General features: G+C 61.5%; 92 protein-coding genes, 6 tRNA genes, 9 pseudogenes and 1 other annotated feature (1 of these 108 running past the window's edge). Of the genes and pseudogenes, 70 read left to right on the forward strand and 37 right to left on the reverse strand.

Features of this window, described 5'->3' with window-relative positions:
• Window positions 1-237 precede the first annotated feature (237 nt).
• Window positions 238-705 carry a DUF6591 domain-containing protein gene (locus BQ7471_RS03980; RefSeq protein WP_076464455.1) on the forward strand — a complete coding sequence of 156 codons (468 nt, stop codon included), beginning with the start codon at window positions 238-240 and terminating at the stop codon, window positions 703-705.
• Here BQ7471_RS03980 and BQ7471_RS03985 read toward each other — a convergent pair whose 3' ends face one another.
• From BQ7471_RS03985 to BQ7471_RS04000, 4 genes are all read right to left on the reverse strand, one after another.
• Entirely contained in the window at window positions 706-1,431 is a 726-nt protein-coding gene (locus BQ7471_RS03985; protein WP_159438511.1) for a signal peptidase I, read from the reverse strand.
• Between the two features lie 17 nt (window positions 1,432-1,448).
• On the reverse strand, window positions 1,449-2,084 hold the full coding sequence (locus BQ7471_RS03990; RefSeq protein ID WP_076464457.1) for an alternate-type signal peptide domain-containing protein: 636 nt from the start codon (window positions 2,082-2,084) through the stop codon (window positions 1,449-1,451).
• Between the two features lie 87 nt (window positions 2,085-2,171).
• Entirely contained in the window at window positions 2,172-4,838 is a 2,667-nt protein-coding gene (locus tag BQ7471_RS03995; RefSeq protein ID WP_076464458.1) for an exo-alpha-sialidase, read from the reverse strand.
• A 403-nt stretch (window positions 4,839-5,241) separates the two neighbouring features.
• Window positions 5,242-6,837: an aspartate:alanine exchanger family transporter gene (locus BQ7471_RS04000; protein WP_076464460.1), complete on the reverse strand. Its 1,596-nt coding sequence runs from the start codon at window positions 6,835-6,837 to the stop codon at window positions 5,242-5,244.
• 398 nt (window positions 6,838-7,235) lie between these two features.
• Here BQ7471_RS04000 and BQ7471_RS04005 point away from each other — a divergent pair, with 398 nt between their 5' ends.
• The 14 genes from BQ7471_RS04005 to BQ7471_RS04070 all read left to right on the forward strand — a co-directional run bounded on the left by BQ7471_RS04005 (window position 7,236) and on the right by BQ7471_RS04070 (window position 25,767).
• Window positions 7,236-8,972 (forward strand): acetolactate synthase large subunit, encoded by a 1,737-nt coding sequence (locus BQ7471_RS04005; protein WP_235821309.1) that lies wholly within the window; start codon window positions 7,236-7,238, stop codon window positions 8,970-8,972.
• A gap of 3 nt (window positions 8,973-8,975) precedes the next feature.
• Window positions 8,976-9,488: an acetolactate synthase small subunit gene (ilvN, locus tag BQ7471_RS04010; RefSeq protein ID WP_076464463.1), complete on the forward strand. Its 513-nt coding sequence runs from the start codon at window positions 8,976-8,978 to the stop codon at window positions 9,486-9,488.
• Between the two features lie 2 nt (window positions 9,489-9,490).
• On the forward strand, window positions 9,491-10,516 hold the full coding sequence (gene ilvC, locus BQ7471_RS04015; protein WP_076464464.1) for a ketol-acid reductoisomerase: 1,026 nt from the start codon (window positions 9,491-9,493) through the stop codon (window positions 10,514-10,516).
• 119 nt (window positions 10,517-10,635) lie between these two features.
• A complete protein-coding gene (locus BQ7471_RS04020) occupies window positions 10,636-11,694 on the forward strand; it encodes a 3-isopropylmalate dehydrogenase (RefSeq protein ID WP_076466126.1) in 1,059 nt (352 codons plus the stop codon).
• A 103-nt stretch (window positions 11,695-11,797) separates the two neighbouring features.
• Window positions 11,798-12,946 (forward strand): branched-chain amino acid aminotransferase, encoded by a 1,149-nt coding sequence (locus BQ7471_RS04025; protein ID WP_076464466.1) that lies wholly within the window; start codon window positions 11,798-11,800, stop codon window positions 12,944-12,946.
• Between the two features lie 153 nt (window positions 12,947-13,099).
• Window positions 13,100-14,701 (forward strand): ABC transporter ATP-binding protein/permease, encoded by a 1,602-nt coding sequence (locus BQ7471_RS04030; RefSeq protein WP_076464467.1) that lies wholly within the window; start codon window positions 13,100-13,102, stop codon window positions 14,699-14,701.
• On the forward strand, window positions 14,698-16,503 hold the full coding sequence (cydC, locus tag BQ7471_RS04035) for a thiol reductant ABC exporter subunit CydC (protein ID WP_076464469.1): 1,806 nt from the start codon (window positions 14,698-14,700) through the stop codon (window positions 16,501-16,503). The genes BQ7471_RS04030 and cydC overlap by 4 nt, the downstream gene beginning before the upstream one ends.
• Window positions 16,504-16,787: 284 nt before the next feature.
• Window positions 16,788-18,500, forward strand: a complete 1,713-nt coding sequence (locus BQ7471_RS04040; protein WP_205408246.1) for an alpha-amylase family glycosyl hydrolase — start codon at window positions 16,788-16,790, stop codon at window positions 18,498-18,500.
• Between the two features lie 82 nt (window positions 18,501-18,582).
• Window positions 18,583-20,229, forward strand: coding sequence for a glycoside hydrolase family 13 protein (locus BQ7471_RS04045; protein ID WP_076464472.1), 1,647 nt, complete (start codon window positions 18,583-18,585; stop codon window positions 20,227-20,229).
• Between the two features lie 76 nt (window positions 20,230-20,305).
• Window positions 20,306-21,586: an ABC transporter substrate-binding protein gene (locus tag BQ7471_RS04050; RefSeq protein ID WP_076464473.1), complete on the forward strand. Its 1,281-nt coding sequence runs from the start codon at window positions 20,306-20,308 to the stop codon at window positions 21,584-21,586.
• A 50-nt stretch (window positions 21,587-21,636) separates the two neighbouring features.
• Entirely contained in the window at window positions 21,637-22,518 is an 882-nt protein-coding gene (locus BQ7471_RS04055) for a carbohydrate ABC transporter permease (protein ID WP_076464475.1), read from the forward strand.
• A complete protein-coding gene (locus BQ7471_RS04060) occupies window positions 22,518-23,339 on the forward strand; it encodes a carbohydrate ABC transporter permease (RefSeq protein ID WP_076464476.1) in 822 nt (273 codons plus the stop codon). The genes BQ7471_RS04055 and BQ7471_RS04060 overlap by 1 nt, the downstream gene beginning before the upstream one ends.
• A gap of 7 nt (window positions 23,340-23,346) precedes the next feature.
• Window positions 23,347-24,708, forward strand: a complete 1,362-nt coding sequence (locus BQ7471_RS04065) for a glycoside hydrolase family 13 protein (RefSeq protein ID WP_076464478.1) — start codon at window positions 23,347-23,349, stop codon at window positions 24,706-24,708.
• 12 nt (window positions 24,709-24,720) lie between these two features.
• A complete protein-coding gene (locus BQ7471_RS04070) occupies window positions 24,721-25,767 on the forward strand; it encodes a LacI family DNA-binding transcriptional regulator (protein WP_235821235.1) in 1,047 nt (348 codons plus the stop codon).
• 135 nt (window positions 25,768-25,902) lie between these two features.
• Here BQ7471_RS04070 and BQ7471_RS04075 read toward each other — a convergent pair whose 3' ends face one another.
• The gene (locus BQ7471_RS04075) at window positions 25,903-27,096 is read right to left on the reverse strand and encodes a cobalamin-independent methionine synthase II family protein (RefSeq protein WP_076464481.1); all 1,194 of its coding nucleotides are present in this window, start codon (window positions 27,094-27,096) and stop codon (window positions 25,903-25,905) included.
• 204 nt (window positions 27,097-27,300) lie between these two features.
• Between BQ7471_RS04075 and ilvD the strand changes: the two genes are divergently transcribed.
• Genes ilvD through BQ7471_RS04090 form a run of 3 tightly spaced genes read left to right on the forward strand, consistent with a single transcriptional unit; the run spans window position 27,301 to window position 31,907 of the window.
• Window positions 27,301-29,172 carry a dihydroxy-acid dehydratase gene (ilvD, locus tag BQ7471_RS04080; protein ID WP_076464483.1) on the forward strand — a complete coding sequence of 624 codons (1,872 nt, stop codon included), beginning with the start codon at window positions 27,301-27,303 and terminating at the stop codon, window positions 29,170-29,172.
• Between the two features lie 10 nt (window positions 29,173-29,182).
• A complete protein-coding gene (gene cimA / locus BQ7471_RS04085; protein WP_076464484.1) occupies window positions 29,183-30,799 on the forward strand; it encodes a citramalate synthase in 1,617 nt (538 codons plus the stop codon).
• Window positions 30,800-30,857: 58 nt separating this feature from the next.
• Entirely contained in the window at window positions 30,858-31,907 is a 1,050-nt protein-coding gene (locus BQ7471_RS04090) for a lipoate-protein ligase small subunit (protein WP_076466128.1), read from the forward strand.
• Between the two features lie 88 nt (window positions 31,908-31,995).
• Here BQ7471_RS04090 and BQ7471_RS11330 read toward each other — a convergent pair whose 3' ends face one another.
• The 3 genes from BQ7471_RS11330 to BQ7471_RS04100 form a co-directional block, all read right to left on the reverse strand.
• Window positions 31,996-32,139 carry a hypothetical protein gene (locus BQ7471_RS11330; RefSeq protein WP_159438512.1) on the reverse strand — a complete coding sequence of 48 codons (144 nt, stop codon included), beginning with the start codon at window positions 32,137-32,139 and terminating at the stop codon, window positions 31,996-31,998.
• A 61-nt stretch (window positions 32,140-32,200) separates the two neighbouring features.
• Window positions 32,201-32,464 (reverse strand): SWIM zinc finger family protein, encoded by a 264-nt coding sequence (locus BQ7471_RS11885; RefSeq protein WP_083663251.1) that lies wholly within the window; start codon window positions 32,462-32,464, stop codon window positions 32,201-32,203.
• 51 nt (window positions 32,465-32,515) lie between these two features.
• Window positions 32,516-33,214 (reverse strand): YggS family pyridoxal phosphate enzyme, encoded by a 699-nt coding sequence (locus BQ7471_RS04100; RefSeq protein WP_076464486.1) that lies wholly within the window; start codon window positions 33,212-33,214, stop codon window positions 32,516-32,518.
• Window positions 33,215-33,375: 161 nt separating this feature from the next.
• On the opposite strand from BQ7471_RS04100, the pseudogene BQ7471_RS04105 reads away from it, so the two are divergent.
• From BQ7471_RS04105 to BQ7471_RS04115, 3 genes and pseudogenes are all read left to right on the forward strand, one after another.
• Window positions 33,376-33,764, forward strand: a pseudogene (locus tag BQ7471_RS04105) (YccF domain-containing protein).
• A gap of 5 nt (window positions 33,765-33,769) precedes the next feature.
• Complete coding sequence (ybaK, locus tag BQ7471_RS04110) at window positions 33,770-34,276, forward strand: Cys-tRNA(Pro) deacylase (protein ID WP_076464487.1); 507 nt, start codon at window positions 33,770-33,772, stop codon at window positions 34,274-34,276.
• Between the two features lie 115 nt (window positions 34,277-34,391).
• On the forward strand, window positions 34,392-35,657 hold the full coding sequence (locus BQ7471_RS04115; protein WP_076464489.1) for an ATP-binding protein: 1,266 nt from the start codon (window positions 34,392-34,394) through the stop codon (window positions 35,655-35,657).
• A gap of 183 nt (window positions 35,658-35,840) precedes the next feature.
• On the opposite strand, the gene BQ7471_RS04120 is transcribed toward BQ7471_RS04115, so the two are convergent.
• The 4 genes and pseudogenes from BQ7471_RS04120 to BQ7471_RS04130 form a co-directional block, all read right to left on the reverse strand.
• Window positions 35,841-36,107 (reverse strand): PIN domain-containing protein, encoded by a 267-nt coding sequence (locus BQ7471_RS04120; RefSeq protein ID WP_076464491.1) that lies wholly within the window; start codon window positions 36,105-36,107, stop codon window positions 35,841-35,843.
• Between the two features lie 107 nt (window positions 36,108-36,214).
• Window positions 36,215-36,742 carry a hypothetical protein gene (locus tag BQ7471_RS11625; RefSeq protein ID WP_235821236.1) on the reverse strand — a complete coding sequence of 176 codons (528 nt, stop codon included), beginning with the start codon at window positions 36,740-36,742 and terminating at the stop codon, window positions 36,215-36,217.
• A 357-nt stretch (window positions 36,743-37,099) separates the two neighbouring features.
• Window positions 37,100-37,291 (reverse strand): annotated as a pseudogene (locus BQ7471_RS11890) (GIY-YIG nuclease family protein); the annotation flags it as partial.
• Window positions 37,275-39,947: a DEAD/DEAH box helicase gene (locus tag BQ7471_RS04130; RefSeq protein WP_076466129.1), complete on the reverse strand. Its 2,673-nt coding sequence runs from the start codon at window positions 39,945-39,947 to the stop codon at window positions 37,275-37,277. The pseudogene BQ7471_RS11890 and the gene BQ7471_RS04130, both read right to left, overlap by 17 nt.
• A gap of 154 nt (window positions 39,948-40,101) precedes the next feature.
• On the opposite strand from BQ7471_RS04130, the gene BQ7471_RS04135 reads away from it, so the two are divergent.
• The 8 genes from BQ7471_RS04135 to BQ7471_RS04170 all read left to right on the forward strand — a co-directional run bounded on the left by BQ7471_RS04135 (window position 40,102) and on the right by BQ7471_RS04170 (window position 46,759).
• Window positions 40,102-41,571: an alanine/glycine:cation symporter family protein gene (locus BQ7471_RS04135; protein WP_076464494.1), complete on the forward strand. Its 1,470-nt coding sequence runs from the start codon at window positions 40,102-40,104 to the stop codon at window positions 41,569-41,571.
• Between the two features lie 102 nt (window positions 41,572-41,673).
• On the forward strand, window positions 41,674-42,450 hold the full coding sequence (locus BQ7471_RS04140; RefSeq protein ID WP_076464496.1) for a fumarylacetoacetate hydrolase family protein: 777 nt from the start codon (window positions 41,674-41,676) through the stop codon (window positions 42,448-42,450).
• A gap of 49 nt (window positions 42,451-42,499) precedes the next feature.
• Window positions 42,500-43,978, forward strand: coding sequence for a purine-cytosine permease family protein (locus BQ7471_RS04145; protein ID WP_235821237.1), 1,479 nt, complete (start codon window positions 42,500-42,502; stop codon window positions 43,976-43,978).
• A 1-nt stretch (window position 43,979) separates the two neighbouring features.
• Entirely contained in the window at window positions 43,980-44,792 is an 813-nt protein-coding gene (locus BQ7471_RS04150; protein WP_076464497.1) for a purine-nucleoside phosphorylase, read from the forward strand.
• 55 nt (window positions 44,793-44,847) lie between these two features.
• Window positions 44,848-46,353: a glutamate--tRNA ligase gene (gene gltX, locus BQ7471_RS04155; protein WP_076464499.1), complete on the forward strand. Its 1,506-nt coding sequence runs from the start codon at window positions 44,848-44,850 to the stop codon at window positions 46,351-46,353.
• 119 nt (window positions 46,354-46,472) lie between these two features.
• A tRNA-Gln gene (locus BQ7471_RS04160) sits at window positions 46,473-46,544 on the forward strand.
• A 26-nt stretch (window positions 46,545-46,570) separates the two neighbouring features.
• Window positions 46,571-46,646, forward strand: a tRNA-Glu gene (locus BQ7471_RS04165).
• A 40-nt stretch (window positions 46,647-46,686) separates the two neighbouring features.
• Window positions 46,687-46,759 (forward strand) — tRNA-Glu (locus BQ7471_RS04170).
• 183 nt (window positions 46,760-46,942) lie between these two features.
• Here BQ7471_RS04170 and BQ7471_RS04175 read toward each other — a convergent pair.
• Window positions 46,943-47,677, reverse strand: a complete 735-nt coding sequence (locus BQ7471_RS04175) for an IclR family transcriptional regulator (RefSeq protein WP_076464500.1) — start codon at window positions 47,675-47,677, stop codon at window positions 46,943-46,945.
• A gap of 123 nt (window positions 47,678-47,800) precedes the next feature.
• Between BQ7471_RS04175 and leuC the strand changes: the two genes are divergently transcribed.
• The 5 genes from leuC to BQ7471_RS04200 all read left to right on the forward strand — a co-directional run bounded on the left by leuC (window position 47,801) and on the right by BQ7471_RS04200 (window position 53,117).
• Window positions 47,801-49,201 carry a 3-isopropylmalate dehydratase large subunit gene (gene leuC, locus BQ7471_RS04180; RefSeq protein ID WP_076464502.1) on the forward strand — a complete coding sequence of 467 codons (1,401 nt, stop codon included), beginning with the start codon at window positions 47,801-47,803 and terminating at the stop codon, window positions 49,199-49,201.
• A gap of 24 nt (window positions 49,202-49,225) precedes the next feature.
• Window positions 49,226-49,885 (forward strand): 3-isopropylmalate dehydratase small subunit, encoded by a 660-nt coding sequence (gene leuD / locus BQ7471_RS04185; protein ID WP_076464503.1) that lies wholly within the window; start codon window positions 49,226-49,228, stop codon window positions 49,883-49,885.
• A gap of 141 nt (window positions 49,886-50,026) precedes the next feature.
• A complete protein-coding gene (murA, locus tag BQ7471_RS04190) occupies window positions 50,027-51,346 on the forward strand; it encodes a UDP-N-acetylglucosamine 1-carboxyvinyltransferase (protein ID WP_076464505.1) in 1,320 nt (439 codons plus the stop codon).
• 21 nt (window positions 51,347-51,367) lie between these two features.
• On the forward strand, window positions 51,368-52,303 hold the full coding sequence (locus BQ7471_RS04195; RefSeq protein WP_076464506.1) for a diacylglycerol/lipid kinase family protein: 936 nt from the start codon (window positions 51,368-51,370) through the stop codon (window positions 52,301-52,303).
• A gap of 25 nt (window positions 52,304-52,328) precedes the next feature.
• A complete protein-coding gene (locus BQ7471_RS04200) occupies window positions 52,329-53,117 on the forward strand; it encodes a lysophospholipid acyltransferase family protein (RefSeq protein ID WP_076464508.1) in 789 nt (262 codons plus the stop codon).
• A 40-nt stretch (window positions 53,118-53,157) separates the two neighbouring features.
• Here the strand turns inward: BQ7471_RS04200 and BQ7471_RS04205 are convergent, their stop codons facing one another.
• Complete coding sequence (locus tag BQ7471_RS04205) at window positions 53,158-53,787, reverse strand: AMIN-like domain-containing (lipo)protein (RefSeq protein WP_083663252.1); 630 nt, start codon at window positions 53,785-53,787, stop codon at window positions 53,158-53,160.
• A gap of 51 nt (window positions 53,788-53,838) precedes the next feature.
• On the opposite strand from BQ7471_RS04205, the gene BQ7471_RS04210 reads away from it, so the two are divergent.
• The 5 genes from BQ7471_RS04210 to BQ7471_RS04230 all read left to right on the forward strand — a co-directional run bounded on the left by BQ7471_RS04210 (window position 53,839) and on the right by BQ7471_RS04230 (window position 57,692).
• Window positions 53,839-54,870, forward strand: a complete 1,032-nt coding sequence (locus BQ7471_RS04210) for an NAD(P)H-dependent glycerol-3-phosphate dehydrogenase (protein WP_076464509.1) — start codon at window positions 53,839-53,841, stop codon at window positions 54,868-54,870.
• A gap of 74 nt (window positions 54,871-54,944) precedes the next feature.
• Window positions 54,945-56,081, forward strand: coding sequence for a D-alanine--D-alanine ligase family protein (locus BQ7471_RS04215; protein WP_076466134.1), 1,137 nt, complete (start codon window positions 54,945-54,947; stop codon window positions 56,079-56,081).
• A 64-nt stretch (window positions 56,082-56,145) separates the two neighbouring features.
• The gene (locus tag BQ7471_RS04220; protein WP_076464511.1) at window positions 56,146-57,063 is read left to right on the forward strand and encodes an ATP-grasp domain-containing protein; all 918 of its coding nucleotides are present in this window, start codon (window positions 56,146-56,148) and stop codon (window positions 57,061-57,063) included.
• A gap of 35 nt (window positions 57,064-57,098) precedes the next feature.
• On the forward strand, window positions 57,099-57,452 hold the full coding sequence (locus BQ7471_RS04225; protein ID WP_076464512.1) for a metallopeptidase family protein: 354 nt from the start codon (window positions 57,099-57,101) through the stop codon (window positions 57,450-57,452).
• A 164-nt stretch (window positions 57,453-57,616) separates the two neighbouring features.
• Window positions 57,617-57,692 (forward strand) — tRNA-His (locus BQ7471_RS04230).
• A 581-nt stretch (window positions 57,693-58,273) separates the two neighbouring features.
• On the opposite strand, the gene BQ7471_RS04235 is transcribed toward BQ7471_RS04230, so the two are convergent.
• From BQ7471_RS04235 to BQ7471_RS04245, 4 genes and pseudogenes are all read right to left on the reverse strand, one after another.
• A complete protein-coding gene (locus BQ7471_RS04235; RefSeq protein WP_076464514.1) occupies window positions 58,274-58,570 on the reverse strand; it encodes an IS3 family transposase in 297 nt (98 codons plus the stop codon).
• A gap of 76 nt (window positions 58,571-58,646) precedes the next feature.
• Window positions 58,647-58,778 (reverse strand) — a sequence feature (AL1L pseudoknot).
• Window positions 58,695-58,897, reverse strand: a pseudogene (locus BQ7471_RS11990) (transposase); the annotation flags it as partial. It overlaps the preceding feature by 84 nt.
• A 120-nt stretch (window positions 58,898-59,017) precedes the next feature.
• Entirely contained in the window at window positions 59,018-59,596 is a 579-nt protein-coding gene (locus BQ7471_RS04240; protein WP_083663254.1) for a DDE-type integrase/transposase/recombinase, read from the reverse strand.
• A gap of 339 nt (window positions 59,597-59,935) precedes the next feature.
• Window positions 59,936-60,206, reverse strand: a pseudogene (locus BQ7471_RS04245) (transposase); the annotation flags it as partial.
• 313 nt (window positions 60,207-60,519) lie between these two features.
• On the opposite strand from BQ7471_RS04245, the gene BQ7471_RS04255 reads away from it, so the two are divergent.
• On the forward strand, window positions 60,520-62,418 hold the full coding sequence (locus tag BQ7471_RS04255; protein WP_076464517.1) for an SIR2 family protein: 1,899 nt from the start codon (window positions 60,520-60,522) through the stop codon (window positions 62,416-62,418).
• A 227-nt stretch (window positions 62,419-62,645) separates the two neighbouring features.
• Here the strand turns inward: BQ7471_RS04255 and BQ7471_RS04260 are convergent, their stop codons facing one another.
• From BQ7471_RS04260 to BQ7471_RS11480, 6 genes and pseudogenes are all read right to left on the reverse strand, one after another.
• Entirely contained in the window at window positions 62,646-62,846 is a 201-nt protein-coding gene (locus BQ7471_RS04260; RefSeq protein WP_076464518.1) for an integrase core domain-containing protein, read from the reverse strand.
• A gap of 7 nt (window positions 62,847-62,853) precedes the next feature.
• A pseudogene (locus BQ7471_RS11630) lies at window positions 62,854-63,461 on the reverse strand (DDE-type integrase/transposase/recombinase); the annotation flags it as partial.
• A gap of 174 nt (window positions 63,462-63,635) precedes the next feature.
• Window positions 63,636-64,478: a PRD domain-containing protein gene (locus tag BQ7471_RS04270; protein ID WP_076464521.1), complete on the reverse strand. Its 843-nt coding sequence runs from the start codon at window positions 64,476-64,478 to the stop codon at window positions 63,636-63,638.
• A gap of 53 nt (window positions 64,479-64,531) precedes the next feature.
• Window positions 64,532-65,938: a glycoside hydrolase family 1 protein gene (locus tag BQ7471_RS04275; protein WP_076464523.1), complete on the reverse strand. Its 1,407-nt coding sequence runs from the start codon at window positions 65,936-65,938 to the stop codon at window positions 64,532-64,534.
• Between the two features lie 32 nt (window positions 65,939-65,970).
• A complete protein-coding gene (locus BQ7471_RS04280) occupies window positions 65,971-67,611 on the reverse strand; it encodes a glucose PTS transporter subunit IIA (protein ID WP_205408248.1) in 1,641 nt (546 codons plus the stop codon).
• Entirely contained in the window at window positions 67,565-67,843 is a 279-nt protein-coding gene (locus BQ7471_RS11480; RefSeq protein WP_205408249.1) for a PTS transporter subunit EIIB, read from the reverse strand. The genes BQ7471_RS04280 and BQ7471_RS11480 overlap by 47 nt, the downstream gene beginning before the upstream one ends.
• Window positions 67,844-68,051: 208 nt before the next feature.
• Between BQ7471_RS11480 and BQ7471_RS04285 the strand changes: the two genes are divergently transcribed.
• Window positions 68,052-68,888: a Cof-type HAD-IIB family hydrolase gene (locus tag BQ7471_RS04285; RefSeq protein WP_076464524.1), complete on the forward strand. Its 837-nt coding sequence runs from the start codon at window positions 68,052-68,054 to the stop codon at window positions 68,886-68,888.
• A gap of 443 nt (window positions 68,889-69,331) precedes the next feature.
• Here BQ7471_RS04285 and gndA read toward each other — a convergent pair whose 3' ends face one another.
• Complete coding sequence (gene gndA, locus BQ7471_RS04290) at window positions 69,332-70,798, reverse strand: NADP-dependent phosphogluconate dehydrogenase (RefSeq protein ID WP_076464526.1); 1,467 nt, start codon at window positions 70,796-70,798, stop codon at window positions 69,332-69,334.
• A gap of 218 nt (window positions 70,799-71,016) precedes the next feature.
• Between gndA and zwf the strand changes: the two genes are divergently transcribed.
• From zwf to BQ7471_RS04315, 5 genes are all read left to right on the forward strand, one after another.
• Window positions 71,017-72,600, forward strand: coding sequence for a glucose-6-phosphate dehydrogenase (gene zwf, locus BQ7471_RS04295; RefSeq protein WP_407922679.1), 1,584 nt, complete (start codon window positions 71,017-71,019; stop codon window positions 72,598-72,600).
• Window positions 72,597-73,553 (forward strand): glucose-6-phosphate dehydrogenase assembly protein OpcA, encoded by a 957-nt coding sequence (locus tag BQ7471_RS04300; RefSeq protein ID WP_076464527.1) that lies wholly within the window; start codon window positions 72,597-72,599, stop codon window positions 73,551-73,553. Before zwf ends, BQ7471_RS04300 begins: the two co-directional genes overlap by 4 nt.
• On the forward strand, window positions 73,553-74,359 hold the full coding sequence (pgl, locus tag BQ7471_RS04305; RefSeq protein WP_076464529.1) for a 6-phosphogluconolactonase: 807 nt from the start codon (window positions 73,553-73,555) through the stop codon (window positions 74,357-74,359). Before BQ7471_RS04300 ends, pgl begins: the two co-directional genes overlap by 1 nt.
• 93 nt (window positions 74,360-74,452) lie before the next feature.
• Window positions 74,453-75,511 (forward strand): NAD(P)-dependent alcohol dehydrogenase, encoded by a 1,059-nt coding sequence (locus BQ7471_RS04310; protein ID WP_076466137.1) that lies wholly within the window; start codon window positions 74,453-74,455, stop codon window positions 75,509-75,511.
• A gap of 54 nt (window positions 75,512-75,565) precedes the next feature.
• A complete protein-coding gene (locus BQ7471_RS04315; protein WP_205408250.1) occupies window positions 75,566-76,552 on the forward strand; it encodes an aldo/keto reductase in 987 nt (328 codons plus the stop codon).
• Between the two features lie 63 nt (window positions 76,553-76,615).
• Here BQ7471_RS04315 and BQ7471_RS04320 read toward each other — a convergent pair.
• Window positions 76,616-76,692, reverse strand: a tRNA-Pro gene (locus BQ7471_RS04320).
• A gap of 109 nt (window positions 76,693-76,801) precedes the next feature.
• On the opposite strand from BQ7471_RS04320, the gene BQ7471_RS04325 reads away from it, so the two are divergent.
• Window positions 76,802-76,872, forward strand: a tRNA-Gly gene (locus BQ7471_RS04325).
• Window positions 76,873-77,389: 517 nt separating this feature from the next.
• Here BQ7471_RS04325 and BQ7471_RS11415 read toward each other — a convergent pair.
• Window positions 77,390-77,743 carry a TM2 domain-containing protein gene (locus tag BQ7471_RS11415; RefSeq protein WP_205408251.1) on the reverse strand — a complete coding sequence of 118 codons (354 nt, stop codon included), beginning with the start codon at window positions 77,741-77,743 and terminating at the stop codon, window positions 77,390-77,392.
• Window positions 77,744-78,007: 264 nt separating this feature from the next.
• Between BQ7471_RS11415 and BQ7471_RS04335 the strand changes: the two genes are divergently transcribed.
• The gene (locus BQ7471_RS04335; protein ID WP_076464534.1) at window positions 78,008-79,612 is read left to right on the forward strand and encodes an SLC13 family permease; all 1,605 of its coding nucleotides are present in this window, start codon (window positions 78,008-78,010) and stop codon (window positions 79,610-79,612) included.
• A 59-nt stretch (window positions 79,613-79,671) separates the two neighbouring features.
• Here BQ7471_RS04335 and BQ7471_RS04340 read toward each other — a convergent pair whose 3' ends face one another.
• On the reverse strand, window positions 79,672-81,111 hold the full coding sequence (locus BQ7471_RS04340; RefSeq protein ID WP_076464535.1) for an MBL fold metallo-hydrolase RNA specificity domain-containing protein: 1,440 nt from the start codon (window positions 81,109-81,111) through the stop codon (window positions 79,672-79,674).
• A 205-nt stretch (window positions 81,112-81,316) separates the two neighbouring features.
• Between BQ7471_RS04340 and tig the strand changes: the two genes are divergently transcribed.
• The 6 genes from tig (at window position 81,317) to BQ7471_RS04370 (ending at window position 87,167) form a co-directional block, all read left to right on the forward strand.
• Window positions 81,317-82,618 carry a trigger factor gene (tig, locus tag BQ7471_RS04345; RefSeq protein ID WP_076464537.1) on the forward strand — a complete coding sequence of 434 codons (1,302 nt, stop codon included), beginning with the start codon at window positions 81,317-81,319 and terminating at the stop codon, window positions 82,616-82,618.
• Window positions 82,619-82,830: 212 nt separating this feature from the next.
• Window positions 82,831-83,433 (forward strand): ATP-dependent Clp protease proteolytic subunit, encoded by a 603-nt coding sequence (locus BQ7471_RS04350; RefSeq protein ID WP_076466139.1) that lies wholly within the window; start codon window positions 82,831-82,833, stop codon window positions 83,431-83,433.
• Window positions 83,433-84,077: an ATP-dependent Clp protease proteolytic subunit gene (locus tag BQ7471_RS04355; RefSeq protein ID WP_076464538.1), complete on the forward strand. Its 645-nt coding sequence runs from the start codon at window positions 83,433-83,435 to the stop codon at window positions 84,075-84,077. The genes BQ7471_RS04350 and BQ7471_RS04355 overlap by 1 nt, the downstream gene beginning before the upstream one ends.
• Before the next feature lie 184 nt (window positions 84,078-84,261).
• On the forward strand, window positions 84,262-85,518 hold the full coding sequence (gene clpX, locus BQ7471_RS04360) for an ATP-dependent Clp protease ATP-binding subunit ClpX (protein ID WP_076464540.1): 1,257 nt from the start codon (window positions 84,262-84,264) through the stop codon (window positions 85,516-85,518).
• A 31-nt stretch (window positions 85,519-85,549) separates the two neighbouring features.
• The gene (locus BQ7471_RS04365) at window positions 85,550-85,915 is read left to right on the forward strand and encodes a chorismate mutase (protein ID WP_235821238.1); all 366 of its coding nucleotides are present in this window, start codon (window positions 85,550-85,552) and stop codon (window positions 85,913-85,915) included.
• A 229-nt stretch (window positions 85,916-86,144) separates the two neighbouring features.
• Window positions 86,145-87,167 carry a LacI family DNA-binding transcriptional regulator gene (locus BQ7471_RS04370; RefSeq protein WP_076464541.1) on the forward strand — a complete coding sequence of 341 codons (1,023 nt, stop codon included), beginning with the start codon at window positions 86,145-86,147 and terminating at the stop codon, window positions 87,165-87,167.
• Window positions 87,168-87,234: 67 nt separating this feature from the next.
• Here BQ7471_RS04370 and BQ7471_RS04375 read toward each other — a convergent pair whose 3' ends face one another.
• Window positions 87,235-90,267 (reverse strand): beta-galactosidase, LacZ type, encoded by a 3,033-nt coding sequence (locus tag BQ7471_RS04375; RefSeq protein ID WP_076464543.1) that lies wholly within the window; start codon window positions 90,265-90,267, stop codon window positions 87,235-87,237.
• Window positions 90,268-90,455: 188 nt separating this feature from the next.
• On the opposite strand from BQ7471_RS04375, the gene BQ7471_RS04380 reads away from it, so the two are divergent.
• The gene (locus tag BQ7471_RS04380) at window positions 90,456-91,898 is read left to right on the forward strand and encodes a glycoside-pentoside-hexuronide (GPH):cation symporter (protein ID WP_076464544.1); all 1,443 of its coding nucleotides are present in this window, start codon (window positions 90,456-90,458) and stop codon (window positions 91,896-91,898) included.
• 149 nt (window positions 91,899-92,047) lie between these two features.
• On the opposite strand, the gene BQ7471_RS11395 is transcribed toward BQ7471_RS04380, so the two are convergent.
• Complete coding sequence (locus tag BQ7471_RS11395; RefSeq protein WP_076464546.1) at window positions 92,048-92,302, reverse strand: hypothetical protein; 255 nt, start codon at window positions 92,300-92,302, stop codon at window positions 92,048-92,050.
• On the opposite strand from BQ7471_RS11395, the pseudogene BQ7471_RS04390 reads away from it, so the two are divergent.
• From BQ7471_RS04390 to BQ7471_RS04400, 3 genes and pseudogenes are all read left to right on the forward strand, one after another.
• A pseudogene (locus tag BQ7471_RS04390) lies at window positions 92,219-92,968 on the forward strand (trigger factor); the annotation flags it as partial. The gene BQ7471_RS11395 and the pseudogene BQ7471_RS04390 sit on opposite strands and share 84 nt — an antisense overlap.
• A gap of 212 nt (window positions 92,969-93,180) precedes the next feature.
• A complete protein-coding gene (locus tag BQ7471_RS04395) occupies window positions 93,181-93,786 on the forward strand; it encodes an ATP-dependent Clp protease proteolytic subunit (protein ID WP_076466142.1) in 606 nt (201 codons plus the stop codon).
• Window positions 93,786-94,430, forward strand: coding sequence for an ATP-dependent Clp protease proteolytic subunit (locus BQ7471_RS04400; protein ID WP_076464538.1), 645 nt, complete (start codon window positions 93,786-93,788; stop codon window positions 94,428-94,430). Before BQ7471_RS04395 ends, BQ7471_RS04400 begins: the two co-directional genes overlap by 1 nt.
• 421 nt (window positions 94,431-94,851) lie before the next feature.
• Here the strand turns inward: BQ7471_RS04400 and BQ7471_RS11635 are convergent.
• A pseudogene (locus BQ7471_RS11635) lies at window positions 94,852-95,022 on the reverse strand (IS481 family transposase); the annotation flags it as partial.
• Window positions 95,023-95,818: 796 nt separating this feature from the next.
• Between BQ7471_RS11635 and BQ7471_RS11075 the strand changes: the two are divergent.
• From BQ7471_RS11075 to BQ7471_RS04440, 10 genes and pseudogenes are all read left to right on the forward strand, one after another.
• Window positions 95,819-96,112, forward strand: coding sequence for a hypothetical protein (locus BQ7471_RS11075; RefSeq protein WP_129583356.1), 294 nt, complete (start codon window positions 95,819-95,821; stop codon window positions 96,110-96,112).
• Window positions 96,113-96,282: 170 nt separating this feature from the next.
• Complete coding sequence (locus BQ7471_RS04405) at window positions 96,283-96,792, forward strand: hypothetical protein (protein WP_129583357.1); 510 nt, start codon at window positions 96,283-96,285, stop codon at window positions 96,790-96,792.
• On the forward strand, window positions 96,789-97,163 hold the full coding sequence (locus tag BQ7471_RS11080) for a hypothetical protein (protein ID WP_129583358.1): 375 nt from the start codon (window positions 96,789-96,791) through the stop codon (window positions 97,161-97,163). The genes BQ7471_RS04405 and BQ7471_RS11080 overlap by 4 nt, the downstream gene beginning before the upstream one ends.
• Before the next feature lie 47 nt (window positions 97,164-97,210).
• Window positions 97,211-97,390: pseudogene (locus BQ7471_RS04410) on the forward strand (ATP-dependent Clp protease proteolytic subunit); the annotation flags it as partial.
• A 488-nt stretch (window positions 97,391-97,878) separates the two neighbouring features.
• Window positions 97,879-99,135 carry an ATP-dependent Clp protease ATP-binding subunit ClpX gene (gene clpX, locus BQ7471_RS04415; RefSeq protein WP_076464549.1) on the forward strand — a complete coding sequence of 419 codons (1,257 nt, stop codon included), beginning with the start codon at window positions 97,879-97,881 and terminating at the stop codon, window positions 99,133-99,135.
• Window positions 99,136-99,167: 32 nt separating this feature from the next.
• Window positions 99,168-99,519 (forward strand): annotated as a pseudogene (locus BQ7471_RS04420) (chorismate mutase).
• Window positions 99,520-99,746: 227 nt separating this feature from the next.
• Window positions 99,747-100,217, forward strand: a complete 471-nt coding sequence (locus tag BQ7471_RS04425; RefSeq protein WP_076464550.1) for a hypothetical protein — start codon at window positions 99,747-99,749, stop codon at window positions 100,215-100,217.
• Window positions 100,214-101,362, forward strand: coding sequence for a peptidoglycan-binding protein (locus tag BQ7471_RS04430; RefSeq protein WP_083663259.1), 1,149 nt, complete (start codon window positions 100,214-100,216; stop codon window positions 101,360-101,362). Before BQ7471_RS04425 ends, BQ7471_RS04430 begins: the two co-directional genes overlap by 4 nt.
• Window positions 101,359-102,054, forward strand: coding sequence for an ABC transporter ATP-binding protein (locus BQ7471_RS04435; protein ID WP_076464552.1), 696 nt, complete (start codon window positions 101,359-101,361; stop codon window positions 102,052-102,054). Before BQ7471_RS04430 ends, BQ7471_RS04435 begins: the two co-directional genes overlap by 4 nt.
• A complete protein-coding gene (locus BQ7471_RS04440) occupies window positions 102,047-103,249 on the forward strand; it encodes an ABC transporter permease (RefSeq protein ID WP_076464553.1) in 1,203 nt (400 codons plus the stop codon). Before BQ7471_RS04435 ends, BQ7471_RS04440 begins: the two co-directional genes overlap by 8 nt.
• Window positions 103,250-103,432: 183 nt before the next feature.
• On the opposite strand, the gene BQ7471_RS04445 is transcribed toward BQ7471_RS04440, so the two are convergent.
• From BQ7471_RS04445 to valS, 4 genes are all read right to left on the reverse strand, one after another.
• Window positions 103,433-105,325 (reverse strand): AMP-dependent synthetase/ligase, encoded by a 1,893-nt coding sequence (locus BQ7471_RS04445; protein ID WP_076464555.1) that lies wholly within the window; start codon window positions 105,323-105,325, stop codon window positions 103,433-103,435.
• 406 nt (window positions 105,326-105,731) lie between these two features.
• The gene (locus tag BQ7471_RS11085) at window positions 105,732-106,271 is read right to left on the reverse strand and encodes a hypothetical protein (RefSeq protein WP_129583359.1); all 540 of its coding nucleotides are present in this window, start codon (window positions 106,269-106,271) and stop codon (window positions 105,732-105,734) included.
• Between the two features lie 93 nt (window positions 106,272-106,364).
• Window positions 106,365-107,540 carry an ATP-binding protein gene (locus tag BQ7471_RS04450; protein ID WP_083663260.1) on the reverse strand — a complete coding sequence of 392 codons (1,176 nt, stop codon included), beginning with the start codon at window positions 107,538-107,540 and terminating at the stop codon, window positions 106,365-106,367.
• A 170-nt stretch (window positions 107,541-107,710) separates the two neighbouring features.
• Entirely contained in the window at window positions 107,711-110,443 is a 2,733-nt protein-coding gene (valS, locus tag BQ7471_RS04455) for a valine--tRNA ligase (RefSeq protein WP_076464556.1), read from the reverse strand.
• Between the two features lie 175 nt (window positions 110,444-110,618).
• Between valS and BQ7471_RS04460 the strand changes: the two genes are divergently transcribed.
• Both BQ7471_RS04460 and BQ7471_RS04465 read left to right on the forward strand, forming a co-directional pair.
• On the forward strand, window positions 110,619-111,203 hold the full coding sequence (locus tag BQ7471_RS04460) for a TetR/AcrR family transcriptional regulator (protein ID WP_083663261.1): 585 nt from the start codon (window positions 110,619-110,621) through the stop codon (window positions 111,201-111,203).
• A gap of 23 nt (window positions 111,204-111,226) precedes the next feature.
• Window positions 111,227-112,483, forward strand: a complete 1,257-nt coding sequence (locus tag BQ7471_RS04465) for an amidohydrolase family protein (protein ID WP_076464559.1) — start codon at window positions 111,227-111,229, stop codon at window positions 112,481-112,483.
• A gap of 50 nt (window positions 112,484-112,533) precedes the next feature.
• On the opposite strand, the gene proC is transcribed toward BQ7471_RS04465, so the two are convergent.
• Entirely contained in the window at window positions 112,534-113,352 is an 819-nt protein-coding gene (proC, locus tag BQ7471_RS04470; protein ID WP_076464561.1) for a pyrroline-5-carboxylate reductase, read from the reverse strand.
• Between the two features lie 127 nt (window positions 113,353-113,479).
• Window positions 113,480-115,343, reverse strand: the 3' portion of a protein-coding gene (locus BQ7471_RS04475) for a helicase HerA-like domain-containing protein (RefSeq protein WP_076464562.1). Its footprint extends 47 nt past the window's final position; the window shows 1,864 of its 1,911 coding nt (coding positions 48-1,911); the start codon falls outside the window, past its right edge; its stop codon occupies window positions 113,480-113,482.

Here is a 115,343-nt window from a genome sequence, read left to right on the forward strand (position 1 = left end):
ACCATCACCACCACCCCCACACCCCTACCCCAAACACCCCCACAAAACCCACAAGCAGGAAGCAACAAATACAACACCCACACATATAGACATTCGCAAGATATCCGGACCCCATCTCCGACGGATATGTTGACGTATTGTGCTCTCACCCAGTCGGCTTGACAGCGTTTCGGGGGGTAACGTTTCTCCTGCTATCGGAGTATTTACTCAGTAACCAATGCAGGGAGGACATTCGCCGTGTGGAAGAAGATCAGCGTCATTCTCGGAACTAGTGCACTCGCACTCACGCTTGCAGCGTGCGGCCAGACTGGCGAGCAGAATGCCAAAGAGACCGCTACTCCTGTTGGAGAGATTCAGAGTCAGGAGACTGCCGCAACTGATACCAAGAGTACGGAGTCCTCCAACAAGACAAGCGAGCAGAGTGACATCGCCCAGTTCCTCGAGTCCTATGAGTCTTATATTGACGAGTACCTCGCTTTCAGTGAAAGGTACAAGTCTAGCGGTAACATTATGGCAATGGCGCAAGAGGCTATTGACATGCAGAAGAAGGCCAGCGAGCTCACCACCGAAGCGGAGGAATTGAAGAACAAACAGCTGAGTGCTGAAGAACTCGCTATGTACACCGAAGTGATGGCGCGGTGCACGGAAAAGGCCGCTACAGCCGCTCAGAATATTTCCGAAGCGACACTGGGCAACGCTGGCTGATCACCTCGCCGCGTGAGACGTCGTGGCATTGGTGTTCGTCTGCAACGTTCGGCGTAGATGCCGACGCTCGCGAATGGCGAGGCCAGCGTGCCACAGCGCATACGCGACCAAGCACGTTGCGAGAGGCATTCGCACGAGTGCTTTCACTTGCGGCGTCAGTGCAGTGGTGAGATGGCCCGCAAAGGGAATCCAATAGCGTCGAATGCCCCGGATCTGCTTGGGACGCACGGGGCTCGCATCAAGAGAGGCATTGGCATCTCCCTTCATCGAATAGGCGACTTCGCCGGATGAATCGATGCTGCGAGAAAGAATGCGATGGGTGACCAGAGTGTCGTCGTCGGGATTCGGCATATAGGTGATGACAGTTCCGGGAGACAGGCTCTGCGCCTCAGCCTCGTTGAGCGGAGAGACCACGACCAAGGATCCCGACGGCATCGATGGGGCCATCGACCCGGTCAAGATGGTCAACGGAACCCACCCCATGACGGCGGGGATCACGCTGACGAGGATCGCGAATACAGTGAGTGCCCCGATGAGCATCGGGGCCGCAATCGACCACAGGAGTCGACCACAGCGCTTCACAACAGCAGGGAGGCGCCCGCCCACGTGTGTGACGTCCTCAGTACCGACCGACGCCGGAGTCGGGACGTGTGAATGCGTCGGAGGACGGCCCGCCTCAGTGAGTGAAGCGGACCGTCCTTCGAGCCTCGTGAGAACGATGTGCATCGACTGGTTCGGACGGATCAGCCTGCGAAGGGAGTGTTCTCGGGGCGCAGTTGCTGCTCCAGAATGACTGTGAAGTCGGAGATGGAGATCGCCTGCGCCTGCTCGGCGGGGGCCTTCGCCCATCCCCCGCCCTCGTGCGGTGCCTTCGTCGAGTCGCCCCGCAACTCGGGCAGTGCAGAGGTCTCATTGTCAGCGCCCATCTCGTAGGTGAGCGTTGCGCTGACCGTACAGATCTTGCCGTTGTCCTTCTCGGTGAGGTTCGCGTAATTCGCGCCGCCGCAGTCGATCCGGGGGCTTACTGTAATACCGGGGATGGAGGTGTCGAGTCCTTCGGGGAGTACCGCAAGGGTCGCCGTGAGATTCTTTCCCTGGAGGTTGAGGCGCACTTCGGAGGTGTAGGTGACGACATCGCCGGGAACGATCTTCTCAGTCGAGGGGTCGAAGGGAACGGTCGCATCACCATTATGATCCGAGTCCGGCGTGTTGATCATCCATGAGGGGCTGCCGATCTTTTCGATGGCGAGGGTTCCCGTAGTGATGGTTCCGCCGTCGAGGGCGGCTTCGTCATACCAGCGGGCGAAGGTTGCTCCTGAGCCGGCCAGGAGTGCGATGGCTGCGCCGAGGGCGAGGAGGGAGCGGGTGGAGTGAGACATGGTGGTGTCCTTCATCAGTAGACGTGTGTGTGACAGGGGCGGGTGCGGTGGGCGCACAACGGTGTCATGCGCCCACCGCATCACGGATTACTCGCCGGCGACAAGGACGTCCTTGTCGCCCTGGCGCTCGACCTTCAGCTTCCCGGTGGGGACGCTGATCCGCGTAAATGCGGTGGATTCCATGGACTCGTAGAGTTCAGCGGTCGTCCCGCGGACGAGGGCGATGGAGTCGGTCCCATTGCCGTCCCAGTCGCCAACGTACACCGCATCAGTAGCACGGCCGACCTGGATTCCCGCTGTCGGCGTCGCGAGGCGGCCGTTCTCCTTGTAGGCGACGACTCGTGCTCGCATGCGGACTGCGAAGGTCGCGTGTCCATCGCCGTTCCAGTCTCCCCATAGGATCGTCGTGTACTTCTTGCCCTCGGACTTGGTGACGTAAAGGGGCTTCTCCGGCTCGGTGAGGGTGACCGTCACAGTCGTCGAGGTCGATCCGCTGTCTGCGATGAACCTCGCCTTCATGGCGTACTCGTTCGCCGGGGCCTCCTTGGGAACGCGCAGGGTGATGGTTGCGCTTGCAGTTCCTTCCGCCACGTCTGCGACCTCGACCTCGTCGGCGCTCCATCCTGCGGGCAGGTCGGAGAGGGCGAGAGTTCCGCCCTTGGCGCCGGGCGCGACGAAGTTATCGACGTCGATGGTGACGGGGATGTTCTTCGTGCCTGCCTCAGCGGTGACTGCGGGAGCACTGAGCGCGGTGCACACGCCGCCGATCCAGCCGATCGGGAAGTGGCGGTAATAGATGCCCAGAGATTGCCGATTGTCTTCGGAGAGTAGGCCGATCTGTCCATCGGGCTGGACGGCGATGGTGGAGTAGCTGGTGTTCTCCTCGCGGAAGATCTTCTTGAACGGCCAGGTTTGGCCGTCATCGCAGGACATCCAGATCGTGCCGTTGTGTCGATCCCACTGGTCCCAACTCGCGCCTTGAGCATTCGAGAAGAGGAGGACTTTGGAGCGCGGATCCGAGGGCTGCGCATTCGGGAAGGCTCGAATGATTTGAGCATTATTGCGCGAATCGACGAGCGTTGGGTCGAAGTGTTCGGACGTCCAGGTTTCTCCGGCATCGTGCGAGAGTGCAACGATGCGTTTACCGGAGCGCTCCTTGTCACGAGAGTTCAACATGAGTGTGCCGTCGGAGAGCTCGACGACCTTGTTTTCATCCATACGGTTTCCGATCGGCTGACCGCGGTGCCACGTGTCGCCATGATCGTCGGAGTAGACGGACACTGCGCGCTGGTTCCACCAGCCCTCATCGACGGTGAACTGCTGAATAAGTCGGCCCGGATGGGCGCCGCGAGTGGTCTGGATGCCCTGGCCGGATGCGGCGAAGCGCCACCGGTCACTCTGGTGGGGGTTGACGACATTGGTGATGACCTGATGCGTCCAGGTGTAGCCATTATCGAGCGACTTCGAGACCTCGACCTGAACGACGTTCCGATCATCGGCGCTGTTGCCGAAGCTCTTCGCATTCGGAAGCCCGACGATGAAGCTCTTCACATGGAAGTTGAAGATCGTTCCAGTCGTGTTGTCCACGATGTACGAGGGGTCTGAGTAGCCCTCCTGCTTCTGGCAGTCGAGAGAGGGGACACCCCGATGGATGTACGTCTTCGGACCCCAGGTCTTGCCGCCGTCAGTGGATCGGCGCTGCACGATGGAGTTCGGGTTCGGCGAGTCATCGCGGCCGCTGAGGCTTCCGTCCCAGCAGGTGCGGACACGGGGGCGCTCATCGAAAGAGGCAAGGATGTCGCCATTGGGGGCGACGGTGATCGCGGGGATCCGGTAGTAGTCGGTGCCCTGCTGGTGGATGAGTTCGGTGCGCTCGCTCATATCGCCGACCAGATCCGCATTCGCGTCGAGGGGCGATGAGGGCTCGGCCGAGGGGTAGTCGGCTGTGACCGTCAGTGCTTCGGCGTTCAGAGTTTCTTCGTGATTGAGATCCGCGCCGTTGTATTCACCGACTGTGATCTGCGGGAGCCACAGCTGTGATTGTACGTCTTCCCCGGTGATCTCATGTGTGAGGTTGGCGCAGGTGAGAGTCGACGGGGCAGTCTTCTCACAGGTCGGTGCACCATCGAAGGTCGACTTGAGCACCTGGTAGGTCTTGTCGTCGGATACGCCGCCGAAGGTAGCGCTGTAGGTGACGATGTCACCCTCTGTATACGCGGCCTGTGCCTCGCTCGTCTGGATCAGTTCTTCGCCCCAGAAGCGGGTGGCTTTTACGGGGACCGCCTGTCCGGAAATGGTTCCGGTCGTGCCCAGCGCCTCACCCTGGTATCCGGGGGCCTGCGTCATGAGCTCCACGGTGGGGGTGAAGGATCCCGCTGCGATGTCGTCCTTGGTCACCACATGGGTGATGAATCGTTTGGGGACGCTGGCCTTGCAGTCGGTCTTCGTCTGGCCCGCATCGATTTTCGACCATTTGCAGCCTGCGTAGTTGTCGAGGTTCGACTTCGTGACGGTCACGGAGCGCGTCTCATCGGCGGTGTTTGTCACGCTGAGAAGGAAGCCGATGGTATCGCCAACGTCGTAGACGTCTTTGGGATTCGCATCAGGGTCGAGGGTGATCTCGACGTTGAGATTCGCGTCGCTGCCGATGGCGAAAGCGGACGGTGCGGTGGTGGTAAGGCCCGTGAAGGCCAGGGCGCCGACTGCCATGAGGGCTGATAGTCGGTGAGCGCGAGAGGAGGTCGTCGTACTCATAGATGCTCCTGTATCCGGGACGGGAAGCGTCGCTGCTCCCATTGAATTTGTCAGACGACATTTGTCTGACGACTGACACCGTATCGTCAATATGTCGAGAAGGGGAATAGTTTGTGAGTAACCCTGAGAATAATTCAGGGTTGGCTGAAAATTGAAAATTGTCCGAATAATGCTAGGAAATAAGCAATGATCAGGAGAATAAAAAATTTAAAATAATCTGCTATCTCAGGGTAAACCCTGAGTTCTGTGGCGATCTCCACGATCGGATGAGGCCGCCGCTGAGGAAGCAGAGAGATCCCGGAGTGCATTCCGCCCCGAACACGGCACTAACGAATGAACGAGGGCGGGAGTGTATGCGAGGGGGCCCGGTGCATCGGCACCGGGCCCCTTAAGCGTTGAATGATCAGCCCATGCCGCCGAGAACCTGGGCGACCAGGATCTTGCCGATCATGGCCACCGGGTAGATGAGCGCGTATCCGAGAGACACTCGCGGATCCGCATTCGTACGGCCGTTGGCGAACGCGAGGACGGCCGGCTGAGTCTGGACGCCCCCGATCATGCCGGACAGCTGAGTGCCGCCCATCTTGAAAATCCACCGCATCGTCGTGTACACGCCAACTGCGATGATCGTCGTGATGATAAAGCCGAGGATGAAGATGTTGATCCACTCACCCGAGGTGAAGGCCTCAGCGATCTGTCCGCCCGCCTTTGCCCCCGCCTGTGCGAGGAACACGAGAAGACCGAGCTCAGCCATCACCTGGCACGCGGTGAATGGCAATGATGTGACGACCGGCCCGATGCGGCCGATGCGGCCGAAGACGAGTCCCACGATGAGGGTGCCCGCTGCGGCGCCGATAGAGAAGGTGTCGCCGCCGGGCATGGGGATGGGCAATTCGCCCAGCGCAATGCCCAGGGCCATGCCGATGCCGAGCGCGACTGGGTTGAGGTCCGACAGACCGCGCGCCGAGTCGCCGAAGAACTTCGTAATCGCCGTCATTTTCGACGTCGGGGCGACAACGCGAACGCGGTCCCCCTGCTGAAGCACTAGGCCCGGTTCAGCGATCATGTCGACATCGCCGCGGCGCACGCGCGAGATCGTCGCGGAGAACTGCTTGGCGAGATTGAGATCTGCAACCGTGCGCCCCGCAACCTTGGGATCCGACACGGTGACGCGGCGGAAGTCGAGGTAGGAGCGGTCCTGCATGAGGGAATGCGACGATGCGTGACCGAGTTCGGTGGCAGCGCGGGCGACGAGCTCACGCGGACCGACGACGGTGACGAGGTCTCCAGCATCGAGGGTGTCCGACATGGAGGGGCGGGTGATCGGCCCGGTCTCTCCGCGGCGCAGGCGCGAGAATGTCACCTTCGAACCGAGCTTGTCGTAGATGTCGCCAACGAAGGGGTGGTCGTCGCGCTCAACGCGGATCGTCCGATTCGCAAGCGGCGAGGGCGCGTCCCGATCGTTCTTGCCATACGCGAGGGCGGCCATCGACGCTGCGAGCATGCCGATGACGCCGAAGAGGTAGGCGATCGAGTATCCGACGGTTGCGCGGTCCAGTTGCCCCGAGGCGTCGCCCGCAGCTGCGAGCGCCGGAGTGTTGGTGACAGCGCCCGCGAAGGTTCCCGAGATGAGGGCGATGTCCATACCGAGGGCCTTGCCGACGCCGAGTCCCACGGCAGCCGCGGCAATGTAAATGACGATGACCGTCAGGATCGGACCGATCGCCGTCTTGAGGTTGTGGAAGAAGGAGGCGCCGGAGTTGATGCCGATTGCGAAAGTGAAGAGTGTCAGCCCGAGGGTGCCCAACTGCGGGGTGACCCGCAGTTCGATGCCGTACGACTGAGCCCATGCGGCGAGGCCGATAGCGAAGAACAACACCGCCGCAGCACCGAGGCCGATTCCCTTGACCTTGATATGGCCGAACGCCATGCCGACGCCGATGAGGAGGAAGAGGAAGAGCACTGGTTGTTCTGCCAGTAATGCGAACACTGTTGCCACAGTTTTTCAGACTCCCAAACAAGACATGCGTAGTGAATACAGACCCGCTCAGTATCTCAGGAAACCCTCGGTCACGGGCCAGCCGATCGTCCCACATGAGCGAGTCTGATGGGACACACGCCGCTGCTCGATCCGCGCCCCACCCGCAGCGGGTCCGGAGTGTGAGACGTCAAGTATCGGCACCAGGATGCGGCCTACCGTTGGACACGTGCTCAACATTCACCTGGTTGGTATTCGCGCCCTCGTCCTCGTACCCGGGCGTGCGAATCCTGCCGCGTGAACACGGATGGATCGCACGCCTATTCCCCTACGCGAATGCGGATGGGGATTTTTTGTTGGGATCCACCCACCCCGATTGAGAGGACGATGCGGTGACAGACACTCCTGATACCCAGACAATGACCGGAGCCGAGGCGATCGTCGCCAGCCTTGAGGCACTCGGTGTGACAGATATCTTTGGCATGCCCGGCGGAACGATTCTGCCGACTTTCGACCCGCTGATGGACTCGAAGCTCAACTTCATCCTCGTGCGCCACGAACAGGGAGCCGGACACGCGGCTGAGGGCTACGCCCTCGCAACCGGAAAGACCGGCTGTGCGATCGTCACCTCGGGGCCCGGCGCGACTAACACCCTGACAGCACTCGCCGACGCTAATATGGACTCAGTGCCCCTCGTCGTTATCTCCGGCCAGGTGGGCGCCTCCCTCATCGGCACTGACGCCTTCCAGGAAGCGGATATCGTCGGCGCCTCCATGCCGCTGACCAAGCATGCTTTCCTCGTCACCGATGCCAACGAGATCCCCTCGCGTTTGGCCGAGGCCTTCCAGATCGCCTCGACCGGACGCCCCGGTCCCGTCCTCGTCGACATCACCAGGTCCGCGCAGACCGCGACCATGGAATTCTCGTGGCCCCCGGCAATCGACCTTCCCGGCTACAGGGTCGCCGGGAAGCCCCATAAGCGTCAGGTCCGCGCGGCGGCAGAGGTCATCAACGGGGCCCAAGCGCCCGTCCTCTACGTCGGGGGCGGCGTCATCCGATCCGGATCCTCGAAGGATCTCGCAACCCTCGTCGAATTCACCGACGCTCCCGTCGTCACGACCCTGACGGCCCGAGGCGCCTTTCCCGACTCCGATCCTCACAATCTCGGCATGCCCGGAATGCACGGCACCGTCGCAGCCGTCGGCGCCCTCCAACGCGCCGACCTCATCGTCGCCCTCGGCGCGCGCTTCGATGACCGCGTCACCGGCAAACTTGATTCCTTCGCTCCTCGTGCCAAGGTCGTTCACATCGACATCGACGCGGCGGAGATCTCCAAGAACCGTGTCGCAGACATTCCGATCGTCGGCGACCTCGCCACCGCGCTCAGCGCCCTCGTCTCAGAGATCGAGGACGTGCAGGCGGACGTCGGCCGTTCCGACATCTCAGGATGGTGGCGCTACATCAATCGCCTCAAGGAGCGTTACCCGATGGGATGGTCGCCCTCCGAGGACGGGCTCATGGCTCCTCAGCACGTCCTGACGCGCCTGTCCGACATCGTGGGCCCCGAGGCCGTGTACGTCACCGGCGTCGGCCAGCATCAGATGTGGGCGGCGCAGTTCATCGACTATGAGTCGCCCCGCCATTTCATCTCCTCCTCAGGGCTCGGCACGATGGGGTACTGCATCCCTGCCGCCATGGGGGCGCAAGTCGGCAGACCCGACACCGTGGTATGGGCGATCGACGGCGACGGCTCCTTCCAAATGACGAACCAGGAGCTCGCGACCTGTGCCATCAACGGCATTCCGATCAAGGTCTGCCTCATCAACAATTCGGTGCTCGGCATGGTGCGCCAGTGGCAGTCGCTCTTCTACCATAAGCGCTACTCGAATACGACGCTCAACCCCGTCGATGGCGATCAGATCCCGAACTTTGAAATGCTCGCCAAAGCCTATGGAATGGCGGCGCGGACTGTAAGATCCGCAGACGAGATCGACGAGGCGATTGAATGGGCGATGTCGGTCAACGATCGGCCCGTCCTTATCGACTTCAGGGTCTCCAAGGACGCGATGGTGTGGCCGATGGTCGCCGCGGGCGTGTCCAATGACGAAATCCGCTATGCCAAGGGCATGGCGCCCGATTGGGATGTGGAGGACTGACACATGGGACAGATGCACACACTCTCGGTGCTCGTGGAGAACAAGCCCGGCGTCCTCACCCGGGTCTCAGCCCTCTTCGCGCGCCGCGCATTCAACATCAAGTCGCTCGCGGTGGGTGAGACCGAGCACGCCGAAGTCTCGCGCATGACGATCATCGTCGAGGCGGATGATCAGCCCTTCGAACAGGTCACTAAGCAGCTCAACAAGCTCATCAACGTCCTCAAAGTGGTCGAGCTCGACCGCGACGACTCCGTGGAGCGGCGTCTGCTGCTGCTCAAGGTTCGCGCCGATAACACTCGGCGCACCTCAGTCCTCCAGGTCGTCGACCTGTTCCGCGCTCACGTGGTCGACGTCCAGCCCGAATCGGTCGTCATCGAGTCGATCGGTTCACTATCCAAACTCGAAGCGCTCCTGCGCGCCCTCGAGCCCTATGGTGTCACTGAAATCGTCCAATCGGGCGCCGTGGCGATTGGCCGCGGATCCCGCTCGATCACGGATCAACTGAAGGAGAAATGACAATGGCAGAGATCATCTATGACGACGGTGCGGATCTGTCGCTCATCCAGTCCACAACCGTTGCCATCATCGGCTACGGATCACAGGGGCACGCTCACGCGCTCAACCTCAAGGACTCGGGTGTGAATGTGGTCGTCGGTCTGCGCCCGGGTTCCTCCTCTTGGGAGAAGGCAGAATCTGCCGGACTGACCGTGAAGGACGTTCCCGAGGCAGTCAAGGACGGCGACGTCGTCATGATCCTGGTCCCCGACCAAGTGCAGCGCTACGTCTACTCCGAGCAGATCGCCCCGAACCTCAAGCCCGACGCCGCACTGTTCTTCTCCCACGGCTTCAACATCCGCTACGGCTACATCACTCCCGAGGCGGGCCACGACATCTGCATGGTCGCCCCCAAGGGCCCCGGCCACACGGTTCGCCGCCAGTACCTCGAGGGCAAGGGCGTCCCCGCCCTCGTCTGCGTCGAACAGGACGCCTCGGGCAAGGCTCTCGACCTCGCCCTGTCCTACGCGAAGGGCATCGGCGCGACCCGCGCCGGCGTCATCGAGACGACCTTCACCGAGGAGACCGAGACAGATCTCTTCGGCGAGCAGGCCGTCTTGTGCGGCGGCGTCTCGAAGCTCATCCAGTACGGCTTCGAGACCCTCACCGAGGCCGGCTACATGCCGGAAATGGCCTACTTCGAGGTCTGTCACGAACTCAAACTCATCGTCGACCTCATCAACGAGGGCGGCCTGACCAAGCAGCGCTGGTCATGCTCCGACACCGCAGAATACGGGGACTACGTCTCCGGTCCGCGCGTCATCGGCCCGCAGGTCAAAGAAGCAATGAAGGAGGTTCTCGCGGACATCCAGGACGGCTCCTTCGCCCGCCGCTTCATTGCCGACCAGGACAATGGGGGCCTCGAATTCAAGGCGCTGCGCGCCGAGAACGAGGCGCATCCGATCGAGACCACCGGTCAGAAGCTGCGCGCAGCCTTCGGTTGGACCTCCGTCGACGCCGACTACACGGACGGCTCCGCAGCCCGCTGAACCCTCTTTAGCGCTCGGCCCCGCCCCCAGCAAGAGGGCGGGGCGCCCGTTTGCCGGACGTGCAGACCACCCCGTGGACGGACTTCCTCGACGGTGTGGCGGGGGAAGACAATGAGGCCATGACGACACTTGATCTTGCAGTCATCCCCGGTGATGGAATCGGAACGGAGGTCGTGCCCGAGGGCCTCAAAGTCCTCGCCGCCGTCCTCGAGGGAACCGACATCACCCTTAAGACCACCGACTACGACCTCGGCGCCGAGCGCTGGCACCGCACCGGCGACACCCTCACCGATGAGGATCTCGACGCGATCAAGGGACACGACGCGATCCTGCTCGGAGCCGTCGGCGACCCGTCCGTCCCCTCGGGCGTCCTCGAGCGCGGTCTGCTGCTCAGGCTGCGCTTCGCACTCGACCACTACGTCAACCTGCGCCCGTCGAAACACTACGGGGGAGTTCCCAGCCCCCTCGCCGACCCCGAGGGCATCGACTTCATCGTCGTGCGCGAAGGGACAGAGGGCCTGTACTGCGGCAATGGGGGAGCGGTGCGCGTGGGCACCCCTCATGAGATCGCCACCGAGGTCAGCGTCAACACCGCATTCGGTGTGGAAAGGGTCGTGCGCTATGCCTTCGCACTCGCCGACTCGCGCCCCGCGAAGCACCTCACCCTCGTCCACAAGCACAATGTCCTCGTCAATGCCGGGCATCTGTGGCGGCGCACGGTCGAAGCGATCGGAGCCCAGTACCCCGACATTCGCGTCGACTACTGCCATGTCGACGCCGCGACTATCTACCTGGTGACCGACCCCCGCCGTTTCGACGTCATTGTCACGGATAATCTTTTCGGCGACATCCTCACCGATGAGGCGGGTGCCATCACCGGGGGCATTGGATTGTCCGCCTCGGGCAACATCAACCCCGACGGGGACTTCCCCTCCATGTTCGAACCCGTCCACGGCTCCGCGCCGGATATCGCCGGGCAGGGCATCGCGGATCCGACTGCGACGATCGCCTCCGTGGTGCTGCTTCTCAACCACCTCGGGCACCCGCAGCTCGCTGAGCGCGTCGAGGCCGCCATTGAGGCGGACATGGCCGCCCGCGCCGCCGCAGCCGCAGCGGGCGAACCCCTCGCGCGTTCGACATCGCAGATCGGGGACGCCATCGTCGCCGCTCTCGCCTGACGCCCGAAATGTCTACCGCCCCGGTCACATGACGGAACCGGGGCGGCAGGCGCTGTTGAGGGTCCTATCCTGTCAAGAGACGAACGACCACAAGGAGGATCGGATGGCATCGCAGCTTCATAACCCAACCGAACTTGAATCCCTGGGAGATCAGCCGATCGCCATCGCCGACGACCTCGCCGGTCGCTTCCCGCTGACCCCCAACCCCTCCCCGGCGCCCCGAGAGCGCTACGAGAAGATCATGGGGGAGTTGTCCTTTGGTAGGCAGTTCACCGATCATATGGCGCATATGCGCTGGTCGAAGGATGAGGGGTGGCACGACCGCGGAGTCATCTCCTACGGCCCCCTCGGCCTCGTGCCGGGTGCGGCCGTGCTGCACTACTCCCAGTCGGTCTTCGAGGGCATCAAGGCCTACCGTCACGAGGACGGCTCCATTTGGACGTTCCGCCCCGGATACAACGCCGCGCGACTCAACCACTCTGCGCGCCGCTTGGCGCTTCCACAGCTCCCCCGTGAAGACTTCGTCGCCTCTCTCGTCGACTATGTGCGCGCCGATGCGAAGTGGGTCCCCGAGGGGGATGGGACGAGCCTGTACCTGCGCCCCTTCATGTTCGCCTCCGAAGAGTTCGTTGGCGTCCACCCCGCAGGCGTCGTCGACTATTACGTCATCGGCTCCCCGTCCGGCCCCTACTTCGCCTCCGGATTCACGGGCGTGTCCATCTGGGTCGTCAAGGGCTATCATCGTGCGGGCCCCGGCGGAACGGGCGAGGCCAAGTGCGGCGGCAACTACGCCGCATCCCTCATGCCGCAGATGCAGGCCGCTGAGAGGGGATTCAGCCAGGTGTGCTTCCTCGACACATACGAGGAGAAGTACCTCGAAGAGCTCGGCGGCATGAATATGTTCGTCGTCATGGCCGACGGCACTGTGCACACTCCCGAACTCAGCGGAGTCATCCTCGAAGGCAGCACACGCTCAGCGATCTGCACGATGCTGCGCGCTCAGGGCACCGAGGTGCGCGAGGAACGGATCGCCCTCGATGATCTCGTCGCCGACATCCGCTCGGGCAGGGTCACGGAGGTCTTCGCCTGCGGCACCGCTGCAGTCGTCACGCCGATCACCCGCTTGGCGAATGACGATTTCGATGTGGAACTGCCGGTGGGGGAGACAACACGGCGCATCCACAAGGACCTCACCGACATTCAGATGGGCAGGGCGGACGATCCCTTCGGATGGACGTACCGCCTGTGCTGAATCGCCGTTCGCCGTGACTCGGCCGGGGCGTGCTCTCGACAATGGTTCGAGGTCACGCCCCTGTTCATGTGCACGAATTCAAACGGTCGTGACAGGATGTCACAATGCTATTAAGGTAAGCCTTATCTACTGTGCTAGCGGGAGGTCTGCTCCGTGAGGAACGGCATCATCGTCGCCCTGTCATGGCTATCATCCCTGACACTCGCCATCGCCTACATCCTCGTCGGCTCGGGCATCGATGAAGCCCTCGCCCAGCACCGGTGGACTCACGCACCCTGGGCGATAGCGGCGGTCGCGGCATCAGGCGCATGCGCCTGGGCGGTGTCCCTCATCGGGGGCCGCGCAGTTGGAGGCATGGAACAGTGCATCCGCCACTCGGTCATCCGCCAGGTCATCGCCCTCGGACCATCGGAGCGCACCAATGAGCGCGCGGGACGCACCATCAACACCGCGACTGACGGCGTCGAGCGCAATGCCGTCTACCGGGCGACCTTCATCGCCTCCATGATCGCTTCGCTCACCACACCGCTACTCGTCGTCCTCATCGTCGCGACCCTCATCGACCCGCTGAGCGGCGGCATCCTCGCCATTGCGATCCCCCTCGTCTCGGCGTGCGTCCTCGCATTCCAGAAGAGTTTCAAGCCCGTGTCGGGGCGCTACCGCAGCGCTTCGCGCGCCCTCGCCGCCCAAGAGCTCGACGCCATTCAGGGGCTCGGCGCGCTCGTGCTCATGAACGCCGGAAAGGCCATGGGCGCCGCCCTCGCACGGGCCTCCGAAGAGGTCAGGCGCAGGGTCATGAGCTACCTCGCAGGAAATCAGCTCATTCTCCTCGTCATCGACTCAGTCTTCAGCCTCGGTATGATCACCGGAGCGGCCGCCCTCGCCCTCGTCAGAGTCGATCACGGGGCGATCACCATCGGACAGGGCGTCTCCCTCGTCCTCCTCTCCTCGATCATGCTCGATCCGCTCGATCGCATCGGACAGTTCTTCTACATCGGCATGGGCGGGATTGCTGCGGGCAAGGAGATCACTCGATTCACCTCGACGCCCCCCGCCTCATCGGACGCGCCTGGCGCCACCTGGCCCGACCGACCCGCACAGCCCGGCGCCCTCGAAGCCCAGGACCTGTGCTTCTCCTACGACGGCGAGACTGCGATCCTCTTCCATGCGGCGCTCACCCTCGAAGCGGGAGAGAACGTCGCCCTCGTGGGAGCCTCAGGAGCCGGAAAATCGACACTCAGCGCGCTCATACAGGGACACCGGCGCCCGGACGCGGGTCGCATCCTCATCGAGGGCGAGGACCTCGCCGACGTGCCCCTCGCATGGACGCGCTCGCGCATCGGAGTCGTGGAACAGACGACCTACCTGTTCACTGGAACCCTCCGCGACAACCTCCTCATCGCCCGACCAGACGCGACCGAGGCTCAACTTGCCAACGCTCTTAAAGCGGCGCGCCTCGACGAGCTCATGAGCCGACTGCCCGATGGCCTCGACACCCCGGTCGGCTCGCGCGGCCTCGCCCTGTCGGGCGGAGAGGCCCAGCGCGTCGCCATCGCCAGAGCGCTTCTCAAAGACGCTCCTCTCCTCATCCTCGACGAACCGACCGCACACGTCGATCTCACCAGTGAACGGGAGATCCTCGCGGCTCTCGACGACGCCTCACGAGGGCGCACGACGCTGACCATTTCACACCGGCGCGCCACCATCGATAACGCCGATCGCATGGTCGAACTCGCGGGGGGAGAGCTGCGATGAGCGCCGCACACTCCGCAGCCGGATACCACAGCCGACGAGTCCTCGCGGCGAAGCTCCTCACCGTCACGCGCGCAGTCTTGTGGCCGCTCGCCTATTCGATCCTCGCGCGCACCGTGTTCCTCCTGCTCGGCGTCGGACTTTTCGCCCTCGCAGGATGGGCAGTCATCGCGATCCCCGCGGGCGCTGCACCGGAGCGGAGCATCGGGGGCGTCATCGCCGCCCTCATTGCAATGTCGCTGCTCAAAGGTCTGGCGCGCTACCTCGAGCAGTTCGCAGGCCACTACGTCGCCTTCCATTCGCTCGCCACCTTGCGCAACTACTTCTATGACCGGCTCGAGCCACAGGCGCCTGCCGCCACCGAGGGGCAAGACGCGGGCGACCTGCTCAACCGCGTCACCAAAGACATCGACCGCATCGAAGTGTTCTTCGCGCACACACTCGCTCCCATAGCGACCGCGTTCGTTGTTCCGCTCATCAGCGTCGCATGTATGGGGATGATGACCTCCTGGTGGCTCGCGCTCGCGCTCACTCTGTTCCTCGCCGCAGCGGGCATCGTGATTCCGAGTCTCGGCGTAAACAGAACGGACGTCGCGGCGAGGGCGCTGCGCGCTGAGCGAGGACGCCTCGCCACCCACGTCACCGATACAGTGCAAGGCGTGCGCGAAGTCCTCGCCTTCGGCATCGAGGAGCGCAGACTCGACGAGATGACGCGAATCGAGAGGCGGATCGGGACGAGTCTTGCAACTGCGGCCTCATGGGTCGCCACGCGGCGCGGACTCAACCAGGCGGTACTCGGCCTCTGCCTCGTCACCATCGGCGCCCTCGGCATCGACCTGCATGCGCGGGGAGAACTGACACTGCCCCACATCGGCCTCGCACTCGGAATCGCGCTCGGATCTTTCGGTCCGATCATCGCCGTTGAGGACTTCATGGCGGACCTCGATCAGGCCTTCGCATCCGCCGCCCGGGTCTTCGCCGTCACTGAACGCGACCCCCTCATCACCGACCCCGTGCAGCCCATCGACTCTGATGGGAGGGGCGATATCGATATCGATTCCGTCTCCTTCACCTACCCGGTGATCGCGCTCGACTCCGATGGGCCGATCAACGCGACCCGCCCCGAAGTGCTCCACGACGTGTCGCTCAATATCAGGGCGGGGAGCGTGACTGCGATCGTCGGCGCTTCCGGCTCCGGCAAATCGACTCTGGCCTCTCTGCTCACCCGTATGTGGGACCCTGACTCGGGGTCTGTCAGCATCGGCGGTGTTGATGTGCGGGACCTCTCGGTGGAGCACCTCCGCTCCCTCGTTGCCTCCGCCCCTCAGCGTCCCTATGTTTTCAACGACTCCGTCAAGGCGAATCTCCTGCTCGCCAAGCCATCGGCAACAGACTCGGAACTTGAGAGCGCTCTGGCGAGAGTCGGCCTTGACGAGTGGGTCGCCCGCGAGCCCGAGGGCATGGACACGAATGTCGCCGACATGGGGGAGAGACTATCGGGCGGGCAACGTCAGCGCCTTGCACTGGCCCGCGCGCTCCTGCGCGGCGCGCCCATCACCGTCCTCGACGAAGCGACCTCGCAGGTGGATGCGGACACTGAGAGGGTCGTCCTCAATGGCATCCGCGAGGCGACCCGAGGGCGGACCCTCATCGTCGTCGCCCACAGGATCTCCACCGTCTCCGACGCCGATCAGATCATCGTCATGGACTGCGGACGCGTCGTCGAAAGCGGTCGCTATGAGGATCTTCTTGCCCAAGGAGGCGCCCTCACCGCCCTCGTCGCCCGGGAAGAGCGAGTCAACTGATCTGAAGCGCTACCTGTCTGACCCGGCTGAAACGAGTCTATAGAGGGGGTTGACAAGATGGCTAGACATGCAGTTAGATCGATCTAGTACTCATACAACTGGGGTGTGAGTACTCACGACAAAGGCGTCTGAAAGGTAGTGTTATGCAACTCAGTCGAGCATCGAGGCATACGATGGCGGGGGTGTTGACGGCAGGGCTTGTCGTCTTCGCGGCCCTCCTCCCGGGACAATCTGCGCAATCTCAACCAACAGTGGAATCTCCTGGTCCACTAACCGAAGGGGATGTGATCTATCAGGTTCTTGTTGACCGGTTTGAAAACGGAGACACTTCAAATGATGATCTTGGAGACGGGGCCTACAATCCGGATGATCTAGGTTTCTACCACGGAGGGGACTGGAAGGGGCTCACTTCTCGCCTCCCATACATCTCGAACCTAGGCGTGACCGCAATCTGGTTATCGCCGGTTTCTGAACAAGAGCCGCTGTCGAAGGATGGGCAGGAGGGGAGTTATCATGGATACTTCACGAAAAACTTCGCTACTCCTAACCAGCACTTCGGCTCCACGGCGGAACTTCAACAACTTATTGATACGGCGCACAGTCTTGGACTCAAGATGATTCTGGATGTCGTGCCGAATCATACAGCCGACTACCTCGATGCCTTCGCAACGAGCTATGCGAACGATTCCTATCAACCGGCTTCTCCATTAAATAATCCCGCCTTGTATCATCATTCGGGCGACTGTCTCTTCAATGGTCAGGAGAGTCAGGAGCAGATTGAGAACTGCGACCTCGGCGGATTGGATGATTTAGATCAGTCGAATCCGCAGGTCTCTCAATTCCTCATGCAGACATATCGGGACTGGATAGATATGGGATTCGATGGAATCCGAGTGGATGCAGCACGCTCTGTCCCGAAACCATGGCTCGGCGAATTCGAGAACCAGATGGGAGTTCCAACCTTCGGCGAGGTGTTCGTGGGTGATGTCGACTACGTCTCGCAGTATCAAGGCCCGCAATGGGGCGTGTTAGACTTCCCTTACTTTTTCAGTGTTCGTGAAGCATTCGCGGCAGATACCGACATGCGCGCAATCTCATCGCTGTTCGCGCAGGACTACAAGTATCAAAACGCCAACAGACTAGAGACCTTCATTGATAATCATGACCGCGCCCGATTCCTGACCTGGGCGGATGACAATTATCAGAGACTTCGCTCTGCATTGACCTTCGAAATGACATCGCGAGGTATTCCTGTGATCTACTACGGGACGGAACAGGCGGATGATGGAAATGGAAATGGAGGTGAGGTGCCGATTGCAAATAAAGACAATCGTAAAGATATGACATCCTTTGATGAGAATGCTCCGATCTATAAGCATATTCAGCGTCTTTCTGAGCTGAAAAGGAATCATCCCGCTCTGCGTACCGGAACTCAGCGTGAAATGTGGGCAGATCGGAATGCGTATGCATTCTCGCGAATCGACTCGGTCTCTGGTGATGAGACTATTACCGTGTCAAGCAATTCATGGGATGAGCGGACATTGACGATTCCCATCCGCACTGAAAGCTCGCTTCAGGTTGGTTCAGTTTTGCGTAATTTGATGAATACGCAAGTCACGACAACGGTCGTGAGTGGCGGTCCGACGGGACGGCAGATCGAAGTTACACTAGGAGAGCATGAGTCGGCGGTCTTCGCAGCTGATAGTAGCGACTCTTCCTACTCTCCAGAGCTCCGAAATACGACGAGAATCCGCGTGCACTTCAACACGGGATTGGGAAACAGCATCACCGTTCGAGGAAATTCCTACCCTCTGAGATGGGATGTGGGACGAGGAATGCGGAATATTTCAGATGATATCTGGGAGTTCGAGTTCGAGCGAATTTCCGCAGGAGAATCCTTCAAGTTCAAGCCGTTGCTTAATGACACGACATGGTCCGTTGGAGATGACTATACAGGGATCGGTGGTCAAACGATCGATATCTATCCGCAGTTCTAACACGACTTGAGGTGCTGTGGGAGAGAGTTTTTTTGACCTCTTTCTCGCAGCACCTCTAGGAGGACATGAAGGTGAATCTCGTATGACGAGTGAGAATTTCGACGCATGGTGGCGTAATGCTGTTGTCTATCAGGTGTATATTCGATCTTTTAAGGATTCTGACGGTGATGGAGTCGGCGATCTTGAGGGACTCCGGTCGGAGCTGTCCTATATCGCGAATCTGGGGTGTGACGCCATCTGGCTCAACCCGTGTTATCAGTCGCCGCAACATGATCACGGCTACGACATCGCCGACTATCGGAGCATTGACGCCGATTATGGAACACTCGAGGACTTCGATGCCCTTGTATGCGACGCACATCGTCTGGGACTGAGGGTCGTGATGGATATCGTCCCTAACCATTGCTCCTCCGAGCATCCGTGGTTCCAAGATGCATTATCGACTGGAAATGGGAGCGATGCTCGCGAACGATTCATCTTCGTTGACGGTTATGGAGAGAATGGCGATTCCGCACCGAACGCGTGGAAGAGCGTATTCGGCGGCAGCGCATGGACTCGGGTCTCCGATGGACAGTGGTACCTTCACTCCTTCGATTCCGAACAGCCGGACTTCAACTGGCGCAGCTGGCAGGTTCGTGACGAGTTTGAATCGGTGCTGCGATTCTGGTTCGAGCGAGGTGTCGACGGTTTTCGCATCGACGTAGCACACGGACTCGTCAAAGCTGGAAAGATTCCGCGTAGCGGTTCTCATACGTCGTTGTCCTCGGAAGGAATGTGGGACCAACCCGAGGTCCACGACATTTACCGACGCTGGCGCAGGATTGCGGATGAATACAATCCTCCGAAGTATCTCGTCGGCGAAGTGTGGGTACGAGATCCCAAGAGATTCGCCCACTACAGCGCGACAGATGAGCTCCACCAGGCGTTCTCATTCGACTTGTTGGTTCAGCCGTGGGTGGCGCACCGCCTGCGAGCCGCCATTGAGAAGGGAACGTCGCTATCCAATGGCGTCGACGGTCCTGCGTGGACGCTCGCCAACCATGATGTCCATCGAGCCGTCAGCAGATACGGACAAGAACAATATGATCAAGAACCAGATGCAGAGGACATGCTGGGCGCAGCACGCCGCCGTGACCCTGTAGACATCCAGCTGGGGATCCGTCGAGCGAAGGCAGCCATTGGACTCGTCCTGGCTCTTCCGGGAACGGTATACCTGTATCAAGGGGAGGAGCTCGGACTTCCCGAGGTGCTAGAACTCCCCGACGAATGCCGACAAGATCCCATCTGGTTCCGTTCCACGGGAAAAGAATACGGTCGTGACGGGTGTCGGATTCCAATGCCGTGGACGGATTTGGGTCAGACGTGCGGCTTCAGCCCAGCGGATGCAAGTAAGCCATGGCTCCCACAGCCGGAAGAATACCGTTCGTATAACCGTGATTCACAATTCGACGACCCGGACTCTTTTCTTCGCCTTGAGCAGAAGATGCTTCGCATTCGTCGAGAATATCGTTCCGACATTGATCGGATCGAATGGGATGAGAGCGCGCCGGAGGGAATTCTCCTATTCGGCAATGGGGCATTCTTTTGTTTTGTGAATGCAAATTCACAACCGTATTCGCTGAAGAGCGTCGACGAATTGGGAGAACTCATGATGACAACATCATCATCTTCCGATGATCCGAGCATACTAGCCGGAAACTCAACCAATTGGTTCAAACGCTTGAAATGAAGAGCGAATCTGATGGCAACCCGATATGCCTGAACACTGGGACAGATAGAACAATCACAACAAGTAGGAGAGACACATGAGAACACATCAGCGTGCCGCAATAGTCGGAACGACCGCGCTCATCCTTCTATTGACGGGATGCTCTTCAACACCCGCCGACTACTCCGCGGGGGGAAGCGAAGGCAAGACGGAGGTCGCACTGTGGCACTACTGGGACGGTGCCAATGCGGATCAGCTCGATTCGCTCGTCGAACGATTCAACAACACCCACGATGATGTGAAGGTAGTCGCATCGAATGTTCCAAATTCCGACTTCCTTACAAAACTCAAAACATCTGCAACCTCAAAGACGCTACCTGATATAGCGATCGGAGATCTCGTCTGGGTTCCTCAAATCGCGCAGATGGGTACTCTTTCCGACCTCTCCCAGGTTGTGTCGAAAGACGTCATCAATGACATCAATCCCGCGCTCCAAGAATTTGGGTCGATCGAAGGCAAACAGGTCTCCGTTCCCGTATCGGCCAACAATCTCGCCTACATGTACAACCGTGAAGTCTTCCGAGATGCAGGCCTTGATCCTGACAATCCTCCCGCGACGTGGGATGAACTTCTCGAGCAGGGGAAGAAGATCGTTGAGAAGACTGGAAAACCGGGGTACGACCTGTATACAGAGGCCGGCGACAACGGAGAGGGGCTCACGTGGAATTTCCAAGTCAGCCTATGGCAGGCAGGAGGAGAATTCCTAAATCAGGATAACTCCGCAGCGGCATTCAATACTCCCGAAGGGCTCAAGGCGGCCGAATTCTGGATGAGTCTCCTCAGCAGTGGCGTGAGTAAGTACGCCGGCTGGGGAGAATTCGAAAAGGGAAACGGGGGAGCGGCTCAAGAAGGATCCTGGATGGTGGGCATCTGGGCGCAGGACCCCCCATTCGACTTCGATGTTGCACCACTTCCGCATCCTCAGGGCGGTAAACCGGTCACGAATCTCGGTGGCGAGCAGGCAATGATATTCGAGAATTCTCCCGAGACGACGCGAGCTGCAGGTGAATTTATCGAGTGGTTGTTGCAGCCGGAGCAGGTGCTCGCATGGAGCGAGGCCACGGGGATGATCCCGGTGCTACAGTCCGTTGCACAAGGGGATCAGTACCGCACCTGGGTGGCGGAGAATGAGCCGCGGCTCATGCCATACGTGGAACAGATGGCGTATGCGAGAACCCGACCTAACACTCCTTTGTATCCGAAGATTTCTTACGCCTTCGCAAGGGAGATGGAACGGGCTTTCGCCGGAGAGGTTAGCGTATCGGTTGCGCTGGCCAACGCCGAAACAGCCGTCAACAACATCATTTCACAGAACTGAGTTTTCTCGGCCGAGACGACGGATTGAAGCACAGAAAGGGGACTCCGCTCGTGAGAACGAAGTCGAAGACGGATTGGGAACAGAATGCTACGGCCGCAGTGTTCCTGTCTCCAGCTGTTATTACCATTGGAGTATTCACCCTCTATCCGATCGTCTCGGCCGGGTACACCAGTCTAACAACCTGGAATGGCTTCTCCCCGAATAAGACCTTCGTTGGGCTTGATAACTACATTCGGCTCGCAGGAGATCCCGAGTTTCATAACAGTCTCCTGATCACCCTCATCTACGCGATCGGTGTATGCTTACTGAGCCTTGTCTCGGGTTTGTCAATCGCATTACTCCTCGACTCTCCGCTCCATGGTAGAGGTCTTTATAGAACGATTTACTTCCTTCCAGTTGTCACATCGTCCGTCGCCGCCGCGATCGTATGGAAATACATGCTCGACGACGCCGGACTTGTCAATACGCTTCTCTCCACAATCGGAGTGAAGGGGATCGATTGGCTCCAGAATCGCTGGATCGCACTGGGAGCATTGATTCTATTGACAGTGTGGAAGAATATCGGATTCAATGCGATCCTTTACCTCACTGCGCTACAAGCGCTGCCAGAGTCGGTATACGAAGCGGCACAACTCGATGGCGCATCCGCCTGGCAGCGTTTCAGGTTCATCACGATACCGCTTCTCCGACCGATGACCTTCTTCGTCACAGTCCAAGCCCTGATCAACAGCTTTCAGGCATTCGACCTCGTATACGTCTTCACTGAAGGAGGGCCGCGAGGGGGGACCGACGTTCTTGGAATGATGATGTATCGTCATGCGTTCCGCCTTGACGGATTCGGCTACGGAACCGCCATAGCCTTTATCACACTCATCCTTATCCTCGGAGTCACTCTCGTTCAGTGGCGCGTCAACCACAATGGAGAACGCTGATGAAACAGTCACTATCACTCCGACTCCTGCGGCATCTTCTCCTGATCCTCGGTGCGGCTACAGTCATCATTCCGTTCCTTTGGATGTTCACAACATCTTTACAGACGCGAGCGGAGACTTATACATCGGTCTCAATCCTGCCGACATCATGGCACTGGGAGAACTACCTGAAGGCCTGGGACGCAGCCCCCTTCGCTCAGTACTACCTCAACTCTGCTCTTATGTCGGTGGGAATCGTCGTCGGACACGTCGTCTTCGATGCGATGGCCGCCTACGCATTCGCGCGACTGCGCTTCCCAGGAAGAGACCTCCTGTTCTTCGTCTTACTCGCGGCACTGATGGTTCCGACGTTCGTTACAGTCATCCCTGCCTACATCATCATTGCGAAACTGCAATGGATCGACACCCTCGCCGCGCTCATCGTCCCCCGCTTGGCCGATGTCTTCGGAATCGTGCTGTTGCGCCAGTCGTTTACCGCGATTCCTGTCGAACTCGAAGAAGCTGCTAGGATCGATGGCTGTAGCAGGATTGGCGTTTTCTTTCGCATCGTCATCCCCCTGGCGAAACCAGCGTTGGCAACGCTGTGCATCTTCAGCTTCCTCTTTGCGTGGAATGACTTCCTCTGGCCGCTGCTCGTGACGAATACGGACTCTCATCGAACGATTCAAATCGGACTCTCCGCATTTGTGGGACGCTACGGGACCTCGTGGAACTACCTCATGGCGGGAACTATTACTGCAACCCTGCCCAGCATCCTCATGTTCCTCCTCTTCCAGAGGGCCCTCGTCAGAGGAATCGCTGCATCAGGAATGAAAGAGTGATCGACACATGACAACACCAGGCTGGCTGCACGACGCCGTCTTCTACCAGATTTTCCCAGACCGATTCGCAAACGGAGACCGCTCCAACGATCCGAGTGGCGTCGTCCCCTGGAATAGCGAGCCGACGCGCGACAACTTCTTCGGAGGTGACCTGAGAGGAATCGTCGAGCATCTCGACCACATCCGTGAACTCGGAGCAAATGCGCTATATCTCACCCCGATATTCCAAGCCGATACCAATCATCGATACGACGCTGAAGATTACTTCTCTATTGATCGTCGACTGGGAACAGATTCAGACTTTGTAGAATTTGTGAACGAAGCTCATCGACGAGGAATGAGAATAGTGCTAGATGCGGTGCTCAACCATTGCGGTCGCACTCATCCCGCTTTTCAAGATGTTATTGCAAATGAAGCGGACTCTCGCTACGTTAACTGGTTCTATGTTGAAGAGTTTCCTATTTCGAGTGCTCCAACGCCCAACTACCGAACCTGTTCCGGGTGTGAATATCTTCCAAAATGGAATGTGCACAACTCGGAAGTCAGGGATCATCATCTATCAGTCGCCCGACATTGGATAAAACGAGGCATAGACGGCTGGCGTCTCGATGTCCCTTATTTCATCAACAAGAACTTTTGGCGGCGCTTCAGAGAAGTGGTCAAAGGAATCGATGAGGAGCTGTATATCGTTGCTGAAGAGTGGAGGAGTCCGGAGGAATGGCTGACCGGCGATACGGCAGATGGCACGATGAACTATACGCTGCGAGATCTCATCCTCGGATTCACTGCGGACGAGTCCCTGAACGCACACGAGTTCGTTCAGGGACTTGAAACCCTGCAAGTCTCCATTCCTGAGGGCTTCCATCACGGGATGCTCAATCTTCTCGGCAGCCACGATACGGAGCGTCTCCTGACACGGCACCACGGCAATATCGAAGCAGAACTCCTAGCACTCGATCTGATGTACGGTTGTCAAGGTGCTCCGATGATCTACTATGGCGATGAAGTCGGTATGACAGGCGGCAACGACCCCGGATGCCGGGCTGGAATGCTGTGGAATCGTGACGAATGGTGCCATGAGATTCATTATCGAGTCAGCGAGCTCGGACGGCTCAGACGTGAAATGGTCGCTCTTCGCAGGGGGACTCAACGGGCGTATGCGTGGGATACTGATACGGTCATCATCGTTCGTGAGTCTGCGCGACAAAGCGTTGCGCTTGTGATTCACCGAGGTAAGGGCACTGTTTTCAACACAATCGAATGCGGCCTCGGCTCAACGAGCGAGTGGAAGGACAAGCGAGGATCGATGCCTGTTGATGGGGGGTTCCTCATCGACGGCCCTGGAAGCGTGATTCTTGTAAAAGAATAGGAGAACGACACAGTGAAACCCGGACGAGTGACTATGCAGGATGTTGCCGATCTTGCGGGAGTGTCGAAGTCCACAGTGTCTTTGGCATTCCGTGATTCGAAGAAATTGGCAGAGTCCACGGTCTCTCGCGTCATGCAGGTTGCCGATTCTCTTGGTTACACCCAGGATCCTGCAGCTCGCATGCTGCGCACTCGAAAAACCAATAGCCTCGGCATCCTCCTTCCACAACAAATCGACCGAATCCTTGAGAACCCTTACTACTCCATGTTCATGCAGGGCGTTGGTGCCATCTGCCAACGTGAAGGCCTCACGCTTTTGCTGGTTCCGCCTCTGCGAGGGTCCATGCTCAAGGCGATCCCCTATGCGGCCGTCGACGGCTTCATCGTCTGCGGCCTCGAAGAAGATCGAGGAGAGGTGTCCGCATTAAAGCAGCGCGGTGTTCCCGCAGTCATGGTAGATGGAGAAACTCATGATGGATTGTCGAGCATCTCACTAGATGAGAGTCCTGCGACCATCGAGCTTATCCGACACGTCCTGTCTTTGGGACATCAGAGAATAGCCCTCCTTGTCATTGACACAGATGAAGCCAACGATCCTCTGCTGTGGCGCGGGTCAGTGCGTCGACGTATGGATGCAACACTCACCGCATTGGCAGAAGCCGGTCTTTCATTGGATAACCCGAACATTAGCGTCATGCAGGTTCCATGCACCCGGGAAGGCGGAGCAACAGCCTTCGCACACCTGTGGTCGCAACACGAGCGCCCGACAGCAATTGTCGCCTTCAGCGATGTCATAGCGCTCGGAGTTCTCGAAGCGGCCCACCGCGCGGGAGTGGACATTCCATCTGAACTCTCGATTACAGGCTTTGACGACATCGAGGAGGCAGCATCCGCTTTTCCCCCGCTCACGACAGTCCATCAACCAATCGTGACGAAAGGGCGGCTCGCTGCGGAGTTCCTCGTCAATGCCATGGCAGGAGTGAATAAAGGTCCTCGTCACGAGCGCCTTGCAGCAACACTATTCATTCGTGACTCCACTGCTCATGTTCCTCAATACTAAGACAGACGTGTAAAACTGGGGACAATGCCGAACTGAAATACGACTCATCTCCACACGACTACTGCCCGGCACATCACAGAATGCGCACCATCGCACGGACTCGCACGAATAACTGGCCGCAGTGCGAACCACGCGTCAGGCGTCGGCTAGGCGTGCGCCCTCGACGAGGGACTCGAGCTTCGCCCACGCGATCGACGGGTAGACGCGCCCGCCCAAGCCGCAGTCCGTCGACGCGACGACCCGGTCCTTACCGACCAGATCCGTGAATTGGCGGATGCGCTGGGCGACGAGTTCGGGATGTTCGACGACATTCGTCGAGTGGGACACGACGCCGGGGATCAGGTACTTGTCCTCGGGCAGTTCGCGATCCGCCCAGATCGTCCACTCGTGGGCGTGGCGCACATTCGCCGCCTCGAAGGTGAGCCCATTCGCGTTGACGGCCAGCGCCAGGTCAACGATGTCCTTGAACGCGATATCCGTCGTGTGGGGTCCGTGCCACGAGCCCCAGCATACGTGGAAGCGCACGAGCGACGGGTCGATGCCCCGCAGCGCATGGTTGAGTGCGTCGATCCGCACCCGGGAGAACGCCCGGTAGTCCTCAAGGCTGGGCTCCACGGCGAACTGGTCCCAGCCCTCCGCGATATCCGGCGCGTCGATCTGCACAGTCAAACCCGCATCCGTGATCCGCTTGTACTCCTCATGGAGGGCATCTGCCAGCGCCCACACGACCGCCTCATCGTCCTCGTAGAAGGCATTCGCGATGCGGGCGGCAGATCCCGGGGAGATCGCGGCGATGAAGCCGTCGACGGCGCTCCTGCCCACCGTCTCGAGGGCATGAATGGTCCCCGCAATGTCGCGGTTCACCGCCTCCTCACCGATGTAGGTGATCTCGGAGGTGATCGTCGGGAATGCGACGGGGTTCTTATTGGCGATGTGGATGCCCGACTCGGGATCGGAGTAGGCGTCCGCGAAGCGCCGCCAATCGCGGCGCTCGGCGAAGGACGAGAAGGAGATGCGGCCCTCGCGCCCTGCGGGCGGGCGGATGTCGAAGCGGGCGACATCCTCGATGGACAGACCGGAGAAGCGGGAAAAGGAATAGGTCCACCAGGCGCCGTAGTCGACGGTATCGACCATCGCGTGACCGTACTCGCCGTCATTGACGATGCTGATGCCTAGATCGGTTTGGCGCTTGACGACGGAGTCGACCTCGTCTTGGAGGATCGGCGCGAAGTCGGCGTCCGTGAGGGAGCCCGCCAGGCGGGAGCGGTTCGCCTCGATGAGTTCGCTCGTGCGAGGCAGGGACCCCACATGCGTCGTACGGATGGTCATCTCGAAAGTCCTTCCTCCCGATCCTGAGATGGCACGAGACTACGACGGCGCGGCGGGCGCGGTGAGGGGGTGTCCACATGAAGGCCCTCTGTGACACGCGGCATCACACCGGCGCAGTGCCGGGACGTCCACGGGGCGGTTCCACCAGCAGCGCGGGATTATGACTCCTAGTCTTATACGCAGAACTTTTCCTCGGGAGGACATATGAGCAGGCAGCTTCGTTCCGCAACATCTACACAGGGACGCAATATGGCCGGAGCCCGATCCCTATGGCGAGCGACGGGCATGGGCGACGACGACTTCGGCAAGCCGATCATCGCCGTCGTCAACTCCTTCACGGAGTTCGTCCCCGGACACGTCCACCTGCGCAATGTCGGAAAACTCGTCGCCGACGCCATCGTCGAGGCGGGCGGCGTCGCCAAGGAGATGAACACCATTGCCGTCGACGATGGAATCGCCATGGGCCACACCGGGATGCTGTATTCGCTGCCGAGCCGCGAAGTCATCGCGGACTCCGTCGAGTACATGGTGAACGCCCACTGCGCCGATGCCATGGTGTGCATCTCCAACTGTGACAAGATCACCCCCGGCATGCTCATCGCCGCGATGCGCCTCAATATCCCCGTCGTCTTCGTTTCCGGCGGACCCATGGAGGCCGGGAAGAACATCGATCCGTCGACGATCATCGGACCGGCGACCACAGGCCATGGCAACCTCATTACCGTCATGAACGCGACGGCGAACGACGCCGTCTCCGACGACGCCCTCCTCGCGATCGAACGCGCAGCATGCCCGACCTGCGGTTCCTGCTCGGGCATGTTCACCGCGAACTCCATGAACTGTCTGACTGAGGCCCTCGGCCTGTCCCTGCCGGGCAATGGCTCGACCCTGGCGACCCACGAGGCGCGCCGCGGCCTCTTCACGCGCGCCGGTCGCCTCATCGTCGACCTGTGCAGGCGCTACTACGACGACGAGGACGACTCGGCCGCTCCGCGCGCCATTGCCTCGGCGGACGCATTTTGGAACGCCATGACCCTCGACATGGCGATGGGCGGATCGTCGAATACCGTCCTCCACCTTCTCGCCGTCGCCCACGAGGGCGGAGTCGACTTCGACCTCGAAGACATTGCGGAGCTCGGACGGAGCGTGCCCTGCCTGTCCAAGGTTGCGCCCAACCACAACGACTACCACATGGAGGACGTCCACCGGGCGGGCGGGATCCCCCGGATCCTCGGCGAACTGGACCGCGGTGGGTTTTTGCGGCATAGCGTCCACTCCACCCATACGCCCTCGCTGTCCGCCTGGCTCGCGGAATGGGACCCGAAGTCGCAGACGGTATCTCAAGAGGCGCTCGACCTGTGGCACGCCGCCCCCGGCAATGTCCGCACCACCGAGGCCTTCTCAACGTCGAACACCTGGGCCGAACTCGACCTCGATGAGGAGAACGGCTGCATCCGCGACATTGAGCACGCCTACACCTCCAATGGCGGCCTCACCGTCCTCTTCGGCAACCTCGCGCCCGAAGGCGCGATCATCAAGGCTGCCGGAGTCGACCCCTCGCTCTTCCACTTCGAAGGGCATGCCCGCGTCATGGAATCCCAGGAGGAGGCAATCGACCGCATCCTGGATAAGACCGTCGAAGCGGGGGATGTCGTCGTCATCCGCTACGAGGGCCCCGCAGGCGGCCCCGGAATGCAGGAAATGCTCTACCCGACCTCCTTCATCAAGGGGCGCGGCCTGGGCAAAGCATGCGCACTCATCACCGACGGGCGCTTCTCCGGCGGCACCTCCGGCATCTCCGTCGGACACATCTCGCCCGAAGCCGCCGACGGGGGACTCATCGGCCTCATCGAAGACGGGGACCGCATCATCATCGATGTCAACGAGGGACTCCTCCACCTCGACGTGTCGGCTGAAGAGATCGCCAAGCGCCGCGAAGCCCAAGAGGCGCGCGAGCACCCGTGGACCCCGAAGAACAGGGACCGCCGGGTCTCCCCGGCCCTCCAGCTGTACGCCGCGACCGCGATGAGCGCATCCAAGGGCGCTGCCCGCGACGTGTCACGCGTCCTGAAGTGAAGGAATGGACATGACGGACCACGTCGCACTTTACGACACGACGCTGCGCGACGGAGCCCAACAAGAGGGCATCTCCTTGTCGATCGCCGACAAGCTCGCCGCGCTCACGATCCTCGACGAGCTCGGAGTCGACTACATCGAAGGCGGATGGCCCGGAGCGATCCCGAAGGACACCGCTTTCTTCGAGCGTGCACGCGCGGTGCCGTTGAGAAACGCCAGGCTGACAGCTTTCGGCGCAACGACGAAAGCGGGCGTGCGCGCCGCAGACGATCCACAGGTGCGGGCTCTGCGCGATAGCGGAGCCCCCGTCATCACCCTCGTCGCCAAGTCGGATCTACGTCACGTGACGAGGGCGCTGCGCACCACCTTGGAGGAGAACCTTCGGATGGTGCGCGACAGCGTCGAATACCTCACCAGTGAGGGGATCGACGTGATGGTCGACCTTGAACACTTCTTCGACGGCCTGGCAGTCGATGACTCCTACGGTTACGGCGTGCTCATCGAAGCCGCCACAGCCGGAGCCATTGCAGTGATCCCCTGCGACACGAACGGCGGGAACCTTCCCTCCACAGTCGAGCGGGTGATCCGGCGTGCGCGCGCCGTCCTCGACGAGAGCGGATTCGTAGACACCGTTGTGGGCATCCATGCGCACAACGACACCGGGTGCGCCGTCGCCAATACCATCGCCGCCGTCGAGGCGGGGGCGCGCCAGGTTCAGGGGACGGTCAACGGATACGGCGAGCGCACCGGTAATGCGAACCTTCTGACCTGCTGCGCAAACCTGCAACTCAAAGCCGGATACGACGTCATTCCGGAGCAGTCGATGCCGCTGCTGGACTCCGTGTCCCACCAGTTCTCCGAATTGGTCAACATCCCGCCCTTTGCGCGCGACCCCTATGTCGGGCAGTCCGCGTTCGCCCACAAGGCGGGCCTACACGCGTCCGCGATCAGAGTCGACCCCGACCTCTACCAACACATCGACCCCGCATTGGTCGGCAATGATATGCGGATGCTCGTATCGGAAATGGCGGGCAGGTCATCGATCGAACTCAAAGCAGAAGAGCTCGGCATCGACCTGTCTGCGGTGGATAATGCGGCGGGCCTCCTCGCAGCGAAAGTCAAACAGCGCGAGGCCGAGGGCTACACTTACGACGCCGCAGACGCTTCCTTCGAACTGCTGGCGCTGGCCGAACTCGGGAAGCTGCCACGCTTCGTGCGCGTCGAATCGTGGAAGGTCATGACACAGGAGATCGCCGAGGTTCAGGGTGAGCCCTTCACCCAGTCGGAGGCGACCGTCAAGATCCATACGCTGCGCCGTCATATCCGCACCGCCGAGGGCAATGGCCCGGTGAACGCCCTCGACCGGGCGCTGCGCCACGTCCTCACCCGTGATTATCCGGTGTGTGCGGAGTTCCGCCTCACTGACTTCAAAGTGAGGATCCTCGACGAGGAGCGCGCCGGAACGGACGCGACGATCCGCGTTCTCATTGAGACGACGGACGGGAAGCGGACCTGGAGGACGGTCGGCATCGGCACCGACGTCGTCGAAGCATCATGGGAGGCGCTCTTCGAGGCCTATTGGTGGGGCCTGCTCAAGTCCGGCGTCACACCGCTGCTGGTCGAGTAGTCGCGGGGCGCAGGAGGCGAACTGGTATTAACAGTGCTGGTGGGGCACAATGTCGCTCATGCATGGTGAATACAAGGTGCCCGGTGGAAAACTCGTCGTCGTCGACCTGGAGGTTGATCAGGACGTCCTCGTCAATGTGACCCTGTCGGGGGACTTCTTCCTCGACCCGGATGAGGCATTGACCCGCATGACGCAGGCTCTCGAGGGCTTTTCCGCGTCGGCCTCGTCCAAGGAGATCTCCGAGCGGGTGTCTGGGGCCCTCGAACCGGGCGACACGCTCATGGGCATCACCCCCGACGCGGTGGGCATCGTCGTCAAGCGCGCCCTCGGGCACGCCATCGCCTGGGAGGACATCGACTTCGATGTGATCCACGGTCCCGTCGTCGACCCCATGATCAATGTCGCGCTCGACGAGACCCTCGTCGAGGACGTCGCGGCTGGCAGGCGCAAGCCGTTCATGCGGCTGTGGGAGTGGAACGGACCCCAGGTCGTCATCGGTTCGTTCCAGTCGTATCAGAACGAGATCCAGCATGACGGCGTCCTCAAGCACGGCATCACCGTGTCGAGGCGCGTCACCGGCGGCGGGGCGATGTTCATGGAGCCCGGCAACTGCATCACCTACTCCATCGTCGTCCCCACGGCGCTCGTAGAGGGCATGAGTTTCGAACAGTCCTACCCGTTCCTCGACCAGTGGGTGATGGAAGTCCTGGCGAAGGTCGGCATCAAGGCGAAGTACATCCCCCTCAATGACATCGCCTCCGAGGTCGGCAAGATCGGCGGGGCCGCGCAGAAGCGCTGGTCGAACGGTTACATGATCCATCACGTGACGATGGCGTACGACATCGACGCCGTGAAGATGAACGAGGTGCTGCGCATCGGCATGGAGAAGATCCGCGACAAGGGGACGAGGTCGGCCGTCAAGCGGGTCGATCCGATGCGCTCACAGACCGGCCTGCCGCGCGAGGAGATCCTCAAGGTCTTCTACGACTACTTCAAAGAGAAGTTCCACGCGACCGACGGCGAGATCACCGAGGCCGACCTCGAGGTCGCCCGCCAGCGCTGTGAAACGAAGTTTGCCACCGACGAGTGGACGTACCGCCTGCCGTAACGGGCATCAACCCGCTAAAACGCACACAGTTTCTGTTGCAATGGGCGGGATCATGACACGCGCATACTTCGTGATCCGGGGCTTTAGATTACGGATAGCCGTCGCGCAGTAGTCCTTCGAGCTTGACGAGGAACTCATCAACGTCGTGTGCGAAGTCCATCGCCTCCCAATATCCGATGAAGCCGCGGATGGAGAAGGTTCGTCGATAGTCGTTGTTGAGTTCATCCTTCACGCCGACGGTATTACCGAACGCGAGGTTGGCCGCGTATCCGAGAGCGTGCGTCGCATTCGGGCTATACGCAGCGAGTGTGACAGTCCTTTTTCAAGTTTTCGGGGCTTAAGGAGTCCGGGTAGTCGTCAATGCGGTCATCAGCACCGATCGATTCTGACGCCGTGGCTTCGCGATCAGTGGATTCATCAATTGGATGAGCAGCATCAACGACGGCTAGGCCGAGTGCGACCAAGTGTTTGCAGAAGTTTCCGTCTGCGAAGTGGGGGCACGTGCACTGTCCAGTGACTCCATCATCGTTCCAACGAAGTGTTACGAATACGGGGATGTACCCGTAACGGTGGCAGTCGCTGAATCGCTTGTCGGGAGCGGAGCCTAGTCATGCGCGGCGGTGGCCGAAGACGGCAGTGCCGAGGCGGACGATAGTCGCCCCCTCGGCGATCGCCCACTCGAGGTCGGCCGACATGCCCATCGAGAGTGCAAGGCCGGACGTTTCAACACCCGCCGACTGCGCTGCGTCGTCGCGCAGCTCCCGCAGGCGGGCGTAGGCGGCCCGAACCGGAGCCTCATCGGGCGAATTGAGTCCGACTGTCATGAATCCCGACAAGCGCAGATGCTCACTGCGGGTGATGGCTTCAACGAGGGCAGGCACATCTGCGGGCGCACATCCGTGCTTCGTCGGCTCCGCTGACACATTCACCTCGATGAACACGTCCACATCGGTGTGCGCCCTCGCGTCGATCCTATCGACCAGTGCGGTCGAATCGATTGTTTCAATCGTATCGATGCAGGTCAATGCTTGATTGATTTTATTCGACTGCAAGTGGCCGATGAGGTGGATGCGAGCACCGGAGACCCGGCGGATATCGGCGGCAGTGGCGCGGGCCTCCTGGACGTGATTATGCCCGAGCAGCACCGGTAGACCGAGGTTCGCCAGCGCTGTGGCGGCTTCAACGCACTCGTCGACGCTGCGAGTCTTCACCGCTAGCTCCAAGGCGACCGGATCGATGCGCCTGTAGCGGTCGCGAGCCCACTCGATACGGTCGATCGCCGATTCAATGCCCTGCAGAATCGTCATGACGTCGATTCTAGTGCGTCCGCACCCGGCCTCCGAGGGCGTGGTCAGGGACCGAGTCCGGGATGAATCAGGGGGGTATGAGGGCCTGTGAGAGCCCCTCTGGGCGAGCACCCCGCTCTTTGATGCGGGACAATTGATATAGACACCATCAAGGAGGAGTCATGCGGACCCTGCTCAACATCATCTGGCTCGTATTCGGGGGCATCTGGCTGTGGCTGTCCTATGTGCTCGCAGGAATCGTCGCCTGTATCTTCATTGTGACGATCCCCGCGGGCGTCGCATCCTTCCGCATCGCCCGCTATGTGCTGTGGCCATTCGGACGCTCCGTCGTCGTCAACCCCAATGCGGGCATCGGGTCTGGCCTCATGAACATCGTGTGGTTCATCATCGCCGGCATCCCCTCGCGATCAGCCACATCACGACCGCCGCTGGGCAGGCGATCACTATCGTCGGCATCCCACTGGCGATTGCGAACCTCAAGATGATCCCCGTCACCTGCTTCCCCTTCGGCAAGGTCGTCATCGACGACCCAGCAGTCGCGATCTTTTGACGCTGATGGGTAAGAAAAAAGCCGCTCGTACCACGGGGCCGACGAGTGCGATTGAGGCCCTCATCGCTGCGGGAGTGGATTTCACCGTCCACGAGTATGAGCACTCGTCGACCGCCCGCGCCTACGGCGAGGAGACCGTCGACAAACTCGGCATCGACCCGGCGATGGCTTTCAAGACCCTCATGGTGAGGTGCACGCCGGACGAGTACGTCATCGGCATCGTCCCCGTCCTGACACACCTGTCGATGAAACTCATCGCCAAAGCTGCGGGGGCCAAATCAGCGCAGATGGCGGATCCCTACATCGCCGAGCGTCGGACGGGATACGTCGTCGGCGGCATCTCGCCTGTGGGCCAGACGAGTGCCCATCGGCTCTTTATCGACCAATCCTGTCTCGACCACGAGACAATGATCGTCTCCGGCGGCAGGAGGGGGCTGTCGGTGGAACTGTCGCCCCTGGACTTCATCGAGGTCACCGGCGCCGTCCTCGCCGACCTGCAAGCGCAGGAGTGACCGGTCTCAAGATCTGCATAACCGCCCCCAGATAACCTGCAAAACAGTCCCTAGACTGTCTGCAAAATCTCTCCTAGATGGTCTGCAAAACCTCCCTCAAGGGTATGCTTAATACATGGATACGTTGCAAATGCTGGGGAAGCGCTACGTTCCGCGACTCATCGATGAACAGGTGACAAGTGCCCTCAGAGTGAGCGGTGCGATCCTCTTGGAGGGTCCTCGCGGATGCGGGAAGACCATGACGGCAGTGCATCATGCCGCTTCGGCGGTATTCCTCGACGATCCTGCCGTGCAAGACCTCATGACTGTCGATCCGTGGGCACCACTCGATGGCGACTCTCCTCGGCTCATCGATGAATGGCAGCTCGAACCGCAGGTGTGGAATCGTGTGAGACGACGCGTCGATGCCTTGGAGGGATTCGGACACTTCATCTTGACCGGCTCGTCCGTCCCTGATGATGATGCCACCCGTCATTCCGGCGCAGGGCGATTCTTGAGGATTCAGCAACGGACGATGACGTGGGTGGAAAAGGGGAAGAGCATTCCCACAGTGTCGCTGCGCGCCCTTTTCGGAGGTGAGAAGGTCTCTTCCTCTCTCGAAGCGTATTCCCTGGATGACAATGTTGCAGCGCTACTTACCTCCGGGTTCCCCGCACAAGTGTCATTGACAGTCACTGACGCGAGTCATGTTCTCAACGCCTACCTTGCAGAGATCGCTCGCACTGATATCGCTGTCCTTGGAACCATTCGGCACGAACCGGAGGTCATTGATCAGTTGTTGCGATCGCTGGCTCGAAACACCGCCTCCGAAGTCACGCTGGCGACGGTGCGAAAAGATCTTCTGCGGATCGTTCCAGAGATCAAAGAACGGACCATCGCCTCCTATCTACGACTGCTCATGAGGCTGTTCGTCATTGAGAGTGTTCCAGCGTGGACGCCGAAACTGCGATCGCGCGCCCGTCTGCGCACTGCGCGCAAATATCACCTCGCGGATGCCTCTTTAGCGGCAGCCGCGTTGGGTGCCGGACGAGACGTACTCATGTCCGACGTGAAGACGCTCGGGTTCCTTTTCGAATCCGCAGTCGTTCACGATCTCGCGGTAATGACAGAAGCGATGGGTGGGAGGATCTCCCACTACAGGGATTCCAACGGCTATGAGATCGATGCGATACTTCAGCTTCCCGATGGACGTTGGGGAGCCGTGGAGGTCAAACTCGGGATCGGTGCCGTAACAGGCGGCATAGAGAGGCTCAATGCGGCCATAGCGCAGATCGATGCTGATCGGCCGCCCTCATTCGCTGCGGTGATTTCCGGAACCGGCATGACGTACACGGCCAACGGAGGAGCAGTCACCTTCCCATTCCTGTCACTGGGAATGTGACTGCTGAACGACTCGATAGACGGGCGGATTCTAGGGAAGGTGGATCGCCGACGGGCATCACAACTCTTCTCGGTCTTCGACGAAGAGTCTCGCTTCTGCCCCGCTCACCTGTCGTAGTTGCTGCCGACAGATTGCTTTCCGCATGTCTTTCCGGCATGAACGTGCAGAACTGAAGCGCTCAGCTCAGGATGAGGTGTCCCCAGTGAGGGTGAGCGTGTTGAGGCCGAGCTGCTTCGCCTCGGCGAGGAGTTTCGCGTCATACGTCAAGAAGGTCACGGGATCGTGAGGAGAATCGATGGTCAATGCCGTCGCGAGATGAATCGCGTCCAGAGACTTCAATGATCCTGTAAGGACGCAGGTGCGCTCGACGACAGCGTCGTCGATAGGGAGCATATAGATCTCGCGGAGGTACTCATTGACATCGTCGAGTACGAGATCGTTTTTGCGCATCAAACGGGTCAGTTCGACCTGAATGTTGGTTGAGTGTGCGCAACGACACCGTCGTGTCTGGGGTGGTGAGTGCACTAGCCATGAGGTCAGTACACATCTCCGATGTTCTACATGTAAGACTCGGATGTAAGGTGCTTGCCCTCTGCAATCAACTCGTAGGCTCTACGTGCGAGCTCGCGACAATGCCAACGCCGGAACATCGACGAGGGCCCCTTGCGCATGAGTGCGAGGCCAATCTGGCGAACAGCGCTGCGCAGGTAGTCGATCTGCACGAGGGGCTCGACGAACCCGACGGGAACAACGAGTTGATCGATCTGCGTCATCGGATACTCGACCCGTCCGGCGTCTATGAACCAGGAGAAGGTTTCATCGGGGAGTTCAGGATTCCAATCCCCGCCATCGGTGAAGATGGTTCCCGGCAGGAGGTTGAGATGAGCGCAGGGCGTCTTGATGCTGCCGCGTTCAGAATCGAGGTCTTCGACAAAACGGGGAAAATATACAAGCTCAAGCGACCCTGTACTGAGGGTTGCGAAGCGACCTCCTGAGGTATTCGGGTAATCGCTGAGCGTCCAATACTCGCCCTCGAGTTCGACCGGATTCGGGAGTATCTCGATGACTGAGGCGCAATCTGCCACGACAGAATCGGCTACCATCCATGTTTCGTCGCCGGTGTTGAACGCCCAGGGAGTGAGTCCGTGTTTCGTAGTGAACAGTCGCGGAACAGGACCTGCCTCACGCGAGGCGGCCTGTTCGATGGCGCTCCGATCGCTCGCCACGTCGCCGCATGCCCAATGGACTTGGCGAATGGGCGGAAGCCATTCGTCAAGGGCACTCGGCCCCGCGAAGTCGAAGTTCCATGTCTTGTTCCGAAGACGATGACCAAGAGCTTGTTGTCTCTGGATCGTTGTTTTCTCGACGTCGTCAAGATCGCACTCCGGGATCGCAGAAAACTCGAGGCCGATAATGTCTGGCCATGAAGGGTGATGATTGCCTCCGTGCCGGTGTTGCGCGAAGCGCCTCGTCACATCCTTCGTCTGTCCGACGTAACGGTCGCCATTAGAAAACTTGAGGATATAGATCCCACATCGCTCCTCGCGAAACAGAGGAGCGATGCTCTCGAGTTCGCGAACGTCGAAGAAGTGAAACCTGGGGAGACTCATCGACGGATCACCGCGGTGCGACATCAAGGATCGCGAGGTCGACGCCACCGCGACGGTCCGACCCCTCCACGTCGACGAGGGCGACGATTCTCCAATCCCCGTCCCCGTCGGGGTCGGCAAGAGTCTGAGTCGCCAGCCACCACGAACCCTCGAGCCGCTCGGCTTGCTCATCCGTCGCACCCGCAGCCGCCACATCCGCAGCCGAGGGCGACTCGTCGATGACGCACAGAGAGGCAGACCTCGCCGCCTGATCGATGCCGATCCAGTCGTACTCCGCCCAATACTTCGCCAATGCCCGATCCCAGCGGTCCGCATCCCACCCGGAGGCGGCGTCCTCGCGCCCCAGAGCCTCTACATCGTCACGGCTCATCAATTCAACACGGTGGAATAGGGCGGAGCGGATCGCCGTGCGGAAGGCGTGCCTATTCGCGCTGAAAGCCACCGTCCCGTCCTCGTCGGCGCCGAATGCCAACTCGACGCCGATTGCGTCCGCATCCGCCGAGATTTCGCGGCCCTCGGAGAGGGCCTCCCACTCGTCGAGCAGCGACGAGTCCACTGCGCGGATCAACGTGCCGAGCCAGTCGATGATTGCCACAACCTCCTGAGTCATCGCCCAGTCCGGGACGATCTGACGCATCGCCCGATACGCATCCGTCAAGTACCTCAAAACGACGCCCTCGGAGCGGCAAACGTCGTAGCGGGAAACGAGCTCCGTGAAAGTCATGGCGTTCTCCACCATCTCGCGCACGACGGACTTCGGAGAGATTTCCAGATCACCGACCCACGGATTCGCCTTGACATAGGTGGTGAAGGCACCGTCGAGCAACTCGCGCAGGGGTTGGGGCCACGTCACCTCTTCGAGGGCTTCCATCCGCTCGTCGTACTCCATCCCCTGGGCCTTCATTGCCGCGACAGCCTCACCCTTTACCGCTGAGCGCTGTGCGAAGAGAAGGGGACGCGGATCTTCCAACACCGCCTCGATGACGGAGACGACATCGAGGGCGAAGGACGGGGAGTCCGGATCGAGCAATTCGAGTGCGGCGAGCGCGAAGGGGGAGAGCGGTTGATTAAGGGCGAACTCGTCGGGCAGGTCCGTCGCGGCGCGCAGACGGGGCAGACCATCGAGGGCGGCAGCAGCGGAGGAGACGTGTTCGACGACCCCTGCGGCCCTCATCGACGAGTAGATCTCCCCGAGGCGGCGCAGATGAGGATTGACGTCCTGGGTGGGATCATCATTGCCGGTCGCGAGCTCCACCAAGTGAGCGCCGGGATCGCGCCCTGCCCGCTCCGCGCCGACAAGCACATTGAGCACCATTGAATGCGTGAGTGCGAAACGGCTGCGCAACTGCTCGGGAACCTGTGCGACGAGCCGTTCATACGTGCCCTTCGTCCACGAGATCGTGCCCTCGGCGGGGCCCTTGCGCTTCTTCGACTGCTTCTTCTTCAAGCGCTTGAGCTCTCGGGCATCGCGGGCTGCCTCTTCGGCTGCGCTCAGACGTGCGCGCTCGCGGGCCGCGTCGACCTCGTGTTCGGGTGCGAGGACGCGGACGAAACCGACGGTGTCGAACCCGGCGCGGCCCGCCCTGCCCGCGATCTGGTGGAATTCGCGCGCCGAGAGGTGGCGCATCCTCTCGCCGTCGAACTTGACGAGGGAGGTAATGAGGACCGTGCGGATCGGCACATTGATGCCAACGCCGAGGGTATCGGTGCCGCAGATGACAGGCAGCAGCCCTTGCTGGGTGAGACGCTCGACGAGCCTACGGTAGCGGGGCAGCATCCCGGCGTGATGGACGCCGATCCCCTGAGACAGTAAGGATTTCAGCGTCTGGCCGAAACCGCGGCCGAAGGTGACGGTGGCCAGGATCTTGGTGATCTGCTTCTTCTTATCCGCGTCGATGAGCGCCGCCTTGTCGAAGGACTGCGCTGTGGCGACGGCGTCGCGCTGGGCGAAGTGGACGACGTACACGGGCCACCGCCCCTCGGCCAGCAGCCTTTCGACGGTGTCGCCGAGCCGGTCCACGACATAGTCGAACTCGAGCGGAACGGGACGCTCGGCGTCATCGACGAGGGCGACATCGCGTCCCGTCCTCTCTTTCCATGCCGCTTCGAATCGGGAGGTGTCGCCGAGTGTGGCCGACATAGCGACGAATTGCGGGCGCGTGAGCTCAAGGAGCGGCACCTGCCACGCCCAGCCGCGCTGCGGATCGGAGTAGAAGTGGAACTCATCCATGATGACCATGTCCGCATCGAGCGCGGGCCCCTCGCGCAGCGATTGATTCGCGAGGATCTCCGCCGTGCAGCAGATGATCGGCGCCAGGGGATTCAACGCGACATCCCCGGTGATCATGCCGACATTGTCGGCACCGAATAACGCGACGAGGTCGAAGAACTTCTCCGAGACGAGGGCCTTGAGGGGCGCCGTGTAGTACGAGCGCCCGCCGCGCGCCATGGACACGAAATGCGCGGCGAGGGCGATCATCGACTTGCCCGATCCGGTGGGGGTCGCGGCGATGACGTGATGGGCGTCGAGCAACTCGAGGAAGGCCTCGTCCTGGTGGGGGTAGAGGGGGCGACCCGTGGACTCGGCCCAAGAGGTGAATGCCGTGTAGAGGGCATCCGCGTCGTCGAGGAGTCCATCGTCCTCGAGGTCGTCGAGCAGTTCGTTGAGGGTCGCCGTCATGGGATCATTCTTCCAGACGAGGACGGTCATGTACTGACCGTCTGATCCGTCACGGCATCCGACTATGGCATCCTTTTCGACGTCGATCCGATCAATGAACCCTTTCGGGGGACAATGCCCGCCGACCTGGGGCGTCTAGAGGAGGGAACGCGACATGGATAACCTCGCGACCGGTATCTTGGCCATCGCCGACTGGATCACCCTGCACATCACCGTCTGGGTCCTCGTCGGCACGGGCCTGTTCCTCACCATCGTGTCGAGGGGAGTGCAAGTGCGCCGCTTCCCCGACATGATCCGAGCGGTCACGGGATCGCGGCGCGGCGCCGAGGGCGGCATCTCCTCTTTCCAGGCGTTCACCATCTCGCTGGCAGCGCGCGTCGGAGTCGGCAATATCTTCGGAGTCGCGGCGGCCCTGCTCATGGGCGGCCCGGGAGCGATCTTCTGGATGTGGATCGTTGCCCTCGTCGGAATGGCGACAGCATTCTTCGAGGCGACTCTCGCGCAGATGTTCAAGGTCCGCGCCGATGATGGGACCTTCCGCGGAGGCCCCGCCTACTACATCTCACTCGGCATGAAGAACAGGGTCCTCGCCTCCATCTTCGCAATCATCACGGTCATCACCTGCGCATTCGTCATCACCTCGGTGCAGTCGAATGCTATTGCGAGCACCCTCTTGTCGGCTTTGGGGGACACCGGCGCCAGCCCCGTGGAGGGAATGGGCGGGCTCAGCGCCGCTCAACTCGTCATCACTGCGCTGCTCTTCGTGTTCTCCGCAATGGTGATCTTCGGCGGGATCCGCACGGTCGCCCGCGTCACCGAATGGATGGCCCCGATCATGGCGACGATCTACATCATCATGGTTGCGATCACCATCGCCATGAACATCTCCGCGTTCGGGTCGGTCCTCGTGCAGATCATCGATTCGGCCTTCGCACCCGAACCCGTCGTCGGCGGGCTGGGCGGAGGAATCTTCGCGGCGCTCATCAATGGCACCAAGCGCGGTCTGTTTTCCAACGAGGCGGGCCAGGGCACCGCGCCCAATGCTGCGGCGACTGCGACCGTGTCGCACCCGGTGCGCCAGGGCCTCATCCAGTCGCTCGGCGTCTTCATCGACACCGTCGTCGTGTGCACCGCGACCGCCTTCGTAATCCTTATCGCCGGCCCTAACGTGTGGGGGAATGAGGGCGCGAATCCTGCGAATCTCACCAGTCTCGCCGTTGCCAGCGAGCTGGGAGCCTGGACGATCCTGCCGATGGCGATCCTCATCTTCGTGCTCGCCTACTCGTCGATCATCGCCGCCTACGTGTACTCCGAGACGAATATGACCTTCGTGACGAACTCGAGGTGGGCGACGTGGATGGTGCGCATCATCTCGGTCGCCTCCGTGGTGCTCGGTGCCCTCGCGTCCCTCGACCTCGTGTGGAATACCGTCGATATCGCGATGGCGGTGATGACGGTGACGAACCTCGTCGCATTGCTGTGGCTGTCGAAGTGGGGACTGGGGGCGCTGCGCGACTACGAGAAGCAGCGGAGCGAAGGGATCGACTCGCCGGTCTTCGTCGGTGTGAGCAACCCGCTTCTTCCGGGGGATGTTCCAACGGATTCGTGGACCGGCCGGGACTGAGGGCTCAATCGCGGGCATCATCCTCGCTATTTGTCTGACAATTTGTCGCGGGGAGGGCGATTTTCGTGGACTGGACCACAGTGACGAACTACCCTTACTCCCATGAGAATTGTTCGCTTTTCCGATGGTGAATCCCCTCGTTACGGGGCCCTCGAAGACGGCTCGACCCGCATCGTCGTCCTCAAGGGCGACCCCCTCTTCAACGAGGTCGAACCCGATGGGCGCATCGTTGAACTCGATGACGTCAGACTTCTGTCCCCGGTCATCCCCCGGTCGAAGGTCATCGGCATCGGCACGAACTTCGGAGACGAGGTCCGCGCCCCGGGCAGCCCCGAGCCCGAGACGATGCCGCCGATCTTCCTCAAGGCGAACACATCCGTCATTGGCCCCGACGACCCGATCGTCCTGCCCAGTTGGAGCGATGACGTCATCTACGAGGGCGAACTCGCAGTCGTCATCAAGTCCCTCGCCAAAGACGTCCCCCCAGACGAGGTCGACGACGTCGTCCTCGGCTACACGCTGTGCAATGACGTGACGGCGCGTTCGGCCATGGACGGCGGCCCATGGGATAAGGCGAAGAGCTTCGACACGGCCTGTCCGCTCGGACCGTGGATCGTTGTCGACCCGGATCTGAACGTCCACAACCTCACGATCCGCGGCACGATCAACGACGAGCAGGAGACCAGCGGATCGACTGCGTACATGCTGCACACCGTCCCAGAACTCGTCGCCTATTGCTCGACCCTGTTCACACTGCTCCCCGGCGACGTCATTACCACCGGGTGCCCCGGCGTCTTCGGAGAGCTCCACGAGGGCGACACAGTCTCCTTCGAAATCCCCGAGATCGGACGGCTCACCAACCCGGTCGTTCGCAGGTAACATCGCATCAGCCCGACAGGGTCGGGAATGCGTGCGTCAAAGGAGAACAATGTCATCGGTACAAGAGCCGGGGCAGTCCGCAGACTCCGCCCTGGCAGTGGAAATGGCGGGACTCGACGTTATCCCCGAGTCCGACCGCAAGGGCAAGCCCTCCGACTTGTTCATGCCGTGGTTCGCGGCGAATATCTCCGTCCTCGGCATCTCCTGGGGCTCGTGGGTCCTCGGGTTCGGAATCTCATTCATCCAAGCGGTCGTCGTCTCCGTCATCGGTGTGACGCTGTCGTTCCTCGTCTGCGGCCTCATCGCCATCGCGGGAAAGCGCGGCTCCGCACCAACACTCGTTCTGTCCCGAGCGGCATTCGGATACAACGGCAATAGGGTGTCGGCGTTCATCTCGTGGATCCTCACTGTCGGATGGGAGACCTTCTTGTGCGTCATGGCCGTTCAGGCGAGCGCCACTGTCATGACGGCACTGGGCTTCACCAACCATCTGGCGGCCCAGGTCATTGCCCTGGTCCTCGTGGTCGCCCTCGCCGCGGGGTCCGGGATCCTCGGATTCGACATGATCATGAGGGTTCAAACGTGGATCACGTGGGCGACGGCGGTCCTCACGATCATTTACCTGATTCTCGCCTCCCCGACCATCGACATGCACGCCGTCCTGTCTGCGCCCGCGGGCCCGATCACCGCAGTCCTCGGCGCGGGGTGCATGCTCCTCGTCGGATTCGGATTCGGGTGGATCAATGCGGCCGCCGACTACTCGCGGTATTTGCCGCGCAAGGCCTCCACCCCCGGCGTCGTCGGCTGGACGACTATCGGCGCAGCACTGCCGACCGTCGTCCTCGTCTTCTTCGGCCTGCTCATCGTTGGGTCCAACCCCGAGATGTCGGATGCGATCTCCTCCGACCCGATCGGCGCCCTGACAACGATCCTGCCGACATGGTTCCTCATCCCCTTCGCTCTCGTCGCAATCCTCGGACTCATCGGAGGGATCGTCATGGACATCTACTCCTCCGGACTGTCACTCCTGGCTACCGGGCTCCCCGTCACCCGCCCAGTCGCAACTGCCCTCGACGGCACCATCATGCTCATCGGCACGGTCATCGTAGTGTTCTTCTCCGACTCCTTCTTCGCGCCGTTTCAGGGATTCTTGACCACGCTCGGCGTCGTTATCTCCGCGTGGGGCGGCGTCATGCTCGCCGATATCGCCCTGCGCAAGAAGGACTACGATGAGCCCTCACTCTTCGTCCCTGACGGCCTGTACGGGTCCGTCAACTGGGGTGCCGTCGCGAGCCTCGTCGTCGGCGCGGTCATCGGGTGGGGCTTCGTCGTCAACTCCGCGGCCGACTGGCTCAGCTGGCAGGGATATCTACTCGGCCCGCTCGGAGGTCGCGACGGCGCGTGGGCGTTCGCAAATATCGGTGTCCTGCTCGCCCTCATCGTCGGCTTCATCGGGTACTGGCTGAGTTCCGCCCGCCGCGTCCGCGCGCAGGAGGAACACGAGCCGCGGCCCTTCGGACAGATCTGACATGAGTGTCGACCCCCGCTTCACCAGCGTACTCATCGACGCCGACGCGACAGCAGGAGCCGGGCTCATCGCCGAGGCGACGGGAGCGGACCACCACGATGCACTCGTCGTCCTCGGCTCTGGCCTAGCCGATGTGCTCGCCGACTCTCAGACGTGGGAGGCACCCACCGCGGTCCTCGCCCTCTCCGACCTGCCGGGCGTCCTCGCCCCCGTCGCCGACGGACACGTCGACGAATTGCGCTCCTACGAGGTCGCAGGATCGCACGTCCTCGTCGCACTGGGACGCACCCACCTGTACGAGGGAGTCGCCCCGATGCAGGTGACAGCCCTCGCCCGCACTGCGGTCGCAGCCGGGATCGGGCGGGCCGTGCTGTGCAATGCGAACGGGTGCCTGCGCGACTGGACGCTCGGGGACGTCATGGTGATCCGCGATCACCTCAACTTCTCGGGCTCCTCGCCCTTCACCGGGACGCTCTTCTGCGATGTCTCCGGCACCTGGGACGCGGACTTGTCGCGCCTCCTCGAGGGCGTCTGCGAGCGCTCCGGCACCTATGCGATCCTGCGAGGACCCGAATACCAGACCATGGCGGAGACCCGCTGGCTCGCCTCCAGCGGAGTCGACTGCGTCGGAATGTCGACCGTCATGGAGGCGATCACCCTGCACGCGCTGGGCGTGCGGGTGGCGGGCATGAGCGTCGTCTCCGACCTGTCCTTCGCCGACGCGCCGACCGATCCTACTGCGGTCGTCGAGGCGGCGGCCCGAGCGGGACAGAGGGTGTGCGAAGGCATCGAGGCGGTGCTCACCGCGCCGTAACCGGGGGGTGGGTGCGTGCGAGCGCCTGCGCGAAGACGAGTAGAATCGGGGCATCATGAGTGAAACGACTGCTTCGGGCGCCGACGTGCGCGTACGCTTCTGCCCCTCGCCGACCGGCACCCCCCACGTGGGAATGGTCCGCACATGCCTGTTCAACTGGGCGTATGCGCGCCACACGGGCGGCACCTTCGTCTTCCGCATCGAAGACACCGACGCTGCGCGCGACTCCCAGGAGTCTTTCAACCAGATTATCGATTCCCTCGCGTGGCTCGGCCTCGACTGGGACGAGGGCGTCGGCAAAGGGGGGCCCCACGGTCCCTACCGCCAGTCCGAGCGCATGGAGATCTACGCCGATGTCGCAGCCCGACTCCTCCAAGCGGGATTCGCCTACGAGTCCTACTCCACCCCGGAAGAGGTAGAGGCGCGCCACCGCGCCAGGGGCGAGGACCCCAAGCTCGGCTACGACGGCTACGACCGCGACCTCAGCGAAGAGCAGATCGCCGCGTACAAAGCCGAGGGGCGCCGTCCCGTACTGCGCATCCGCATGCCCGACGAGGACATCACCTTCACCGACCTGATCCGCGGGGAGATCACCTTCAAAGCGGGCTCAGTTCCCGACTACGTGATCGTCCGCGCGAACGGGCACCCGCTGTACACCCTCGTCAACCCGATCGACGACGCGCTCATGGAGATCACGCACGTGTTGCGCGGCGAGGACCTGCTGTCCTCAACGCCTCGACAGATCGTCTTGTACCGCGCCCTCGAAGCGATCGGAGTCGCGAAATTCATGCCCCGCTTCGGCCACCTGCCCTATGTCATGGGGGAGGGGAATAAGAAGCTCTCCAAGCGTGACCCCGAGTCGAACCTCCTGCTCCACCGCGAGGCGGGCATGATCCCCGAGGGGCTCAATAACTACCTCGCCCTGCTCGGATGGTCGATCGGCCCCGACCGCGACATCTTCTCCATGAGTGAACTCGCCGAGGCTTTCGACATCTCCGAGGTGAACCCGAACCCGGCGCGCTTCGACCAGAAGAAGTGCATCGCGATCAACGCCGAGCAGATCCGCATGCTCGACGGCGACGACTTTCGCAGGCGTCTCGTTCCCTTCCTCCACCGCGACGGACTCGTCTTGGCGGACTCCTACGAGGAACTGACCGAACATGAGCGCACCGTTCTTGACGCCGCGGCGCCGCTGGCGCAGACGCGCATACAGCTGCTCGGGGAGTCGGGGCCGCTTATGCGCTTCCTCTTCGTCGCAGCCGAGGGCATCTTCTATGAGGACAAGGCACTGTCCAAGCTGAAGGATTCGGCGTCCGACGTGTTGCGAGCAGCGTCGCGGGTCGTCTCCGAGTTGGAGGACTTCACTCCGACCTCGATCAAGGCAGCACTCGATGTCGCCCTCGTCGAGGAGATGGGCATCAAGCCGCGCTTCGCATTCGGACCGCTCTTCGTCGCGATGACGGGGTCGAATGTGTCGCTCCCCGTCGTCGATTCCATGGCGATCCTTGGCCGCGACGAGGTTCTCACCCGCATCGGCAGACTGGCCGCCAGGATCGGCTGAGGGATCGTGAAGATCCTGCTAGTGAGTGGTGCCACGCCGCTCAAATTTGGCATCTGGGCGGCGCTGGGCTAGTCTTTTCTTTCGTCGCCGCGACTCGACGGAGTCGATGGTGAACCCCTTGGGGTATGGTGTAATTGGCAACACAGCTGATTCTGGTTCAGCCATTCTAGGTTCGAGTCCTGGTACCCCAGCGACAAGAGCTTCGGCTCTTGCTCAGGCCCCCATCGTCTAGCGGCCTAGGACGACGCCCTCTCACGGCGTTAACACCGGTTCAAATCCGGTTGGGGGTACCACTCCGGATCATCATTCGGGTGATGCTCATTCGAGCATGAGGCCCCCATCGTCTAGCGGCCTAGGACGACGCCCTCTCACGGCGTTAACACCGGTTCAAATCCGGTTGGGGGTACGAAGAGAGCGGAGGCGCCTACGGACGCCTCCGCTTCATCATGAATTCGCTGTGCGAACTGATGGTAACAAGTCGATACGACCTTGCCAACTGTCGCCTGTCGTCGAAGCCGACCTGCGAAAACGAAGAGTCATCGGTGTGGTGTGCCCGAGTTGTTGCTAGATCGACGCTCGAAACGAAGACTCAGAGCTCCACGTCCTCCACGCTGCGCAGGAAGTCCGAGAGGCGGTTCGCCGCTGCAACGACCGAAGGACCGTGCTGTCTGCCGGGCTGGCGCCCCATGCGCTCGATCGGGCCCGAGATCGACAAGGCGGCGAGGACTCGACCCGATGGTCCGCGAACCGGCGCGGACACCGAGGCGACGCCGGGCTCGCGCTCTCCGACGGACTGCGCCCAGCCGCGGCGACGGACCTGGGACAGCATCGTCGCATTGAAAGACGCGCCGTACAGGCCGCGGTGCAGACGGTCGGGCTCTTCCCAGGCGAGCAGGACCTGCGCGGCGGAACCGGCACTCATGGACAGGGTCGCGCCGACGGGGATGGAATCGCGCAGACCCATCTCCCTTTCGGAAGCGGCGACGCAGACGCGGTAATCGCCCTGGCGGCGGAACAGCTGAGACGATTCCTTCGTGTGATCGCGCAGCGCTTCCAGGACTGGCATCGATGCGGCGAGGAGTCGGTCCTCGCCCGCTGATGAGGCGAGTTCTTGCAGACGGGGGCCGAGAACGAATCGGCCCTGCATGTCGCGGGCGACCATGCGGTGATATTCGAGCGCCACCGCGAGGCGATGGGCCGTCGGGCGTGCCAAACCGGTTGCGGAAACGAGCTGGGCCAAGGTGGCGGGACCCGATTCGAGTGCACCCAGAACGAGTGCCGCCTTGTCCAGGACGCCGACTCCGCTTGATGAAGAGTCCTCCATGAATACACAGTCTGCCATCTCATCCATTGAGATGGCAAGTCTTCGCATCATGAAACGGGAAGACGATGAGGGCGAACGGTGACACGTACGTCAGAAAACACTGTGTAGCGGCAAGGAGGAACCATGACCGGCACCATGGCCGAGAAGGTCTGGAACGACCACATCGTCAAGAGGGGCGAGGGCGGGGCCCCCGATCTCCTCTACATCGACCTTCATCTCGTCCACGAGGTGACCAGCCCGCAGGCCTTCGAGGGTCTGCGCCTCGCCGGGCGCACCGTCCGCCGCCCTGATCAGACGATTGCCACCGAGGATCACAACACTCCGACTCTCGACATCGATCTGCCGATCGCCGATGAGACGAGCCGCACCCAGATCAACACGCTGCGCTCCAATGCGAAGGAATTCGGTATTCGCCTGCACTCGCTCGGCGACGCCGATCAGGGTATCGTCCACGTTGTCGGCCCCCAGCTCGGCCTCACCCAGCCCGGCCTGACCATTGTGTGCGGAGACTCGCACACGTCCACCCACGGGGCATTCGGCGCTCTCGCTTTCGGGATCGGCACCAGCCAGGTCGAGCACGTCCTCGCAACTCAGACGCTGCCCCTCGCGCCCTTCAAGACCATGGCGATCACCGTCAACGGCTCCCTGCCCGAAGGCTCGACCGCCAAGGACATCATTCTCGCCGTCATTGCGAAGATTGGCACCGGCGGAGGCCAGGGTTACGTCCTCGAATACCGTGGACAGGCGATTCGCGAGCTGTCGATGGAAGGGCGGATGACGATCTGCAACATGTCCATCGAAGCGGGCGCACGCGCCGGAATGGTCGCCCCTGACCAGACGACATTCGACTACATCAAGGGCCGCCCCCACGCCCCCGAGGGCGAAGAATGGGACAGGGCCGTCGAATACTGGAAGACCCTGCCCTCCGATGAGGACGCCGTCTTCGATGCGGAGGTCGTCTTCGACGCCGCCGACATTGAGCCCTTCGTCACCTGGGGCACCAACCCCGGCCAGGGAGTCCCCCTGTCGGCATCCGTCCCCAACCCCCAGGAGATCGGCGACGAGACGAAGCGCGCTGCCGCCGAGCGCGCCCTCGAATACATGGGGCTGGAAGCGGGTACGCCGATGCGCGCCATCGGAGTGGACACCGTCTTCCTCGGCTCGTGCACCAACGGGCGCATCGAGGATCTGCGCGCTGCCGCCGAAATCCTCAAGGGTCGCACCAAGGCCGAGGGCGTGCGCATGCTCGTCGTACCGGGTTCGGCGCGCGTCCGCCTCCAGGCCGAGGCCGAGGGTCTCGACAGGGTCTTCACGGATTTCGGAGCCGAGTGGCGCAACGCCGGCTGCTCGATGTGCCTGGGCATGAACCCCGACACTCTGTCCCCGGGTGAGCGTTCGGCCTCGACCTCGAACCGCAACTTCGAGGGGCGTCAGGGCAAGGGCGGACGCACCCACCTCGTGTCGCCGCTGGTGGCAGCGGCTACAGCCGTGCGCGGTACCCTGTCCAGCCCCGCCGACCTGTGAGCAGCAACGAAAAAGGAGACTGACATGGATAAGTTCACGACCCACACCGGTGTCGGCGTCCCGCTTCGTCGCTCGAACGTCGACACCGACCAGATCATCCCGGCCGTCTACCTCAAAAGGATCACTCGCACGGGATTCGACGACGCCCTCTTCGCTGCGTGGCGTTCCGACCCGTCCTTCATCCTCAACCAGGACGCCTACAAGTCCGCCTCCGTCCTCATCGCCGGACCCGACTTCGGCACAGGCTCGTCGCGCGAGCACGCCGTGTGGGCGCTCAAGGACTACGGCTTCCGCGTCGTCCTCGCCCCGAAGTTCGCTGACATTTTCCGCGGCAACGCCGGTAAGCAGGGCCTCGTTGCGGGCGTCATCACGCAGGAGGACTGCGAGTCGCTGTGGAAGGTCCTCGAGACTGAGCCCGGCACCGAGGTGACGGTGTCCCTCGAGACGAAGACCGTCACGGCCGGTCCCATCACCACAAGCTTCGAGATTGACGACTACGTGCGTTGGTGTCTCATGGAGGGCCTCGACGACATCGCGCTGACCCTGCGCGACGAGGAGGCGATCAGCGACTACGAGGCGCGCCGCCCCGACTTCAAGCCGAAGACCCTTCCCGCGAAGTTCCTGCCTAAGGAAGAGGTCGTCTCCGCCAGGCCCATCAATATCGGCATGCCGACTGTGCGCTGAAGCTTTGGCGTGCCCGCTTGCACGCATGTGAATACGGCGACGCGCCCTGTGGGGGATTCGACTCCCCTGTGGGCGCGGCGCAGTCGTGTCCTGGAATAGAGTGGTGGCATTCCTAGAATCCCCACCCAGGAGTTCAACGAAATGTCCTCAGTGCTGCGAGTAGAAGGCGGCCATCCGCTCGAGGGAACCATTACCGTTCGCGGCGCAAAGAACTTCGTGCCCAAGGCGATGGTCGCCTCCCTCCTGGGGGATTCGCCGTCGCAATTATCGAATGTCCCCCTCATCCGCGACGTTGACGTCGTCTCCGATCTACTCGGCCTTCACGGCGTCACCGTGGACTTCGATCAGAAGAGCGGCGTAATGTCCCTCGACCCGACGAATGTCACCGTCGCCTCCCGATCCGATATCGACTCCCTCGGAGGAGCCTCGCGCATTCCGATCCTCTTCTGCGGCCCTCTCCTCCACCAGCTCGGCGAGGCCTTCATCCCCGAACTCGGCGGCTGCAATATCGGCGGACGCCCTATCGACTTCCACCTCGACACCCTGCGCAATTTCGGCGCCGTCGTCGACAAGCGCACCGACGGGGTCCATATCAAACGGCCCGCGGAGGGGCTGCACGGAGCCGTCATTGAGCTGCCCTTCCCCTCGGTGGGCGCCACAGAGCAGACACTGCTCACCGCGGTGCGCGCCGAGGGAATCACGACCCTCAAGGGGGCGGCTGTCGAACCGGAGATCATGGATCTGATCAACGTACTGCAGAAGATGGGCGCCATCATCTCCGTCGACACGGATCGCACGATCCGCATCGAGGGCGTCTGTCGACTCACCGGGTTCCGCCACACGGCCCTTCCCGACCGCATTGAGGCCGCCTCCTGGGCAGCTGCGGCGCTCGCCACTCACGGCGACGTGTACGTCTTGGGCGCACACCAGCCGGATATGACGACCTTCCTCAACACCTTCCGTAAGGTAGGCGGCGCCTTCACCATCGATTCCGAGGGCATCCGTTTCTACCACCCGGGCGGCGAACTCCACTCCATCGCCCTGGAGACGGCGGTCCACCCTGGTTTCATGACGGACTGGCAGCAGCCGCTCGTCGTCGCCCTCACCCAGGCGCAGGGACTGTCCATCGTCCACGAAACGGTCTACGAGAATCGATTCGGCTTCACCAGCGCCCTGCGCAAGATGGGCGCGAATATCCAGGTCTACCGCGAGTGCCTCGGCGGCACGCCCTGCCGCTTCGGCCAGCGCAACTTCTTCCACTCGGCGGTCATCTCCGGCCCCACGCCGCTGCACGCGGCAGATATCGTGGTTCCCGACCTGCGCGGCGGCTTCTCGCACCTCATTGCGGCCCTCGCCGCGAAGGGCACTTCCACGGTCGCGGGCATCGACGTCATCGCGAGGGGTTACGAACACTTCACGAGTAAACTCCACCAGCTCGACGCCCGCGTCGAATACGCGTGAGCGAGTGGGAGTCACCTGTCGATGATGTCCGCCACGCGCCGCGGCGCGCGCACCCTCCACCTCCTCGTCTCCTCAATGTCGGCGGGCGGACGATCAGTCTCCATCGGCCCGACTGTTGTGCGGATCCTGCGAGCAGGGGGCTGGTCCGTGCGCGTCAGCGTCACCACGTCCAGCGATGATCCGACGACGTTGGCCGCCTCATCGGGCGAGGACGTCGTCGCCGCCCTCGGAGGAGACGGCTACATCGCCGCCGTTGCACGCGGATGCCATGAGTCTTCCGCCCTCTTCGCGCCCCTGCCCGGAGGACGGGGCAACGACTTGTGCAGAGCTCTGGGAATCGGCGCGGACCCGCTGCGGCGCGCACGCGCCCTCGCGCCCCTCGGTTTTTACGACGAGGACGATGAGGACGCGCTCATAGGGCGTTCGCGCATGATGGACGGCATCTGGGTGGAGTCCGCTGCGGGGCGCCGCCTCGTCCTTGGCATCATCTCGCTGGGGTTGGATGCGACGGCGAATATCCTCGCCAATGAGTCCTGGCTCAACCACGGTCCCCTCGCGTACGGCTACGGCGCATTCGCTGCGCTCGCCACCTACCGGCCGGACAGGGTTGAGGCCGTTGTCGACGGCCAGGAGCGCGACCTGGCCGGTTGGGTAACGTCGATCTCCAACTCGGGATGTTTCGGAGGCGGAATACGGCTGGTGCCCTCATCGAATCTGCACGACGGGCGCATCGAATTGTGCCACGTCGCACCTCTCCCCCTGAGCACAGTCATACCGATCCTGGCTAGGATCGTCGCCGGACGATCCGCCGTCCACCCGGCGATCGAAGTGGAACAAGTGACGACGGTGGAAGTCAGGGAACCGAAGGGCCTGGTCGCAATGGCCGACGGCGACCGCGTTGCGAGTGTGCCCTTCACGGCGACCGCCGCCCCGCAGATCGCCAACGTCCTCCTCTAAAGCGCACCCCGCTACACTCACCACTATGAGCTCCAGCGTCACAGGCTTCTACCGTTTCGCCCGCGCCGTCCTGCGCCCCATTATGACCCCATGGGTCAGAATCGAAGCGCTCGGGACGGAGAACATCCCCGAATCGGGGCCCTACCTGCTGGTCGTCAACCACATCTCTGAAGTCGACCCACTGAGTCTGTGCTGGTATTTCATGAAGCGCGACGTTCCCGTCCGCTTCCTCGCGAAGAAGTCGATGTTCGCAGTCCCCGTCTTCGGCACAATCATTTCGGGCATGGGGCTCATCCCCGTCGACCGCGAGGTGTCTCCCGCCCAATCCCTCATTCCTGCAGTCGAGGCGCTCAAGGGCGGGGAGGTCGTGTGCATCTACCCCGAGGGGACGCTGACACGAGAACCCGATTACTGGCCGATGGCCTTCAAGACGGGCGCTGCGCGCCTCGCCTTGGACTCCGGCGTCCCTGTCATCCCAGTCGCACAGTGGGGGGCCCACACGATCAAGAGCCGCTACGGCTCCGGCATTGACATGAGACCGGGTCGCACGATGACTTTTTCATTCCTGCCCGCCCTCGACCTGTCCGACCTCATGAGCGAGGCCGGGTCGGCCAACCATGATGCGGTCAATGAAGCCACGAATAGGATGCACCGGGTGATCAGCGATGGAGTGGGTGAGTTGCGTGGACAGAGCGCTCCGACCCGGATCTGGGATCCCCTGACCCCCGAGGGGCCGTGGTGGGAACACGAGGGCAGGGCGGCCGCCGAAGAGGCCGCCCGCCTCTCAGGCGAAGCGAAGGACACAAAAGCGTAACGCCCAGGAGCCTCGAGGCTGAGCGCCCGTCAGGTGCCCCCTACCTCTTAATGTCGATGACGGCCCGCACCGGATCTGCGAGGAAACCGATCTGGAAGTCCCGCTGAGCGTCCATGCCGATGGCGATGTGCGTCGTGTCCTCGAAAGTGCCATCCTCAATGACTTCGATCGGCCCGATCGCCAGCGTCTTCGGGCCGTCGTAGTACCGGGGCTGCAGGGCTTCATCGACCGGCATGGTGGTGCCGGATAACACGATGTCGAGGAAGACCTCGCCACTGACCTCGAGGGGCTCCCCGCGTCCCTGCTCACGCGGCTCATCCGACCAACTGACGAAGTAGCCGGGGCTCCCCGTCCCCGTGAATTCGACGGTGACGCGGTAGAAGTTGGCGTGTTCGCCGACTCGCAGATCCGTGAAGACCATCGGATCGTCGGTCGTCTGGGGGGCGAGGTCATTGAGGCTGCGCACCCAGGCATCGCCATTGATCGGCCTCGTCGCGCTCTCGCTCGGTGAGGCGCTCGACTGTGCGCTCGCGAACTGGCCCGCGTCGGTGGGCGTCGCAGTCGATTGGGCGGATTGGGGGGACGGTTGGGGGGGAGTCGAGCAGGCGCCCAGCGCGAGGCCGACTGAACAGGCGAGCAGGGGGATGGACAAACGCGTTGACACGGTCATGGTGGCTCCTAAGTCCCGTCGGAACAGTCAGATATGAGTAGGCTCTCACATATGACGACTCAACGTGAACTGCACAGGGCGGCGGTGCTCGGAACCGGCGCATGGGGAACGACATTCGCTCAGGTGCTCGCCGACGCGGGCATGAGCGTCACCATGTGGGGCAGGAACGCCCAGACCGTCGACTTCATCAACTCCGGGGAGAACACGACCTACCTGCCGGGCATTGAACTCTCCGACCTCATCAGCGCGACGACTGACTGCAATGCGGCGATCGACGGTGCCGACCTCGTCGTCCTCGCAGTCCCCGTCGCCGCGGTGCGCCCGACCCTCGAATCGATTCGCGACCGGATCGGCCCCGGAGTCGGCATCATCTCCCTGGCCAAGGGCTTGGAGCTGTCAACGCATATGCGCGTCGACCAAATCATCTGCGACGCTGCCGGAGTCGACCCCGGGCAAGTGGCCGTCATCTCGGGGCCGAATCTGTCGCGCGAAATCGCCGAGCACCATCCGACGGCGACGGTGGTGGCCTGCACGAGCCTCGATCGCGCGATTGAGATCGCGAAGGCATGCCACACCCCGTACTTTCGCCCCTACGTGTCGACCGACGTCATCGGCTGTGAGATCGCAGGAGCGACGAAGAACGTCATCGCGGTGGCGATAGGCGCGGCGGAGGGCATGGGGCTCGGCCTTAACACTCGGGCGACCCTCATCACCAGGGGTTTGGCGGAGATCACTCGATTCGGCACAGCGATGGGCGCAGCCCCCCAGACCTTCTCCGGCCTTGCAGGCATCGGCGATCTCATTGCGACTTGTTCATCCCACTTGTCGCGCAACTTCTCCCTGGGGCACCGCATGGGCCGGGGAATGAGTCTGGACGAGGCGCTCTCCCTGTCTCCCGGCGTCGTCGAGGGGGTCCGCTCCGCCCAGCCGATCCTCGAGCTCGCGAAGACTCGCGGCATCGACATGCCGATCACCGAGGCGGTCGTCAACGTCGTGCGCGATGGCGCAAGTATTCAAGAAATGGGCGAGATGCTGTTGTCGCGGCCCCAGAAGATGGATGGTTGGAAGATCACCCTCGTGTGATGAATCCACCCACCCGGGCCCGCAGCGGCATGGGCTTGTGCGAAGGCGCCAGTGGCAGCGATACGCTGGTCCCCATGATTGATTCTTCGCGAGCCCGGGTCCTCATCGTTTTCGGCGGACGCTCCGGCGAACACGAGGTGTCGTGCGCAACCGCAGCAGGTATCCTCACGGCCATCGACCGCATGAAGTGGGATGTCCTTCTTGTCGGCATCACCCGAGAAGGGGAGTGGGTGCGCGTCGCCGATGACCCCTCCGCCCTCGAGTTCCGCGACGGGCAGGGCCAGTCGATCAGCGCGGGCGACTCGCGTGTCGTCCTCGCACCCGGCTCGGGCTCCCTCCTCGACGTCACCTACGAGGGCGATCCCGACGTCCCCGGGTCACGCATCGCGAAGGTCGAGGATCTGGGGCGCGTCGACGTCGTCTTGCCGCTCCTGCACGGCCCCTACGGCGAAGACGGCACGATTCAGGGACTGTTTGAGATGGCGAATGTGCGCTACGTCGGATGCGGCGTCACATCGAGTGCGATCAGCATGGACAAGCACCTGACGAAGACGGTCCTCGCAGCGGCCGGAATCGATGTCGGCTCCTGGGAGCTCGTCACCTCGCTCGACTGGGAAGAAGACTCGCGCGCCGTCGTTGAGCGGATCAACGCCCTGGGCTACCCGGTCTTCGTCAAGCCGTGCCGGGCGGGCTCGTCGATCGGCATCTCCAAGGTGGATAGCGAAGCAGAATTGGCGACGGCCATCAAGGAGGCGCAGAACTACGACCCGCGTGTCATCGTCGAGGCGGCGATCGCGGGCCGGGAAATCGAATGCGGCCTCCTCGGCTCCGCTCACGGGCGCCCCCGCACCGCCCCTCTCGGCGAGATCGAAGTCCCCGAGGGCGAGTTCTACGACTACGAACTCAAGTACGTTGACACGGAGGCGATCGGCCTTGTGTGTCCGGCAGATGTCGAACCGGCTTTCGAGCAGAGGATCCGTGACACCGCTGCGAAGGCCTTCGAGGCTCTCGAATGTGAAGGGTTGGCGCGTGTCGACTTCTTCCACGACCCCGCCTCCGGGTCCGTCATCATCAACGAGGTCAATACGATGCCCGGCTTCACGCCGATCTCGATGTACCCGCAGATGTGGGCGGTCGGCGGCCTCGACTATCCGAGCCTTATCGACGCATTGTTGTCCGAAGCACTCGACCGCCAGCCCGGATTGCGCTGACCTTCACAGTCCGAGCACCGGCTGCGACCCGCCGAGCCCCGGATTCGGCGGCTATCGTGTCACTATGACGACTAAGCCTAAAGTCACACTCGTGACATCCCGCGATATGCCGAATCTGTACCACGGCGAAGAGGGGCTTGTTGATGCGCTCGCCGAACGCGGCTGCGATCCACAGATCAGGTTCTGGAACGACCCGGATGTCGATTGGGTCGACGCCGGGATGGTCGTCGTGCGTTCCGTGTCGGACTATCCGCTGCAGCGCGATGTGTTCCTCGAGTGGACGAAGAAGGTGCCGCGCATCCTCAACCACCCGGACATCCTCGAGTGGAACACCCACAAGACGTATCTGAGGTCACTCGCCAAACGCGGACTGCCCACTATTCCGACGACGTGGCTCGAACCAGAGCAGGAGCTCTCGAAACATCAGATCCACACGAGATTCCCCGCGTCGGGCGAGTTCATCGTCAAACCCGCCGTGTCGTCGGGCGTGCGCGATATCGGCCGCTATACGACGAACTCGACGCCGCAGCGCCAAGCCGCCATGCGGCAGGTGCAGAGCCTCATGGGCCAGGGGCGCGCAGTCATGGTGCAGCGCTACGTCGAACAGGTTGACACGCACGGCGAAATCTCCCTGGTGTTCTTCAACGGCCTGGTGTCGCATGCCGTGGAGAAGAGGGCGCAACTGCACCCCGCGTCGGTGACCGACCCGACAATGCACGAGGCCGTTGTGACGGCTCAACCTGCGGACTCCCTCGTGTGGCGGTGGGGAGAGCAGATCCGGACCGTGCTGCACGCCTACGTGCGCGAACGCATCGGCCGCGATGAGCAGTTCCTCTTCAACCGTGTCGACGTGGTGCCCGATGGTGCGGGCTCCTTCCTCGTCATGGAGGTCTCCCTCGTGGATGCGGACCTCTACTTGGGCGCAACGCCCGAAGCGCTCGGCAACTTCGCCGACGCGATTGCCGTGCGCGCCCACTGGTGAGCGGCGCAGAACGCTGAAGCGGGGGAGTGGGAACCATGGCCGTGCAGATGGGCCGGGAGGATTTTGAGGACCTCGTTGAGGACGCTCTCGATGAGATCCCCGAGTCGTTCTGGAACCTCATCGACAATGTGGCGATCTTCGTCGAGGACGATCCGCCCGAGGATATGGAGGCGGACCTGCTGGGGCTCTACGACGGCATCGCCCTGACTGAGCGCGACGACTATGCGGGAGTGCTGCCCGATCGGATCCTCATCTTCCGCAATCCGACGCTCGCAATGTGCGAGGACGCCGAAGAAGTTGCGGACGAGGTGCGGGTGACCGTCATTCACGAGGTCGCTCACCATTTCGGCATTGACGATGAGCGTCTGCACGAACTGGGGTGGGCGTAGTCGCCTATGGTTGAGCCACACGCTGGAGCGGGTGGAGGCGCCTGGCGGGGCGGTGAGCCGCTCGGCGGTTGGACGTGGTCAACGCCACGAGCGGACACCCTCGCTCGTTTGTGTCCATCGGCGTGGCGCTGATAGAGTTCTACCCGTTGCGCAGTGCAACGATGGTGGCTGTAGTTCAGTTGGTAGAGCACCTGGTTGTGGTCCAGGACGTCGCGGGTTCGAGTCCCGTCAGCCACCCCAGATGGGTCAGGTGTGAACTGTCAACCAAGGGACGGCCTTGGTTGTCAAGCCCCGGGTTTGGTAGAGGGTGTTTTATCTGGTTGCGGTGGCTGACGGTTGGCGGGCGCTGGGGGTGGTTGGTTTGGCCGGTGGCGGGGTGTAGGTGTTCTCGTGCTCGATGGGGGTGTCCATCCCGATCGCAGTGTGCGGCCGGATGGCGCCCGACCAGTGAACCCATTCGGCCGTCGCGATCTCGACGTCATCGATGGACGTCCAGGGTGCCCTTGTTGCGGACCAGTTCGGTCCTTGTACAAGGAGTTGAGCGCTTCGGCGAGCGCATTGTCGTAGGAGTCTCCCTTGGATCCGACCGAGGCGACGGCCTTGCAGTCGGCAAGGGGCTTGCCCGTAACGGATCGCCCGGTACTGCACCCCCTGATCCGAATGATGGACGAGGCCAGCGAGGTCGGCCCCTGTCGCGTTTTGTGTTGCCAGATCGCCATTTTCAATGCGTCGAGGGCGAGGTCGGTGTACACGCTTGTGGAGGTTTGCCAACCCACGATCCGACGTGAGAATCACGTTGGCGGGCGAACGCGACGAATCACTCACCCGGTGTACGTCTTCACGTAGGTAATGTCCGCCACCCACAGCACGTTCGGAGCCAATGCCGCGAAATGTCTGTTGACCAGGTCCATCGGGCACAATTCCTTGGGCGCGGACCGGGTGGTCTTCGGGCTCTTCGCCCGGCGGATACCGCTGATCCCCATGGCTCTCATAAGGTGTTCGACGGTGCATCGGGCGACATGCCCGACCCCATGACGCTGGGCGATCTCGGGTCGGTTGAGCACAACGCGCATCTTCCGGGCCTCGAAGGCCTCGTAGTTGTCGGCATGAATCCGCACGATCTGTTCCTTTCAAGACCTCATCACGCCTGGTACGGGCCGACGTCGGTTGGGTCTTGCGCGCCCAATAAGCCGACGGGGCGACCTGTACGCCAGCTGCGGTCAGCTGTTCACAGATCGGCTAGGCCCCGTACTCTGCTCGGTTCTCATCGATGAACCCATCGATATCAGTTATCGGCGGCCTGGCTCCGCCTGGGCAAAATACGCGCTCGCTTTGCGCAGGATCTCGTTTGCCCTACGAAGCTCGCGGTTCTCCTTTTCGAGTTCCTTGATCCGCTGAGCGTCCGCGCTTGTCGTCCCTGCTCTCAGTCCCCCGTCGATCTGCGCGCTGAGTCGCTCCGGGTTTTGTGGGGGGTGGGTTAAGTCGTGTCGGTGGTTGCTGGCATGGGTTGTTGTTCTGTGTAGTAGTTGGCTTCGTGTTTGGTGGGAGGAGTGTTGCCATAGTGGTCATGGGGACATTGGGTGTTGTATCAGTGGACGCGTGACAGGGGTGGCCAGTTCGACGGCTTCGAGCCCGCTCCAAGGGCCTTCGTACCAAATGAGTTGCTTCTTGTAGAGCCGGTTGACCGCCTCCGCGTCGGCGTTGTCGTATGAGTCGTCGACCGTTGCGACCGAGGCCTCGATCTCAGCTTCAGCAAGTCTGTCGGTAGAGGCAATCGAGCAGTACTGGACGCTATGGTCACTGTGATGGACCAGAGCGTCGAGGCCTTGGCGTTGCCACGACCAGATCGCTTGTTCTAGAGCGTCGAGAGCGAGATCGGTGCGCAGACTGTTCGACGCCCGCCAGCCCACGATCCGGCGGGTGTACAGGTCAGTGGCGAAGGCGAGGTAGACGAACCCGGACCATGTCGACACGTAGGTAATGTCAGCCACCCACCGGCGGTTTGGCGCCTCGGCAGTGAAGTCACGATTCAGCTTGTCACGGGGAAACCGCAGGGCCGCGACGGCCGTTTCGTGGTGGTCGGGTTGCGTTTGTTCGACACTCCGTGCAGGCCCAGCGCCTTCATCCGGCGCTCGACGGTGCAGCGGGCCACATGCTCACCACGATGAGCCCGCAGGAGCCTTCCCATGTCTTTCGAACCCCGTAGACCAAGCGGTTGAGAGCATGCACCCTGGCGATACGCTCAACCCACATAGCATCGGACACTACCCTGGCTGAAGGTTTGCGCGTCTTGCAGGCGTAATGACGAGCTCGCAGCGATCTGATACCCGGCCTTAGTCATCGACAGACCAGGCGCGTCAGCCAGCAAGTCGCGCACGAGCCTCACAACACGCTCACGCAGTTCATCGGGATACTTCCTAGGAGCAGGAATGACTCCATCCTTCCGGGAAATCAGACCCTCCACCATCCCCAGGGCGACTCAACTCGGAGAAATACGTGCCCCTACGCAGTTTGGGGACAGCAACGTCCGAGGGTACCGACCCGGGTGTCCAAAGGCCGGTGGCGGTATCCATTACGCTGCGACACCCGTCCCGGGGTGGGCTTGCCGTACTCGGCGCCGACGAGCGCGTCAGCATCCGCGCTCAGCAACTCATTGATCACCGTCTGCAACAGATGGCGCATCATGTCCGGGAACGCCTGGGCCAGGACTTCACCCAGCAGGCCAGCAGGGTCGACAATATGAGCAGTGGTCATCGTGAGAACTCCTTTCGAGAGGGTTGTAGAAGATTCCTCGAAGAACCACACGGTGACCGCCCCGACATTCACAACCGGGCCTGCCACCGAGCGATTACACCACTATGCGGGACTCCACTTTCTGCGACTTCAAGCAGTGGCGAGGTATCGCCACCCGCTACGACAAACTCGCTATTGTCTTCCGAGCTGGGGTGATGTGCGCAGCGATGGTTGCATGGCTCAAACATTTATCAAACACACCCTAGGCCCCTCACCCTCGGTGAGAATGGCTTATTCTTGCTAGATCACCATCTCACACTCAAAAGGAGCCGTTATGAAAAACAACCTCCATTCCTTTCAGCAAGACCTTACAGCCGGCAAAATCTTCTATTTCGCGGGCAGTGGAATCAGCCTGCCCTCGCGCCTGCCTTCAGTCGAAGATATTCTTGACGCTAGCATTAGACACTTCCTACCCACACGATCGACCAACGCAGACAATCGAGAGTGGCTGATTCGTGACGTCCAACCTGAGGCATTCTATGGAACCCTCTTAGATGTCTTTGACGGAGACCACTCATGCCTCGGATTCTGGAAGTCTCTCCATCCAGCTCATTGGCCAACAGGCGTAACCTGCAGACCTAACCTGGTCCACCTCACGATCGTCAAGTACTCCAGCCGCGCGGGCCAACCGATTTTCACAACCAACTTTGATACGATGTTCGAGCAAGCCTGCGATGCTTTTAACCTCCCCTATCGCGTATTGCTACCCAAAGATGACCCTCCCTCTACTGTTGAGTCGGGCACCGTGCTCATCTGTAAAGTGCACGGAAGTATTAGTGACCCTATCACAGGACTATTCAGTACTAGCAGTCTTCATACAACCATGGCAGACATCACTTCCTTCAATCCCAAGTGGTGTTCGTACATCGCTCAACACATGAAGTCTTCTGCCATCTGCTTTGTGGGCTACAGTGGAAGGGACGTTGACTACTTCCCACAGATTCGTTCTGCCATCCCAAGCGCCCCAAACCTACAACCATACTGGTTTGACCGATTCGGTAACGGTGGGCCAGTAGCAGAAAAAACTTTTGCCAACGCCAAATCTTGCAATGCAAAACTAATCGACAAATATCCTAGCGAAGTCTTCCCCGATCTATGGGGGGAAGTGTTTCCAGATTCCCCTGAGCCTCATCTAGGGGATAGCACAGGAAACATCAAGACTGTACTCGAAGCGCTCAGCAAGAGTGTGCCTCAACTTCCCGTTTGTGAGGACCTATTCTGGTTACGACTGCTGGAAAGCCAGGGTAGATGCAATGACGCCTGGCACTTATCGAACGAATTGCTCGCACAATGCGATGACCTCAGTCTTGATCCTGAGGCATCTCTTAAACTCCATGAGACGGCAATGAATATGGCACGAGAGAAGGCCAAATTTTCCACGTACCGCAGACGAGCGCGAACCCTACTTCGCGTTAGTCGCAAACTACCGCTCCTTTCAGCGGCGAGAATAGACGCAGCCACAAACGCCCGCATTCAGATCACTTCATCGTTCCAGATGGAGATCCCCACGGGACTGGGTACGTCACGAGACTTCCTCGACTTGACGATACTGCTGCTCGTGATGACGCGATTTCGGACAGACATTCTCCGCGGGTCCCTCATTTTAACATTGTTCAGTCGGAGAATCCGCCCTGCAACGAGGAGAACTCTAGACGAAGCAAGGATCCGCGAGGCGGCATTATACGTGGGCCTGTGCTCGCAGTCCCCCGCTTTGAAGCATCTCCTGAAGGCTCGACTTATCAGGTACCTCAATACCATCTACTCCCGAGCGTATCGCGACGGTAACTTCAGTTCGCTGGTCGGTGCCTCTAAATACTTGTTTAGACTGACGGGAGACGCTATCCACAAGAACTCTGGAAACGAGATCGCCAGACTGGCGGGCGACGTCAGCGCTCAGAGCATTTTTCAGCGGGACTATTCTATTGTAAAGGCTCATGCTACAGACGCCATTCAAGGCCTACAGGAATCAGTCATCATCGCCCACCAGAACGGGAATACGCTAAATGAGATAAAGGCGCGAATCGCTATTCTTTGGCTGCTCCCCCCAGATGATGACAGAGCCAAGCGCCAGTGGCGCAAGATCCGATGTCTATCCGGTGAGGTGGAGAGCTGGAACCTCCAACGATCGTTCCGGAAACTTGAGAGTCGTTTTGGCTCCCACCTGAACGATTAAACTTACCGCCAAGCAAGTCTCATGGTGGCTCGATATTCTCTGGCACTGATGTGGTGCGAGTAGTACAGGCGGGTGCGGTAGCGGAAGCCGAATCCGATGCCTCGCACCCGACTCCTGACCTGACTTGGACCTCTTGGGTGGGTTTTGGGGGCTCTTCGGACTTGAGCGTGGGGTGGGGGATGTGCTGTCAAGTTTCTGGACAGTGTTTGTGGTGTTCCTTGTTGTTGTCAGGTCGCGAAGGCCCAGTTCGTGTTGGTTCGGTTGGCCCAGGCCTTGGCTGGGGGGAGGTAGCCGAGCGCGGAGTGGAATCGGGTCTCATTGTAGAAGCGAATCCATTCGCCAATCTCGTGTTTCGTATCAATCCCTCCGGCATGCTGTTGTTGATAATAGAATTCAACTTTAAGGGTTGCGAAAAACGATTCAGCCACGGCGTTATCATAGCATGTCGCAACGCGTCCTTTGGGTCTGCTGCAGATTTGGGTGATAGTGGGTATGTAGTTTGGTGGGTTGTTGTGGTTGTGATCTTTTCGTGTTCGGTGGGGTTAAGTGTGTGAGGTGGTTGTGCTTGCGGTGTCGGTGGTGGGTGCGTTTGATCCAGGTGGTGATCGCGATACGTAGGTCTTCGCGGCTGGTCCACTGGCGGCGGTCCAGGACATTCTTCTGCAGGAGGTTGAAGAAGGATTCCATTGCCGTGTTGTCACCGCCAGCGCCGACTCTGCCGATGGCTCCAACCGTGTGGTGACGGGTGGTCGCGTGCTGTAGTTTCCTTGATCGAAACTGGTTACCCCTGTCCGAATGCAGCACGCAGCCGTCAACCGTTTGCCCTTTCAATGCGGTGTCGAGTAACAGCATTGTCTAGAGCGTGAACCGCCAGACGGGCTTTTATATGCGAGTCGATCGAGGAGCCGACGATCCACCCGGAGTACACGTCGTTGATGGCACATAGGTAGATCTTGCCTTCGCCGGTGGAGTGCTCGGAGATGTCTGCGAGCCACAATTTGGTTGGCAGCGTCGGCCGCGAACCGGCGTCGCACGAGGCCGTCGAGATCGCCCCAATGGGCTGGGTTCACTAGTGGAACACCACGCGTCTTCACCAAGCCCTAGGCTACCGCACCTCCGCAGAAGTCGAAGCCGCCTACAATCACCAACACAACGCAGCACCCGTTGCGCCCTAACCCCAGAACAAAACCCAGAACACTTCAGTGCTGATCGTCAGGTCAACGATCCCGCTTCATTCCTTCTTCCAGTCGTGCCACGTGAATGGTGAGGTAAATGACTTCATCCTCGGAAATAGGATGATTCAAGCGCAACTCTAACAATGCTCGGATGCGTTCCGCGAGTTGGTAGGCAGTCGGATACTGGTCACGTAGAGTCGACCCGATCTTCCCCATTTCTTGGGAGAACTGTCGACCGTCCTTAGCGCGCGTGAAGAAATAGCGCAGATGTGCGGCGAAGCGTGCGGCGTCCACCGAATCAGCATCGAAGGCATCGCCGTACGCCTCACTCAGCAATTCAAAGATTTGCCTGATGAGACGCGACTGCCGATAGGTCTCGGCCATCGACGAGCTTCCGGTGGTTGCATGGAACAGATGCATGGCGAGGGCCGTGGCTTCACCGGAGGGGATCTCAATGCCGCTGGCTGAGCTGATCCTGGTTACCAGTTCCTCCGCCACACGCAACTCTTCGGGGTGCAGATGCGCTACTTCAGAGCGAAGCGGATACTCCATCTCGTGACCTTGAATGATTCTTTCAATGGCTTGATGGATATGGTCTGCGGCAGCGATGATCGCCAAAGGTGGAACGTCGGACCCCAGCTCTCGCACTGCATCGCTGAAAAGCTCGATGACCATTGTCAACCGCTCAGGAGGGATATCGGCAAGCAGCGCGCCGACCGCATCGGCGTTGTCAGTCGGCACGAATCTGCGAACCACCAGAGCCTCATTCACCTCGTCTCCGCCGCGCAACTTAAAGCCCACTCCGCGGCCGGTGAGAACCACCTCGCGTCCGAGCTCATCGGTGGCTGGGACGACATTGTTGTTGAAGACGGTCAGAATCTTCACATGATCCCCTCCTTACCGATGAACTCAGATAGCGTTGAGTCTGCTGACTGTGTTCAACCGAGTGTTGCGCCATTCGACGCAATGATCTCGGCGAACGCCTTGAACGATTTCTTCCGGTAGCGCTCCAAGGTTCCTGATCCGTCGTCGTTGCGGTCGACGTAGATAAACCCATACCGCTTCGACAGCTGAGCAGTGGAAGCACTCACCACATCGATCGGACCCCACCAGGTGTAGCCGAGCAGGTTGACCCCATCCTCAATGGCTTCACGTACTGCTCGCAGGTGATCCTTCAAGTAATCGATCCGATAGTCGTCAACGACCGTCAATTCACCATCGACTTCGACCAACTCGTCTTTGGCGCCGAGCCCATTCTCAACGATGAACAATGGTTTCTGCCACCGCTCCCAGTATTGGTTGAGAACGAGTCTCAGCCCTTGGGGATCGATCTGCCAACCCCATTCAGACGAATCCAGATGGGGATTCGGTACGCCCGCCATGATATTTCCCATGCCGGGTTGGACATTCGGATCTGCGCTCGCGCACACGCTCATGTAGTAGCTGAACGATACGAAATCAACGGTGTGAGTCATAATCTCGCGATCCTCATCGGTAATGTCGAGTTGCACGCCTTGCTCACGCAGCTTGCGCAAGTAGTATCCGGGATAGCTGCCCCGACAATGAACGTCGCCGAACGCGAGATTGTCGTGTTCCAGCTTCCACGCCTCCCAGACATCGGCTGGCGCCGGAGTCAATGGGTAGGCGGGCATCGCGAGGATCATGCACCCGACTTTGATCTCAGGATCGATGTCATGAGCAATCTTCGTCACTGAAGCGGATGCCACCAACTCATGGTGGATCGCCTGATACAGGTCTTGTGAACTCAGTTCCTCCTTCGGAGTCCAGATCCCTCCGGCAAGAAGCGGCGCGTGCAGTACGGCGTTGATTTCGTTGAAGGTCAGCCAGTACTTCACCCTGTCGCCGAAGCGCTCGAATAGGATGCGGGCGTAGCGCTCGTAGAAACCAATCATGTCGCGGTTGACCCATCCATCATAGGTCTTCGCCAGATGCAGAGGGGTCTCGTAGTGGCTGATGGTCACGAGGGGAGTCATGCCTCGTGCGATCGTCTCATTGATCAGCCGGTCGTAGTACTCCAGGCCCTGTTCATTGGGAGCGTCCTCGTCACCATTGGGGAAAATACGGCTCCAGGCGATCGAGAATCTGAAGACGTTGAACCCCATCTCTTCGAACAGAGCCAGATCGCTCGGGTAACGATTGTAGAAATCGATGCCGTTGAGTTTCAGGTTGTCCGGCGTGGGCTCGTCGGTGGGGGGATTCATCAAGCCTCTGGGCATGACATCTTGGATGGATGGCAGCTTCCCGTCGCTGAGGTAAGCGCCTTCGAGTTGGTTCGCGGCAACAGCGCCGCCCCAGAGGAATCCATCGGGGAATCCGGTTGTCATGTGTCTCTTCTTTCTCTCAATGTCCTGTTCGGTCAGCGCGTGACGACGAGTGCGGCGTCACCGGCAGCGATGTGATTGCCGCTTGTCGGCTGGACATCCTGTTGTGCAGCGGTATTGGTGACGAGGAGAATGGTGGTGGTCGAATACCCCGCTTTCTCGATGGTGGCGAGGTCGACCTCCGCCAGCACCTGCCCCTTCTCAACCCGATCACCCTTGGCGACCCGCGAGCTGAAACCCTCACCCTTCATATTCACTGTGTCGATTCCGACATGCACCAGCACTTCGACCCCGTCGTCGCTTCGGATGCCATAAGCATGGCCAGAACCCATGGCTACGACAACCTTTCCCGAAATGGGCGCGATCACTGTGCCATCTGAAGGTGCGATGCCCACTCCGGCTCCCATCTTGCCCGATGCGAACACCGGGTCAGCGACATCTGAGAGGGGAACGAGACTGCCGCTCATGGGTGCGCCAACCATCACTTCGGCGCCTGTTTGTACGCCGACGGGCGATGGAGCAGCAGTGTCGGCATCATCTGCCGTCTCAATGACGCCGGGGGTGTCCTTAACGCCGAAGAAGAACGTGAGAGTGAAGGAAACTGCGATCGAGAGTGCTACGCCGATGAAGAGGAGTGGCACATTTGCTGAACCGAGGTATGCGGGAATGCCTACCACAGATGGGAAGACGAAGGCCGTCGTGCCCCCGCCTGCCGCGCCGGCGAGGATACCGCCAATGGCGCCTCCGACAATGCCGAAGTACAAGGGCAGTCTGCGCGGCAGGTTCACCCCGTAGATCGCCGGTTCGGTGATTCCTGCGAGGAAGCCGGACAAGGCTGCCGGTCCGGCCAAGCGGCGGGTATCGGGATCCTTCGTGCGCACCGCCACAGCGAGGGTGGCGGCTGCTTGAGCCAGCACAGCGCACAACAGCGGGCCGGTCATAATCGAGAAGCCGTTGTCGGCCAATTGAAGGATGATGATCGGCACGAGGCCCCAGTGAAGACCGAATAGGACGAGAACCTGCCACAGTCCGCCAAGGAACGCTCCGGCAAGCCAGGGTGCCACCTCGAACATCCAGGTAACGCCCCCGGCAATCCCGTTCGACAGCATGGTGCTCAGCGGGCCGACGGTCAGCAGGACGAGAGGCACCATGACCACCATTGAGATCAGTGGAACCGTGAAATTCCGGATCGCCGCAGGCAAAACACGCTTGGTGAAACCTTCGAGGTAAGACTGCATCCACACCGCCACGATGATCGGGATCACAGAACTCGTGTAGTTCATCATCACCAGAGGTATCCCGAAGAAGGTGAGCGACTCCGTGGCAGATGCCATGTCGACGATGCTGGGATAGACGAGGGCGCCTCCGATCGTCACCGCAGTGAATGGGTTGGCCTTGAAGTAGTTGGCGGCGGTGAAGGCGAGGAGCATCGGCAGGAAGTAGATCAATGAATCGGAGGCTGCATTCAGTACTTCGTAGCCGGTGGTCGTATCATCCAACCATCCGAGTGTGACGAACAGAGTCAGAAAGGCCTTGAACAGACCTGCACCCGACAGCGGCCACAAGATCGGTTGCAGAATGCCGCTGACCAGCTTGATGAACCGATTGAGCACACTGCCTTTGGGGCCCTCATCTGCGGTATCGTCGGCGGTGCCGCCTCCGACTATCTGATTCACCCGTTCGGAATACCAATGGCACGTTGTCCCCGATGACCACCTGGAACTGTCCGCCGGCCTTCACGACCGTGATGACGCCGTCAGCTGCATTCACCGCATCGACGTCTACCTTGTCCTCATCACGCAGAATCATGCGCAAACGGGTTGCACAGTGAGTGACGGACCGGATGTTGTCCGTTCCTCCCACTCCGCCGACGATTTCGTCGGCGAGTTCGTCGTAGTCAACGGCCATGTTCGAATCCTCCTTGATCGAACTACTCCGGGCATAAAAAAGCCCGGGCCGCGGTACGCGACCCAGGTTTTGCCTCAACTCAGAGGGAGAGTAACAACCCTGTTGAAGTCAGTGACTCCAGTTACGATGCTAGAGGATCATCAGCGATCGACGCAAGGGTTCTTCGCGGATGCAACAGTACGGAAGGGTCTGTCCGAGCGGGGGAATCATGGAGCGCATCATCTTCGTTGACGTGGATGGCACCCTGGTGGATTATGACAATGTTCTGCCCTCCTCAGCGATCACGGCGATCCGTGCGGCACGTGACGCAGGTCATCAGGTCTTCCTCAGCACGGGGCGCAGCCGTGCCGAGATCTATCCCGAGATCTGGGACATCGGGATAGACGGCATGATCGGAGGCAACGGCTCCTATATCGAGCACGACGATCATGTGGTCTTTCATCAAACACTCAGCGGCGAACAATGCCGGGCAGTAGTCGACTGGCTCAATGAACGTGGCTGCGAATTTTACCTCGAAGCCAACTCCGGTCTATATGAGAGTCCGTCTTTTGAAACCGTGGGAGAGCCAGTCATACGTTCCTATGCCGCAGGCAAGGGAGAAGTTGGAGCCTCCATCCTGCGCGTGCGCGATGTATTCCCGGACATGATCTTCGGCGCCGACTTGGTACGCGACGATGTCAACAAGATCAGCTTCATCCTCAATTCCTTCGACGATCATCTCGAATCGGCGAAGACTTTCTCGGATCTCGCTGCGGGTACATGGGGTGGAAGGGGAGCGAGTGCTCTCTTCGGTGACTTAGGGCTGCCCGCGATCGACAAAGCACGGTCGGTCGACATCCTGCTCGACCATCTGGGAGCCGACCGGTCCGTTACCGTCGCGTTCGGAGATGCCCCTATTGACTTGCCCATGTTCGAAGCATGTTCGTACGCAGTCGCAATGGGGAATGCAAGTGACGAAGTCAAAGCGGTCGCTGACATGGTGACAGCAGACGTTGCGGACGACGGCCTAGCCAAGGCATTCGAGCAACTCGGGTTGACGATGTGACCGCACGACGTGGAGCCGGATGCTGGGAGGGATTCCTCCACAACCACGTGCTGTCCCTCATCCATCGCAGCCCCGGATGTGCGTGAATCTTCCACCTGCCCAATAGACTGAGCCGCATCAGCGTCCGCGGAGCCCGCGAGAACAACCTCAAGAACGCTGACGTTGACATCCCCAAATACAGATTCACCGTCGACCGGGGTCTACGGCTCAGCGAAGTCTTCCCCTCGTCCACGACACCATCGCCGCCGAGGCGACGCGTCAGCTCAATTCGACACACACACTGCCTTCGTCCAGGGCATCCTCAACTCCTCGCCCAGCCCCGACGTCGATTCCCTGTCCGGTCTGACCGTCTCGATCATCGTCGATCAGGAGCCCATAGGAGCCACTCCCCGCTCTACGGTGGGCGGGCGATGGGAGCCCCGAGCGGACTGAGGACGGACTTCTCAATCCCACTTCTCCTCAGCACGCCCCTCCTGCGCCCACAACACGTGGTAGACGCCGTCGGGATCGTCGACGCGGTGGTAGGTGTGAGACCCGAAGAAATCACGCTGGCCCTGAATGAGGGCGGCGGGTAGACGCTCGGCGCGCAACTGATCCACATAGGCCAGAGAGGACGCGAACGCGGGGATGGGAACGCCTGCGCGCGCCGCAGTCGCGACGACCTCGCGCCACGAGGGCAGTGCGGCCGACAGTGCCGAAGAGAACACCGGCGCCGCCAGGAGCGAGCCCAACTCCGGGTCAGCCTCGTAGGCCCGGGTGATGTCATCGAGGAAACGGGCTCGGATAATGCATCCACCGCGCCAAATCCGCGCCATCGCGCCCAAATCGATATCCCAGCCGTTGAGGTCGCTCGCGGCGGCGATCTCATGGAAGCCCTGCGCGTAGGCGGCGATCTTCGACCCGTAGAGCGCCTGCTTGACGGCATCAACGAATGCGCCCAGATCGGCGAGGGCGATGGGGGAGAGCCCTGGATCGATATCCGCTGAGCGCACCGCGTCTCTTTGCGCCGACGAGGACGACACGGCACGGGCGAAGGTTGCCTCAACGATCGCGGGAACTGCGACACCCAAGTCGAGGGCGGTCTGCGAGGTCCACGTGCCCGTGCCCTTCTGGCCCGCGGCATCCACGACGACATCGACGAAGGGCAGGCCCGTTGCGGGATCGACCCTGCGGAGCACCTCGGTCGTGATATCGATGAGGTAGGAGTCCAGCTCGGAATCCTTCCACGAGGCGAAGACCTCCGCGATCTCGGCGACGCCCAATCCCGCTGCGTGGCGCAACAGGTCATAGGCCTCGGCGATGAGCTGCATGTCAGCGTATTCGATGCCGTTGTGAACCATCTTCACGAAGTGGCCCGCGCCGTCGGGGCCGACGCGGGTGCAGCAGGGCACTGCGTCGACATGCGCGGAGATCGATTCGAGCATCGGGCCGAGCCGATCGTAGGAGGCCGCGGTTCCCCCCGGCATGATCGACGGGCCGAGCAGCGCCCCCTCTTCACCGCCGGACACGCCCATTCCGACGAAGTGGATGCCCCTCTCTCGCAGAGCCTCCTCGCGGCGCTGGGTATCGCGGTAGAAAGTATTCCCCGCGTCGACGATGATGTCGCCGGGGTCGAGCACAGGGGAGAGCTGATCGATGACGGCCTCGGTCGCCGACCCCGCCTGCACCATGATGATGACGACGCGGGGGGCGCGCAGCGATGCGACGAAGGATTCGAGGTCGTCGGCGGGCACGAAGGCGCCCTCGTCGCCGTGGGCGGCGATAAGGCGCTGCGTACGCGCGGGAGTGCGGTTGTACACGGCGACACAATGTCCGTGGCGTGCGAGATTGCGCGCCAGATTCGCCCCCATCACCCCCAGGCCGTAGACGCCGACGTCTGCCGTTGGAGGAGTCGAAGACGCGATGGTCATACTGAGTCATCCCTTCCTGGTCGCCCGCGCGGGCGGTGCGAAACCGCGAACCGGGCCAGCCTATCGCCGTCTCGCCGCTGAGGCCCCGCAAAGCGCGGCCCATCCCATGATTCGGGCCGATTCGGCGCGCCCGATCCTTCGTCGAGAGACAGCGGCGCAGCGCGCCTATAGTTGAGCCGATCCAGTGCGATGCTGTGACTCATCGAAGGAGGATTGGCGTGCATGAACCGATCGACCAGTTGAACGGCGCAACGACGGGCCGTACCGACTCGGCCAATCCGCTGTTGGATGCGCGTGACCTGCGCCTGCCGCGGATCGCAGACCCGTGCGTCCTCGTCATGTTCGGACTCACCGGCGACCTCGCCCGCAAGAAGCTCCTGCCCGCGATCTACGACCTCGCCAACCGGGGGCTGTTATCCCCCTCGTTCAGCCTCGTCGGAGTGGGCAGACGCGAGTGGAGAGACGACGACATGCGCGACTACGTGCGCCGAGCCGCGACGGCCGGGGCGAGGACCCCGTGGCGCGACTCCATTTGGGACCAACTTGCAGCGGGGATGCGCTTCGTCGAGTTCTCCTCCTTCACGGACGACTCCGCCTACGCGCGCCTCACCGACGTCGTATCCGCCATCGACCAGGTGCGGGGGACTCGCGGGAACCGTGCGTTCTACCTGTCGATCCCGCCGGGCTGGTTCCCCGCCGTCACCGAGCGGATCGCCGATTCGGGGCTCATCGAGAAGACGCCGGGCGCCTGGAGGCGCGTCATCATTGAGAAGCCCTTCGGTCACGACCGGAACTCCGCCCGCGAACTCGACGACCTCATCTCCAGGATCGTCGACCCCGACGACGTATTCCGCGTCGACCACTATCTGGGCAAAGAAACCGTCCAGAACATCCTCGCCCTGCGTTTTGCGAATACGATCCTCGAACCCGTGTGGAACCAGCGCTACGTCGACCATGTGCAGATCACCATGGCCGAGGACATCGGCATCGGAACGCGCGCCGGTTACTTCGACACGATCGGTGCCGCGCGCGATGTCATCCAGAACCATCTGCTCCAACTCCTCGCTCTCACCGCAATGGAAGAGCCGACCTCGATGGAGGCGAGCGCCGTGCGTTCGGAGAAGGAGAAGCTCCTCGCGGCGGTCCGCCTGGAGCGCTACGGCGTCCTCGATCTCGATGCGACGACGGCGCGGGGCCGCTACTCCAGCGGCTACCAGGGCGGGCGCCCCGTCCTCGGATACCTCGATGAGGAGGGCGTGCCCGCCGAGTCGACCACCGAGACCTTCGCGGCGCTGCGCTTGCAGATCGAGAACCGACGCTGGGCGGGAGTGCCCTTCTACCTGCGCGCGGGCAAGCGCCTGGCCAGGAGAGTCACCGAGGTCGCAGTCGTCTTCAAAAAACCGCCTTTCTTGCCCTACGATTCGGCGTCGACCTTCGACCTGGGGGCGAATGCCGTCGTTTTGCGCATCCAACCGCATGAGGGCATGACGGTGCGCCTCGCCTCGAAGGTGCCGGGCGCGCAGATGCAGTTGCGCGATGTATCAGTCGACTTCGGCTACGGGTCCTCCTTCAACGAGGAGTCGCCCGAGGCATACGAGCGGCTCATCCTCGATGCCCTCCTCGGTGACGCGCCGCTGTTCCCCCACCAGCGCGAGGTCGACCTGTCGTGGAGTATCCTCGACCCCGTCATCGCCCACTGGGAGGCCGCGGGTGCTCCCGAGGGATACCGGCCCGGTTCATGGGGCCCCGACTCCGCCCACGAGTTGCTCGCACGCGATGGACGCTCCTGGAGGCGGTCATGATCACCACACTGACGGACACGACCACTGACGAGGTGGCGGCGCGCCTCCTCGGCGACGAGAGCGTCTCTGGGGGTTCGCGCGTACTCACCCTCATCATCGACACCGACGCAGATGCCCTTGAGGAGGCGCTCACTGCGGCTCACGGGGCGAGCCGGGACCACCCGTGCCGCATCATCGCCGTCATCGCCGACCCGCGGGAGAACGGTGCAGCGGGCGGGGGAATGGACGCGCAGATCCGAACCGGTGGAGATACGGGTGCCGGAGAGACCCTCGTACTTCGCGCAACGGGCGAGGTCGCAGCCCACACCGACACCCTGGTCGTCCCCTTCATTCTCCCCGACATCCCCGTCGTCGCCTGGTGGCCGGCGATCCCCCCTTCGGTGCCCTCCTCCAGTCCCCTCGGGGCGCTCGCGGGCACGAGGATCACAAACACGCCCGCCCTGACCGACCCGGTTGGCGCGCTCGCCGCCCTGGCCCCGGGGATGCGCCACGGCGACATCGATCTGGCGTGGACGCGCATCACCCTGTGGCGGGCGATGATCGCCTCCGTTCTCAGCCCCTACGCGACGGGTGGAGCCATCGGACACATCACAGTCGCTGGTGAACCGGGCAATGCATCCCTCGCGCTCATGGCGCAATGGCTCGGCTCGCGCCTCGCTGTCCCCGTCGGCATCGTCGACTCCGATGGTTTCTCCGGGATCAGGGAGATCACCGTCGACGGCTCCTTCGGACGGATCATCATTGCGCGCCTCGATCAGGAGCGCGTGTCGATCACCGGTCCCGATGGGCAGGGGAGGAGGGTCGTCACGATGGCCCGGCGCGAACCTGTGACCACGCTCGACGAGGAACTGCGCCGCCTCAGCCCCGACCCCGTCTTCGAAGAGATACTCGCCCTATTCGCCGACTCCCACGGGTGCCCGACCTGCTTCGACGACGCGCAGTCGGAGGAATAATGACGGGCGGGGACACCGGGGTGCACGGCGAACAAGGCGCCGTCGAGGCGATCATCCGCGGCGCCCTCGCCGCGCCCGTCCCCGACGTGCGGGTCTATGTCGGCCTCGACGAGGCGGCGCGCGCCCTCGTCGCAGACACGCTCGACGCCCTCGCCGACGCTCTCGCGCAGCGCGGAGTCGCCCACCTGTGCCTCACCGGTGGAAGCGGGGGAGCAGCGGTCGCGCGTGCCCTCGTCGAGGCCCTGTGCGAGGGCGGGCCCACCATCGATACCCGCGCCGTGCATCTATGGTTCGGCGATGAAAGATTCGTCCCCACGGGCGACCTTGATCGCAACGACCTGCTTGTGAGCGGCCTCGCGTGCGCGGGGATCCCGGCAGAGCACATCCATGCGCTCGCGGGGCCTGACGAGGTGAAGAACGTGGAATCGGCGGCCCGTCTCTTTTCCCGTGAACTGGATGAGGAGGGCCCCGACGACGGGCGATTCGATGTCATCCACCTGGGAGTCGGGTCGGATGCGCATGTATGCTCACTCTTCCCCGGGCATCCGTCCGCGCTCGCAACCGATGAGCCGGTTGTCGCCGTCGAGGATTCGCCCAAGCCGCCGAGCACTCGGGTCTCCCTCAGCTTCACCGTCTTGCAGCGGGCGCGGCGCATTATGCTCGTCGCTGCGGGAGGGGCGAAGGCCGACGCCGTTCGAGCCGGGTTGGCAACGCCCGATCCCGTTACAGCGCCTGCGTCATGCGCGCGCGGGGAGCGCACCACTTGGTACGTCGACGCCGACGCCGCGGCCGAGTGGGGCGGCTGATCCGTCGTTGAGGGCGCGGGCAGCACTCCGGCGTCGGATAATGGATGTATTCCGTGATGATGCGGACGCCACCCCAGCCCAATGGAGGCCGACATGCCTGAAGTCCTTGCCTACGCCTGCGACGGTCCGATGACCGTTTTTCACAAGACGACGATCGAATTGCGCGAGCCCGGTCCGAGAGAAATCTATTTCAACGTCGCATACGCCGGTATCTGTCACTCCGACATCCACACCGCTCGCGAGGAATGGGGGCCCGCGAAGTTCCCGCTCATCCCCGGTCATGAGATCGTTGGCATCGTCGCGAAAGTCGGCGAGGGCGTCACGAAGTTCAAGGTCGGCGACAAGGTCGGCGTCGGCTGCATGACGAACTCCTGCCTCGAATGCGAGATGTGCCGCGCGGGATATGAACAGTTCTGTCAGGGCACTCCCGGCGGATTGGCCGGAACACTGTGGACCTACGGTGACGACGCGGACGGCAACCCCACCGCGGGCGGATACGCGCAGGGATTCACCGTTTCCGAGGATTTCGCGTGCTCCATCCCCGACGAGATCCCTTTCGATGCGGCTGCACCGCTGTTGTGCGCGGGGATCACGACCTATGCGCCCCTCAAGCGTTACGGCGCTGCGCCCGGCAAGAAGGTCGCGGTTGTTGGCATGGGGGGACTGGGCCACATGGCGGTTCAGATCGGAGCCGCAATGGGGGCGGAGGTCTCCGTGATCTCCCACGGCAGATCGAAAGAGGCCGACGCGAAGCGCTTCGGTGCGGCCCACTTCTACGCGACCAGCGAAGAGGGGACCCTGGAGTCACTGCGCAACACCTTCGATTTCATCATCTGCACCGTCGGAGCCGATAGCCTCGACTACGCGGGGCTCATTGCGACGCTCAAGCCGATGGGCGCCTTCGTTGACGTGGGCCTTCCCGAGGCGCCGACGACCCTGCATCTGTCCACCCTCGTGCTGGGACAGAAGTCCTTCGCCGGTTCGCAGATCGGCGGCATCGCTGAGACTCAGGAGATGCTGGACTTTTGTGCCGAGCACGGCATTGCGCCCCAGGTGGAGGTGATCTCCGGAGAAGAGATCTCGCGGGCGTACAACAATGTCGTCGACTCGAAGGTCCGCTACCGCTATGTCATTGACACGGCGACTTTCTGAGACGATGGCGTTTAAAGCCTGTTCTTGTTACCAACCAAAAGTTAGTATTTCTGTATGACAAATTCATGCCGTCCCGCAATGCACTACAACCGACTCGGAACCTCAGGACTGAAGATCTCCCAGCTGAGCTTCGGCTCATGGGTAACATTCGGAACGCAAGTCGACACCGGACTCGCGAAAGAGCAAATGGCCTGCGCCTTCGAGGCGGGCGTCAACTTCTTCGACAATGCCGAGGTCTATTCCGGCAGTGAATCCGAGACCATCATGGGTCGCGTCATCGCCGAACTCGGATGGAAGCGCTATGAGTACGTCATCTCGACGAAGCTCTACTGGGGCATCCACGAGGGCGTCGTCAATATGAAGAACACCCTCAATCGTAAGTACCTCATGCAGGCGATCGATGGATCGCTCGAGCGTCTCGGCCTCGACTTCGTCGACCTCGTCTATGCACACCGCCCCGACCCCGAGACCCCCATCGAGGAGACCGTGTATGCGATGAGTGACATGGTCGCCTCCGGTAAGGCCCTGTATTGGGGGACCTCGGAATGGTCAGCGGATGAGATCCGTGCCGCCTGGGAGATCGCGGACAAGCGCAACCTGCGCAAGCCCGTCGTCGAACAGCCTCAGTACAACCTCGTCCACCGCGATCGCGTCGAGAAGGAGTATTCGCGTCTCTACGAGGATCTTGGAATCGGCCTGACCACGTGGAGCCCGCTGGCCTCCGGCGTTCTGACCGGCAAGTACGTTGACGGCATCCCCGAAGGATCGCGCGCAGCACTCGACGGCTATGGCTTCATCAGGGACATGGCAACGGATGCACAGCTCATTGAGAAGGTACGGCGTTTCGTCGCCCTCGCCGACGAGGTCGAAGTCTCGCCCGCCACACTTGCGCTCGCATGGACGGCGTCGAATCCGAATGTGTCGTCGGTGATCCTGGGTGCCTCCTCCGTGCGCCAGCTGGAGGAGAACCTCGACGCCCTGGTCGCCCTCGAACGGCTGACGCCGGAGATCAAGGCGAGGGCGGAGGAGATCTTCGCCTGATAACGGGCGGGGATCGGCAGTGGTTTTCCCCATCTGTCAGTGCGGGTGGGGAACCACTGTGGGTGGTCGGGGTGACAGGATTTGAACCTGCGACATCCTGCTCCCAAAGCAGGCGCGCTACCAAGCTGCGCTACACCCCGTCGAGTGGTGCCGAGCGAACGGCGCCCTAGAATCATAGTGTCAGTGACACTCTGTTTCGCAAATCGGGTGAACTGTGGGTAGTATTCTTCCTGCACGCGCTAGCGCACTGCGGATGTAGCTCAATGGTAGAGCCTCTGCCTTCCAAGCAGATTACGCGGGTTCGATTCCCGTCATCCGCTCGAATGTGAAGTCCCAGGGCACCGTCCTGGGACTTCGTCGTGTGCGGTTTGCATCCTATTCGCTGAAAAGCACACAGTTTCTGGAAACCGTAACGAGTCGCACAGTACCCAACCCTGTGACCAGCGAATATGTGAGGGAAGATAAGGTGAGCGGGCAGTCGTGCCGGAAAACTGTGTGCATTTGCGCGGGTCTTTCACAGAGTTGTGCCGGGAAAAAGTCCGCGAGTTTCTCGCCGCCTTCTTCGGATCAACGAGCTTCGAGGACGCTCTGCGCAACGCCGTGTCCCCTAGGCGGCGACGCGGACGCCAGGGGCTGTTGCCCACCGTATGACCGTACTACGCGAACAAGCGGCATCGTCAACGGCATGCCGGTGCTCGGGCCGCTCTTGCCCTTCTTCCAGAGGATTTGCACGCCTTCGTCAATTGAGTGCGAAGCGGAGTTAATGGAGTGGGACTCGTATAGCAAGGGGCCGTCGCCCACTCGGGCGACGGCCCCTTCGCGATTCCGCTGTGTGAATCAGGCCAGCGGCTGGCCGTTCGCGTCAGTGGCGTAACGGCCCTTGCGCACCAGGATCTGGATGAAGGTGACGAGCACCCAGATGCCGAGGGCGAGGAGGACAAGCGTGCCGATTATCATCAGCGGGGACGGGGAGGCGCTCAAATTGCCAGCCACGATCGCGTTCACATACGCGGTGTAGCCGGGCACGTAGAGGATCATACCGACGGCCCACACGACCAGCTTGATGATGCCGACCTTCTTGTAGCCGAGGTAGAAGTCCGCTGCGCCGAATCCGCCGAGGAAGAAAGCAAGGACCGCAGCGACGGCCTTGGACTTCGCCGGGGTTCCCTGCGCGGGAGTGTTCATACTCATGACTGTGCCTTTCATATTGGAGATGGGCACTAGTATGCTTCCACAATCTTGGTGCGTAGTCCAAGTCGGACTGGTCGGCGGCGGCACCGGCGCGGCAATGGCGGGCGACGATGCAGTCGCCCGGAGCGTGCGACTCCTTGTCGATAACATTTCGACAACAATACCCCTTAGGGTATAAAATGGGACTGAAGTCCCGATAGGGTTGCTCCCACTTCCCGAATGACACAGCGGAAGCCTCAACGCCTGCCCGAAGGAGTGCATGCCATGAGCACACCCATCACACACGAATCCACATCAGTCGCGCCGGCAACGCGTGAAAAGACAGCTTCAGATGCGGAGAGGATCCGCAGAATCGTCGGCATCGTCGTCGGCCTCGGCCTCGCCGCGCTGGTCTTCTACTTCTTCCCCTCATCCGGCGTCGACCAGATTAACGAGGTCGGCATGGCCGCGGCCGATAAGGCCGGCAAAGACTTCACCCCCTACACCGACCTCGGCCTGCGCGTCGTCGCAGCCGCGGCCGTCCTCCTCGGAATCTGGTGGATGACCGAGGCCATCCCGCTCGCCGCCACGGCCCTGCTCCCCCTCGTCATCTTCCCGGCCTTCCAAGTCGCGACCTTCAAAGAAGTCGCCGCCCCCTATGCCTCTGACACGATCTACCTCTTCATGGGCGGTTTCATGCTCGCCCTTGCAATGCAGAAGTGGAACCTTCACAGGCGAATCGCCCTCGCCGTTGTCCTCTTCATCGGAACCAAACCCCGACAACTCATCCTCGGCTTCATGATCGCCACGGGTTTCTTGTCCATGTGGGTGTCGAACACCGCCACCGCTGTCGTCATGCTCCCCATCGGCATGTCCGTCCTAACACTCGTCTCCGGCCTCGTCGGCGGAATCGCCAGGATCAAGAAGTTCGCAACCGGACTCATGCTCGGCATCGCCTACGCCGCTTCCATCGGTTCGGTCGCGACCATCATCGGCACCCCGCCTAACGCTCTCCTCGTCGCCTACCTCGCAGAGAATCACGACATCAACATCGGTTTCGGACAATGGATGCTCATCGGTGTCCCGCTCGCCGTCGTCTTCATGGCATTCGCCTGGTGGCTGATGGTCTTCGTCCTGTTCAAGCCCGAAGTCGACGATATCCCCGGCGGTCGCGAACTCATCGGACAGCAGTGGAAAGAGCTCGGCCCCATGAGCCGCGGAGAGATTCTCGTCGGCGTCGTCTTCCTCATCGCTGCGCTGTCGTGGGTCTTCGTGCCGATCCTGCTCGACTTCACCGGCTCCGAACTCACAATCTCCGACTCGCTCATCGCAATGACCGCAGCGATCATTCTCTTCCTGCTCCCCGCGGGGACGCAGAAGGGCGTGCGACTGCTCGACTGGAGAACCGCGAACGAACTGCCCTGGGACGTGCTTCTCCTCTTCGGCGGCGGCCTGACGCTGTCCTCCATGTTCTCCAAGCTCGGCCTGTCCATCTGGATCGGCGAACAGGCGAAGTCCCTGGGCGCACTGCCGATCGTCCTCATCGTCGCCGCAGTCGCCGTCCTCATTATCTTCCTCACCGAACTCACATCGAACACCGCGACTGCGGCCGCATTCCTGCCGATCATGGGCGGCGTCGCCATCGGCATCGGCATTACCGGTGACAATCCGATGAACGTGCTCCTCCTCGTGATCCCCGTCGCCCTGTCGGCAACCTTCGCCTTCATGCTCCCCGTCGCGACCCCGCCGAATGCGGTTGCATACGGCTCGGGCTACATCCAGATGGGCGATATGGTCAAGACCGGCTTGTGGCTCAACCTCGTGGGCGTCGGACTCATCACCGCTGCGGTGCTCCTCATCGGCGTCCCCGTCTTCGGCATGACACTCTAGGAGATATGCACGATGCCTGCAGGGGACGAGGGCGAGCGTCGGCTGGACTGCAGGGCCCCTCAGCGCCGCGCGCCCTCGTCGATACCGGTGCCTCCCCTCGCGAGGATGTCGCGGATCGACACGGTGTCGCCCGCCTCGGCGGGGATCGCCGCAAGCCCCAACTCGCCCCCGAGCCGGCGCGCCAATGCCTCGAGGGAATCGGGCTCCCCGTGGATGCAGAACACCTGGATCGGGGGCGGCGTTAGCGCCGCCACCCAGTCCACGAGTTCCGAACCGTCGGCGTGGACGGAGAACTCCTCATCCCGGACGATCCTGGCCCGTACCGCCACCTCGGTGCCGTGCATCTTGAGCGAGGTCCTCCCGTCGACTAGTGAGCGCCCGCGCGTGCCGAGCGCCTGATACCCGGTGAGGACCACGCAATTGCGCTCGTCGGGCAACATCCTCTCCAGATGGTGGAGAACACGCCCACCGGTCGCCATGCCGGAAGCGGAGATGATGATCGCAGGCCGCGACAAGACATTAAGAGTCTTCGATTCCTCGATGCTGCGCATCTCGTGCAGATCGAGATGGTCGAGGCGAAGCCCAGCCGCGCCTTCGCACAACTCTTCTGCCTGGCCGCGCGCCCGATAAATGGATAGGGAAGCCAGAGCCATGGGGGAGTCGACGTACACCGGAATATCGGGGATCCGACCATCACGTACCATCTCGTCGAGGGCGAGGAGGACCACCTCGGTGCGGTCGACGGCAAACGCGGGGACGAGGATCTGGCCGCCTGCGTCGACCGTCGTGTTGATCGCCTCGACGAACGCCTCGTGGGCGGCGCCGGCGGGCACGGGATGCTCGCGGTCCCCATAGGTCGATTCGACGAGGACGATATCCGCGCCTTGCGGGATCTCCCGCGGGCGCAGCACCGGATGCGTGGTTCGTCCCAGATCCCCCGAGAACAGGATCGTGCCATCCGGGGTAGTCAAACGGATCGAACCGGAACCGAGGATGTGGCCCGCCCTCGTCCAGGTGGCGTCGCAGCCGTCCCCCAGGTCGAGAGGCCGGTCGAACTCGATCGTGCGGAACAGGGGAAGCGTCCGCTCGACGTCGCCGATGCGATAGAGGGGTTGCGGCTCGGCGTGGCGCGAGAATCCGTGGAGGCTCGCATAGTCAGCATCTCGCTCTTGCAAATAGGCCGAGTCGCGCAGAATGATCTCCGCGAGAGCGAGCGTCGCATCCGTGCCCCAGATCGCCCCCGAGAAGCCCTGCTTGACGAGGCGCGGCAGGTAGCCCGTGTGATCCATATGGGCGTGGGTGAGCAGGATGTCGCCGATCGAGGACGGCGGTACGGGGAACTCCGCCCAATTGGCGAGCCTCAGTTTCTTCACTCCCTGGAACATGCCCGCGTCGACGAGGATGCGCCGGTTGCCGGTGGGCGCCGCGACGTCGACAAGGTACTTCGATCCGGTAACGGTGCCCGCGCCGCCGAGGAAAGTAATCGTTGTAGAACCCATACCACCAGTGTGCGCTCCATCACCCTCGATTGTGAGAACGAAACGGGGAAAGGCGCGTGAATAGCGCACAGGGGAGTGTCATCCGCTGCATTTCGCGCCGAAAAGAGCACCCGGCGCAGACAGGGGAGGGCGCCTGACGTAAACTATCCGAGTTGTCATGCGCCCAGGCGGGCGCCCGAATATAGACATTGTGGAGTGCACGCACGTGAAGAGCACCGTTGAGACTCTCGAGCCCACGAAGGCTCGCCTGACCGTTGAAGTCCCCTACGAGGAACTTTCCTCTGAAATGGATAAGGCCTACAAGGACATCGCCAACCAGGTGTCCATCCCCGGCTTCCGCAAGGGACACGTGCCCGCGCGCATCATCGACCAGCGCTTCGGCCGCGCCGCCGTCATCGAGCAGGTCGTTAACGAGGTTCTGCCCGGTCACTACTCGGACGCCGTCGCCGAACACGAGCTGCGCCCCATGGCCCAGCCCGAGGTCGAGGTCACCGAGATCCCCAACGCCACCGGAGCCCCGGGCGGCAAGCTCGTCTTCACCGCCGAGGTCGCAGTCGTCCCGCCCTTCGAGGTGCCCGACTTCGATGAATCCACGGTCATCACTGTCGACTCGACCGAGGTCACCGACGAGGACGTCCAGGCAGAGCTCGACGAGCTGCGCGGACGCTTCGCGACTCTCAAGACCATCACCCGCAAGGCCAAGACTGGCGACTTCGCGACCATCGACATGGTCGCGACCATTGACGGCGAAGAGATCGACTCCGTCTCCGACGTGTCCTACGAGATCGGCTCGGGTAAGATGCTCGACGGTCAGGACAAGGCGCTTCGCGGCACCAAAGCGGGAGAGGAAGTTTCCTTCACCTCCACCCTCAAGGGCGGCGATCGCGAGGGTGAAGAGGCAGACGTCGTCATCACCGTGAAGAACGTCAAGGCCCGCGAACTGCCCAAGGCCGATGACGACTTCGCTCAGATGGTGTCCGAGTTCGACACCATCGACGAGCTCATGGACGACCTCCGCACCCAGGCGGGCTCCTCGAAGACGTCGCAGCAGGCCCTCCAGGCCCGCGACAATCTCGTCGCCCACCTCCTCGAGGTGATCGACATCGTCCTTCCCGAGTCCGTCGTCGAGCACGAGGTCTCCCACCGCGTCGACGAGGGCGCCAAACCGAAGGAGAAGAAGGAGGCCCGCGAGGCCGTTGAGAAGGAGCTGCGCACCGAACTCCTCTCCGAGGCGATCGCCAAGAAGCTCGATGTCCAGGTCTCCCAACAGGAGCTCATCGACTACGCGATCCAGATGTCGCAGAACTTCGGCGTTGATATCAATCAGCTTTTCTCCTCCAGCCAGCAGATGGCCAATGTCGTGGCCGACCTCGGGCGCTCCAAGGCCCTCATCGAGGCGCTGCGCAAGGTGAGCGTCAAGGACACCGACGGCAATGACGTCGACCTGTCCGCCTTCCTGGGCGACGTCCCGGCCGGCGAGGAGGAAGAGGCCACCACCGAGGAGTAACCCCAGTCGACCCCGATATGCGGGCCGACACCGGTGACGGTGTCGGCCTGCACTCGTCCCCGCTCCGATCGAAGCCGACCGACGAGGTGCGCCGACAGCGAAAAGAGGGCGCGCGGGCCGCGCCCAACGATCCACAAGCGGTAGCTTGGATGTCAGCAGGATCCGATAAGAGGATCCATCGAATAGAGGAGGAGCACGTGAGCGACGTGCACATGGCGGGAGGCGCCGATTCAACGATGGGCCTTTCCGACTCCGTCTACCAGCGACTCTTGAAAGAGCGCATCATTTGGCTCGGAGGCGAAGTGCGCGACGAGAACGCGAATGCGATCTGCGCGCAGATGCTTCTCCTGGCGGCTGAAGACCCCGACCGCGACATCTATTTGTACATCAACAGCCCCGGCGGCTCTGTCACAGCGGGTATGGCGATCTACGACACGATGCAGTACATCAAGCCCGATGTGGTCACCGTCGGGATGGGTCTTGCGGCCTCGATGGGGCAGTTCCTCCTCACCGCGGGCTCGCCCGGCAAGCGCTATATCACGCCGCACACTCGCGTCCTCCTCCACCAGCCCCTCGGTGGAGCGGGGGGTTCTGCAACCGAAATCCGCATCAATGCCGACCTCATCCTCAAGATGAAGAAGGAACTCGCGGAGATCACCGCCCAGCGCACCGGCAAGTCCGTCGAGCAGATCGAAGTGGATGCGGATCGCGACCACTGGTTCAGCGCGCGCGAGGCCCTCGAGTACGGTTTCGTCGACCGCGTCATCGAGACCCCGCAGGAGATCGGCCACCGCGTTGACGGAGGAGCGAACTGATGAGCACCACCCCGTATTTCGAGGGCATCGCCCGCACCATGCCGCAGTCTCGCTACGTCCTGCCGAGCTTCGAGGAGCGCACCGCCTACGGCTATAAGCGTCAAGACCCCTATGCCAAGCTTTTCGAGGATCGCATCGTCTTCCTCGGCGTCCAGGTCGATGACGCATCCGCCGATGATGTCATGGCGCAGCTCCTCGTCTTAGAGTCGCAGGACCCCGATTCCCTCATCACGATGTACATCAACAGTCCCGGCGGTTCCTTCACCGCTCTGACTGCGATCTACGACACGATGCAGTACATCAAGCCGCAGGTCCAGACCGTGTGCCTGGGGCAGGCCGCTTCCGCTGCCGCAGTGCTGCTCGCCGCAGGTTCGCCCGGCAAGCGCCTCGCGCTGCCCAACGCTCGTGTCCTCATCCACCAGCCCGCGATGGAAGGCGTACAGGGGCAGGCCTCCGATATTCAGATCGTTGCTGATGAGATCGATCGGATGCGCCTGTGGCTGGAGGAGACTCTCGCCACGCATTCGGGCACACCGGTTGAGCAGATTCGCCGCGATATTGAGCGCGACAAGATCCTCACCGCCGCTCAGGCGAAGGAATACGGTCTGATCGATCAGGTCCTCGCCTCCCGCAAGGGCGAGTAATACCGAGAATCGCTTTGGGGGGTCGCAGCATCCGATGATGCTGCGACCCCCCCAACACTTATTCGATTACGATTATGGGGGTGCTCAGTGTGGCGAATGGCGTCACATGGAGGCCTCAATTAGACTGGAACCGTGAAGCGTGTGCCCACCATCGTGGGCGCCCCGAAACAGTGGGAGGCCAGCCGTGGCTCGATTGACCGACGGAGCTGAACTACTCAAATGCTCCTTCTGCGGGAAGAGCCAGAAGCAGGTTCGCAAGCTCATCGGCGGTTCCGGTGTCTACATCTGCGACGAGTGCATTGAACTGTGCAACGAGATCATCGAAGAAGAACTCGGTGAAAAGTCCACTGAGACCTCCTCAACCCCCCTGCCCACGCCCCGCGAAGTCAAGGAGTTCCTCGATTCGTGGGTGATCGGCCAAGACAGAGCCAAACGCGCACTCTCTGTTGCCGTGTACAACCACTACAAACGGGTTCGCTCGCGCGAGGCCGGTAATGAGGAGGACATGCTCGGCACCAAGTCGAATATCCTCCTCCTGGGCCCAACGGGCACCGGAAAGACCCACCTTGCGCGCAGCCTCGCCAGGCTCTTGCACGTCCCCTTCGTGATCGTCGACGCGACTGCCCTCACAGAAGCCGGATACGTCGGCGAAGACGTTGAGAACATCCTCCTACGCCTCATCCAAGAGGCCGACGGCGACATCAAGAAGGCCGAAAAGGGCATCATCTACGTCGATGAGATCGACAAGATCGGCCGCAAGGCTGAGAACGCCTCCATCACCCGCGACGTCTCCGGCGAGGGCGTCCAGCAGGCCCTCCTGAAGATCATCGAGGGCACGGTCGCCTCGGTGCCCCCGCAGGGCGGGCGTAAACACCCCCACCAACAGTTCCTGGAGATCGACACCTCCGGGATCCTCTTCATCGCCGCCGGCGCCTTCGCGGGCATCGAGGATATCGTGAAGGGCCGCCTGGGGCGCCGCTCGACGGGCTTCGGCTCCGAGCTGAAGAGCACCTCGGAAATGGGCGACCTCTACGAGGCTGTGTCCGCCGAGGACCTGCACAAGTTCGGCATGATCCCCGAATTCATCGGCCGTCTGCCCATCCTGACCTCCACGAAGGAGCTGACGGAGGAGGACCTCGTCCGCGTCCTCACCGAGCCGTCGAACTCGCTCGTGCGCCAATACCAGCACCTCTTCGAGCTGGACGACATAGACCTGGAGTTCACGCACGAGGCGCTGCTCGCCATCGCCGCCCTCGCCAACGAGCGCAAGACCGGGGCGCGTGGCCTCTCCTCGATCATGGAACAGACCCTGTCGGACCTCATGTTCGAGCTTCCCAGCCGAGACGACGTCGCACGTGTCGTCATCACCCGCGAATACGTTGAGGGAACAGGGGAGCCTGAACTGTACGCGCAGCGAGGCGACGACATTCGCTCCGCCTGAGGGGCGGGGAAATATGAATGGGGGAGAAACCATGAGTGAGTCGGGGCGCGAAGCGAATCGCGTCAATCATGGGCCTGCGGATCCTGCCGGTCTTGACATCCCACCAGAGCTCGCCGCTGCGCGCCAAACGATTGACAATATCGATGCCGCCCTCGTCCATATCCTCGCTGAGCGTTTCCGCTGCACTCAGCGCGTCGGGCACATCAAGGCCCGACTGGACCTGCCTCCTGCCGATCCGGCCCGTGAGGCTCGCCAGGTTGAGCGCCTGCGCACCCTGGCAGCATCCTCCGGCCTCGATCCGGATTTCGCGGAGAAGTTCCTGGGCTTCATGGTCCGCGAGGTCATCCGCCACCACGAGGACATCAAGGCCGAGTACGACGAGGGGCCGCGTCTGTAGAGTCCTGCCTCATTAATTCGGCAGGCGATTCTCCTGCGTCGCGTTCAGGCGTCGACATCGGATCGGTGATATTCCGCGGTCTGCGGTCTACGGGATATGGGGAGATACGCTTGTGAGGCATTGCATGCGACTGTGGTGGCTGGCGATGAGGGGCGGTGGTGTCAGCCTTTTCTCTGCCTCTCGACTAGACTGTACGAGCTGAACACGTGGCGTTTCAGGATGGGGATTGATGGTCAATCTAGGTGATATAGCGAAGGCGACAGGGTACTCGAAGGCGACTGTGTCCCGTGTGCTCTCGGGGGATCCCAGCTTCACCGCGAAAGAATCGACCCGACATCGCGTCATTCAGGTGGCCAATGAGCTCGGCTACGCGCTGCGCACATCGCGCGCCGGCGTCCCTCAGACCATCGCGGTGCTAGAGAATTTCGACCCCACGAATGGACCCCAGGACTCCTATTTTTCCGACTTGCGTGAGGCACTGCGTGAGCGTGCGGTGGAGAACATGATGAGCCTGGCGTTCTTCCCGACAGTGGACGCGCTCATCGATGCTGCGGACGAGTTCTCTGGGTTTGTATCCATCGGTCCTGCACCAATCGCGCACGAGGATCTCGACCGTTTGTGCGAGGCGCTTGAGCACGGCGTGTTTATCGACATTAACCCTGCGCCGGCGCTCTTTCATTCTGTGCGCCCCGACCTGCAGCAGACGGTCATCGACGCGATCTACGCGCTGCGTGAACAGGGACGTCAGCGTATCGCCTTTATCGGCGGTGCCGGGCACATGATGGGCTCTCACGTCTTCGCGCAAGACCCGCGTACCATTGCCTTTAACGAGTGGGCGCGTCTTCTCGACATGCCCACCGATGGCTACGTGTACGCCTCCGGCCCCTTCACCGTGAAGAACGGCCGCAGTCAGGCCGAAGTGCTACTTGATGCGTGCACGGATGATCTGCCCGACGCGATCCTCGTGGCTGCAGATCCGTTGGCAGTCGGCGTCATCCAGGCGCTGGTGGCCCGTGGGGTGAGGATTCCCGACGAGGTCGCGGTCCTGTCGATCGATAATCTCGAAGTGTGTCAGTACACGGCTCCCACGCTCAGCTCCTACGCAATCGAGCGCTCCGAGCTGGCCGAGACCGCGCTCATGCTGCTCTCGGATGCGATCGTGGGCCGTTTCATGCACAAGCATCACGTTCTGCTGTCCACCCGCCTCGTTGTGCGACAGAGCTTCAATCCCACGCATGACGCCACCGCGTAGCGATCGCGCGCGAACGCATAAGCGGCGGCGGGGGAATTGCCTCACACCCGCCGCCGCTGAATGTCTCTTACATGAGAGACAATGTCACGTCCAGGACCTGCGTGTCGCTCGCAGCAATCTGGTACTCGTCGTGCACCGGCGAACCCCACGAATCGTCACCGCCGACACCCATCTGTCCAGTTAGTAGACGTAGGTAGGTCGCGGGCCGCTCGGAGGGCTCCGGCAGCTCCCACCAGTGTCGAGCGTTCTCGATTTGCGCGGAGGAGTAGGGCAGGAGCGAGACCCCGAGATCGCCGAGTGCCTGAATGCGCAGGCCGTGTCCGTCGTCGTCCGTTGCCTCGCACCAGCGGATGCCGGGGTGGAAGCCGCACTCCTGCGGCACCGCGTATGGGACCAGCCCTTCGGCTGCAGTCTGGGTCCACACGCCCAGGGTTGCTCCGGCGAGTCGGTCCGCGTAGGCCTCGACGGGGCCGAGGCCATAGAAACTCAGGCGGTCAATCGAGGAAGGTAGAGCCCACTCGAGGCCGAAACAGGGCATCGTCGGCAGGTTCTGGGCACCCGGGTAGGTTGCCGTCAGACGAATCGTGCCGTTGGTGCGAAGCTCGTAGCGCACAGGCACGGTGACATCTGCAATGCCCGCAAGACGGTAGTCGTAGGTGACGACGACGCCCTCTCCGGTCTCCTCGACTGTGGTGTTGACACACCGCGCGTAGGCTCCAGCCGTCGTCCAGCACGCGCGGTCGAAACCGTGCCCACAGCCGCGATCATTGTCTGTTAGTGGTCGGAAGGTCGTCAGCTTGGGCGGGAAGAGAACCATTGCCTTGTCGCCGCGACGCCACTGGACGATGCCACCCGCGGTACGCGACAGCAAAGCCTCGTTCTCGCCCTCACGCATACCAATGTTCCAACGGCCCACGGTGAATGCGGCGTGGCCAGTGGGAGTCGTGTCGGCCTGCTCGGGGTGGGAGAATACTGTCTGGCCCACGGAGACAATGTGCCCGGCCTCGCACCACGCGGTGTCGGAGGCGATGACAAGTGCTGCCTCCAACACGATCTCTCGTTTTGTGTCGGCCAGCAGCTCAAGCGGCCACTCCACGTTGACCGTGCTGCGCTCACGGGAGATGCCTGCGGCCGCGACCTCCTTCTCCCAGACAGCCGCGCCGTCAGCAAGGATTCGGGCGCGCACACACAGGTTGATAAGCGGCGCCGGGAGGACAACGGCATCGATCAGGATTCCGTCGATGCTCGGTGTGAGAGTGACGGGGGAGTAGAGCTGTTTGACCGCCATGGCTGAGGGCTTGGGTGTGCGGTCGGCGAATAGGATGCCATCACAGGAGAACTCCCAGTCACAAGGGCGATCCTCGAAATCGCCGCCGTAGGCCAGGAACTCACCGCCCGATCCGGCGGTCGGCTCATGGTAGAGAGCCTGATCGATGAAGTCCCAGATGAAGCCTCCGCCGTACTCGGGGTAACGCTCGAGGTCCGTGTACAGTTGCAAGCCCCCCACCGAGTTACCCATTGAGTGCATGTACTCGCACGACAGGTAGGGCTTTGCCGGCTCACAGCGCAGGTACTCCTCAATAGCGTCGGGATGGGCGTACATGCGTGACTCGATATCCGAGGCATCGTCGAACTCGCGATCCCATGTCACGCCCTCGTAGTGAACAGGACGGGCCTCGTCTAGCTCGTGACAGCGTCGGTACATGCTGCGGAACACCTCGCCGCCGTAGGACTCGTTACCCAGTGACCAGATGAGCACACTGGCGTGGTTGCGGTCCTGGCGCAGCATTGACTCGACGCGATCCACGCATGCGTTCTCCCACTCCATCTTCGATCCCGGGATGGCCGTCTCGGGTGTGGGAATATCGCCTGGTGTGCACCATGATCCGTGTGTCTCCAGGTTCGCCTCGTCGATGACGTACAGGCCGTATTCGTCACACAGATCGAGGAATCGCGTGTCGTTGGGGTAGTGGCTTGTGCGAATGGCGTTGATGTTGAGCTGTTTGCACAGTCGTACATCCGTGACCATGTCCTCCATCGACATCGTGCGGCCCGTGTATGGGCTGAACTCGTGGCGGTTGACTCCTCGGAAAATTAGGCGCTGGCCGTTGAGAATGAAGACAGAGTTGATGATCTCGAAGCGGCGGAAGCCCACACGCTGAGTCACGGTCTCGCGATCGTTTCCATCGGCGTCGTGAATAGTGAGGCTCAGCGTATACAGGGCCAGGTCCTCCGCCGTCCACGGGTGCACGCCGTCTAGTTCCCCACGAAGCGTGATGCTGGGAGCGTTTGCGGGCACGCTTTCGCTCCACACAACGGCGCCGCTCGAATCTGTGAGCTGGGCGCTCGCGGTGGCATCGGCCTTGGCTCCCTTGAGATCGATCATGACGTCGAGTATTCCCACGCCTGTTTCCGCGTCGTAGTCCGCGTTGGCTACCAGGTCAGCGACGTGGCAGGAAGGTAGAGCTACCAGTGAGACGGAGCGGAAAAGGCCATGGAAACGCCAGGAGTCCTGACCTTCCAGCCATGAGGCGCTGGAATGCTCGTAGCAGGCGACAATAATGTCGTGGTCCTGTGTGTGCGTCAGGGCTGATGTGATATCAAATTCGCTCGCCGTGTACCCGTCCTCGCAGTATCCGACGAAAGTGCCGTCTACCCAGACGTAGAGAGCCGTCGCAAAACCATCGAAGCGTAGGCGTGCGTGTCCTTTCTTGCTCAAAGACTCTTGGAGAGAATCGTGCAGGGCGAAGGTGCGCCGGTAGAGCGCAACTCGGCACTTCTCTGGGGCGTTGGGGGCCTGAGGGTTCTCGTGGCCGTCCCACGGCATCTGAATGTTGACGTACGCCGGAGGCCATAGCCCCTCAGCTTCGAGGGTTGAGGGAACGGGAAGGCTGTGTACTGCTTCCTGGTCGAATGTGGTGGTGGGGGATTCAAGAGCCACGCGCGAGCTTGACGTAAGTGCGACCTCCCAGGTTCCGTCAAGACTCTGTGTTGGGGCGTTCGTACGGTGTGTGCTGCGCGCGGGAAGTCGATTGACAGCAAAGGTCTGCGGATCGCTGAGCCATGCTGATGTGGGGGAGGAGATGGGCGTATGGAACATGGTGACCTTCCGGAAGTGCGACGTTGCGGTGGAGCGATCGTGCTCTGAGGTCAGAGTAGCCTGTTGATTACATGAATGCAATATGGTTACTAGTAGATGTTTCTGTGATCTAAGTATCGTTGACAGCTTCCGGTAAATACGTTACCTCTTGAGTGTCCAGGCAAGTGTTGCTTCAAAGGAGAGGGACAATGGCACACGAACAAGGAACGAACAAGAGCTGGGTGTCGCGAATCTGCTACGCGATCGGCAACCTCGGGCAGGCCGCGTATTACAACGCGCTGTCGACCTTCTTTGTCACCTACTACGCGGCGCAGACCCTGTTCCGTGACTACGAGGACTCCGAGGCCAAGGCGATGATTGCGATCATCACGGCTCTCGTCTTCATCATCAGGATTGTTGAGATCTTCATCGATCCGCTCCTGGGTAACCTCGTGGACAACACGAACTCGCGTTTTGGGCGCTTCAAGCCCTGGCAGGTCATCGGCGGTGTTGGATCCTCGATCCTACTCTTCGCGATCTTCACCGGACTCTTCGGCCTCGTCAACGTGAACAAGGGCGTGTTCATCGTCGTCTTCGTGATCGTCTTCGTGGTCCTCGACGTTTTGTACTCCCTACGTGACATCTCCTACTGGGGAATGATCCCCGCCCTGTCCTCGTCTTCGCAGGAACGTAGCGTGTACACCGCCCTCGGAACATTCACGGGTTCCATCGGCTACAACGGCGTCACCGCGATCGTTGTTCCGGTGGTTGGGTTCTTCGGTGCTCTTGCGGGAGCTGGTTCTGAGAGCCAGGAAGGTTGGACAGGCTTTGGTGCCGTCATCGCGATCCTCGGCATCGTCACCTGCCTGGCCGTCGCCTTTGGCACGCGTGAAGAGGAGAGCGTACTGCGTGACCCGTCCGACAAGTCCAACCCCCTTCAGGCTTTCCATGCGATCGGGCGCAATGATCAGCTGCTGTGGGTCTCCCTGTCCTACGTCCTGTACTCGATCGCGAACGTTGCAACGACAGGCTTCATGATCTACCTGTTCAAGTTCGTGCTTCAGAAGCCTGACATCTACTCGATCGTCGGTATCATCGCCTTCGTCATTGGCCTGGTGGTCACACCCCTGTATCCAGCGATCAATCGCCGCGTGCCGCGTCGCTACCTCTACCTCGGTGGCATGGTGCTCATGGCCAGCGCCTACATCCTGTTTATTCTCTTCCCGTCGAACCTGTTCGTCGTTTTCGTTGCCCTGGTTCTCTTCTACTTGCCCGCCACTTGCATCCAGATGACGGCGATCCTGACCATTACTGACTCGGTCGAATACGGCCAGTGGAAGACCGGCAAACGCAATGAGGCCGTCACCCTCTCGGTGCGCCCGATGCTCGATAAGATCGCCGGCGCCCTGTCAAACTCCATTGTCGGATTTGTCGCCATTGCGGCAGCTATGACCAACGACGTCGACCCTGCCCTGCTGACAACTGGAAACATTGAGACCTTCAAGACTGCGGCGTTCTATGCGCCCCTCGCGATCATCGTCCTGGCCTTCATCGTCTTCGCTCGCAAGGTTACCCTGACCGAGGTTAAGCACGGGGAGATCGTGTCTATCCTTGAGCAAAGCCTGGCGCGCTCCGAGGCTGCTGAAGACTGACCGAATAAGCGCCCAATAGGGAGGAGGATCGGGTGAGGGGCGGGGGATGTGCGAGCGTCCCTCGCCTCGTTTTGCGCTCCCAGGGTTGTCTGATGAAATTCTTCGCGCGCTCCCGGATAGTTTTCAGGTACCTTTCAGGGTTGTGATCTCTAATATATCCAGAACCACAGCCCAACAGTAGTCCACAAGGAGTTTTCGATGAAGAATCGCGCCCAGACGAGCGCCCTCGCCGTCATCGCCATCACCCTGGCAGCGGCCCTCAGCGCATGCGGCTCGACCGGCTCGACCGGCTCGTCCGCCTCCAGCGCTAAGAGCCCAAGCTCGGCGGCCAGGACAAAGCCCTGCGCGGCACCAAGGCCGATGACGTCGTCACCTTCGTCTCCACCCTCAAGGGCGGCGAACACGAGGGCGAAGAGGCCGATGTCACCATCACGGTGAAGAACGTCAAGGCCCGCGAACTGCCCAAGGCCGACGACGACTTCGCTCAGATGGTCTCCGAGTTCGACACGATGGACGAACTCATGGAAGACCTCAAGACCCAGGCCGCCTCCTCGAAGTCCTCCCAGCAGGCCCTCCAGGCTCGCGACAACCTCCTCGACCACCTGCTTGACAAGGTTGAGATCCTCCTGCCCGAATCGGTCGTTGAGCACGAGCTCAGCCACCGCCTTGGCGAGGACGCGAAGCCGAAGGAGAAGAAGGAGACCCGCGCGGCCATTGAGAAGGAGATGCGCTCCGAGCTCCTCTCCGAGGCGATCGCCAAGAAGCTCGACGTCCAGGTTTCACAGCAAGAGCTCATCGACTACGCGATCCAGATGTCGCAGAACTTCGGCGTTGACATCAACCAGCTCTTCTCCTCACCGCAGCAGATGTCGGCCGTCATCGCCGACCTCGGACGCGCGAAGGCCCTCATCGAGGTCCTGCGTCTCGTGAGCGTCAAGGACTCTGAAGGCAATGACGTTGACCTGTCCGCCTTCCTCGGTGACACTCCAGAGGAGGCTTTTGAAGCTGAGACGCTTGAGGAGACAAACGTCGAAGCCGCAGATGGGGAAGAGTCCTCCGTCGAGGAGTGAGGTTCTCAACTGTGAGAGTGTGGGCCGACATCCTTAGGTGATGTCGGCCCACACTCGTCACCTGGCCACTCGTCCTCGAGCTTCGGATGCGCCGACAGCGAAAAGAGGGCGCGCGGGCCGCGCCCAACGATCCACAAGCGGTAGCTTGGATGTCAGCAGGATCCGATAAGAGGATCCATCGAATAGAGGAGGAGCACGTGAGCGACGTGCACATGGCGGGAGGCGGCCCCGATTCAACGATGGGCCTTTCCGACTCCGTCTACCAGCGACTCTTGAAAGAGCGCATCATTTGGCTCGGAGGCGAAGTGCGCGACGAGAACGCGAATGCGATCTGCGCGCAGATGCTTCTCCTGGCGGCTGAAGACCCCGACCGCGACATCTATTTGTACATCAACAGCCCCGGCGGCTCTGTCACAGCGGGTATGGCGATCTACGACACGATGCAGTACATCAAGCCCGATGTGGTCACCGTCGGGATGGGTCTTGCGGCCTCGATGGGGCAGTTCCTCCTCACCGCGGGCTCGCCCGGCAAGCGCTATATCACGCCGCACACTCGCGTCCTCCTCCACCAGCCCCTCGGTGGAGCGGGGGGTTCTGCAACCGAAATCCGCATCAATGCCGACCTCATCCTCAAGATGAAGAAGGAACTCGCGGAGATCACCGCCCAGCGCACCGGCAAGTCCGTCGAGCAGATCGAAGTGGATGCGGATCGCGACCACTGGTTCAGCGCGCGCGAGGCCCTCGAGTACGGTTTCGTCGACCGCGTCATCGAGACCCCGCAGGAGATCGGCCACCGCGTTGACGGAGGAGCGAACTGATGAGCACCACCCCGTATTTCGAGGGCATCGCCCGCACCATGCCGCAGTCTCGCTACGTCCTGCCGAGCTTCGAGGAGCGCACCGCCTACGGCTATAAGCGTCAAGACCCCTATGCCAAGCTTTTCGAGGATCGCATCGTCTTCCTCGGCGTCCAGGTCGATGACGCATCCGCCGATGATGTCATGGCGCAGCTCCTCGTCTTAGAGTCGCAGGACCCCGATTCCCTCATCACGATGTACATCAACAGTCCCGGCGGTTCCTTCACCGCTCTGACTGCGATCTACGACACGATGCAGTACATCAAGCCGCAGGTCCAGACCGTGTGCCTGGGGCAGGCCGCTTCCGCTGCCGCAGTGCTGCTCGCCGCAGGTTCGCCCGGCAAGCGCCTCGCGCTGCCCAACGCTCGTGTCCTCATCCACCAGCCCGCGATGGAAGGCGTACAGGGGCAGGCCTCCGATATTCAGATCGTTGCTGATGAGATCGATCGGATGCGCCTGTGGCTGGAGGAGACTCTCGCCACGCATTCGGGCACACCGGTTGAGCAGATTCGCCGCGATATTGAGCGCGACAAGATCCTCACCGCCGCTCAGGCGAAGGAATACGGTCTGATCGATCAGGTCCTCGCCTCCCGCAAGGGCGAGTAAGCGCTTTTCTTCAGGAGTGGCTTGCGGTGTAAAGCCTGGGAGCTCCTCCTTATGATTCGGAAGGACTCGAGCAGCCTCGCATCACTGGTTTGGCATCAGCTTGTGGCGCTTGTTCGTCGATATCAGACGACAGATCACAGAAGAAGATAGAGGAACTGTGCTACGGATCGTGGTATCCCTTGCCACTGTGAATCTGTAGCCGGTGGCTTTATCTCGCTGGAGCCAAGACGGGCAGGTGTCTCTTCGGGAAGAATCGGCATCACCTTGATCCCAACGAGTACGGGCGAAAATAGTGAGCGGGATAGATGACTTCACCTGTGACGAGGGCGGGAAGAGAATGCGGGGTGGACTACCAGATCCTCTACCCGGAAGATTAGGGAGGGGTGTTGATCCTGAGTCCCCGACTGCGGCCACGCGTTCCGAGTCGCAGTCGCAGCGAGATGATCCGTGCTGGAACTTTCTTCAAGGTCTTGTTCGGGCTTGAGCGAGGTCTAGAGAACCGGTCGGTCATTGCTTCGCCTACGGCGTATCGCTTGGCCCAAGGTTTGACCGTGGGCTAAGCGCACCGGAATCGGGCGGCCACCTCGCAAATCAGCTAGCCCTCGTCAACGATGAGTTAAACGACACGAAGACAGGCTCTGAGAGTCAAGGCAGCCTAGGCGTGGGACACAAGAGAGCTTTCCTAGCTTGAGGGAACTGTCCCAAACAACCACCCAACCAGCAAGACCCTCCCCATACGCTCACACTTCCGGATCACACACGTTCAACCGACCTCCCCAATGAGTACGGCTAGACGGCTTTGGCCCAGACGCACTAAGGCAGACGGTTCTAGCTCGTTATGTGGGCCGCCCAGGTACTCCACGATCCGATGCCCCGTGTATCTTAGCCACGATCTGCACCGCTACAGCCTCTGAAGCGGTATTAACCTTGCGCAAATACGGGCTCACGCCCGCCACCTACCCCAGCCGTAGTGCCCCGAAACAGCCCCACCAAAAAAGCCAATCCAACGAAAACCAACCCCTAAATGCCGAAACCCACCACCACTTGTACAAGTCAGGGGGCAAACCATTCTCGCCAAGCGCGAGTGAATGGCAAAGTTAACCTGTTGCGGTCCCCATCCTCGCCTGAGCAGATCGGACAGAGTCTCGGATGAAATCGCTGAGCTACTGCCACTCGTACGATCATGATCATGATTCCAAATTTCGGCCTACGATCTGACGTGAATCTTCATTTGAAGAACGTGCATGGCAACTTCAAGTGCTCGTTTAATACTCGAAAGGTTGAGAAGCGCCTTGACACTTGGTGGAGGGCGAGGCTACCATGCCACACAGATTAGATAAGCTTTAGGAGTATCTAATCTGTAGGGCACGAGCTCGAAGGAGAGTCGTATGTTTCAATACCGAAAGATAGTTTTTCCCGTCGTTATGGCCCTGGGTGCAGCATTGTTATTGTCTGGCTGTGGGGCAAACGTGGGCTCGATGACCTGTCAAGAGTTTATTGATACGCCTTCAGCGGATCGTCTTACGGTTGAGCGGAAGCTTCTCAGTGAACATGACTTGAGAGTTCTTGATACCGAAAATCTCATTGGACTCACTTCTGCGCTGATTTCGTTTTGTGAAGATCCGAAGAATGGTGAGCGGCCAATCGACGAGGCGGTCGATTGGTCGTCTAATACTTGGTGAGTTCGGGAGTGTCACGTGAGTTCTGGCCTGTTTACAGTAATTCTCATTGTTTGCATGATCGGTGCGGGTTTTTGGTGGCTGTTTGGTGGGAGGCTGCTTGAGCATCTGATCGACCTTCTGTTTGATGGGATAAAGAATCTCTTTAATAGATATTGGGGGAAGTGATTAAGGTGGCTGACTTCGTCTATCTTCTGCCGCTTGTGATCTTTATAGGTCTTGGATTATGGCTTGTGCCAAAAGTTAATGGGGGGATTGATTCCGCTTTTAACTCGATCTTTCGAAAAGGGGAGAAGCTGAAGGCTGAGGAGCTAACTCAGAAGGCGCTGATCTTTCGGACAGAGCTTCCTTGGGCTAAAATTGACTCTGCAGTTAGGTTGGTTCTAAGTAAAGAAGAACCGCCGATAATGATCCGGGCAGGTTGGAGAATATCTGATTCGGACGGAGAGTCGCGGACTATTGCAATATCATTTGGGAACAATATTGTGAGCCAGTTTACTTCGTTGCTCTCTGTGCAAGAGTCCGATGGGGCTTCGTCGGTTCGCTATGAAGTGGTGTCGTACCTTGAGCGCAATGGTCTGCCTTCAGGGTTGAAGCAGATGGAATATCTTCGGGATCTTGTTAACAGTACGATATGTGGTATTGATTCAGCGGTCAAGGTTGAGGTAGTGGAGTCAAAATGAATTCAGTAGGGGTTCGAGCGATGCCGCAGGTTACATATCGTTTTATTTTATTGTTTTTGGTTCCCCTTCTTTTTCTGTCTGGCTGTGGATCTGAAAGGCAAAAATTTGACGAAGTTGGGCAATGGAAGGTGGTGAATGACGTTTCAGTTGGAATCTTGTCAAAAGGGTCGATCGTGTCTTTTGATGGTCGAAAGACGGCGATATTCAGTCCTTCCGATACATATGTTTTTTATGAAGAAGGTGGTCAGACCCATCTAGATTTGACCGGAGCTCTCGGTGGCAACATGCGTTTTCTCGTCACGAGAATTGATAACGATCACATGTCGCTCAAGAGTGCTGAACGTACTGTCGAGTTGGTTCGCATATTGTAAGTGGCTTTCTGGTACAGAGTGCGACAGTTTGGTGTCGGTTTTGAGTGATCGTCGCTGATGAGATCGATCGGATGCGCGTGTGGCTGGAGGAGACTCTCGCCACGCATTCGGGCACACCGGTTGAGCAGATTCGCCGCGATATCGAGCGCGATAAGATCCTCACCGCCGCGCAGGCGAAGGAATACGGCCTCATTGATCAGGTCCTCGCCTCCCGCAAGGGCGACTGATTCACAGACGCATGCGGGGCCGCGGATCTGAGTGCCACAAGTGACTGTGGTACTGGGACGCGTCCCCGATGATCTCGTTGTGATTACAGATTCTTCGCACTCGTGAACATCGAGGAACAGGCCCCGATGGTCATGAGGAACATGAACGGCAGCATCGCTATCAATGCACTCCGGCGCTCCGTACTTCGCATGGAAATACTGCCTCGTGATGAGAGTCGATATTCACACGAGCAGGACGTGGGGAATCGGGGAATGGAAGATTGTGAACCTGGTGTTCGTATCCGGTGTGCGCCTCGCAATCGGCGGAAGTGAAAACAAATCGATATACGGTACCAACATGCCGCTATTGTGCGGATGCGATAGGCGGTCCCCGACCGCCGAGAGTGCGCCAGCGCGCCGAATGGCGGCATATCGCGGCCTCAATTACGCTAATGAGCGAAGCGCGCGCCCTTGATCCCGGGACGCCCTGACACAGTGGGAGGCCTGCCGTGGCTCGACTGACCGACGGAGCCGAACTGCTCAAATGCTCATTCTGTGGCAAGAGCCAGAAGCAGGTTCGCAAGCTCATCGGCGGCTCCGGCGTATACATCTGCGACGAGTGCATCGAGTTGTGTAATGAGATCATCGAGGAGGAACTCGGGGACAAGCCCCAAGAGGCCTCTTCGACGCCCCTGCCCAAGCCCCGCGAGGTCAATGAGTTCCTCGATTCGTGGGTGATTGGGCAGGACAGGGCCAAGCGCGCCCTGTCGGTCGCCGTGTACAACCACTACAAGCGCGTCCGCTCACGCGAGGCGGGAAATGAAGAGGACATGCTCGGCACCAAGTCGAATATCCTCCTCTTGGGCCCCACGGGCACGGGCAAGACGCATCTCGCGCGCAGCCTCGCCCGCCTCCTGCACGTTCCCTTCGCGATTGTCGATGCAACTGCCCTCACCGAGGCGGGATACGTCGGCGAAGACGTCGAGAACATCCTCCTGCGTCTCATCCAAGAGGCCGATGGCGACATCAAGAAGGCCGAGCGCGGAATCATCTACGTCGACGAGATCGACAAGATCGGTCGCAAGGGGGAGAACGCCTCCATTACCCGTGATGTCTCCGGCGAGGGCGTCCAGCAGGCCCTCCTCAAAATCATTGAGGGAACGGTCGCCTCGGTGCCCCCGCAGGGCGGGCGCAAGCACCCCCACCAGCAGTTCCTCGAAATCGACACTTCCGGCATACTCTTCATCGCTGCAGGCGCATTCGCCGGCATTGAGGAGATTGTCAAGGCCCGGCTCGGCCAGCGCGCCACGGGTTTTGGGTCCGACCTGAAGTCGAAGGCCGAGATGGGTGACCTGTATGAGTCGATCACCCCTGAAGACCTCCATAAATTCGGCATGATCCCCGAGTTCATCGGTCGCCTCCCCGTCCTCACCTCCACGAAGGAGCTCACCGAGGAGGACCTCGTGCGGGTGTTGACGGAGCCGCAAAACTCCCTGGTCCGTCAATATCAGCACCTCTTCGAACTCGACGGGATCGACCTCGAGTTCACCCACGAGGCGCTGCTCGCCATAGCCGCCCGCGCTAATGAGCGCAAGACCGGGGCGCGCGGACTCTCCTCGATCATGGAGCAGACCCTGTCAGACCTCATGTTCGAACTGCCCAGCCGCGATGACGTCGCACGTGTCATCATTACTCGCGAGTACGTTGAGGGAACGGGTGAACCGGAGTTGTACGCGCAGCGCGCCGACGATATACGCACCGCCTGACGGTACGATGACACACCGAGTGGGGAGTAATCATGACTGAATTAACACGAGAGGTCAATCACGGCCCAGCAGATGCACCTGGTCTCAACATCCCCGCAGAACTCGTCGATGCGCGCGCAACGATCGATAATATCGACGCCGCCCTCATCCACCTCCTCGCGGAGAGGTTCCGCTGCACACAGCGCGTCGGGCACATCAAGGCCGGGCATGACCTTCCCCCCCGCCGATCCCGCCCGCGAAGCGCGCCAAGTCGCCCGGCTGCGCGCCCTCGCCGAACAGTCCGGCCTCGACCCCGATTTCGCGCAGAAGTTCCTCGCGTTCATGATCACCGAGGTGATCCGTCACCACGAGGACATCAAGGCCGAGTACGAGAGTGCTGGGTAGCGGTGCGCGCGGGTGATCTGCGCCTTGCCGATTTGTTACGGACTTGTGATGTGCGCTAGGAACAAAGTACTAGGCGCGAATGATTTTCTATATCTCGGTTGTCGGGTAAGGATTTTTCGGCTGGCTTGAGGCTTTCTCACAGGAAACGTCCAGAGAAGTTGCCTTGAATATCGAACTGCGAGCGAGATCCGCCGCACTGACACCTATTACATCCAAGGAGTCTTCACATGAAGAAACACCGACCCGGCCACATCCTCGTCGCAGTCGGCCTGGCACTCACCGTGGGCGTCCTCGGCGCCTGCTCGAACGGCACCTCGGGCGATAAGCCCTCCGCCAGCGCCTCCGGCACCGTCAAGTCCGCGGACGACGCGAACCTCGTCTTCGCCCAGTGCATGCGCGACAAGGGATTCGACGTGCCCGACACCGGCCTGACCGCCGACAACTTCAACGACACCTCCGACGCTTTCAACGACGCGGTCAACCAGTGCCAGCAGGAGATTGGCCCCGCGCTCGGCGAGGAGAACGACCTCACCAAGGATCCCGCCGCCCAGCAGCAACTCGTCAAGGGCGCCGAATGCCTACGCGACCTCGGCTATGACGTCGCGGACCCCGAGGTCGGCAAGGGCCTTAACGTGAAGGACATTCCCTCCGATGCTCTGCAGAAGTGCTTCAGCAATCAGGGGGCACAAACCAAATGACGGCGGAGTCGACAGACACGAAACCCGCGCGCAAGCGCCGCAAGGCCATTATCGGCACCTCCGTCGTCCTGGTCTTGGCCCTCGCGGGGGTCGCTACGGCGTACGCCCTCGGTCAACTGCCTGCCGGCAAGCAATCCGAGTCGGGAGAGAACGTCTTCACGGGAAGCACCGACGTGGTCACGCGCGGTACCCTTGAAGGGGAGACGACTGCGGTCGGGACGTTGCGTTACGCGGACCAGTACAAGTTCCGCGGCGTCTTCGAGGGGGTCATCACGAAGCTGCCCACGCCGGGTACGACCCTGCACCAGGGGGACATGATCCATCAGGTCGGTGACGAGCCCACCTATCTCATGCACGGCGATACCCCCGCGTGGCGCACCTTCGAGCCCGATATGAGCAATGGCGAGGACGTCACCCAGTTGGAGACCGCGCTCAAGGAGCTCGGGTACTTCACCGGTGAGCCGAACTCGCGCTACGACTGGCTCACGCGCGTCGCCATCCAGAAGTGGCAGAAGGACAACGATCTCGTCCAGAACGGTGTCCTGCCGCTGGGTCGCGTGGTCTTCGCGCCCGAGGATCTGCGGGTGGGCACGATGATTTCGCGCCTCGGGGGCCACGCGACGCCGGAGACCGATCTCTTCAACGTCTCCAGCACCCGCCAGGTCATCAGCGCCAACCTCAAGCTCGCCGATCAGAAACTGGGCGTGGTGGGCAACAACGTTAAGATCCGCCTGCCCGGCGGGGCGACGACCACGGGGACGATCTCCGCTGTGGAGCCCCCGACGGACAAATCGTCTGCGTCTGCGGGCGACCAGAAGAACTCAGGCTCAGCCTCGGATGCAGGGGCCGACAAGGAGCGCATCATCCCGATCACCGTGACGCCCGACGATCCGGAGGCGACAGAGAGTCTGCAGGAGGCCTCCGTGACTCTGGGACTCGTCAGCGACAAACGTGAGAACGTCCTGTCGGTGCCGCTGGGGGCCCTCATCGCCATCACACCCGACCAGTTCGGAGTCGAGGTGGTCGATGACGACAACACCACGCGGAAGGTGCCGGTGACAACCGGCCTATTCGCCGGGGATCGCGTCGAAGTATCCAGCGACGAACTGTCTGAGAATCAGCGCGTGGTGGTGCCCGACCGATGAGCCGAATCCTTTCACTGCACGACGTGCGCCGCACCTACGGCGAACCTCCCGTGGCAGCCTGCGCCGGGGTCAGTCTCGCCATCGAGCGGGGCGAGTTCGTCGCCATCGTCGGCCCATCGGGGTCGGGCAAGTCCACCTTGCTCAACCTCATCGGGACTCTCGACCGTCCGACCTCGGGCACTGTCGAGATCGACGGGATCGACGTATCGCGGCTCTCGGACCGCAAGCTGTCGGGTCTGCGTGCTCACCTCATCGGCTTCGTCTTCCAGCAGTTTCACCTCAGCGAGGGCATGACAGCGGTCGATAACGTCGCTGACGGCCTGCTCTACCTGGGGGTGCCGCGCGCCCAACGCCGCGAGAAGGCCGAGGCCGCCCTGGTGCGGGTCGGTCTGTCCCACCGCCTCCACCACAAGCCCCACCAGATGTCGGGCGGAGAACGTCAGCGCGTCGCCATCGCCCGCGCCGTCGTGGGAGATCCGCCGCTGTTGTTGGCCGATGAGCCCACGGGCAACCTCGACTCCGTGTCGGGGGCGTCCATCGTGGAGTTGCTCCACGAGCTCCACGAGCAGGGGACCACCATCGTCGTCATCACCCACGACAATGATCTCGCGTTGCAGCTGCCCCGCCAGATCGCCATCAAGGACGGGCGCATCGTCCACGACTCCGCCGCCAAGGAGGTCGCCCATGTCTGACAACTCCGCGCTTACGCACTCGAGGCTGCGCTGGTCCGACGTGGTGCGCCTGGGCGGAACGGGCATTCGCTCCCGTCCGACGCGCGCCATCCTCTCCGCCCTGGGAATCGCTATTGGAATCGCCGCCATGGTGGGCGTCATCGGCGTTTCTACCTCCAGTCAGGCGCAACTCGCCGAGCAGCTGCGGGCGCTGGGCACCAATATGCTCACCGCCCAGGCGGGCGACGACCTCACCGGGGCATCCACGAAGCTCCCCATCGACACGGTGGGACGGATCCGCCTCATCGACGGCGTCGAGAAGGCGACGTCCACCGCCACCTTGTCGGGCGTCTCGGTCTACCGCTCCCGCCTCTCCGACAAGAACGCGACGGGAGGCACCATCACCATGGCCGCCGAACAGTCCCTGCTTGACGTCGTCGCCGGCTCCATAGCCCGGGGCGCATGGCTCAACGACGCCACCGCCTCGTACCCCGCGGCGGTTCTGGGGGCCAAGGCTGCTCAGCGCCTCGGCGTCATCAATCCAGGCACCCAGGTATGGATCGGGGGCACCTCGTTCACGGTGGTCGGCATTCTCAACCCGGTGACGCTGGCACCCGAACTGGACAATTCCGCGCTGATCGGCGCGAGCATTGCGAAACAGCAGTTCAATTTCGACGGTAAGCCGACCACGGTCTACGAGCGCTCGACCGAGGACAGGGTCGAGGAGGTGCGCGCCCTGTTGGGGCCCACCCTCAATCCGAAGAATCCGACTTCGGTCAAGGTCTCGCGGCCCTCTGATGCCCTGGCGGCGAAGAACGCGGCTGATCAGACCTTTACAGCGCTGCTGGTGGGGGTGGGGTCGATTGCTCTGCTGGTCGGTGGCATCGGTGTGGCGAACACGATGATCATCTCGGTGCTCGAGAGGCGCAGGGAGATCGGCCTGCGGCGTTCCCTGGGAGCCATGCGCGGGCATATCCTCACTCAGTTCCTCGCTGAAGCGCTGCTGTTGGCATTCCTCGGCGGGGCCGCGGGGTGCGTGCTCGGCATCGGCGTGACGATCGGTATGAGCGCTGCGAATGGCTGGCCGTTCACTTTACCGTGGTACGTCGTGATCGCGGGCTTGACGGTCACGGTGGTCATCGGCGCCATCGCCGGGCTCTACCCGGCGGTCCGCGCTTCGCGCACGCCTCCCACCGCCGCGCTCAACTCTCAGTAGGAGGTCAGCCCGGAAAGAGCATCGAGCCCCTGGAAGGGCATCCACGCGAACAGGTGGGCCCGCCGACCACAAGGTCGGCGGGCCCACCTGCATGCTGTCCATTCCCCGGAGTGCGCCAAACCAGCCTTCGGACCCCGCAATTGGGGCTCAACTCGCAGGGGAACTCAGACTTGCAAAGGGGACTCAGGCCTCCACGGGCCCGCCGTAGAGCTCGTCAATGATGGGGGCGAGGCGCTGCACGGCCTCACTGCGTTTGACTTTCAAAGAGGGGGTAAGCATCCCATTCGCCTCGGTGAAGTCCGATGCGAGGACCGTGAACTTGCGGATCGATTCGGCGCGGGAAACATGAGCGTTCGCAGAGTCCACAGCCTTTTGCAAGGAGGCAAAAACTTCGACGTTCGTCCTCGCATCGGCAACACTCATAGGAGGCAGGCCGTGAGACTCCAACCACACGGGCAGCATTTCCGCATCAAGGGTGATGAGCGCCGACACGAAGGGACGCTGATCACCGACGACGAGGACCTGCGAAATCAAAGGATGAGAACGCATCGGGTTCTCCAAGAGGGCCGGGGCGACGTTCTTGCCCCCGGCGGTCACGATGATCTCTTTCGCACGGCCCGTGATCCGCACATAGCCGTCACGATCCAGGGAGCCCAAGTCTCCGGTCTTGAACCATCCGTCCTCGGTGAAGCAAGCAGCGCTCGCCTCAGGGGCGTTATTGTAGCCGTGGAAGACCGAGGGGCCTTTGAGGAGAATCTCGCCCTCGTCAGAGATCTTGAAGGACATGGGCGGCAGTGCGGGGCCCACGGTCCCGATTTTCGACAGGCTGGGGGTATTGACCGACACCGGCCCCACTGTTTCCGTCAGGCCGTAGCCCTCCAAGACGGGGATGCCCAGCCCCCGGTAGAAGTGACCGAGCCAGGTCGCCAGGGGAGCGCCGCCCGAGACGATGTAGTGCGCGTTGCCGCCGACGAGCTTCACAATGGTCTGATAGACCAGCTTGTCTGCCACAGCATGCTGGGCTCGCAGCGAACGCGAGGGCCCCTCGGCGGTGTCGAGGGCCTTGGAGTATTCGATCGCCACATGGGCCGCCCAGCGGAAGATCTTCTTCTTCGCGCCTTTCGAGGCTTTCGCGTCCGCCGAGTTGTAGATCTTCTCCAAGACGCGCGGCACCACCAGCAGGTAGGAGGGCTTGAAGGACGCGAGGTCGGGCAGCAGGTTCTTGATATTCGGAACATGGGCCAAGACCCCGTTCCCGCTGATTTGGAAAACCTGCAGGAAGCGCGCGAACACGTGCGCGAGGGGAAGGAAGAGCAAAAGACGCGAGTCCTTCCCCGCTGCGATCTCCGGCATCCACGCGTGGGCGTTGAGGCACAGGTTCGTGAAATTCTCGTGGGTGAGTACGGTGCCCTTGGGGGTGCCGGTTGTTCCTGAGGTATACACGATCGTGGCGATATCGTCTTTCCTCAGGGCATCGGTGCGTGCCGTGACTTCAGTGCGGGGAATGCCCGCGCCCTCTGCGATGAGGGTCTCGATCGCCTCGGAGTCGAGGGAGAGAACGGTGACGTGGTGACGTCCGATCCGCTCAGCGGCGGCGCGCACGATCTCCGCCATTGACACGGTCTCGGTGATGACCAGGTCGACGTCGGCGTCGGAGAGCACATGGGCGACTTGCTCGATTGAACTCGTTTCGTAGATGGGCACCGGGATCAGGCCCGCACTCCAGGATGCGAAGTCCAGGAGAGTCCACTCATAGCGGGTGCGGCTCATGATCGCGATTCTTTGGCCGGGCACCAATCCTCGTGCGATGAGCCCCGCGGCCACCTGCTGAACCTCCTCGTGAAAGTCACGGGCGCTGACCGGCCGCCATGCGTCGCCCATGCCCAACTTGCGCAGGATGAGGGGGCGGCGGGCGGAGCGCTGAACCCTCTGCTTGAGCAGGAAGGGGATCGTCGTCGACTCGTCGATGCGCACAAGGGTCGGCGCATGCCACTCGAGGGCGTTCGTCGCACCGGCCTCTGCAAAGGCGCCGTCGTGTGCGAGAGCCTCGTCGATGGGCTTCTCATCTACTGTCATCGGGACTCCTGTTCGGGCGTGCATCAACGTGACTGCATCCAGCCTAAACCATGTGCCGTGCGGGATAGAGGGAAGAAATGATGATGGGAAAGGAGGAGGGGGATGTTTCAGAGGGGCAGGAGCCGCCTCGCTCCTGCCACCACTACGGACAGCGTGATTGAGAGGCCGCACTGGGAAAGAGAGACTGTGGTGTCGTGGTGCGGAGGCGGACGGAAGGAGAGAAGAACGCAATTCGGCGGGGAATACGAGCGAAATGAACGTGCGTTCCCGCAAAATTGGACGATGTAGCTCGTTAGAGGAAGACGAAGCAGTGTGCACTCAACGGGCGGGCATCAGCCCGAAATGCCGGATAAGCGCACGACTTGAAGCGGCTCCGGAGGAAGCGCCGCTGGCAGAAGGCGATCGACTAGTTCTCCCGCTCTCCTCCGCGCTGGTAAGGCGCGATCTCTTGAGGTCGGCGCAAAGAGTGACCCGGCCCGTATGGTTGACTTTTCGTGTAGCCGTTCACTGTATGTCCTCTTGGAGATTTGCGGCGTGTCTGTTCGTCCGAATTAGAGACCTCTGAAGAGACATCGTCTTCTGTTGAGAAAAGATCGTAATCATCATCATCGATCTCCTCGTCATCTGACCATTCGGCGTCTTCATAATCAGAGGAATCAGATTCTGAATTTCTTCTGGAAAGAAGCAAAAGCGCTCCGGCAGCCAGCGCGAAGCCTGCGATGATCGCTTTCTTGTGTTCCATCCAAAAGCTCTGCACTCGATCGGAAAGACTGCCTGCAGAAGACCCATGTTGCTCGAGGGGAGGAGAAGACGAGGTGTCCTCGCTGCTGGGCTCACCTGGTGGTGTCTCATCCTGGAGTTCCGTTTGCTCGATATCAGAGGTATCAAGGTCTTCAGAGGATCCCTTCTCGTCATTTGTGGGTGGGTGTTCGGGAGTATTAGTCATGCTTATCAACCTGATGCAGAGTGATGGGTTGTTACCCCGGGAAAGAGAGTTTTGTTGTAGCGGCGCGGAGATGGATGGAGGGGGAGAGGAACACTATTCGGCGAGGGGCGTGCGGCGTTGGATGAAATCGTGGAAGCCGGGGACGGTGAAAGCGACTCTGCCGAGCTCGGGCGAGTAGATGAGACCCTTGGAGATGAGGGCGGCCCGGATGGGCCCGAGAGACTGCGCCTTCTTGCCGAGGCGCTCGGCGATCGCCGAGGTCGCCGATGAGTCAGGTCCGTCAATGGCCATCGCCGACAGATAATCTCGTTCCGATGCAGTGGCGCGATCCCAACGGGCGGGGAAGAAGCCCGAGTCGAGTTGCGCGAATCCAAGAAGAAGGGCGTTGCGGGCGTCGTGCGCGGTGAAGGGGGACCCCTCGGCGACCCTCCACATGGCGGAACCGAGTTCCTGGATGAAGTAGGGGTAGCCCTGGGATTCCTCGGCGAGGATCACCAGGGCCTCCTCCTCGAACTCTGCGTCCATGGCGTGTGCGGGACCGAGGAGTGCGGCACGGGTCTCCTCGGCGTTGAGGGAGTCGATGATGCGGACATTGAACATCCTCTCCGCGTAGGATTTCGTTTCTGCGAGGATCTTGGGAAGATTCGGCAGTCCCGCGCCAATGATGTAGAAAGGCAGTGCGCGCTGGCTGCACTCGTGTTGGCACGAGAGCAGAGCTGCAAGTAGACCGGGGTCGAGGTCTTGGAGTTCGTCGATGAAGAATGCGATTCCTTTGTTCTCGTCGCGGAGGACTTCGGCGGTGTCGATGACGGCGTCGAGCAGATCGAGTTCATAGTTGCTCGTCGACGCCCGACCGGGGTCCCGGGCGACGCCGAAGGACACATCGGTGAGCCCGAGGGAGATATTGAAAGACGTGATCGTGGCGAGCATCTGACGGACGCGTGATGTGGATGCCTGTGCGGATCGGGCGAAAGATGCGGCGTTCAATCCCTGGATGAGGATCTGGCGCGCGGCGGTGGCCCCCGCTGTTCCCGAACTGGCCTCGAACTTCACCGCAACCCAGTTCGCGTTCTCTGCCTCCTGAAGCATACGGTTGAGCAGTACCGTCTTGCCGACGCCGCGCAATCCGACAAGGAGAATCGGCTGATCGGGGCCAAGACTGCGGGAGCTTCGGGTGATGAGTGAAGAGAAGAGCTTAAGATCCTCGTTACGGCCGACCAGCTCAACGGGCGGGCGGCCAGATCCGGATGTAGGGATTTGATGACGCATCCTTGTACTGATTATAGCTTTGTATAGCCCTGTATAGGGTTTTGCTATACAGGGCTATACAAAGCTATACGGGCGAGGGTGCGAGTCGCGAGAGCTATGCGTGTTGGCGCGCCAATGACGTCACGTGGGCACCGGCGAATGCCGATGCCCACTAGTCGGGATCACAAGGATCAGGCTTTCTTCTTCGCCGGAGCTTCGCCGAGTTCGAAGGAGATGACGCGAGTCTCAACCTCACCATCCTCGGCCGTCTCGTAGGAGACAAGCTCGAAGGGCCCCTCGACTTTCGATGCGGCGCTGAGGTCCGCGAGAACCCCCTCGATCGCGACCTTCGAAGCCTCAGGCACCTCAAGGCTGACCGTGAGGAAAGGTGTACGCGGAGACACCTTCGCCTCTGACTTCACGCGGCGCAGTGCGATGAGCGCGGCAGAAGCGGCGCGCAGGACGGACTCATCGCCGCCCACGCCCTCAAGCCCCTCGGCAGCGGGCCACCCGGCGCGGTGGATCGAGCCGGTGCGGTACCAACTCCACACCTCCTCGGTGACATACGGCAGGTAGGGGGCAAGCAGTCGACACACATTGTCGATGACGAGGGCGAGAGCCGCACGGGCCGAGGCGGCCTGAGCCTCACTCCACGCGCCCTCGCGGTTGTAGGCCCTCTCCTTGACGAGCTCGAGGTAGTCGTCGCAGAACGTCCAGAAGAAGGACTCTGTGACCTCGAGCGCGCGCGAATGATCGTAGGCGGCCAGGGCCTCGGAGGCTGCGGCGATGACGCGGCGCAGCTCGGCGATGACGGAGCGGTCGAGGTCCTCGGTCACATGCGACGGATCGAGGTCGAGATCGGCGCCTTCGCCGCCCATGGTGAGGGCGAACTTCGAGGCGTTGAGGATTTTGATCGCGAGTCTGCGGCCGATCTTCATCTGCTGCTCGTCGAAGGTCGCATCCAGGCCGAGCCTGGCCGACGCCGCCCAATAGCGCACCGCATCCGACCCGTATTTGACGAGCAGATCCATGGGCGTGACGACATTGCCCTTCGACTTGCTCATCTTCTTGTGGTCGGGGTCGAGGATCCAGCCGGAGATCCCCGCGTGCTTCCACGGCAACTCCCCGAACTCGAGGTTTGCGCGCGCCACCGAGGAGAAGAGCCACGTGCGGATGATGTCCTGGCCCTGCGGGCGCAGGTCCATCGGGTAGGTGCGCGAGAAGAGGTCGTCATCGCTCAACCATCCGGACACGATCTGCGGGGACAGGGACGAGGTCGCCCACGTGTCCATGATATCGAGTTCGCCGACGAAACCGCCGGCGACGCCCCTCTGGTCGGGCGCATACCCGTCAGGGGTATCGGATGATGGATCTACAGGAAGTGCGTCTTCGCCGGGGGTGATGACCTGGGAGTAGTCGACCTCGCCGTTCTCATCGACCTCGTACCACAGCGGGAAGGGCACGCCGAAGAAGCGCTGGCGCGACACCAGCCAGTCGTTGTTCAGGCCCGTCACCCAGTTCTCATAGCGCACGCGCATGAAATCGGGATGGAACTCGAGTTCGCGGCCGCGTTCCACGAGTTCCGCATTCAGGTCCTGTCCGGAGGCGGGGTTCGTCCACGACTTGCCGCCATTGCGGATGTACCACTGGCGGGAGGTGACGATCTCCAGGGGCTTGTCGCCTTTTTCGTAGAAGTTCGTCTGGCGGACTGTCTTGAACGGCTCGCCGCGCATTTCGCCCGACGCCGCGAGGCGCTCGACGAGGGCTTGGCGCGCAGAGAAGGTCGTCTTGCCGGCGATCTCTTCGAAGGCGGCGACGCCCTCGGCAGAGGTGACCCACTCGGGGACCTCGGATTGGATGCGCCCGTCCTTGCGCAAAATGGCGCGCAGCGGAAGATTGAGGTCGCGCCACCAGTCGATATCGGTCGTGTCGCCGAAGGTGCAGCACATCGCGATGCCCGCGCCTTTGTCCATCTCCGCCTGCGGGTGGGCGAGGACCGGCACCTCGACCCCGAAGACCGGGGAGGAGACGGTCGTGCCGAAGAGCGGCTTGTAGCGCTCATCATCGGGGTGAGCGACGAGGGCGACGCACGCCGCGAGCAGCTCCGGGCGCGTCGTCTCGATGCACACGTCGACGCCGTCTTCGACGGGTGCGCCCGCGGCTGCGGCCCTCGCCGCCGCATCGGCGTCAGTGATGTGGAAGGCGAGGCGGTGATAGAAGCCGGGGTATTCGCGTGATTCCAGCTCAGCTTGGGCGACCGCGGTTTGGAAGGTCACGTCCCACAGGCCGGGCGCCTCGCTCTGATAGGCTTCACCGCGCTTGAGGTTGCGCAGGAATGCGGCCTGGGCGACCTTTCGGGCGCGCTCGCCGATGGTCTGGTAGTTCTGCTTCCAGTCGATCGACAAGCCGAGGTAGCGCCACAGCGCCTCGAACACGGCCTCGTCCTCGACGGTGAGGCGCTCGCACAATTCGACGAAGTTCTTGCGCGAAATGGGCTGCTGGTCCTTGGCCTTGATGGACTTGCCCTCTCCGCCTTCGTGTGGGGGAGTGAAGTCCTCGACATAGGGGAGTGTCGGGTCGACTCGCACGCCGTAATAGTTCTGCACGCGGCGCTCGGTCGGTAGACCGTTGTCGTCCCAGCCCATCGGGTAGAACACCGACTTGCCGGTCATGCGCTGGTAGCGGGCGATGACATCGGTATGCGTGTAGGAGAAGACGTGTCCAACGTGGAGGGAGCCGGATACCGTCGGCGGCGGAGTATCGATCGAGTAGACCTGTTCGCGCGTCGCGGTGCGGTCGAATGCGTAGGTGGATTCCGCCTCCCACTGGTCGCTCCACTTGGCTTCCAGGCCCTCCGCTCCGACGCGGTCGGGCACTGACGGTGCGGGAACTGATGTCGGGGTCTGGTCGGGACGTTCGCCCATATCCGTATTCTCCATCCGAGTCGTGGACACGTACCGTCTAAGCCTAGGGGGTGTGGGCCGGATGGGACCAATGCCTCCGCTGAAATCGACTGTTGTGCGGGTTACATGTGTGATCGGGGGCGTTGGTACCGGGAGACGTCGCCATGGACAGAAGTAGACATAATGTCTATACTTAATGTCTATGCCACTGATGCGATTTACCCGATTACCCGAACACAAGCAAGCCGCGCTGCTGGATGCTGCAGAAATGCGCCTTGCTCAGGCTGGGCATGCCCCTGTTTCATGGAATGAACTGCTTGAAGCCATGCAGTTGCCAAGGGCATCGGCCTACACCTACTTCGATGGCCGAGAAGACCTCGTTGACACCGTCATCCGGCGTGTCGCCGAGCGTGTCGGCACCTCATTAGGCCAATGGAAAACAGTCGAAACGGGGGACGAGCTATGGGCGCAGTGGGAATGTTCTGTTCGCAGAGTACTCGGTTTCCTGAGTGAGCACCCCTCTGCCGGTTCGATTTTACGAACCTACCTGATACCATCGCGGATTCCCATTGTACGGGGGTGGATCGTCGCCGCCTTCGACAATGCCCGCGCAGTTGGGATCGTCACTGATGACCTGCCGCGCGATCTTGTCGCTGACTCAACGCTCGCTCTGCTGGGAGTTCTCGATGCCTGGGTCATTGAGAAAATCGAATCCCAGAGCGAATACCCCGACTTCTCCACAGTACACACATTGATGTCGCGCCTTTGGGGGGCTCAGTGAAAACTGTCATATCCAATGTTCGCATGATCGATGGTACCGGACGCACTGCCCGAGACGGGATGACGGTGATCATCGAGGGGGGTCGTTTTACCCGCATCACTCCTTCCAGGGCGCCCATCCCCGGAGCCCGGTGCATCGACGGTACGGGAAAGGCCCTCATCCCGGGGCTTATCGACGCACACAAACACATCATGAATAACGGCGGCGATCACATGGCCGTCGGCCTCACCCCTCGGGGTGTTTTCGACAATCTCGTCACAATGATCAGAGGTGGAATAACGACGATCCTCGACCTGGGATCTGCCGATGTCATCCGTGTCTTACGACACGCCCCCGGTCCGAGACCAAGGATCCACACCGCTATCTCCATCGTTACTAACCCGGGTGGATACCCCGCCGAATACATGCCGCGGCGCTTCTACCGGATGGGAGCGGTACGCGAATGTCAGAGCCCGGCGCAAATACGCCGAGCCGTCCGTCGACTGGCACGGGTGGGAGTCTCCGCTATAAAAACCGCCATCGTATCGCGCACTTTTGATGGCAAGCCGGTGCGCGGATGGTCGGATGCCCAACTCAATATTCTCACTGACGAGGCCCACCGTCATGGACTGATGGTTTGTGCACACCTCACCTACGCAATCGACTACGCCCAGGCCGCCAGGTGCGGGGTCGATAGCGTGCATCATGCCGCCTTCGATGGCGTGATCACCGATCGGGCGGCTGATGGGCTGATCGAAGCGGGAGTCATTTTCGTGCCCACTTTGAGTCTGGCGAGTCTCTTGATCGAAGGCATGCACCACCGTTGGTGTGACGATCCCCAGTTCACCGCCGGACTACCGCCTGCGCTCGTGCACAATATGCGCGAGTTCACGACACACTATGAGCAGTGTCCGCCGGACAGGCCGGTTCCAGGCTTCTTCGTATCTCTTCCGAAGAAAGAATGGGATTCGGTACTGGAAAACCAACTGAGCAATGTTGCGAAGTACATCGAACGAGGCGGCACTATTGCTCTGGGTACGGATTCGGCGCTCGGGTTTTCGCTTCATGGCACGCCGGTACGGGAAATGGAGCTAATGGTTGAAGCGGGGCTCAATACCGTCCAGGCTGTTCAAGCTGCGGGGCAGAACGCTGCGCGGGTGTTTTCCCATAAGGAGAACATCGGTACCATTACACCGGGAGCCTTGGCCGATTGTCTCCTCGTACCCGCCGAAATCACCACATCAATGAGTCAGTTGGCTGATATTTCGACTGTAATCCAAGGGGGGAGAATCATCCGTTAAATGCAAGGTACGGTACTGTCAGCGGCGTCGAACCGGCGGAATCTTCGTCGTTACCTTGCACGGGCGGATATCTCCGCGTCTTTGGCGATCGCAGCGTCGACGGCCTTGACGAGCGAGGTCGACAGTCCGGCCTCCTGCGCGGCGAGCAGGCCGACGATCGTCGTCCCGCCGGGCGAACAGACCTGATCGATGAGTCCGGATGGGATGATGCCCCTGTCACGCGCGTCGAGAACGAGGTCGGCAGACCCTGCGAGCGCCTGCGCGGCGATCACCGTCGCCGCATCCTTGGCCAACCCGTGCTTGACTCCCGCACGGGCGAGGGACTCGATGATCTGGAAGATCCACGCGGGTGCGCAGCTGGCGAGGGCCTGGAACGCGGGGAACTCTTTTTCGCTCAGGCGCACGGTCCGCCCGACTGCGTTCATGAGGCGCTCGACCGCGCCGATCTGCTCCTCGGTGGCACCCGTCTGGCAGATCGCGCTCATCGACTGTCCGATCTGCGCGTTGACATTCGGCATAACCCGCAGCAGCGGCACGGCCGCGCCGAAATCCTCAAGGATTGCGTCCATGGTGCGTCCAGCGGCGAGCGACACAACGCACATGTCCTCGCGTTCACGGACGATATGGGCGATGGAGTTGATGACCTTCGGTTGAACATTCGGTTTGACGCCGAGGATGAGGATATCGACTTCGCGTGCGAGGGCGGTGTTCGAGCGGGCGGTCGACGCGCCGAGTTCAGCCGCCAAGGCCGGGGCGTGAACGCGGTTGAGGTCCGTGAAGATGAAGTCGTAGCCGTTCATCCCCGCTGCGACTGCGCCGCGGGCAATGGCGGCGACCATGGAGCCGGCTCCGATGAAACCGATGCGCATGGCGAACTCCTTCCAACGACTCGTGGTCTCATGGAGAACCTTAACGCCCTGCGGCGTGTCCGACGGCACTCGTCCGCCTGCACGTCCGCACATGGCGACCCTGAAGACACCGGGCAGTGACGCAAGATCAGCGCTTCCTGGTGCCGAAGATCGAGCGGGTGATCTCGCGGCCCGCCGTGCGCAGCATCGACCCGACGACGGACTCCATCTGGCGGGCGCGGCGCTCCGAGGCGCGCTGCTTCGCGGCCTCGTCCTTCTCGCGCTCACGTTCGAGGGCGCGCTGCGCCTTCTCCAACTCCCTGGCCTGGGCGACGCGTTCCTTTTCCAGGCGTTTCGCCTCCTCCGCGGCTTCCTTCTCCGCCTGTTTGCGCGCGGCCTCCTCTTCGGCGATGCGCTGCTTCTCCGCCTCGGCCTCTTCACGGCGGGCGATGAGCTTCTCCTCCGCGGACTCGGGGTTGACGGCGGTGCCGTACTTCGCCATAAGAGGAGACTGGGAGAGCAGAAGCGCCAGCGTTTGGGCGGACGCGGGGCCCATGACGGAGGCCGGCGCCCAGATCGCCGTCGGGGCGACCGGCGTGGGGCGGCCATTGGGGCCCAAGACAGTCACGATCGCTTGGCCGGTGCCCAGATTCGTGAGCACCTCGTCGAGTTGGAGCGGCGTATTGGGGAAGGTCTGAACCGTCGCTTTGAGCTTCTTATGATCGTCTGGGGTGGAGGCGCGCAGACCGTGCTGGATACGAGAACCCAGTTGAGCGAGAACATCGGCGGGGATGTCCTTGGGAGTCTGCGTGACGAAGACGACGCCGACGCCCTTGGAACGGATGAGGCGCACCGTTTGAACGACCTGTCGGACGAACTCCTTCGTCGCATCGGTGAAAAGCAGATGGGCCTCATCGAAGAAGAAGACGAGGCGCGGATGATCAACGTCGCCGACCTCGGGGAGGGTGGAGAACAAATCGGCGAGCAGCCACATGATGACCGCCGAGACGAGTCCGGGGCGCTGAGAGATATCGCCGACGCCGAGGAGGGAGATCATGCCCCGCCCGTCGTGGTGGGTGCGCATGAGGTCCTGGGTGTCGAAACCGGGATCGCCGAAGAACCGGTCGGCACCCTGGGATTCGAGGGCGGTGAGGGTCCTGAGGATCACGCCCGCCGTCGCCGTGCTCACCCCACCGATCGACGACAGCTCCGTTTTCCCGTCGTCGCTGGTGAGGTAGGAGATGACGGCGCGCAGGTCGGCGAGGTCGATGAGTTCGAGGCCATTCGAGTCGGCCCAGGTGAAGATGAGTTGGAGGGCCTGCTCCTGCGTAGTGTTGAGGTCGAGAGCGCGTGCGAGCAGGATCGGTCCGAAGTCCGAGATGCGAGCGCGGATCGGGGTCCCGTTGAACTGCTGGGTCGCCCCTCCCAGGGCGAGCAGGTCGACGGGGAACGAGGCCGGAGCCCAGTCCTGTCTGTTCGCACTGGTGCGGGCGAGGAGCTTCTCCGAGGAAGGGCCTGGTTCCGCCAGCCCCGTCAGGTCGCCCTTGACATCGCACAGGAGGACGGATGAACCTGCGGCGGACAGCCCCTCGACGAGGAGCTGAAGCGTGCGGGTCTTGCCCGTGCCTGTCGCACCCGCGACAAGGAGGTGGCGGTTGAACATCGACAGGGGGATCGCGGTCGTCACCCCGACGACGCGTTCATCGCCGTCGAGGAGCGTGCCAAGAGTGATGGCGGGGACCTCGTAGGAATAGGCGGCGCGGATCTCCTCGATGAAGGGAGAAGCGACAGGATCGGGCGCGGGTTCGCGTGCCGGGGCATCGGACGCCTCGGGCGCGGCGACTCCGGGGGCCGACTCCTCGGAGGAGTTGATAGGAGCAGGAGCATCGCCGGGGGCGCCGCCCGCCGTCGGGGCTGCGTCGCTCGGGGAAGGGGAAGCTGCGGCGAGTCGGGCTTCGAGGGCCTCCGCCTTGGCACGGGCCGCCTCGGCCTCAGCCGCCTTGGCCTGGGCC

Origin of the sequence: Actinomyces mediterranea (assembly GCF_900155595.1) — a bacterium.
Lineage (GTDB): Bacteria > Actinomycetota > Actinomycetes > Actinomycetales > Actinomycetaceae > Pauljensenia > Pauljensenia mediterranea.

Bases quoted from the DNA above. Each gene is read 5' to 3' on its own strand.
- BQ7471_RS04115 (WP_076464489.1), top strand. From the start codon at position 34,392: ATGGATACGTTGCAAATGCTGGGGAAGCGCTACGTTCCGCGACTCATC.
- BQ7471_RS04435 (WP_076464552.1), top strand. From the start codon at position 101,359: ATGAGCCGAATCCTTTCACTGCACGACGTGCGCCGCACCTACGGCGAA.
- murA (WP_076464505.1), top strand. From the start codon at position 50,027: ATGTCCTCAGTGCTGCGAGTAGAAGGCGGCCATCCGCTCGAGGGAACC.
- BQ7471_RS04090 (WP_076466128.1), top strand. From the start codon at position 30,858: ATGCATGGTGAATACAAGGTGCCCGGTGGAAAACTCGTCGTCGTCGAC.
- BQ7471_RS04340 (WP_076464535.1), bottom strand. From the start codon at position 81,111: ATGGGTTCTACAACGATTACTTTCCTCGGCGGCGCGGGCACCGTTACC.
- BQ7471_RS04145 (WP_235821237.1), top strand. From the start codon at position 42,500: ATGTCATCGGTACAAGAGCCGGGGCAGTCCGCAGACTCCGCCCTGGCA.
- BQ7471_RS04140 (WP_076464496.1), top strand. From the start codon at position 41,674: ATGAGAATTGTTCGCTTTTCCGATGGTGAATCCCCTCGTTACGGGGCC.
- BQ7471_RS04210 (WP_076464509.1), top strand. From the start codon at position 53,839: ATGACGACTCAACGTGAACTGCACAGGGCGGCGGTGCTCGGAACCGGC.
- BQ7471_RS04060 (WP_076464476.1), top strand. From the start codon at position 22,518: ATGAAACAGTCACTATCACTCCGACTCCTGCGGCATCTTCTCCTGATC.
- BQ7471_RS04465 (WP_076464559.1), top strand. From the start codon at position 111,227: ATGATCGATGGTACCGGACGCACTGCCCGAGACGGGATGACGGTGATC.
- proC (WP_076464561.1), bottom strand. From the start codon at position 113,352: ATGCGCATCGGTTTCATCGGAGCCGGCTCCATGGTCGCCGCCATTGCC.
- BQ7471_RS04375 (WP_076464543.1), bottom strand. From the start codon at position 90,267: ATGTTCCATACGCCCATCTCCTCCCCCACATCAGCATGGCTCAGCGAT.
- BQ7471_RS04380 (WP_076464544.1), top strand. From the start codon at position 90,456: ATGGCACACGAACAAGGAACGAACAAGAGCTGGGTGTCGCGAATCTGC.
- BQ7471_RS04100 (WP_076464486.1), bottom strand. From the start codon at position 33,214: ATGACGATTCTGCAGGGCATTGAATCGGCGATCGACCGTATCGAGTGG.
- BQ7471_RS04310 (WP_076466137.1), top strand. From the start codon at position 74,453: ATGCCTGAAGTCCTTGCCTACGCCTGCGACGGTCCGATGACCGTTTTT.
- BQ7471_RS04050 (WP_076464473.1), top strand. From the start codon at position 20,306: ATGAGAACACATCAGCGTGCCGCAATAGTCGGAACGACCGCGCTCATC.
- pgl (WP_076464529.1), top strand. From the start codon at position 73,553: ATGACGGGCGGGGACACCGGGGTGCACGGCGAACAAGGCGCCGTCGAG.
- gltX (WP_076464499.1), top strand. From the start codon at position 44,848: ATGAGTGAAACGACTGCTTCGGGCGCCGACGTGCGCGTACGCTTCTGC.
- BQ7471_RS04075 (WP_076464481.1), bottom strand. From the start codon at position 27,096: ATGACCATCCGTACGACGCATGTGGGGTCCCTGCCTCGCACGAGCGAA.
- BQ7471_RS04315 (WP_205408250.1), top strand. From the start codon at position 75,566: ATGACAAATTCATGCCGTCCCGCAATGCACTACAACCGACTCGGAACC.
- BQ7471_RS04275 (WP_076464523.1), bottom strand. From the start codon at position 65,938: ATGACAACCGGATTCCCCGATGGATTCCTCTGGGGCGGCGCTGTTGCC.
- ilvD (WP_076464483.1), top strand. From the start codon at position 27,301: ATGAGCAGGCAGCTTCGTTCCGCAACATCTACACAGGGACGCAATATG.
- BQ7471_RS04370 (WP_076464541.1), top strand. From the start codon at position 86,145: ATGGTCAATCTAGGTGATATAGCGAAGGCGACAGGGTACTCGAAGGCG.
- BQ7471_RS04355 (WP_076464538.1), top strand. From the start codon at position 83,433: ATGAGCACCACCCCGTATTTCGAGGGCATCGCCCGCACCATGCCGCAG.
- BQ7471_RS04005 (WP_235821309.1), top strand. From the start codon at position 7,236: ATGACCGGAGCCGAGGCGATCGTCGCCAGCCTTGAGGCACTCGGTGTG.
- BQ7471_RS11480 (WP_205408249.1), bottom strand. From the start codon at position 67,843: ATGGCCGTTGACTACGACGAACTCGCCGACGAAATCGTCGGCGGAGTG.
- BQ7471_RS11075 (WP_129583356.1), top strand. From the start codon at position 95,819: ATGTTTCAATACCGAAAGATAGTTTTTCCCGTCGTTATGGCCCTGGGT.
- BQ7471_RS04045 (WP_076464472.1), top strand. From the start codon at position 18,583: ATGACGAGTGAGAATTTCGACGCATGGTGGCGTAATGCTGTTGTCTAT.
- BQ7471_RS04255 (WP_076464517.1), top strand. From the start codon at position 60,520: ATGAAAAACAACCTCCATTCCTTTCAGCAAGACCTTACAGCCGGCAAA.
- BQ7471_RS04365 (WP_235821238.1), top strand. From the start codon at position 85,550: ATGAGTGAGTCGGGGCGCGAAGCGAATCGCGTCAATCATGGGCCTGCG.
- BQ7471_RS04430 (WP_083663259.1), top strand. From the start codon at position 100,214: ATGACGGCGGAGTCGACAGACACGAAACCCGCGCGCAAGCGCCGCAAG.
- BQ7471_RS03995 (WP_076464458.1), bottom strand. From the start codon at position 4,838: ATGAGTACGACGACCTCCTCTCGCGCTCACCGACTATCAGCCCTCATG.
- cydC (WP_076464469.1), top strand. From the start codon at position 14,698: ATGAGCGCCGCACACTCCGCAGCCGGATACCACAGCCGACGAGTCCTC.
- BQ7471_RS04300 (WP_076464527.1), top strand. From the start codon at position 72,597: ATGATCACCACACTGACGGACACGACCACTGACGAGGTGGCGGCGCGC.
- BQ7471_RS11080 (WP_129583358.1), top strand. From the start codon at position 96,789: ATGAATTCAGTAGGGGTTCGAGCGATGCCGCAGGTTACATATCGTTTT.
- BQ7471_RS04425 (WP_076464550.1), top strand. From the start codon at position 99,747: ATGAAGAAACACCGACCCGGCCACATCCTCGTCGCAGTCGGCCTGGCA.
- BQ7471_RS04215 (WP_076466134.1), top strand. From the start codon at position 54,945: ATGATTGATTCTTCGCGAGCCCGGGTCCTCATCGTTTTCGGCGGACGC.
- BQ7471_RS04225 (WP_076464512.1), top strand. From the start codon at position 57,099: ATGGCCGTGCAGATGGGCCGGGAGGATTTTGAGGACCTCGTTGAGGAC.
- BQ7471_RS04335 (WP_076464534.1), top strand. From the start codon at position 78,008: ATGAGCACACCCATCACACACGAATCCACATCAGTCGCGCCGGCAACG.
- BQ7471_RS04175 (WP_076464500.1), bottom strand. From the start codon at position 47,677: ATGGAGGACTCTTCATCAAGCGGAGTCGGCGTCCTGGACAAGGCGGCA.
- cimA (WP_076464484.1), top strand. From the start codon at position 29,183: ATGACGGACCACGTCGCACTTTACGACACGACGCTGCGCGACGGAGCC.
- BQ7471_RS04450 (WP_083663260.1), bottom strand. From the start codon at position 107,540: ATGCGTCATCAAATCCCTACATCCGGATCTGGCCGCCCGCCCGTTGAG.
- BQ7471_RS04395 (WP_076466142.1), top strand. From the start codon at position 93,181: ATGGCGGGAGGCGGCCCCGATTCAACGATGGGCCTTTCCGACTCCGTC.
- BQ7471_RS04220 (WP_076464511.1), top strand. From the start codon at position 56,146: ATGACGACTAAGCCTAAAGTCACACTCGTGACATCCCGCGATATGCCG.
- BQ7471_RS04445 (WP_076464555.1), bottom strand. From the start codon at position 105,325: ATGACAGTAGATGAGAAGCCCATCGACGAGGCTCTCGCACACGACGGC.
- BQ7471_RS04460 (WP_083663261.1), top strand. From the start codon at position 110,619: ATGTCTATGCCACTGATGCGATTTACCCGATTACCCGAACACAAGCAA.
- BQ7471_RS04150 (WP_076464497.1), top strand. From the start codon at position 43,980: ATGAGTGTCGACCCCCGCTTCACCAGCGTACTCATCGACGCCGACGCG.
- BQ7471_RS04195 (WP_076464506.1), top strand. From the start codon at position 51,368: ATGATGTCCGCCACGCGCCGCGGCGCGCGCACCCTCCACCTCCTCGTC.
- gndA (WP_076464526.1), bottom strand. From the start codon at position 70,798: ATGACCATCGCGTCTTCGACTCCTCCAACGGCAGACGTCGGCGTCTAC.
- BQ7471_RS04065 (WP_076464478.1), top strand. From the start codon at position 23,347: ATGACAACACCAGGCTGGCTGCACGACGCCGTCTTCTACCAGATTTTC.
- BQ7471_RS04400 (WP_076464538.1), top strand. From the start codon at position 93,786: ATGAGCACCACCCCGTATTTCGAGGGCATCGCCCGCACCATGCCGCAG.
- ybaK (WP_076464487.1), top strand. From the start codon at position 33,770: ATGGGTAAGAAAAAAGCCGCTCGTACCACGGGGCCGACGAGTGCGATT.
- BQ7471_RS11085 (WP_129583359.1), bottom strand. From the start codon at position 106,271: ATGACTAATACTCCCGAACACCCACCCACAAATGACGAGAAGGGATCC.
- BQ7471_RS04350 (WP_076466139.1), top strand. From the start codon at position 82,831: ATGGCGGGAGGCGCCGATTCAACGATGGGCCTTTCCGACTCCGTCTAC.
- BQ7471_RS03990 (WP_076464457.1), bottom strand. From the start codon at position 2,084: ATGTCTCACTCCACCCGCTCCCTCCTCGCCCTCGGCGCAGCCATCGCA.
- BQ7471_RS03985 (WP_159438511.1), bottom strand. From the start codon at position 1,431: ATGCACATCGTTCTCACGAGGCTCGAAGGACGGTCCGCTTCACTCACT.
- BQ7471_RS04135 (WP_076464494.1), top strand. From the start codon at position 40,102: ATGGATAACCTCGCGACCGGTATCTTGGCCATCGCCGACTGGATCACC.
- ilvN (WP_076464463.1), top strand. From the start codon at position 8,976: ATGGGACAGATGCACACACTCTCGGTGCTCGTGGAGAACAAGCCCGGC.
- BQ7471_RS04285 (WP_076464524.1), top strand. From the start codon at position 68,052: ATGGAGCGCATCATCTTCGTTGACGTGGATGGCACCCTGGTGGATTAT.
- BQ7471_RS04440 (WP_076464553.1), top strand. From the start codon at position 102,047: ATGTCTGACAACTCCGCGCTTACGCACTCGAGGCTGCGCTGGTCCGAC.
- BQ7471_RS04120 (WP_076464491.1), bottom strand. From the start codon at position 36,107: ATGCGCAAAAACGATCTCGTACTCGACGATGTCAATGAGTACCTCCGC.
- ilvC (WP_076464464.1), top strand. From the start codon at position 9,491: ATGGCAGAGATCATCTATGACGACGGTGCGGATCTGTCGCTCATCCAG.
- valS (WP_076464556.1), bottom strand. From the start codon at position 110,443: ATGGGCGAACGTCCCGACCAGACCCCGACATCAGTTCCCGCACCGTCA.
- leuC (WP_076464502.1), top strand. From the start codon at position 47,801: ATGACCGGCACCATGGCCGAGAAGGTCTGGAACGACCACATCGTCAAG.
- leuD (WP_076464503.1), top strand. From the start codon at position 49,226: ATGGATAAGTTCACGACCCACACCGGTGTCGGCGTCCCGCTTCGTCGC.
- BQ7471_RS04025 (WP_076464466.1), top strand. From the start codon at position 11,798: ATGGCATCGCAGCTTCATAACCCAACCGAACTTGAATCCCTGGGAGAT.
- BQ7471_RS04205 (WP_083663252.1), bottom strand. From the start codon at position 53,787: ATGACCGTGTCAACGCGTTTGTCCATCCCCCTGCTCGCCTGTTCAGTC.
- BQ7471_RS04020 (WP_076466126.1), top strand. From the start codon at position 10,636: ATGACGACACTTGATCTTGCAGTCATCCCCGGTGATGGAATCGGAACG.
- BQ7471_RS04200 (WP_076464508.1), top strand. From the start codon at position 52,329: ATGAGCTCCAGCGTCACAGGCTTCTACCGTTTCGCCCGCGCCGTCCTG.
- BQ7471_RS04130 (WP_076466129.1), bottom strand. From the start codon at position 39,947: ATGACGGCGACCCTCAACGAACTGCTCGACGACCTCGAGGACGATGGA.
- BQ7471_RS11415 (WP_205408251.1), bottom strand. From the start codon at position 77,743: ATGAGTATGAACACTCCCGCGCAGGGAACCCCGGCGAAGTCCAAGGCC.